We start from the raw sequence: 113799 nt of genomic DNA, 5'->3' as shown, positions 1-113799 counted from the left end.
TCTTGCACTTCGTCCAAGCGCGATGGATCGACAGGTGGGATGGCCTGGACAGTAGGAACCGTTAACACCAACGCCGTAATCAGTAATGATTTGTTCATCTTAATCTTCCTTTATCTGTAACTGCCGGTTCAGGTATCGTCACTTGGCTTGCGAATAATCACGGTCGACAAGGCCAACAACAAAATGCCGCCGGACACCAGCAAAATGCCCATATCGGCCTGATGATGGGCTTGAATATCCGCGATCAACAATCTAGCCAGCGCGGTGATGGCAATGTAAATCAGACAACGCACTGGCATTAAGTTAGTTTTGAAATAGATGCCGACCATCGCACCCAATTCCAAATAAATAAACAACAGCAAAATGTCACCAATGGTGGCGTGGCCTTGCAGCATCATGCCGCCGTATGCCACCACCGCCGACCAGACAATACTGGCACCAATGACAAACAAGGCCAAATAATGAAACACTTCTATCAGCAAATTGCCTATTTCGTCCGCCAGCAATTTGGCCTGCTCGTTCAATTGTCTGAAACGCTGAATATCCAACACTTTACCTCACTGAACAGGCTGAGTATGAGCCGGCATTGCTACGGGCATCTGGCCTGCCTGGATGATTTTGAAACCGCGCTGCGCCATCATCACGCCCATCGCGATCACCAATATTGCGGAAACCTTTACCAGCTGGCGCATGAAAACCTGCGACAACAAGCTGGCGAAGAACCCAAACCCCAATAACGGCGCTAAAGTACCGAGACCAAACCAGAACAGCATCGACGCGCCCTGTAGCGGGTCGCCGCTGCCGGCGGCCATCACATACATAGCCTGTAACGGCCCACAGCCCAGCAAAAAACCGGTCAACAAGCCGGTACGCAACGCACTGCGCGGTTTGCGCATTTCATCGGCAAGCTGGCGATTGACAGCCTTGGGCATACGCAAGGTAAAGCGGCGCAAGATGGCAAAGACGTTGAGCATCTTCAGACCGTACAGCAACAGAAACAAGCTTGCCACCAAAGCCAGTCCGCCGCGCATTGGCGGGGTAATCGCAATAGTGGCGCCCAACAAGCCAAAGCCGGCGCCGAGTGCGCTGTAAGACAAGGTCTTGCCGATGGCGTAACTAAAATGCGCCAGCAGCTGGCGGGACTTGGTTTGACGGGGATCGGTGTAACCCACCACAAAACCACCGCACATACCGATACAATGAAAACCGGTGAGAAAACCGATACCCAACAATACCGCTTGGTCCATGTGCGGTGATATTTGTTGCATCACGCCGGGCATCAGACTCTTACCCCAGAACGTCACGCCGCCGACCGCCAGCAATAACAACAGAAAAATCAACAGGCCTTTCAGCTTCCCTGCGGCAGGCCGCGGCGTCAGTGCCACACCGTAACCCTTGGCACGAATGGCTTGGTCTATCGCCGCTTCGTCGGCAAGCTGGTCGTCGAATTGCACATCCACCGTCGCGCGCGCATAGCTGACATCCAGCGTTATCACACCCGGCAAATCGGCCAGCGCTAGGCGAATGGTGTCTTCACAACCAGGGCAATGCATGCCTTCGACTGTTAAATGCCTGTTGATTATCGTCATATCCCGCTCCCCGACAATTGGCGCTTTCCGGTTAGACCACCAGGAAATCGCGCATCATGCCCATATCTTCATGTTCCAGGTTATGGCAGTGGTACATGAATAAACCTTTAAAATCCTGGAAGGGCTTGATGATTTTGACCCGCTCGCCCGGCATCACCAACACCGTGTCTTTCCAGCCGCCTTCGATAAAACCCTCTTTAACCGTGGCGTAATCTGCGCTTTCGTTATTGGCGATGGTTCGGCTGAGGATTTGAAAATATTGGCCGTGCAAATGAATCGGATGGGCCATGGACATCATCATACCCATTCCGCCTCCCATACCGCTCATACCGCCCATGCCGCCCATCTGATGCCCACCGGCTTCTGCGTTATCGCCGCCGTGGCGCATGCCCATCATACCCATGCGCCGGTGCTCACCTTCGCCCTGGTTGTTATCACCATGCCGCATACCACCCATCATGCCCATACCGCCCATTTTGTGGGAACCGGCATCGGCCTTCTCGGCACTGCTGTGCTCGCCACCGGCTTTATCGCCGTGTCCGCCACCGCCATGCGCATGAAAAATTTCCAGCAATTGCACGGTATTTACGGGAATGCGCTCGCTCGGCAAAATATCGTTATAAGCATAAGGCCGGCCATTTAAAACCATGCGCATCGGCCCTTCCGAAATAGCGATGGGCACCGGTTTACCGGGATTGGCTGTGTCGTTTACGCTGTAATGGTTAATTTTCGCCAGGCTGTTAGGTAATTTCGGACTATCACTTTGCTGCCGGGTGACTTTCACCGTAAAAATCGGATAGTCGCTACCCACCGGTATGGCGCTAGCATGCATACCCATGCCGCCACCCATACGGCCATGATCGCCTTGACCACCGCCCATCATCCGTTCGGCCATGCCCGGCAATACGCCGGAAAAAGAACGGCTGCGCAACACCAACTGAGAGCCAACTTTACGCCCGCTGAAATCCGCCCAAATATCCAAACGCTCGCCGGGGGCCAGCATCACGTAAGGTTTATTGACCGGTGCTTCCAACAAACCGCCATCGGTGCCGATGACGGTGATAGGCGATTTGTCGTCCCAAGCCAGTTTGTAGATGCGCGCCGTTGAGCCGTTGAGGACGCGGAAACGATAAGCTCGACTGGCGACGTCGAGCTGAAAATTGGGGCGACCGTTCACTAAAATCCGGTCGCCGTAAAAGCCCATCATTCTGTCGTGCATGGCATGCACATATTGCAATTGATTATTCGCGTCGAACTTGCGGTCCTGAATCACGATCGGCACTTCGTATTCGCCGCCAGGCAGTTCCAGGCGCCGTTCTTCCTCGTCGTTAACCAAAATCGCACCCGCCAAACCGTGATAAACCTGCTTGGCGGTGGTGTTGTGCGGATGCGGATGGTAAATATTCATGCTGGCGCGGTTGAGCATTTCAAATTCGTACACAAACACTTGGCCGCTGTCTATCGTGTACAGCGGATGCCCATCCACTTCCGCAGGCACATGCAAACCATGCCAGTGGGTAATGCTCGGTTCGTTAAGCTGATTATGCAGATTGATTCTGATCTTTTGGCCCTTTTCGAAGCGCAGTATCGGCCCCAAATAAGAGCCGGGAATTTCCGTTAAAATCTGCGCCGGTCCCTTCACCAACTTGGCAAAATATTGCTGCACGCGCGTGGGCTGGCCGGGCAAAATAGCCACCGCGTTTGGTTTGCAGATCAAGTCCAATTCCACGTCCGGGTGAAAATTGGCCGAGGCTTTGCGCGGCGGCATCGTCGGCATCTCGGCCATGTTTTCCATCGCTCTCAGCCATGCGGGCGCCGCAGCCCACGCCATTAATCCGGCTCCACTTTGTGCAAAAAAGCGCCGACGTGACGTATTGATTGAATAAGACATATACCCTCCTCAAACGATTTTTTATAGTTATACGCCAGGCGGTTGGCACCGGATGGCGGAATCAACGGCTTAGCACAACCGTCAATATTAGTCTAGCCTAATTCAAAGGTGATGGCGGGGCGACATTGGCAACGCTTCTCTGCGCGGCGTATGGCTATGAATGCGGTTGCCTATCAAACCGAGCGCCAACAAGGCGGCCAATCCTGCCAAGCCTCGTCGCCAGGCACGTTCGTCATCCCGCCACAGCTCTAACGATGCCAATAGTTGCCAGCTCAGCGCGTTAAACAATACATAAACCGCCACCAGTATCACGAACCAACCAAACCCGCGGCGTAACGCCGTCGCGCTGATGAAGTTGGATAACCAGCCACCCAGAAAACTGCCCATTACCGCACCCGCAGTCACCAGCGCCATCAAGGGAATATCCAGTTGGGCGTGATTCGCGTAGCCGCTCAAGCCGGCGCTGGCGTTCATGACAATAATCAGTAACGACGTACCGATAGCCGCCGGCATCGGCAAACCCACCAGCAAGGTCAATGCCGGCACGATCAAAAATCCGCCACCGACCCCCACCAACCCGGTCAGCCCGCCGACCAAAACCCCGTCGAACAACAATCGCAATACCGGTGTTTGTAAAGGACACATCGGTAGCGCCTGCTCAACAGCCGGCTGGCTTGGCGCTTTCTTGAAAATCATCGCCAGACCCGTCAACAATGTAATCGCGCCAAAAAACACCATGAGCCATTCCCCGGAAAAATGGCCGGCCAAGCGGCCACCGCCAAATGCGCCGAGCATCCCGGCCAAACCGAATACCAGCGCACTTTTCCAGCAGACATGGCCGCGCCGAGCATGCGGGATCAACGCCATCAGGCTGGAGACACCCACCACCACAAATGAGGTGACGATCGCGGTCTTGGGCGGTACATGCAGCACGTAAACCAGCATCGGCACCGTCAAAATCGAACCGCCGCCGCCCAACAAGCCCAACAGCAGGCCGATACAGATTGCCAAGATTAGCGTCAGGATCATCGGCTAACTCCGCCTATTCGGCAGGCGTCCCACAGGACTGATTGGCCGGCAGCGCCTGATCGATGAACTTGGGATACGCCAGCTTCAATTCGCTCATGATGCCGATAAACTCGGCGCGAGTGCGCCCCTGGCCCAAACGGGTGTTTTTTGCCATTTCCTGTTTGATGGTAGACACGGTATTACCCTGGTAATCATGCCCCGGATACACCAGCGTATCAGGCGGTAATGTGAATAACTTGCCGGTGATGCTGTCATACAGCTGGCCGGCATCGCCTTGCTGGAAATCAGTGCGCCCGCTACCGCCGATCAACAAGGCATCGCCGGTAAACACCCGATCAGCCATCACATAACTGACGCAACCACCCGTATGGCCGGGGGTATGCCTGACCTGAATATCCAGATCGCCCACTTGCAATAACACCCCGTCGGTGACCAGCAAATCGGCACACAGCGCGCCGGCGTCCCGATGTACCACACTCTTGCTGCCAAGCTTTTCCCGCAACAATCCAGCGCCGGTAATGTGGTCGGCGTGCACATGGGTTTCGAATGTGTAAATCAGCTTGAGGTTCAGGCTTTGCAGCAAATCGATATAAATCGGCAGCTCCGAAGCCACCGGATCGATCAGACAGGCGCGACGGCTGCGTTCGCATCCCAACAAATAACTGTAGGTGGAGGTTTCTGTTTCGAAGAGTTGTCTGAAAATCATGACCCGCCTCATTAAGCGCAAAGTAAAAAGAATATAAGTGCTGTATATCAATACTCGTGCCAGTTTACCGGCAGTATTAATATCCGCACGGCCCACAAATCCAGCGCTATCCAGTATGGGCTAAATAGATATATACCTTTGTTTTAACTGATTATTTTAGTTTTCTTGCCTTAAAAAATTAAGTCACTAGGTTTGATGAAGCGGCCTGGCACCGGCCAAGCCTGGCGTTTCAATATGAAATATTGAAACGATGCTGATACACTTGAAACATCACTGAAACAAAACGAGCTTGAACGCATGGCATCTTCCTCACCGCTATTCAAACGCTGGCTCGGCCAAATCGGCGCCGATCAAGTCGTAGAAGTGTTGACCGATTTATTCGAAAGCGGCGCGGCCTTTATCGTAGACAGCAACAGCGACATCTTGCTGTGGAGCAAAGGCGCCGAACAATTGTTTGGCCTGAACGCAGCCGAGACCATAGGCAAACCCTGCAAAACCGCGCTGAATTGCGACAGCGGCAACGACCCCTGCAATCTGGCCGAACTCGGCATCGTCAAGTCGCAAGCGGTGCGGATACATCGCCCGGATGGCCGGACGCTGAATTGCTATCGAACCGCGCGCGCCTTCTACGACAACAACGGCGGCTTCGCCGGGGCGATTGAATTTCTGCAACCACAAAGCGACATAGCCCCGGAACAAAAGCCGGACGACAGCGACAGCTTTCACGGCATTCTGTCGCGCGACCCGGCCATGAAAGAAGCCATCAAAATCATCCGCAACGTCGCCGAAACTGAAGCCACCGTGTTAATCCGCGGCGAATCCGGCACCGGTAAAGAGATGGTGGCGCATGCCTTGCACCTGGAAAGCCCTAGGCACTATCAGCCGTTTTTGGCGATCAACTGCGCGGCCTTGACCCCCAGCCTGTTGGAAAGCGAATTGTTCGGCCACGTCAAAGGCGCATTTACCGGCGCGGTGCGTAATCATGCCGGCTTGTTTCAACGTGCCAACGGCGGTACTTTATTTTTGGACGAAATAGCGGAGTTGCCACTAGAGCTGCAAGCCAAGTTGCTGCGGGTGATACAGGAGCGTAACTTTACGCCGGTGGGCGGCGATAGCGCGGTCAGCGTGGATGTGCGGATTATTGCCGCCACGCATAGATCGTTGCGCGAAGAGGTCAAGGCCGGGCGGTTTCGAGAAGATTTGATGTATCGCTTACGAGTGGTGCCGATTTTTCTGCCACCGCTGCGCGAACGTCGCCAGGACATCAGCCTGTTGCTGCAACACCTGATAGACCGGCATAACACCCAAGGCCATCGCCATATCGACCGCATCGCGCCGGAAGCGATGCGCCTGTTGCTGGATTACCGCTGGCCGGGTAATGTCCGGGAACTGAATAATGTCGTCGAATACGCCTATGCGGTAGGCCGCGGCAGCGAACTCGGCATAGACGATTTGCCACCCGAGTTTCGTGAGCCGCTTAGACCGGCAGCAACGCTTGACCAAAACTCTGCCCCGCGTCCAAAAAGTCAAAACGAAGCGGAATTGATCCGCGAAGCCTTGGCAAATAACCCGGACAATCTGGAACAGGCCGCTCAATTTGCGGGGATGAGCCGGGCGACTTTTTGGCGAAAACGGCGGAAGTATGGGCTATAGGCTCGCTCAATTGGCAGGTTAATCACGTCAACGCCGCGCAAATATCGTATTGACGTCCCATTGATTGCGTTTTATGGTGTAGCTCCAGTCATCAATGGGACTCTATTCATGCAAGCACCCACTCTAAAACAGGAAGCGCTGGAATCGATTGACCGTTTGCCTGACAACGCAGACATGGACGAAATCATGTATCAGCTGTACGTCGTCGACAAGTTACGCAAAAGCCGCAAAGCTATCGCTGAAGACCAATTCATTCACCACGAAGAGTTAAAGCGCGAAATCGAACAATGGTGATTGTTTGGTCAAAACCCGCATGCGAAGACCTCCACTCGATACATCAATTTATTGCTCGTGATTCCAAACTCTACGCAAACCGCGTAACGCAAGACGTTCTCGCTAAAGTGGATGTACTGGCTATCATGCCAAAGCTGGGCAGGACAGTTTCCGAAATTGGCGAGGAAAATGTGCGCGAAATCGGCATATATTCATACCGGATACTTTGCGAAATAATCGGCGAAACCTTATATATCCATGGTGTGATTCATAAGCGGCGAGACTTCAAACAGGAAGATCTGCAACGGGAATAAGCATTGAATGGCTAAACGCAGACTGCTAATGCCGCCCCACCATCAACTCGATTTCCTCGACGATTTCTTCCTGACGCAGCCTATTGCGTTGCCGCTTCAATTCCTCGCCGCCGCGCTCAAGATGCCGCAACGCGGTTTCCATCTGCATCAGCCGCATGTGGTTTTCGACCCGAATCGAGCGTAACAATAAGGCCAGCAAGGTATGAAACAGATAATGCTCGGCGACGCCTTGCGCCACTTCCGCTGCCGGCGCGAAAGTCAGCGGTGGGTTTAGCCGGGCGTGGCTGGCCACATTCGCCAGAGGCCAAAGACGTTGGCTGCGGGCCCCTTGTTCGTCACGAATACAAGCTATCAACCCAAATTCGACGCCGCGCAGCTCTGCCACCGCCGCCAGAATACTATCTATCGCCGCCGGCGCATCCAAACCGCCGTCGGCACCGCGCAGCCGTTGCAATGCGGCGCGTTCCTCAACCATTGAGTGCAGGCGTTCGCCAAGCAGAATCAGAGGGCCCTGCTGATCAGCATTTTGCTGCCAGTAACGGATCACGTCTTCGTTAAAGCTGCCGCAAAAGCCGCGCACGGAACCGAATAACAGCCAGATGTCTTTCGCGGGCGCGCTTAAAGCCGGCTCCGGCAAGCTGTCGGCTAAATCGGCCAAGGCCGTTTCCAGCGACTGCACGACTTGTTGTTGCGCGGCTTCACGCTTACCCACTTTCCGCAGCTCGGCCAAGGCAAAACTGCGCATGGCGCCGAGAATGCCGGACAAATCGTCGAACAAGGCTAAGCGCGCCTCGACTTCCCGGCGCTGGCTCATGTTTTATCCGCCAAGAGTTGCCGCAACACTGACAACCATTGCTTTTTCGGCGAATCCAAACTCAACGTATCCGGCAATTTTGCCAGTAGCCCGGCCAATACGCCGGCCGCCTGTTCCGGTTTGAGGTTTTCCAGCAAACCCTCGCCATAGGCCAGCAACCAGGCCAGATGCGCGCGTTCGGACAAAGGTTGCAGCCGGTCCTGTTTCAATATTTCCCGAAGCAAACGGCCGCGTTGCAGCTTTTCCTCGACACCGGCTTCCAAACGGGTGCCGAAGCGGGCGAACAACTCTAGTTCCAAAAACTGCAAATAATCCAAGCGGATATGCGCGGAAGCGGTTTTGATGGCCGGATGCTGGGCCTTGCCGCCAATACGCGACACCGAACGGCCAATGTCGACGGCCGGCAGCATGCCCGCCGCGAACAGCTTGCTCTCCAGATAAATCTGGCCGTCGGTGATCGAAATCAAGTTGGTGGGGATATACGCCGACAGCTCGCCCTGGCGGGTTTCGATAATCGGCAAGGCGGTCATGCTGCCGCCGCCATAGGCCGAAGACAACACGGTGGAGCGCTCCAGCAGCCGGGAATGCAGATAAAAAATATCGCCCGGATAGGCTTCCCGGCCTGGCGGCCGTTGCAATAGCAGCGATAGCTCGCGATAGGACTGAGCGTGGCGCGTCAAATCGTCGTAGACCACCAAGGTGTCACGGCCCATGCGCATCCAGTGCTCGGCAATCGCGCAGCCGGCAAAGGGCGCCAGATAGCGAAAACCCGGTAAAGCGTTGGCCTCAGCGACCACCACCACGGTATAGGCCAGCGCGTCGGCCTGACGCAGCGCTTCTAGGGTACCGGCGACGGAAGAACGCGGCTGGCCGATCAACACCATCACGCACAATACGTTGCGACCGCGTTGGTTCAGCACAGCATCCAGGGCCAGCGCGCTTTTGCCGATGCCGTCGTCGCCGATGATCAACTGGCGCTGGCCCTTACCGATGGGAATCAGCGTATCGACGATCTTACAGCCGGTGTATAAAGGTTCGGAGACGAAATCGCGCTCGATGATGGGCGGCGCGGCAGCTTCCAATGAGCGAAACTGGCGTAACTCCGGCGGAGGTAATCCGTCCAGCGGACTGCCAAGCGGATCGACTACCCGCCCCAACAAGGTATCGCCAACGCCAATTTCCAGTTTGCGGCCGATATGCTGCACGGCCATGCCGGCGGTGACGCCACGGTTTTGCGACAACAGAATCGCTCCCAACACTTCCCGGCCCAACTGAAACACCAGGCCGGTGCTGCCGTCGTCGAAACCGATCAATTCGTCCAGCCGCGCCGTGGGCAAGCCGCGGATCCAGGCGATGCCATCGCCAATGCCGGCCACGCAGCCGCGCTCAGATAAGCGCAGGCCGAATTGGTAGGGCTTAACCGACTCAACCATGATTGGCTTGGCGCCGGAAAAACGCCAATTCATCCGCCAAATTAGCGTGCAATTGGCATTCGCCAACTATGGCGCGCAAGCCGGCGATCAATGAAGGGTCTTCCTTGAACGTGATTTGCAAAGTTTGTCCGGCAACGATCGACAAGGTTTGCGTTATCCGTGATCGCTCAGCTTCGCTCAACGGATGCGCGCCAAGCACTTCGACCGCAGAAGCGGCAATCAACATCGCCGCAGCTTTGCGCAGTGCAGTTTGTTCGCTATCCGGCATGTTAAGCAGATCCTGCAAAAATACCTCGACAATAGTCTGCGTCAATTGCGGCGAAGCCAGCCGTTGCAACATAGCCGCAGCTTGCCCGTAAGCCGCGCCCGCAGCTTCCCTTATCAAAGCGGCTTCCCGTGCCGCAATCAGCGTCTGGTTGCGGACCCGCAATTTAGCTTCTTCATCGGCTAGGGTTTGTTTCAAATTCTCCGTCGCGGTATTGCGCAACTGAGCTAATTCCTCCTCTAGTTGCCGGCGACTGGTCTCCTGTTCTTGATTCCAAGCGGCTAATCGTTGTTCGTATTGTTGGCGCAGGGCTTCCGCTTGGTTGCGCAATTTTGCGGCCTGCTCGGTTTCGTCTTTGATGCGCTGCTGCCGGGCATCGAGCATTGCCAGCACCGGCCGGTACAGAAAGCGTTGCAGTATCCACACCAGGACCAAGAAGTTGAGGATTTCCAGGATAAAGGTTGTCCAGTCGAATTGCATCATGGATGAGTAACCCGTTTTGTTGGATATGAACTTGCGGTGTTGTTCCGAAAATACCGCCGATCTTTTGTTTATCCACTATCTTAAACCCCGCAATGGTTTCGATGTCTGAAAATTTAGCCTGAGCAGTTTGCCGCTTAGGCACGTCTTGAGGCTCGAATACTTACGGCTTAGAATACGGCCCGCCTTTCCAGGCTAGAGCAGATTAGATGGAAAGTCCGAACCCACTTAGCATTTCTTTACCCTATGACCTCTTTGCAAGAACACCTGTCACACCCCAAGTATCGTCCGGATATTGACGGCTTGAGAGCCATTGCCGTGCTCTCGGTTATCGCCTTTCATGCCTTTCCCAGCAGTTTGCAAGGCGGCTTTATAGGTGTAGACATCTTCTTTGTGATTTCTGGCTATCTGATTTCGACCATCATTTTTCAGAACCTGGAAAAGGGTACTTTCAGCTTCACCGAGTTTTATGCCCGCAGGGTTAAGCGGATCTTCCCGGCACTGATTCTGGTGTTAGTCGCCTGTTACGTCTTCGGTTGGTTCGCGCTGTTTGCCGACGAGTACAAGCAGTTGAGCAAGCATATTGCCGCTGGCGCGGGATTCGTTTCCAACATTGTGCTGTGGAGCGAGGCCGGCTATTTCGACAACTCCGGAGAGACTAAACCCTTGCTGCATCTTTGGAGCTTGGGTATCGAGGAACAGTTTTACATCTTCTGGCCCTTGTTGCTTTGGTTTGCCTGGGAGCGGAACTTCAATCTGTTGACCATTACGGTTCTGATTGCCATCGTCTCATTCGGCCTGAATATCACAGGCGTCATCGCCCATCCTGTCGCGACGTTTTACTCCCCACAAACCCGGTTTTGGGAGCTGTTATGCGGTAGTTTGCTGGCGTGGACAACGCTCTACAAGAAGGACTCGTTCTCTGCTATCAAGCTTAAGCTCGACGGCTGGCTGGCTGGCGCGGTTTATCGAAACTCTCACGCCGCCGACGGCAAAACGCTGGCCAACGCGCTTTCCATTCTGGGCATGCTGCTGCTGGCCTTCGGTTTTTTCATCATCAATAAAGATCTCAATTTCCCTGGCCGTTGGGCGGTAATCCCGATGTTGGCTGCGGTCATGATCATATCGGCCGGGCCGAATGCCTGGGTTAATCGCATCGTCTTATCCCACCCGCTGGCGGTATGGTTCGGCTTGATCAGTTTTCCCTTGTATTTGTGGCACTGGCCCCTGCTGTCTTTTGCGCAAATCATCGAGACCGACGTACCCAGTATGAATATTCGCGCCATTGCGGTGTTGCTGGCCGTGGCATTGGCTTGGCTGACCTACATACTGATTGAAAAACCGATACGTTTGGGCAGTCACAGCAGAGCCAAGACCGCGGTACTGCTGCTGCTGATGCTCGGTATCGGCTATGTCGGTTACGCTTCATATTCTCGGGACGGACTGGGTTTTCGTAAAGCCGATGCGCAGACCAAAACCAAAATGTATGCCGATGTAAACGGCACAGTGCTCTACAACACACCGGAGGACTGGGTCGATGAGCGCTGTAAGACGGTATTGGAGGGGGCCAGTTACAATTATTTGATGTGCCGCTTTACCACCGCCACCCCAAAAATGCTGGTGGTCGGCGATAGTCACGCCGCGCAATTTGTCTACGACTCCATTTCCAAGGGCTCGAACGATCTGGCATTGGTCGGTGTCAATGGCTGCCTGCCATTCATCGATCTGGTGAGCATTAATCCGACGGAAGAATTTGCCGAAAAATCGACACGATGCCGGGTAGTCGTTCCTATCGTGCTAAAGCTGCTGAAGGAATTCCCATCCATTCAGCGCGTAGTGTTTGCGACCAGAGGCGCGATGTACATTGAAGGTTTTGGCTTCGGCAATACTGATTCGAAAAACCTCTATCGGATTATTAAAAGCCCGGATGATGTATTGACGGAAAATTACAATCAATTTGTTTCCGGCTATGTCGCAACCATCAATGAGATTTTAAAGCTGGGCAAAGCGGTGGTTTTTATTGAAGACGTACCGGAGATTGGTATAAGCGCTAAAAACTGTGTGGACGAGCGCCCACTGCGTATTACAGACAAAGCGCTGCCCGAGTGCGATGTGTCCAGAAAGTCTTTTGAAGAACGCAATATAAACTACAGACGCGCGGTCGATGCCATCAATGCCGCCACGCATAAGCGGATTAAGATTTTTCCCGCCTACGAATATTTATGCGATGAATCGACTTGCGGCGGCATGCACGATGACATGTCTTATTTTTACGATGACGATCATCTTTCCATGCGCGGCAGTAAATTTATTTTCGACAAATTTACCGAATGGTTGGACAAAGAGTCCAAGTAAACGATTGGAGCGCCATATAGCAAACTGGGTTGAGTTATTTTAAAAAATATTCAAGCAGCGGATTTCTAAACAACACAATCAGGGCCACCACCAAACAATAAATCGCCAAGGACTCTATCATCGCCAAACCAATAAATAAGGTTCGGGTGATGGTTTTCTCGGCTTCCGGCTGACGGGCCAGGGCCTCCAGCGCGGCGGCGATGGCTTTGCCCATTGCCAGAGCCGGCAACATAGTGCCGAGAGCAATGACCAGACCGGCCACGCCGGTGGAAATCATGCTGAATAAATGGATGTCGTTCATGGCTATTCCTCGGGAATGGCGGATGTATCGGATTCGCCAGGTTCCAACGCACCGGCAATGTAAATCAGCGCCAGCATACCAAAGATATAGGCCTGCACCACTGCTTCGATGACATGCAGCATCAATAACGGCACCGGCACCAGAAAGCCGGCAATCAACAATACCAGCAAGGCCGCCATTTCCAGACTCATGATGTTGCCGAATAGGCGGATGGCTAAAGCCAGGGTGCGGGTAAATTCGCTGATGATGTGAAACGGTAACAGGATGATACTGGGTTCGGCGTAATGGCGAAAATGCTGACGCCAGCCGCAGTCGCGAATCCCGAACCAGTGAGTGGAACCGAACACCAGAACCGCCAAGGCGGCGGTGGCGGACAAGTCGCGGGTGGGCGCGTGGAGTTCCGGAATTAAACCCACCAAATTAGCCACCAACACAAACAGCCACAAGCTGGCCACGAACGGCAGCACCCGCCGTACCGATGCTGCCGGTAATACTTCGGCAATTGCACCTTCTATGGCCACGACTACCGCTTCGAGTAAGTTATGCAATGGGGATGACTGGCTACTGAAGCGCAGCGACAAGATTAACACCATAAAAACCAGCATCACGCCCCAGGTAGTCACGACCGTGTTACTGATCGCCAGTGGGCCGAGTTGAAAAACAGTATCGGCTGCCGACTCGGCGTTATTCATGTCCGCACCTCGAATTAAACAAACAGAACAGCAATCTAGGTTGAGCAGAGCACAGCGAAGCCCAACAAAATATAAATGTTGGGCTTCATTGCGTTCAGCCTAGCCTACCCTTTACGACAGCCTCGCTGGAATAAGCTTTAAGCGCTGATTTATTCAACGGCCAAGTATTGACCGGGAGCCAACGGACTTTCGTAGCGGACGCCTTCCCGGAAAAACTGCTCGGGGTTGGAAGCAATTTCGCGGGCGGCCAGGAATTGCGCATAGTAGTTACGGGAGGCGAAACCGAAGGCCGGACCATCATAGGTATCTACGATACGCACGAAGTCACTGCCGACTTGGTTTTGGGCACGCTTCATCCCGCCGATGCCGTGGTTGTATGAAGTTACCGCCGCCGGCCAATCACCAAGCTTACCGTAAGCGTAACTCAGATACCGGGCGGCGCCGTTGGCGGAGACGAAAGGATCGTAACGTTGATCGACGCGATCACCGCCGGGCATGAAGGTTTTGGCGGCAGCCTTGGTAAATTGCCACATGCCGACCGCACCGGCGGAAGATTTGGCGGATGGTTGAAACGAAGACTCTACGTGCGGCAGATAAGCCAAGTCCTCAGGCAAGCCGGCATCGCGGAAGGTTTTTCTAAACTGCAAATCATAGCGACCGCTGATCTCCAAGCCGCGTTTAAAACGCTCGCGAGTACCGCGTTGCGAACGCAATCTGTCGCTAAGTCCAGGCAATACGCTATTGAGCGATCTGCCGTTATTTTCCAGTTTGGCGATCAATTGCCGGTCGTTGGCATTCAACGCCGCGCCGTAACGCACTTTACTTTCCAATTCCGCCAATTGGGCTTTCCAATACTCGCGGCGCTGGCTGATCATGTCTTTTTGTTCTGCCGTCAAGCCTTCCGCAACGTAGCCCGGCAAGGTCATCACTTCGTAGACGACATCCAAATAACGGTCGTCATGAAAAGCCACTTCGGAACGCTGCCAGACCGCATAGGTTTTTCGCCAGAAATCCACGGCCGGCTCCAACGCCGCCGGTTTTGGGAACGTCCCCGTATAAAATGCTGATTTATACGGCGTCGGTTGCGGTTGATAAGACGGTCGCTGTTGCACGATATTCGGCCTAACCGAAGCCATTTTCTCTCGTTTTACCGGCGAACTGCTGGTGCAAGCATTTAATAAAAATAAGGCTAATAAGGGAAGAGTTAAACGCAGCAAGGGTGGTTTCATTTTAGTCTGGTTATTGAGTGCAACGTTGATCGATGTAAAGTTTGCTACGCCGAAGAGCCGTAAAATATTCCTCGTGTATTTTCAATAAATAATAGCGCTCATTTCGAATTTTCGTGAAGAATAAATCCGAAAAAAATCAGCTTTTTTCCTGCAAAAATCGAAAAACATTATAAGCGCCAACCCCAATACCCAACACGATCAAACTGACAGTCCAGCGCACCGAATAACCAGTAGCCAATGTATCCAACCACCGTCCCAAATACGCACCGGCGACGATAGGCACTACAAACAGTAAACCCAATGTGCCGCCATAAAACAGCATGCCAACCCAACTCGCCGGGCGGCGAGTTTTATCTTCCAAGCGACGCAGATCGCGACGAGTGTGTTCGATTAATTTGTTGCGAAAACTCATGGCACTATTCCCGCTGATCCGCGACTACTCAATTCGGCTAGGCGCCGCACCAAAGAATGTTCAATTTCCGACAACGTCGCCCGCGCGGTATGTACTTCTGAATCGGCCTGGGCCATTTCCGCGGCGAGTCGTTCGCAGATGCTATCGCGGTCTTTGCCGAGAAAATAGCGCACCGTCGTCACAGTTAGTTGATTGTCGGCAAAACGCAGCACACCGCTGGGCAAGGCCAAATAATGCCAGACATCGGATTGATCGCAGAAACGGGCCAGCCCGTATCTCAGCAAAGCCACGCAGTAAATATGCCCGGCCAAAATCCCGAAACTGCCGTCGGCATCGGCACCGATAAACTGGGTAACGGTATCGAAATGCTCGGCGCCACGACTATCCAGCAAAGTTAACGCAAACCCGTTCATGCCGACATTGCCCCTTTCATATAGCAATCGGCTTCGCTGAGCTGGTCATATTGGCCGTCCATGAATGCTTCGCAGTCGGCAATAGTTTGCGCCAGCGGCACGCGCACGCCCGGCATGCCGGTATGGTCGGCAACGGTGGTAAACGGTTGGGTCAGATAACGTTGCAAGCGGCGCGCCCGTTCGACGATGCGGCGGTCCTCTTGCGAGAGTTCTTCGATACCGAGCATAGCGATAATATCTTCCAATTCTCGATAGCGCGACAAATGCTCGCGGACCGCACGCGCCACCTGGTAGTGCCGGTCGCCCAGGATATGGTGATCCATGATCCGGCTGCTGGAGCGTAAAGGATCGATGGCCGGATATATTCCTTTGGCGGCCTGTTGCCGCGATAAGATGACCACGCTATCCAGATGCCCAAGGATGGTAGCCACTGCCGGATCAGACATGTCATCGGCCGGCACATACACAGCCTGCACCGAGGTGATGGAGCCCGATTTGGTGGAGACGATACGTTCTTCCAGCGACGCGACCTCGGTCAACAAGGTCGGTTGATAACCGACCGTGGCCGGCATCCGCCCCAGCAAACCGGAAATTTCGCTGCCGGCCTGGACGAAGCGAAAAATATTGTCCATCAGAAACAGTACTTCGGTATCCAGCGTATCGCGCAAATACTCGGCATAGGCCAAGGCGGTGTAACCGACATGAAAGCGCACGCCGGGCGATTCGTCCATTTGCCCGTAGACCAGTAGTGCTTTAGGTAATACGCCGGCATCAGCCATTTCATGCCAGAGTTCGTGGCCTTCACGCATGCGTTCGCCAACGCCGGCATAAACCGATACACCTTGCATCGCCACGCTCACCGCGTGCATGAACTCCATCATCAGCACGGTTTTGCCGACGCCGGCACCGCCGAACAAGCCGGTTTTACCGCCACGCACGAACGGGCAAAGCAGATCGATGACCTTGATGCCGGTTTCCAAGATTTGCGAGGCAGGCAGCGTATCGGACAGTAAGGGCGGAGCGGAGAGAATATTGCGGAAATTAATGTTAGGTAAAGGCTGGCCGCCATCAAGCGGATCGCCGAACACATTGAGCATGCGCCCCAAACAACAGGGATCGACCGGCACATTGAGAGCATCGCCACGATCAAACACCGGCATGCCGCGAAATAAGCCCGAAACCGAATGCAAAGCAATCGCCCGAATCAGCGTAGGCTCCAGATGCTGAAACACGACCAGCACATAGCGACCGCCACCGTTTACAACATCAAGCGCCTGACCGATTGGCGGCAGATATTCGCAACGCACATCGACCACCGGCCCCTGCGCGGCCTCAATCCGGCCCACCTGCTTCATCTCATCTGTCATAGCAGCTTGCTCCGACGCATAATCCTCCTAAAGCACTTGGAGTAGCATATTTTTAAAATTCTTGCGCCACACAGCGAAAAAAGCTTGCTACGGAATCGTCAGTGCTTGGATAATCGCATTAGATATTTCGCATATTTGCACTATGTCGCAAGCACCGATTAGCGCCGGTACCCGGGGGTAGTTCAGGAACTTTGGACTTTATCACATTGCCCTAACAACGGAGTGTTGAAAAATGCCGGCGTTCCAACAGAAGGCAAGAAATATTCCGTTTATCCTCAGCAGCGATTTTTACGAGAAAGAGGGGGAAACATGAAACCAAAGGCAACGCAGTTAAGCTTTTGCTCAAGGTGCGGGGATGAAATTCCGCCAGACGAATTGCAATTTCTGCCAAATGCTTCGCTATGCGCTTTTTGCTACAACATGCAGCTGGAATATCGGGATATCCATCACTCAGGCATTAAAATACCCAAAACCGTCTTAACCTTAGTGCCGCAAAACCCAAAGACTCAAGACAGCAACGCGGCTTAACCGCATCAATCCGGTAGCCAAAGCGCTTAAACGCTGCCAGCCACCGGACTGAAAAGCTCTATCATCGCTAACCTTTATAAAAAGCATCCTGTAACGGTATACGGGTTGCCTACTGTTTTATGTTTTTATAACCCTCTTCACTTTCACGCATTATTTTTTGGCCTTCCTCAACCAGATTGCGGCCTTCGTCAATCTTTATCTGGCCCTCACGTTGCATCACTTGTCCGCGTTCGACCATTTGCTTACCTTCCTGCCAACGGCTACCCAACTGCGCAATGCCCTGACTATCCCGCAACATTTGTTCACCGGACAGAATTTTGTCCGCCTGCTTGGTCGGAGCGGCTGGCTCGCTAGCACAACCAGCGACCAGTAAAGTTAACAGAAGAACGGAAGTGTTCGGTCTAACTCTGCGCATAAATATGTCCTCTTATGATGCACTGGAAATGATGGAGAGAAATATTGCAAAACACCATGGTATCTGGCAATCATTTTTTCAAGTTGGTATGGCGTTTTGATCTAATTGCCGCGTGCGGCTTTAGCTGGCCACTGGGTCCATACCCCATAAACAATTAGCGCGAATACCAACCAGCTACTAACCAAAGGGCCCACCACGCCGTCGTAATAGGTGTTGACCAGAAACAGTGAATCCGCTTGCAAATTGACGTTGAACAAATCTCTGCTCACTTTAATCTGCCAGACCCACGCGGCGTGACAACCGATACATAGACCCAGGCTTTGCGGCACCCGACTTCTGAGAATTGCTAAAAACACACCAACCACAAATAAAGCCAGCAAGGCGCTGATTATCTGCGGGTTCAACCAATTGGCAAACGCTTCGGCGATTAATTTTAAACCACTGCCCGGCGTTAAATCGGCGTAAACCAGTTGCGACTTACTTTTCAAAAAATGTAGCGCCGCATAATAGATTGAGCTAATTGTCACGGCTGCCATCATTGACATTTTCCGGCCTAAAGCCCCCAGCAGCAGGCCGCGAAATAGCATTTCTTCGCCGACCGCAATCAGCATCGCAAAAAACAAACCCAATCCGATTTTTTCAGCTATTTTGCCCACCGTCCAATGCCGGGTGTCGTCCCAGATATGAACATCCAGCCAATACAGCGTCAACAGCACCGGCAGCAAGGTCAATAAGCCCAAGGCCAGACCTTGGCCCATTTGTTTGAAAAATATCGCTTTGGGCGCGAATCCCAAATCCGCCCAACTGAATTGCAGATAGTTCTTTAACGGAAAAATACTCAACAGCAACAGCACCAAGGTAATTTTGCTGATAACTTTTGCCAACGGCAAAATATCGCCGGCAAGCCACAGCAAACCGTACCCCAGCATGCTCGCAGTCGTGGCGGCAATGACCAATATAAGCAACGGCAGCAACGCATAGACAATCCAGCGGATCAACGAAAATCTCCCCATAAGGTTTGCACAGCGGTCAATGCCGATAACACCGCAGTCTCGGTACGCAAGATCCGGGCACCCATTCGCACCGGAACGAATCCTGCCGTCTTGGCAATTTGGCGTTCTTGCTCGCTAAATCCGCCTTCCGGTCCGGAGAGCAAGGTAACACAGGGATTTTCCGGCTTTAGGTCCGCCAGGGATTGCTCGGCATAGGGATCGAGAAACACTCTTAAGCCTTGCTGGCTGGCAACCCAATCAGCTAAATTCGTTATCTCGCCAATTGGCGGACAATACGTTCTTCCGGACTGTTCGGCCGCGTGCTGGACAATATGCTGCCAATGCAGTAAACGTTGCTGCTTTTTATCGTCGTTGAATTTGATCACGCAACGCTCGGTTACCAAAGGCGTTAACCTTGTAACGCCTAGTTCGACGGCTTTTTGTACCGCCCAGTCCATCCGATCACCGCGAGAAATGCCCAAACCCAGATTGATCGCCAGCGGCGATTCGACGTTACGATCAACGAACTGCTCGATTTCTACCCGCACGGTCTTACGGCTGACCTCAGAGAAACGGCCCAGATATTCTCCGCCGTGGCCGTTAAACAGCACGATGCTCTGATCCTGCTTTAAGCGCAGCACACTGCGCACGTAATGGGCCGCATCGTCATCCAATTCGACACGTCCGCCCACATTGAGCGACTCAGCAACATATAAGCGCGACACTCGCATTAGTCCTGCACCGCCAGTTGGATGCCCTGCCAGGCCACGTCTGCCATCAGTTGTATCTCCTGCTCGTTGATCACATAAGGCGGCATGAAATAAATCACATTCCCCAGGGGCCGCAGCAACACGCCCCGACTCAAAGCATAGCGATAAACGGCCAATCCGCGTCGCTGCTGCCAAGGATAGGCTTCGCGCGTATGCTTATTTTTAACTAATTCGATCGCAACGATCATGCCGGTTTGCCGTACTTCGGCGACGTTGGGATGCTCCTTAAATCGCGCTACGGCTTTAGTCATTAGCCCAGCCAAATACCGATTGTTTGCAATGACATTTTGCTGCTCAAATATCCCCAGCGTCGCCAAAGCCGCCCGGCAACCCAATGCGTTGCCGGTATAGCTATGCGAGTGTAAAAAGGCAGTAAGATTTTGATAATCATCGTAAAAAGCTTGATAGACCTGATTGCTGGTCAACACGGCGGACAAGGGTAAATAGCCGCCGGTCAGCCCTTTGGATAGGCAGATAAAATCCGGACTGATGGCCGCTTGTTCGCAGGCAAACAAGGTTCCGGTACGGCCAAAGCCGACGGCAATCTCGTCGGCGATCAAATGCACTTGGTATTTATCGCACGCTTCACGTAGCAGTTTTAGGTACACCGGATGATACATGCGCATACTGCCGGCGCATTGCACCAGCGGTTCGATAATCACCGCACAGACATCGCCAGCATGTTCTGCCAAAGCTTGCTCCATGACCGCGAAACGGCGGATGGAATAGGCCTCCCAACTTTCGCCATCTTCGCGATAGTAACAATCGGGGCCGGCTACCGTGATCACATCCATCAACAATGGCGCGTAGGTTTCCTTGTATAAAGCCACGTTACCAACCGCCAATGCCCCCAGGGTTTCGCCGTGATAGCTGTTTTCCAGCGTGATGAATTTGGTTTTTTGCGTTTGTCCGCGATTGCGCCAATAATGAAAACTCATCTTTAGTGCGATTTCGACCGCTGATGAACCGTTATCCGCGTAGAAGCACTTATCCAAACCCGGCGGCGTAATTTCCACCAACTTTTCCGCCAGTGTTAACGCCGCCTCATGGGTAAATCCACCGAGGATGACATGCTCAAGCGTATCAAGCTGATCTCGCAGCGCTTGATTGATTATGGGATTGGCATGACCAAACAGATTGACCCACCAGGAACTGATTGCGTCCAGATAGCGGTTACCGTCGAAATCTTCCAGCCAGACGCCTTGGCCCGATTTAATTGGAATCAACGGCAACGCATCCGCCGCAGATGCCCGAGCATCGTGGTCTTTCATCTGACTACACGGGTGCCAGAGCACGGCAAGATCGCGCTGAACGATAGTTTGATTATTCATAGCTTGCATAAAAAAGGGGCTTGCGCCCCTTTCCGGTTAGATTGATCTAAGCCTTAATAACGATAATGATCCGGTTTGTAAGGACCTTCCACCGGTACATTAATATACGCCGCCTGTTCTTTCGTCAATTCGGTCAGCTTGACGCCGATTTGCGCCAAATGCGAACGCGCGACTTTCTCATCAAGTTTCTTCGGCAATACGTAAACTTTGTTTTCATAGCTGGATGCGTTGGTCCAAAGCTCGATCTGCGCCAATACTTGGTTACAAAACGAGTTGGACATGACGAAGCTAGGATGGCCGGTGGCGCAGCCCAAATTCACCAGACGACCTTCTGCCAACACGATAATGCGCTTGCCGTCAGGGAAGATGACATGATCGACCTGGGGCTTGATGTTTTCCCAGGTGTAGTGGCGTAAGGACGCAATATCGATTTCCGAATCGAAATGGCCGATATTGCAGACGATAGCCTGATCACGCATCGCTTTCATGTGATCGTGAGTAATGACTCCGACGTTGCCCGTAGCAGTAACAAAGATGTTGGCAATAGGCGCCGCTTCGTCCATGGTCACTACACGGTAGCCTTCCATAGCCGCTTGCAACGCGCAGATCGGGTCAATTTCGGTGATCAAAACCGTGGCGCCCAAACCGCGCAGGGATTGCGCGCAACCTTTACCTACATCGCCATAACCGCAGACCACGGCAATTTTGCCGGCGACCATGACGTCGGTGGCACGTTTGATGCCGTCGACCAAAGATTCGCGGCAACCGTAAAGATTGTCGAACTTGGATTTGGTGACCGAATCGTTGACGTTAAACGCCGGAACTTTTAACGTGCCTTTCGCCACCATTTCGGTCAGACGCAGCACGCCGGTGGTAGTTTCTTCGGACAAGCCTTTCACATCCGCCATCAATTCGGGGAAGTTATTGTGCATCATGGTTGTCAGGTCCCCACCATCGTCCAGTATCATATTCGGACGCCAACCGTCAGGGCCAAGAATGGTTTGTTCGATACACCATTCCGCTTCCGCCTCGGTTTCGCCTTTCCAGGCAAAAACAGGAATACCGGCAGCAGCTATCGCAGCCGCTGCATGATCCTGAGTGGAGAAAATATTGCAGGAGGACCAGCGGACTTCCGCACCCAATGCCGTCAGCGTTTCTATCAATACCGCAGTTTGAATGGTCATATGCAAACAACCGGCGATACGCGCGCCCTTCAGTGGCTGTTGCGAGCCGAACTCGGCGCGCAAAGCCATCAAACCCGGCATTTCGGTTTCGGCGATATTAATTTCTTTACGACCCCATTCAGCTAGGGCTAAATCGGCAACTTTGTAATCGGCTTGGCTCATAATGTTTTCCTGATCCGGATTAAATGCCCGCAGCATCTTTCAATGCTTCGGCTTTGTCGGTTTTTTCCCAGCTGAAGCTGGCTTCGTTACGACCAAAATGGCCGTAAGAGGCAGTTGGACGATAAATCGGTTTTAATAAATCCAATTGGGCAATCAAGCCTTTCGGCCGCAAATCGAAGTGCTCGCGCACGATTTGCACCAAGCGTTCTTCTTCGATTTTGCCAGTACCGAAGGTTTCGATGCTTATGGAAGTAGGCTCAGCGACGCCGATCGCGTAGGAGACCTGAATTTCGCAACGCTCTGCCAGGCCGGCGGCAACGATGTTTTTTGCCACATAGCGTCCCATATAGGCCGCGGATCTATCCACTTTTGATGGATCTTTACCGGAAAACGCGCCGCCACCATGGCGAGCCATGCCACCGTAGGTATCGACGATGATTTTACGGCCGGTCAAGCCGCAGTCGCCCACGGGACCGCCGATGATGAACTGGCCGGTAGGATTGATGAAATACTTAGTATCTTTGTGCAGCCACTCTTTCGGCAAGGTCGGCAGGATGATTTCATCCATTACCGCTTCTTCCAGTTGTTTGCCACCTATTTCCGGGGAATGCTGGGTAGATAGAACGACGGCATCAATGGCGACCGGCTTGTTGTTTTCGTAACGGAAAGTCACCTGGCTTTTTGCATCCGGACGCAGCCATGTCAGGGTTTTATTCTTCCGCACCAAGGCTTGTCTCTCAACCAAACGATGCGCGTAGGTAATAGGGGCCGGCATTAACACGTCGGTTTCGTTGCTGGCATATCCAAACATTAAACCTTGGTCGCCGGCACCTTGTTCGTGGTTTTCCGATTCATCAACACCCATCGCGATGTCGGCTGACTGTTTACCGATGGCGTTCAATACTGCGCAGCTATTACCGTCAAAGCCGATTTCGCCGTTGTCGTAACCAATCTCGCAAACTACTTTTCTGACCAACTCTTCGGTATCCACCCAAGCATTGGTGGTAATTTCGCCGGCCAAAACCACCATACCGGTCTTGACCAGTGTTTCGCAGGCTACCCTGGAACGAGGGTCTTGAGCCAGCAAGGCATCAACGACAGCATCTGAAATTTGGTCAGCAACTTTGTCCGGATGACCTTCCGAAACAGACTCTGAGGTAAAAAGGTAGTTTTTATTCACGGTTACACCCTCGCCAAAATTAAAACTTGCGCGTATAAAAAAAGGCCGCGCAAACGGCCTGTTATCTGTGGTGGGCCCTGTAGGACTTGAACCTACGACCTGCCGATTATGAGTCGGAAGCTCTAACCAACTGAGCTAAGGGCCCTTAATTATCTAGCTTAAGAACACTGAAAACGCCTTACTCGCCATCAAGAAAACATCTTAACTGCTCTGATCTGGAAGGATGCCTTAGTTTCCGCAGCGCTTTTGCTTCGATCTGACGAATCCGCTCACGGGTCACGTCAAACTGTTTGCCAACCTCTTCCAGTGTATGGTCGGTATTCATGTTGATACCGAAACGCATCCGGAGCACCTTGGCCTCTCTAGCTGTTAAGCCCGCCAATACATTTTGAGTGGACTCGCGAAGGCCGGCGATTGTAGCAGACTCTACCGGCGAAAGCATCTTGGAATCTTCAATAAAATCACCCAAATGCGAATCTTCGTCGTCACCAATCGGTGTCTCCATTGAAATCGGCTCTTTGGCAATCTTCAACACTTTGCGAATTTTGTCCTCGGGCATTTCCATACGCTCAGCCAATTCTTCCGGTGTAGCCTCGCGACCCAGCTCCTGCAAAATCTGTCTGGAGACGCGATTCAGCTTGTTAATGGTTTCGATCATGTGTACCGGAATACGAATAGTTCTGGCCTGATCAGCGATGGAACGGGTAATCGCCTGACGGATCCACCATGTTGCGTAGGTAGAAAATTTGTAACCGCGTCGATATTCAAATTTATCGACAGCCTTCATCAGACCAATATTGCCTTCCTGAATCAAATCCAGAAACTGCAAGCCGCGATTGGTGTATTTTTTGGCAATAGAAATAACCAAGCGCAAATTAGCTTCGATCATTTCCTTTTTAGCGCGCCTGGCTTTAGCTTCCCCTAAGGAGATGCTACGACAAATACTTTTCAGAACAGCAATGCTCAAGCCGTAGCGAGACTCGATATCGGCCAATCGCTGCTGTGCCGCCCTAATATTCTCACGGTGACTACTGAAAACCTCAGAAAAATTAGGCCTTGCAGCGATAAATTGATCCAACCACTCAAGGTTAGCCTCATTCTCGGCAAAAGCATTGATAAAGTCTTTACGCGGCATTTTTGCTTTCTTGACGCAAACATCCAGTATGAAACGCTCTTCTTCGCGAATAGCTGAAATCAACTCTTCAGAAATGGATACCATTTTTTTCAAATACTGCGGCGTCCATTTAAACTCGCAAAATATTTCGTCTATCGCATCAAACAGTTTTTCGGTTTTATCATGGCCGTAACCATGTTTTTTAACTGAGGTCGTCGCGGCTTTTAAAGCTTTTCTGAGCAACTCGACTTTTTGCTTAACCTCTTCGTAATCAACGGTTTTGCTCTCTTCTTCAGCATCCTCAGCAGGCTCTTCAATCTCGATACCGCTGACGTCAATATCCTCAACCTCAGTGAGATCGACAAAACCCAACACCAAATCGTTGAGTCGTACGCCGGAGTCTTCAACCTGAACGGAATCAAATGCTTCGATAAAAGTTTCGACAATAAACCCGGATCGGGCAATGGCCCCCACTACTTGGCGTTGCCCTTCCTCAATCCGTTTCGCAATTTTTAATTCTTCCTCGCGAGTCAATAACTCAACCGAACCCATTTCACGCATATATAAGCGCACGGGATCGGTGGTTCGGCCGAACTCGCTATCGACAGACGCCAAGGCTGCGACTTCAGCCACTTCCTCGTCGTCATCTGCAGTAACGACGGCATCTGAGGTTATCAGCGAGTCATCGTCATCCGGCGCCACCTCATAAACCTGAATCCCCATATCATTGATCATGCCGATAATATCGTCGATTTGCTCGGGATCGATAATATCGCTAGGCAAATGGTCGTTGACTTCCGCATAAGTCAAATAACCCTGCGCCTTGCCTTTTGCTATCAGTTGTTTCAGTTGGGATTGCTGTTGTTCTTGATTCATTCTTTACTCACAATACGTTTTCAGCACCAAGCGCCGCAGAACAGGAAATTATAACGGCAAAAATTAATGCGGTCACCTAGGCCTTATCCCTTAAAAGCTTCCGCAGTATCTCTTTTTCTTCAATCATTAAGCCTTCTCGACCCTCCTTTTCGATCAATCGGGTTAGCATAGCTTCCTTGGCCTGTTTACAAAGCTGTCGCAACGCACCGCAAAACTCGGACTCTTCCCCGCCCACCGGTACATCGAGATCTAAACTAGCTAAAGCTTTTACAGCTTTTTCCTGGGATGTTCCTCGGAAAGACTCCAACAAGATGGCGCTATTTTCCGGCTTTTCAAGGGCAATCCGTTGCAACACCTCTCTTAATAACTCCACTCCGGCAAAACTCAAATCATCGAGAATAACTCCCTCACGCTCAATCAAGCTTGCAAAATGCGGGTGTTGAAGCAACAACCCTAATACCTTGCGAGCCAAACTGATTCTTGGCGAAGAGATGCCCTTTTTGCCAGCATAAAATTTAGACTTAAGTCTAGCCTGATTTTCGACAACATCCACGGCAATTCGGGAACCCGACAACTCTTGCAAACGGGCAAACATCATTTCCCTAAAAAACCCGGCAGGAACTTTTTCCAGCAAAGGCGTTGCTGTCGCTAGCAACTGAGACCGCCCCTCAACGGTTGTCAATTCCAATTGCCCGACAATATTCTCGAAAAAGTAATCAGACAAGACCTGCGCATTAGCAATTCGTTCCATAAATGCGGATGAATTTTCAGAACGCAACAGAGAATCCGGATCTTGCCCCTGTGGCAATAGCATTATTTTGATTTGCCTGCCATCACGCAAACAAGGCAAAGCAGCATCGGCAGCCTTCCAGGCCGCCTGCCTGCCGGCATTGTCACCATCGAAACAGAACACCAATTCAGAGGTAAATCGGAACAATAAATCGATTTGCGCTTTGGAAGTTGCAGTACCCAGCGCCGCGACCGCATTGGAAATGCCAAACTGAGCCAGGGCAATCACATCCATATAACCCTCTACCACCAGTATCCGACCGGGCTTGCTATTCTTTTCTAAAAGCTCACAAAGCCCATAAAGCTCCTTACTTTTAGAAAAAACCGCAGTCTCCGGCGAATTCAGGTATTTGGGCAAAGCATCATCCAATACTCGACCACCAAACCCCACCACTCGCTTCCGTTTATCCCTGATCGGAAACATCAATCTACCGCGAAAGCGGTCGTAAACCTTGCCATCATCCCTGACCACCAGCATACCAGCCTCGATCAAATCCGCTTGATCGAAACGCGCCAACAGGGCGTCCCACTTATTTGGCGCATACCCCAGAGAAAAATCCCGCGCCACCTCACCACTGACACCCCGGGCTTTCAAATAATCTACAGCGATCCTACCCTCGGCATTTCCGCGCAATTGCTCGGCGTAAAACCCAGCAACTCCCGCCAACACCTCGTAAATATGCGACACAGTTTTTTTATCCGGCCGCCCAGACTCGCCATCGATCAACTCCCTAGGCACATCCACGCCGGCAAAGGCTGCCAAATCCTCGACCGCCTCAACAAAGCCCAGATGGTTAAATTCCATCAAAAAGCCGATTGCATTACCGCTAGCTCCACAACCGAAGCAATGATATATCTGCCGACCGCGATTAACTGAAAAGCTGGGAGTTTTTTCGGTATGGAACGGGCAGCGCGCCGTAAAATTGCTGCCGGACTTTTTAAGAGGGACGCGCGAATCGATTAGATCGACAATATCGACCCGCACCAAAAGATCATCTATGAACTGACGAGGTATCCTGCCGGACATCTTACCGACAAGATATTAAGCGATAAAACAGGCCTTGATTCTCGCACTGACATTCGCCATGTCAGCTCTACCTTGCATTTGCGGCTTAAGCAAAGCCATCACACCACCCATGTCTTTTACCGATGTGGCGCCCACTTTAGCGATAGCGTCGGCGACCATGCCATCGATTTCAGCATCACTGAGCGGTTGTGGTAGAAAATCTTGAATAACCAACACTTCAGCTTCCTCGATTTCGGCCAAATCGTTGCGACTAGCGTCTCGGAACTGTTTGATGGACTCGCGCCGCTGCTTCAGCATTTTATCGAGCACAAGGATGATTCGCTCATCACTTAGCTCGATACGCTCGTCGACCTCAACCTGCTTGATAGCAGCCAAAATCATGCGGATTACACCCAGCCTGCCTTTTTCGCCGCCTTTCATCGCGGCTTTCATATCGTCCGTGATACGCTTTTTTAACGCATCCATTGTCTGCCTTAAATTTGTGGACGACCGCGACGCAGATTTTTCAGCGCATACCGTTCACGAGCCAGCTTTTTCAAATGACGCTTAACTGCCGCAGCACCTTTGCGTTTACGCTCGGTGGTTGGCTTCTCATAAAACTCGCGGCGGCGTACTTCAGCCAATACACCGGCTTTTTCGCACGCACGTTTGAAGCGACGAATCGCGATGTCAAAATGTTCGTTCTCTTTAACTTTAACTGATGGCATTATCAATAATCCGATTTATGTTAGTATCTTTTGACGCTATCGGCGATAGCAAGCCCGCCGAAAACGGCCGATTATACTCATAAAATTCTTTAATTCAAAAACTAATGTATGTTTTAGGCATAGAAAGCTCTTGCGACGAAACGGCTGTCGCCGTCTACCAGTCCAATAAGGGCTTAATTGCGCACACCTTATACAGCCAAATTGCCACGCACGCCGAGTATGGCGGCGTCGTTCCTGAACTAGCCTCAAGAGACCATATTCGCAAACTGGTTCCGCTAATCAAAGCGCTATTGAAAGAAGCCGAATTAACAGCCAATGACATTGAAGGCATTGCTTATACAGCAGGCCCCGGCTTGATGGGATCGTTGCTAGTCGGAGCCGCCACTGCTCAAAGTCTGGCTTGGACTTGGCAAATACCGGCTATTGCCGTGCACCACATGGAAGGACATTTATTGGCGCCGATGCTGGAGGATAATCCGCCCGCCTACCCTTTCGTCGCATTACTCATTTCAGGCGGCCATACCCTGCTTATTGAAGTCCGCGCGATTGGCGAATACCGCTTACTCGGAGAATCGCTGGACGATGCCGCGGGCGAAGCGTTCGACAAAACCGCAAAGCTATTAGGCCTGGACTATCCCGGCGGCCCGAAATTGGCTGAGTTAGCGCGCAATGGTCAAAATCGCTTCAAATTCCCCAGACCGATGACCGACAGACCAGGATTGGAATTTAGCTTTAGCGGCCTGAAAACCTTCACAATGAACGCATTGCACGCCACCGAGCAAACCGAGCAGGACAAAGCCGATATCGCTTTCGCATTTCAACAGGCCGTCGCGGAAACATTAAGCATCAAATGCAAACGGGCGTTACAACAGACGCAGTTGAAAACATTAATCGTAGCCGGTGGCGTGAGCGCCAACCACGAAATTCGGAGACAATTACAACAGATGGCCGCCAAAGAAGGGGCCGAAATACGCTTTCCTCGCCCGGAATTTTGCACTGACAACGGCGCGATGATTGCCTATGCAGGATGTCAGCGCTTAATGGCGGGGCAAACCCAAAACCTGGAAATTTTCGCCCGTCCGCGCTGGCCGATGGAGCAGCTAATCAGCCTTTGATCAAGACTCTTGCCCAGCCAATAAGCGCTGAATATTGCTTTTATGCCGCCACAGCAAAATCAGAGAAATAACGGTAAAGGTAATAATCAATTTGACATCGCCAACAATCAGCCAAACATAAAGGGGCGTTAATGTTGCAGCTACCAAAGCAGCTAACGACGAAATTCTGCCTATTTTGTAAACAACAAACCAAGTGGCAGCCACCACCAATCCCAATAGCCAAGCAACACCGAGCGTTACGCCCAGCGATGTTGCCACACCTTTGCCACCTTTAAATTCAAAAAAAATCGGATAAAGGTGCCCCAAAAAAGCGGCAAACACGACCATGGAAAGAACCATACTATCGACCGCCAACGCCTTCGCCAACAACACCGGTAATAGCCCTTTCAAAGCGTCACCGAGCAAAGTAATCGCCGCAGCCTTTTTACCGCCGATACGCATAACATTGGTTGCCCCCGGATTACCGGAACCGTTTTCCCGAGGATCCGCCAAGCCCATCATCTTACAGACGATAATCGCACTAGACACCGAGCCAGTTAAGTAAGCCAAAGGCACCAACAACCAATCCATCATTTAATCAACCTCTCGTCAATACTTGTACAGCGGCGCTATTTACTCGATACTGCCGCCTCTTCAAGAAATATAATAACCGGAAAGCAACGATGGACATCATCTTTTTAGGCGGGCTTGAAATCGATACTGTGATAGGTATTTACGAATGGGAAAGGAAGATTAAACAAAAAATCATCCTGGACATTGAAATGGGCTTTGACATCCAAAAAGCCGCCGCCAGCGACGATATTGCCCACACACTGGACTATAAAGCCGTTTCGGATCGCGTTGTCAGCTTTGTCGAGCACAGCGAATTTTATTTAGTGGAAAAGCTGATAGAAGAAATTGCCGGCATTTTACGCAGCGAATTTGCGATTCCCTGGGTAAAAATCACCCTAAACAAGAAAGGCGCGATTAGCCGCGCTCGCGACGTCGGCATCATCATCGAACGCGGCGAAAGATAGTCATGCCTACCGGATATATCAGCATCGGCAGCAATATAGATAAGGAAATTCACATTCCAGCCAGCCTGCTCACGCTACGCGAATTGTTCGGGGAGCTGACCATTTCCAGTATCTTCGAAAGCGAGCCGGTAGGCTTTGTCGGCGACAGCTTTCATAACCTCGTCGTGCAATTCGAATCGGCATTATCCGCGAAAGAAGTCGCCAAATTGCTGAAGCAAATCGAACTGGACCACGGCCGTAGCAGGGAAAGTCAAAAATTCTCGGCCCGAACTCTGGATTTGGACTTGATTTTATACGGCGACCAAATCATCAGTGACGGCAGACTGCAAATTCCGCGCGATGAAATAGAACATTATGCCTTCGTACTGGAGCCTTTAGCGGAAATTGCGCCAAACGCCACTCACCCGATAAGCAAGCGTTGTTACAAAGACCTGTGGCACGATTTCGACAAACGCGATTTACGCCAAACCAAACTTGAGAAATAACGCTCTGTAAACTTCAGCGAAACAGTGTCCGTCCACCATCTACCGTCAGTACTTGGCCGGTAATATAATCGGCGCTGCCAACCAAAAACCTTACTGCTTTGGCAATATCGTCTGCTTCGCCGCGACGCTGCAAGGCCACTTTTTTTAAGATTTCCACCCGCTCCGCTTCATCTACATCTTTCTCCGGCCATAAAATAGCGCCCGGAGCCACCGCGTTAACGCGGACTTCCGGCGCCATTTCCCTGGCCAATATCCGCGTCATCGCCACCAAGCCGGCCTTAGCCATGCTGTAAACCGGAAAGCCCGGCAAACCTGTCTCGGCGTGAATATCGGCGATATTGACTACACAGCCGTGTTTAACTTTTAGTGACGACCACAACGCTTGCGACAAAAAAAACGGCGCTTTCAGATTACTAGCCATGGCCAAATCCCAGTCCTGTTCCGTGACTTGCCCAAAAGGCACGGATTGAAACAAGGACGCATTATTCACCAAAACATCGACACCATCCCACTGAGCTACTGCATTTTCGGCCAACTTCTGGATGCTGCTAAACACCGATAAATCGCCGCTTAATACCCGTGCCGATTCGGCTCGCACGGCATTCAACTCGGCAGCTAAACCTAAAGCGTCTGCATCGGAGCGGTTGTAATGCAAAATCACATTACAACCCTCACCGTGCAGTAAGCGGGCACACGCCGCACCAATGCGTCTTGCCGCACCGGTTATCAGCACATTTTTGGGCATTTATTGCCCAGCGGCCGGCAAACTGGCGATCAATTTTTTTCTAATCAGATAGCAAGCTGCCAATGCGACGAATACGGGTAATTGGGTAAGTAAAAACTCAGTCACCGAATGCTTGGTTACCATGCCGGCCAATGGCACCACAATCAGCATTTTAGATAACCACCAAGTCAGCCAATACCCTATCAGACCGATCACAGACCAATTAATTAACGGGCCGCCATGATTTTTCGCCGCCATATAAAACCAAACCAAGGTCAAAATACCGCATAACTTAGCCAGAAATAACATCTTCTCCCCCATTTTATTGTTGTTAATATGCAAACCAAACCGTAACGCAATGTAAACCAATCCCGGCAGAAAGATCAAATCAATACCGTCAGACCCTTTATAGCTTGTGCTTCAAACTTGCAGGCTTAAAACATATAATCGCCACCATTCGAAAACAAGAACATGAGGAACACCCATGCACGCACGTCTTTTTGCCATCGCATTGCTGACTATCGGTTTCGGCAATTCTGCTTGGTCGCAATCCACACCCAGCCATGGCGGTCACGGCGGAACCAGCGGCGGCGCAGAGGGCAGCGGCTGCATCAACGCTAAAATTAGCCGCTACACGCCGGAACATTTAGCCACAGTCAAACCGGGTTCGGAGTTTTCGTTTGCGGTTTCCGGCAGCAATGGGCCGGGCCACATTCATGTCAGCATTAAACAGCAACCTGTCGCGGTTCAAATTGAAGACAAGGACACGTTCTATTTGGTGAAAGGTAAACTGCCTGACGACCTTAAAAACACGGTCGTCAGAATCTCGGTGAAAGCCAAAGCAAAAGTCAGTAAATGCGATGCCGACGGCGGCTGGCTGCTAAAAATTGCCGAGTAATCTTAGGGCGTCATATTGGGAGGATACATTCAATAAGCTCAATTGAAATCCCACTCGAACAACGTCCACTTGTTGATATTGGTGTTTTCGTCCAAATCATTTTTTTTTACATCCATCTGCTCGTCGCCGTTGGTATCCAGCATGTAGTAAGCAGGGCCAACCTGGGGCTGAATTTTCACCATGTATAGTTTGCCGTTGCGGCGAAACTCCTGGATAGTGTCTTTGCCTTTACGAATAATGGTAATGTCGGGCTCCATCTCTTCCCCTGACTGCACCGGAGCCGGTAAATCAGGCGGTTCCGGAACTGGCGCCAATTCGTTGGCATCAGGGCCTGCGGCAAAAGCAACGATCGGCAAAAACAGCATCAAGCTAAAACCCAATAAACGAGACATCAAGATCCCTGCAAAAAATTTGAATGTGGGTAGTCATGATAATACAGATTCGGTAAAGCCGTATAAATCCATGGTTTGCCGGCTCCCATCGACACACTAAAACCAGCAGGCATAAAAAAACCGGCACTTCCAAAAGGAAGTGCCGGCTTCTTCAGGCAGGCACTAAGCCTGTTTACGTAAGTATTTCTCTACCCCAGTAGTTCTAGCGACGACCTCATCCTTGGACTGCAAGGCTTGCTTTGCCATGTAACGCGCCACACCCGACACGCCAGGAGCATCCTTTGCTAATGCATCTTGTTTAGACATGTATCTGGCTACACCAGTGAGTTCTTTCGAATCTTTATCCAACAACTCATGTTTAGTGACATACCGGCTAACCGAACTCAATTCAGCAACCGGTTTTTGCGCCAATATTTGCTTGGCTAAATACTTGCTGACACCAGTAGGCGGCGGCAGTTGTCTGGTCAATATTGCTTGCTTGGCAAGGTAACGGGCAACCCCGGTTAAAGGCTCTGCCTGGCTTTGCAATTGCAACTGTTTCGCCAAATATTTGGCAACACCGGTTGGCTTTGGCGCTTGCTGGGCAGACGCAGCCTGCCTAGCAAGATAACGCTCTACAGCGGAACCCTCAAATGCCAATTCCTCGGCCAATTCTTGCTGAGCATTTTGTTCTTGATTCAACTGAGCCTCCGCTTTTTCCTGTTGCGCTAGCGCTTCCGCTGCAACATATCGGGCAATCAAAGCCGCAGCAGCCGCTTTTCTATCCGCCGCCGCCTGCTCCGCCAAAAATTTAGCAACGCCGGTCAAAGGTGCCTGCTCTTTCAATAAGCGCTCCTGTTGAGCGACATACTTAGCCACACCGGTTACTAGTGGCGCATCTTTCGCCAACAAAGCTTGCTTGGTGACGTATTTGCTCACACCAGTTGCGATTGGCGCGTCTTTTGCCAAGACATCTTGTTTCAACACATACTTGGCAACGCCGGTAACCGATGGCGTCGAACCGCTCTGCATATTTTGCCGAATGACGTATTTAGCAACATTGGTCACCGCATGGTCTTCGCGATCATTTTTGGTAATGTATTTAGAAACCCCAGTCACCGGCGCTTCTTTAGACAAAATCGACTGCTTGATCAGGTATTTGGCAACTCGAGTAACCGGATTTTCCGCTTGTTGCGTCAGATATTTATCGACACCCGTCGCAACCGGCACGCTTTCGGTCACCTCTTCAACAAGCTCTTCTACTACTTCGGCAACTTCTTCAATTTCTTCTTCTACTGTTTCCTCGACAACCGGATCCACGACAGCCGCCTCTTCGACGGCTTGCCGGGCTTTTTCCAATTGCGCTTGCAAGGCTAGATATTTCGCCACCCCGGTCAACGGCTGACCGTTTTCGTCGAGCTCCGGCTTTGGCGGCTCAAGTTTTTGCAGATAACGGGCTACACCGGTCAATTGCGCGTCTTCGCTGTCGACACGAGAATAAGCTTCCGACCGACTATCACTACTGCTCGAATTGTCGAACAAAAAGCCGAATAAGCTATTCATCAAACTGTTTGTTGCCATTTGAGAATACTCCTGAATGTAATAATTGTTATGTGTCTAGACGACGAGTTCATCAAATTCACGGTATAGCCTAAAAATACTAGGAACCCGCCGCGCTGAATAATACTTTAGGCTGAAAACTGGCTGCCGGGTACTTGGCATCAACTTCTGAGGTCGGCTCCTGCTTTGCTTCGGCGCAAGGCGCACTAGCATTACTGGTAGCGGCGACCGGAGAACTGGCCTTGGCTACCTCCGCAATAGCAGGATCTCTGTAGAGAACCTTAGGTTGAAAATCCGCGGCAGGATATTCCTGGGCACTGACAGCAGCCGATGCAGCAAACAGCAAGCCCGTTAAAAACTTCTTAATCAATTGCGTGTTTATCATGATTCCACCTTACTCTATTGATTAAAGACGGGCCTGCCGGCAAACTCGTCACCGACAGGCCTTTCACTTAGCGCCTATTAAAGCACAGCTTCCACATTAGCGACGACATTGTCCACGGTAAAGCCGAACTCTTTGAAGAGCTGACCTGCCGGGGCCGATTCGCCGAAACGGTCCAATCCTACGACTCTACCCGCGCTGCCGGCGTATTTCCACCAGCTGTCGGTTACTCCCGCTTCTACTACCACGCGCTGGGTCACGCTTGGCGGCAATACGCTGTCTTTGTAAGCTTGGTCTTGCGCTTCGAAGACGTTGGTAGACGGTAGTGACACCACGCGGATTTTTTTGCCTTTCGCGCTCAATGCGTCAGCGGCTTTCAACGCCAATTCCACTTCGGAACCGGTGGCAATGATGATCGCGTCCGGTGTGCCATCGCTGTCTTTCAGGATGTAGCCACCTTTGCTGATCGCGTCAATTTGTGCGGCGGTGCGGGGCACGTGCGGCAGGTTTTGACGAGAGAAGATCAGGGTGCTCGGTCCATCTTGACGTTCGATAGCGGCTTTCCAGCAAACAGCCGACTCGACCGCGTCGCAAGGACGCCAGACGTGCATGTTGGGAATCATGCGCAGGGTGGCGGTTTGTTCGACCGGTTGATGGGTCGGGCCGTCTTCGCCCAGACCAATGGAGTCGTGGGTGTAAACGAAGATGGTCGGGATTTTCATCAACGCGGCCATGCGCAGGGCGTTACGGGCGTATTCCGAGAACATCAGGAAGGTGGCGCCGTAGGGTTTGAAGCCGCCGTGCAGGGTGATGCCGTTCATGATGGCGGACATACCGAATTCACGCACACCGTAGTAGGCGTAGTTGCCATCGAAGCCCGGTTGGTTGACGTCTTTGCAGCCGGACCACAGGGTCAGGTTGGAGCCCGCCAAGTCGGCAGAGCCGCCCAGCAGTTCGGGCAGCAAGGGGCCAAAACCGTTCAGGGTGTTTTGTGAGGCTTTGCGGCTGGCGATGGTTTCGCCTTTGGCATCCACCGCAGCGATAAACGCTTTGGATTTTTCAGCCCAATCGGCAGGCAGTTGGTTTTTGATCACGCGACGTTCGAATTCGGCCGCGAGTTCAGGGTGTGCGGCTTTGTAGGCAGCAAATTTGGCGTTCCAGGCGCTTTCCAGTTGGGCGCCTTTGGCATTGGCGTCCCAACCGGCTTTGATGTCGGCAGGAATGTCGAACGGCGCGTGCGGCCAGCCCAGCTTTTCGCGGGTCAAGGCAATTTCAGCTTCACCTAAAGCGGCACCGTGGCATTCTTCTTTGCCTTGTTTGTTCGGCGAACCGAAACCGATGATGGTTTGGCAGCAGATGATAGAAGGCTTGTCGGTGACTTTTTTAGCTTCTTCAATCGCGGCTTTGACGGCGTCAGGGTTGTGGCCATCCACTTTAGGAATGACGTGCCAGCCGTAGGCTTCGAAGCGTTTCGGGGTGTCGTCCAGGAACCAGCCGGCAACGTTGCCATGGCCACGGACTTCGCCATCGATGGAGATGTTGTTGTCGTCGTAGAAGGCGATCAGTTTGCCCAGTTTCATGGAGCCGGCCAGGGAGCAGGCTTCGTGGGAGATACCTTCCATCAAGCAGCCATCACCCAGGAATACGTAGGTATGGTGGTCGACGATGTCGTGACCCGGACGGTTGAATTGACCGGCCAAGGTACGTTCGGCCAAAGCAAAGCCTACCGCATTGGTAATGCCTTGCCCCAAGGGACCTGTGGTGGTTTCCACACCTTCGGTGTAACCGTATTCAGGGTGTCCAGGGGTTTGCGAGTGCAGTTGGCGGAACTGTTTCAGTTCTTCGATCGGCAGGTTGTAGCCGGCCAAGTGCAGCAAGGAATAAATCAGCATGGAGCCGTGACCGTTGGACAGGATGAAGCGGTCGCGGTTGGGCCATTTAGGGTTGCTGGGGTTGTGTTGCAGAAAATCGTTCCACAATACTTCTGCGATGTCGGCCATCCCCATCGGGGCACCGGGGTGCCCGGAGTTGGCTTTCTGTACGGCGTCCATGCTAAGTGCGCGGATGGCGTTCGCTAAGTCTCGGCGCGAAGGCATGTTTGGTTCTCCTTTGAATCTGGTAGTGCGAGCAGGCTCGTGATCTGCCGTGCCCGGTAAAAACTGGGGGTTATAACGAACGAAAGGACGAGTGGCGCTAACCACCCGTCCTTATATTTCCTAACAAATAGGAATTGACAAAGCTGGTTTATGCAGCAGCAGCGTCAACCAGTTCGCGGATTTCGCGAGCAGCTGTTGCTGGGCATGGTGCGCCATAGATAGCAGCACCAACCACGATGATGTTAGCGCCAGCTTCAACGACTTGTTGAACAGTCGCTTGTTTGATACCGCCGGCAACAGAAATACGTACGCCCAAGCCCAAACGAGCGATGTCGTTCAAGTCGCCAAATGGGGTTTGGCCTGCCGCTTGTGCATCCAAACCGGTGTGAATACCGACGATTTGCGCACCCAATTTAACAGACTCTCTCGCGCACTCGGCTTTGTCAGCCACGTTGATCAAGTCGATTTGGGTTTCGGCAGCGTGTTTTTTTGCTGCTTTGATAACGCCAGCGATAGTAGCCAAACCAGATACGCCCAACACGGTGCAGATGTCTGCGCCTGCAGCGTAGAAAGCGCCTGCTTCGTATTCGCCTGCGTCCATGGTTTTCAGGTCAACCAACAACAATTTGTCTGGGTAACGTTGTCTCAGTTCTTTAACCAGGTTGATACCGTTGTATTTAATGCAAGGAGTGCCGATTTCAAAAATATCGACATAAGGCGCTACTTTATCAGCCAATTCGACAGTTTGGTTGAAATCCAGTGAATCCAACGCCATTTGAATTAATGGTCTTGCCATATTTATGTGCTCCGATTGTTATAGTTACAGTTATTGTTTTAAGACCCACCCCCCAACCAAACACCATTTTCAGGTCTTTAAGTCGAGAGCGCCGCAAGCCTTTGTCGATGGGCATTTTTCGCGAGTGCGGCAACTCTAAATCAGAATAAGGCACCCTGTCAATTGAAGACCGACTATTTACCCGGCAAAAACCCCGTATTTAGTCGAGACCGATAAAAACTTAACCGCCCAGACCCGTCCAAGGCTTGAATAGCCCCGTCGCGTCAACCCCAAACATATCCAGAATTCGCCCCACCCCCTCATCAACCATTGCCCGCACGGAATCGGTCTTGTTGTAAAAAGCCGGCATTGGCGGATAGATAATCCCGCCCATTTCCGTGACGCTGGCCATATTGCGGATATGCGCCAAATTTAACGGGGTCTCGCGGGGCACCAGCACCGTTTTGCGGCGCTCTTTCAACGCCACGTCCGCCGCTCTGGAAATCAAGTTATCGCCAAACCCATGCGCTACCGCCGCCAGCGTCTTCATCGAACACGGCGCAATCACCACGCCTTCGGTCTTGAAAGAGCCGCTGGCAATACAGGAAGCAATATCGTTTATGCCATGCGTAACATCCGCCAGCTCATACAAAGCAGCCCGATCCATATCCAGTTCGTATTTCAGGTTAACCAAGCCGGCGGACGATACCACCAGATGCGTTTCCCATTCGTCTTGCTCTCGCAATATTTGCAGCATCCTGACGCCGTAAATAGCCCCGGTTGCGCCGGTCATGCCGATGACCAGTCGTTTTTTATTGCTCATAATGCCCTTGTCTACGCTAAAAGCCTGGCCATCTCATCGGTCGCGGATACTAACGCATCGATCATTTCGTCGCCCCGCGCAATGTGGCCGGCATTTGGCAGCACTAGGTAACGAGATTGCGGCAACGCTTGATGCAGGCGCCAACCGGCTTCTATAGGACAGGTCAAATCGTTTCTGCCGTGAATGATGATAGTTGGTATCGACTGTAACGCCGCACAGTTTTCCAGGATTTGATTTTCGCGGATGAAATAATCATGGATGGCATAAGACAATTCCATTTTTACTTGCCGTAGCATTTGCTCGCTAACCGACTCCATACTTTCCAGATAGTCATTCCCCAGCGCCACTTGCCCGCTCCAGGCTTGCCATTGTTGAGCAGCACGTTTAGCCACATCCTGATCGGCACCAAAAATCGCCTCCACCAATCGCTCCAGGACATTGGCATCCGGCAAATTGGGCAAAGCATCCAGCAATATCTGCCAGCGTTCGGGGTAGATTTTATTGACGCCGTTTCCCAGAAACCACTCCATATCGGCCTGCCTCGCCAAAAACACGCCGCGCAAGACCATGGCCAACACTTGATCCGGATGTTGCTGAGCGTAAAGTAACGCCAAGGTACCGCCCCAGGAACCGCCGAATAACAACCATCTATCAATACGTAATTGAGTGCGGATACGCTCCATATCCGCCAGCAAATCCTGAGTGGTATTGCCTTGCAATTCGCCAAACGGCTCAGATAATCCGCAACCGCGCTGATCCATCAGGATAATGTGATAGCGCTCGGGATCGAAAAACCGCCGATGATCCGGCTTGGTACCGGAACACGGACCGCCATGCAAAAATATCGCTGGAATACCGACTGGATTGCCGGATTGCTCGACGTATACGCGATGTTCGCTGCCCGTTTCCAGGAAAAAAGTATGGAACGGCGAAATGTCCGGGTAGAGGGTTTTCATTATTTTTCATCCATAAAAAAAGGGAAGGCTGTTACGCCTTCCCTTTTTGCGTGCTAACTAAGCGTCAACTTAGAATTTGAAACCTACGTAGCCGCCAGCGTTCAAACCGTCGGTTGGCGTACCGTCGAGGCTGCTGGTGGCATAGTGGTAACGCACGTCAGTACCCAATACGATACCTCTGTAGAGGTCGTATTCAGCACCGGCACCGAAGTTCATACCGGCATTCAACACAGAAACCGCGTTGGATGGAACGCCCAATATGTTGATATCCAAACCGACTGGGATGATCCATGGACGCAATTTGCTATCGTGCATGAATTTAATTTTTGGCGAAGCATTGATTCTCAGGCGAGCATCGGTTGATGTCCGGTTAGTCAAACCAGCATTTCCTAGAGACACATTATTATTGTTACCAGTGTCAACCGCGAGCACAGATATTGAGTTGGTGCCAGTACCGTATTGAGCATATTCGATACCCAACTCAATAGCGAAAGACGTATCATCCATTAAGCCGAACAAGTCGTTGTTGACATTAAAATCAAAAGCGCCGCCAAAGTAAAAGCCGTCGTTATTCGCGTTATTGGACAGCAACGAACCTTTTTCAGAGAGGTTTCCGCTTCGATCTTGATCTAGACTGGTCCAACCGCCACGAACCGCAACCAAATTGTCTTTTGCAGACGCTTGAGCAGGTGTAGATTTAACAGACGCCATCCATTGATCCAGCTCTTGAACTTTTGCACTGGCAGCAGTGGAGCTAGCGGATGATGATTTAACGCGGCTCAACTCAGCTTGCATGGCTTGCATTTGCTCAGCCATTTGTTGCATTTGCGCTTCCAGAGCTTCGGTTTTTCTGGCGGCCGCGTCAGCGACGCGCTCGGCACTGGAACCGGCAGCTTGGGCTTGTGGGGCAATGAATGCTCCAGCCATTGTTAAAGACGCTGCGGCAACACCCAGCGCTAATTTGCTTTTAGTAAAACTCATTGTTGTTCCCCCCAAGGGTAATTATTGTTAAGACTGAATAGCTTTAAAGCAACACAGGATTTCTTCACGTGGGCAATAATAGCAGCAAAACACTAGCCTTACAAGTTTTAAGTCTATTTTTTTTACTCAAAAAATTTGTTTTATATCAATAAGATACAAATACTTTGTAAACTATAATCCATATTTGTCAAAAATTAACAACAGCCATTTGCTTTTTCACACACCCATGGACAATCGGCAAACCCTATCAAAATAAGCCGCCTTCGTGTTACCTTAAAAAAGCCTTCTTACACCCGTTTTCCTCGGCATTTGCATGACCACACACCTGGATATTCTGATCATCGGCGGCGGTATCAGCGGCCTATTAGCCGCTCGCGAACTGCGCCTGGCTGGCCGCGACGTCACCATCCTCGACAAATCCAAACCGGGCCAGGAATCCTCATGGGCCGGCGGCGGCATTTTGCTGCCGATTTATCCCTGGCGCCAAGCCGCAGCGATCTCTGATTTGGCGGTCAACAGCTTAAAAAAATACCCGGCCTTAAGCCGGGAACTGCTCGCCGCGACCGGTATCGATCCTGAATGGTATGACTGCGGCATGCTGATCTGCAAAAACCCGGACTACGCACAAGCCATACAATGGTGTGAGCAGTACCACATCGACTACCAGCCGGCCGCAACGGCCTTGACCGAGCCGTTTACCAGCGATCTCGACCAACCGCTATGGCTGCCGGGAATTGCCCAAGCCCGCAATCCCAGATTATTAAAATCGCTCCACGCTTACTTAATACAATCCGGCGCGAAATTTCTGGATAGTACCGAAATTCGCAAGATCGGCATCGCCAACCACCGAGTTGAGCGCATTGACACCAACAACGGTACCTACACCGCTCAGCACCTAATCGTCAGCGCCGGCGCCTGGACCACCGATTTAATGCGGGATTTATTACCGGATTGGCCGGTAGACTTGCAAATCAAGCCGGTCAGAGGACAAATGCTGCTGTTCGATGCCACGCCAACTACCTTGCCTTATATGGTGCTGGATGGCGATCAATATTTGATCCCGCGCCGTGACGGCAAAATCCTGGCGGGCAGCACCGTGGAGCAAGCCGGCTTTCACAAGGTCACCACAGAAGACGCCAAGCAACAGCTTTACCAATTCGCCACCGAATTACTGCCGACCTTGAAAACCTATCCCGTTTGCCATCATTGGGCCGGCCTGCGCCCAGGCAGCCCGCAAGGCATACCTACGGTTGGACAACATCCCGAAATTGAGAATCTCAGCATCAATGCCGGCCATTTTAGAAACGGCTTGGTGATGGGACCGGCTTCCGCAAAGCTGTTGGCGGACCTGATTTTGCAGCGCCCCACCGAAATAGACCCGACCCCGTATTCGCTAACTCGAGCAACCGCGCCATGAACCTTTATCCTTTGCTACGCCCCTTACTGTTCTCCCTGGACCCGGAAACCGCGCATCATGTCACGCTGGATTTGTTAAAACTGGCCCAGCGCAGCGGCTTGTCGGTTTTGAGCAAACCCAAAGTCAGCGACAAGCCGGTCGAAGTGATGGGCTTGAATTTCAAAAACCCGCTTGGCTTGGCTGCCGGCCTGGATAAAAACGGCGATTACATTGATGCGTTGGCCGAGTTGGGTTTTGGCTTTATCGAAATCGGGACTGTTACGCCGCGCCCGCAACCCGGCAACCCCAAACCGCGCCTGTTCCGCCTGCCGGAACACCAGGCCATCATTAACCGCATGGGTTTTAACAACCTGGGTATCGATCATTTGCTGGAACAAGTCGGCACCTGCCGGTATCGCGGCATTTTGGGCATTAATATTGGCAAGAACGCCGATACGCCATTGGAAAACGCGACTGAAGATTATTTGATTGGCTTGCGCAAAAGCTACGCGGCGGCGAGCTATATCACGATCAACATTTCCTCGCCCAACACCAAGAATTTGCGCCAACTGCAGCAAGGGGACGAGATCAAGCAATTGCTCAGCGCTTTGAAGGAAGAACAACTGACGTTGCAAGCGGCACAGGGCAAGTACACGCCCATCGCGGTAAAAATCGCGCCGGATTTAACGGATGAAGAAATCCGCCACATCGCGGCATTGCTGGTGGAATTTGGTATGGACGGAGTGATTGCCACCAACACCACCATCGCCCGCGATAAAATCCAGGGCCATATCCACGCCAACGAAGCCGGCGGCTTGAGCGGCGCGCCGGTTAAAGACAGTTCGACTCGGGTGGTGAAAGGCTTGGCAGCAGAATTGAACGGCAAACTACCGATTATCGCGGCCGGCGGCATATTAAGCGGCACAGACGCCCAGGAAAAACTCGCGGCCGGCGCCAGTCTGGTGCAGATTTATAGCGGCTTGATCTATAAAGGCCCGGCGTTGATCGAAGAGATACTGAGCACTATCTGATAAGCCAAAGGGTACGCGCTGCGTACCCTACTAAGCTACGTTGCTTCAGACTTAATTTCTAATCTTGTACCCGGTTTTAAATACCCACCAGACAAAAATCAAACAGACGGTCAGAAAGCCAAACGTCATGCCTATGCTCATCGCGACATCCACGTCGGCCATGCCGTAAAAGCTCCAGCGAAAGCCGCTGATCAAATACACCACCGGATTAAACAAGGTGACTTTCTGCCACAAGGGCGGCAGCATATTGATCGAATAGAACGCGCCGCCCAGAAAAGTCAGCGGCGTCACCACCAACATCGGCACCACCTGCAGCTTCTGAAAACTGTCGGCCCACAGGCCGATAATGAAGCCGAACAGGCTGAAGGTCACCGCTGTCAGCAGCAAAAAGCCGATCATCCACAGCGGATGGGCGATCTCGTAAGGCACGAACAAACGAGCTGTGCCCAAAATCAGCAAGCCCAGCAGCACCGACTTAGTCGCCGCCGCCCCCACATAACCCAGCAGCACTTCGACCCAGGACACCGGCGCCGACAGCAGTTCGTAAATCGTGCCCGCCCACTTCGGCATATAGATGCCGAAAGAAGCGTTGGAGATGCTTTCGTTGAGCAGATTCAGCATCACGAGGCCGGGGATGATAAAGGCCCCGTAACTAACGCTATCGATGTCGCCCATCCGTGAACCGATGGCTTTACCGAAGACAATAAAGTACAGCGAGGTGGTCAGCACCGGCGCGGCGATGCTTTGCGCCAGCGTGCGAAAGGTACGGGCCATTTCGAAGCGGTAAATGGCGCGGATGCCGTAGATATTCATGATTGCGCCCCTTGTGATTGGTGAACCAGGCTGACGAAAATGTCTTCCAACGAGCTTTCGCTGGAGCTGAGGTCTTTGAAATCGATCCCGTGTTCGCTCAGCCGGCGTAGCAACTCGGCAATACCTGTCTCCTCTTCTTGGGTGTCGAAGCTGTAGACCAAGCGTTCGCCGTCTTCTGTCAGCGTCAACGCCCAGGCGTCAAGTTCGGACGGAATCTCGGACATGGGCTGGCGCAAGGTCAGCGTCAATTGCTTCTTGCCGAGTTTGCGCATCAGCACGGCTTTGTCTTCCACGATGATCAGTTCGCCTTTATTGATGACGCCGATGCGGTCCGCCATATCTTCGGCTTCTTCGATGTAATGCGTAGTCAGAATGATGGTGGTGCCGTTGGCGCGCAGTTCACGTACCATCCGCCACATGTCGTGGCGCAACTCCACATCGACACCGGCGCTCGGTTCATCCAAAAACAATATCGTCGGCTCATGCGCCAGCGCCTTGGCGATCAGCACCCGGCGTTTCATACCACCGGACAGTGACATGATTTTCGCGTCGCGCTTGTCCCACAACGATAAATCGCGCAGCACTTTTTCCACATAGTCAGGGTTGGGCGGCTTGCCGAACAGGCCGCGACTGAAACTGACCGTGGCCCACACCGACTCGAAGGCGTCGGTATGCAATTCCTGGGGTACCAAGCCGATGGCGGCGCGCACGGCGCGGTAGTCTCGGACGGTGTCGTGGCCGTCGGCGATGATGCTGCCGGCGCTAGCGTTGACGATGCCGCAAATGACGCCGATCAACGTGGTTTTGCCTGCGCCATTGGCGCCGAGCAAAGCAAATATTTCACCGCGCCGGATTTCCAGGTTGATGTTTTTCAATGCCTGGAAACCACCGCTGTAGGTCTTGCTGACCCCTCGTATGGAAATAATAGGGTCGTTACTCATGGACAATACGCGGTTAAGGGTTGCCGATAAGGTTTCGTCATGTGGTTTCCTGTATGCAAAATGATATGACTTTCGTTGATTTTGCTATTGCTTATCGCGGCTAACGATCGATTCATTGTCGATCCCGCTCACCGATGAATCAACTGTCCAGCCGCCACCAAACGCCCGGTACAACGATACCATCGCCACGCCGACCGCCGTTTCGGCTTTGGCGCGTTCGTCGCTGACCGCCAGCTTGCTGCGTTGGGCATCCAAAACGGCCAAATAATTCCCTGCGCCGCGACTATACAAGGTATCGACCAGCCGGTAGGCTTTTTCCGCCGAGGCTTCCGCTTCGGTCAGTTTTCCTAAGCTATCGTTCGCGGAACGGTGCGCGACGAAGGCATTTTCGACGTCTTCCAAAGCCAGCAAAAAAGTCTTCTCATAATTAGCCGCAACTTGCTCCAGCCGCGCATCGGCGGCGGTAATCTGGGCGCGGATGCGTCCCGCATTGAAGATGGGTGCGGAAAGGCCGGAACCCAGCGCATAAATGCTATCGGCCAGGCTCGGAAAACCGCCGACCGCAATCGCGCCTAGACCGCCACTCGCCGACAAAACTATCTTGGGATAAAGATCGGCCCGCGCCGAACCTAGGCTAGCCGCCGCCGCGCTGACTTCAGTTTGCGCCAAACGCAGATCCGGCCGTTGCGCGAGCAAATCGGCCGGTAGCAGGTTGGGGATGGCCGGTGCTTGCTTCGGCAAAGGGCTAACAACGGCCAAGCGGTTTCCGAGGCTTTCCGGCGGCTCACCCAATAACACGCCCAAACGATGGATCAAGTTTTGCTCGGCATTGGTCATTCCCGGCAGCGTCGCTTCGGTGCCCTGCAACAGCGTTTGCTGACGGGCAAGGTCCGCCTCGTTAGCCAGCCCGGCTTTAAGGAATACCTGTAAAGTCCGTAAGCGTTCGCGTTGCAAGGCGATATTGTTTTGCAGAATGCCGATGCGTTGCTGCACGCCGCGCAGCTCCAGATAATTGGTCGCCACCTGGGCCAGCAAACCGACTTGCGCCGCATGCAAGCCTTCCTGGCTGCCTTGGGCTTGCGCGGCGGCGGCTTCTGCTTCCAAATGCCGGCCGCCGAACACGTCGATTTCCCAGCGCGCCGCCAGTCCGCCGCTGACGGCATCGGCGGTCGGCGTAATCAATTTGATGCCTTGCCCGCTCGGTACGCCGACGATGCGGTCGATGCGTTTTTCCCTGCCGCCGGACAGCGAGAAATCTAGACTGGGGTACAGCGCCGCTTCGGCGACGATCACCATCGAATTAGCTTCACGGACGCGGGCGGTGGCGATTTTCAGATCGTGGTTGGCGGCCAAGGCCTTGTCTATCAACTCATTCAGCAAGGGATCGTTGAAACCTTGCCACCAAGTTTTCAGATCTGCCGTTTCAGTGGTTTGGGTGTTGGGCGCGTGTTGCCAGGTTGCCGGGCTGTTGAGTGCCACTTGGTCGCCGACGCGGGTCGGCGTACAGGCGCTTAGACTAACCAAGGATAGAATGGCTAGAAGTGTTAAATATCGGTTATTCATTGTAAAACTCCTTGGGCGCCGTAGGGTACGCTCTGCGTACCTGCTTGGGCTTTAACAATTGCAGAGGCTTTAAAAGGTACGCAATGCGTACCCTACCGCTATTCTTCTCCCCTCTTTGAAAAAGAGGGGCTGGGGGAGATTTTTTTAATAAATCCCCCTCGATCCCCCTTTTTCAAAGGGGGAAGAATTGTTGGCTTGATGAAAAGCCATTAGGTGAGGGCTTTATGACCTTCGTTCGCACTCTCCACCCTGAACCACGCCGCATACAACGCCGGCAGGAAGAACACCGTCAACACAGTCGCCACCGTCAATCCACCCATGATGGCAATGGCCTGCGGGCCGAAGAAATCGTTGCGCGACAATGGGATCATCGCCAGGATCGCCGCCGCGGCGGTCAGCATGATCGGCCGGAACCGCCGCACCGTCGATTCGATAATGGCCGACCAGGTGTCGAGCCCCGATTTTTCGTCTTGATCGATCTGATCCACCAGAATTACCGAGTTGCGCATGATCATGCCGGCCAGCGCCAGGATGCCAAGCAGCGCCATGAAACCGAACGGCGCCCGGAACAACAGCAAGGCGAAGGCCGCGCCGATCACGCCCAGCGGCGCGGTGCTGAACACCATGAACGTCCTGGACAGATTTTGCAGCTGCATCATCAACAAGATCAGCGTCACGATCAGCACCAACGGAATCCAGATCAGGATCGACTTCTGCGCGGTTACTGCATCTTCCTTAGAACCACCGGTTTCGATGAAATAACCGGCCGGCAGGCTATCCTGTATCGGTTTAAGTTTCGGGACGATTTCCGCCGCTACGTCCGGAGCCAGCTTGCCATCGGCCACGTCGGCGCGCACCGAGATGGCCGGAAAGCGGTTACGCCGCCAACGCACGCCGTCCTCGAATACAGTCTCGAACTTGACGAACTGCGACAGCGATACCGACTTGCCATTAGCGGTGCGAACCGCGACGTCTGGCAATTCGTCAGCGGCGGTGCGCAACTCAGGACTGGCCCGCCAGACGATGTCGATCAATTTATCCTGCTCGCGCAATTGCCCGACCGGGATGCCGGCGAAATGCGCCTGCAAGGCTTGTGACAGGCTGGCGGTCGACACGCCGAGGGCCCGGGCTTTGTCCTGATCCAATACCAAGCGGAACGACGGCATACGCTCATGCCAATCGTCGTTGACGTCCACGGTATCGGGATTGGCACGCACGACTTCAGCTACCCGGTCGGCAATGCCGCGCACGATGTTGGGGTTTTCGCCGAGCACTCGGAATACCACCGGATAATCCATGGGCGGCCCAACATTCAGACGCATCACCCGGCCGCGCACGTTCGGGAAATCCGTGCTTAACGCCTGCCGGACGCGCTGCATCACGCGCTCGCGAGCCACATTATCCTTGGTCATTACTACTAATTCGGCCAGATTGGTATTCGCCAATTGCTGCACGATCAACATGAAAAACCTCGGCGTGCCGCTGCCGACATAGCTGGCAACATGTTCAACATCCTCGTCCTTGGCCAGCATAGCCTCCATGCGTTTGGCGGCGGCTTCGGTTTGTTCGAACGCACTGCCCTCCGGCAGCCACAGGTCGACGATGACTTCCGGGCGGTTGGACAGTGGGAAGAATTGTTCGGGGACGTGGGTTAAAGCCACAACACCGAGACCGAACAATGCCAGCGTGGCGACAATCACTTTCTTACGATGTACTACGCAAGCATCCACCCAGCGGCGGAGCCGGTTGTAGAACGGCGTATCGAACAGGTCGTGAGCCGCTGGGTCGCCGTTGGCATGCACCTTGAGTATCAAAAAACCCAAATAGGGGGTAAACACCACCGCGCCGATCCAGGACAATATCAGGGAAATGCCGACCACCTGAAAAATCGACACTGTGTATTCACCGGCCGAGGATTGCGCCAAACCCACCGGTAGGAAACCGACGATGGTGATCAAGGTACCGGTCAGCATCGGGAAGGCCGTGGCAGTATACGCATAGGTCGCAGCGCGCATCCGGTCCCAACCTTCTTCCAGCTTGCGGGCCATCATCTCGACGGCAATCATCGCGTCGTCCACCAGCAGGCCAAGCGCCAAAATCAAAGCCCCTAAAGAAATCCGTTGCAGATCGATGCCGCACAGCAGCATGACCAGCAAGGTGGCTGCCAGCACCAGTGGCACGGTCAGCGCCACCACGGAACCGGTGCGCCAGCCCAAGCTCAAGAAGCTGACCACCAATACGGTAGCCAAGGCTTCGAAGAAGGTTTGGCCGAATTCTGCCATCTGGTTTTTAACGACGTGCGCTTGATTGGCGACCTGCTCCACATCCATGCCCAACGGTAACTCGCTTGCCATGCCGGCCAAAGCGTCTTCCAAGGATTTCCCCAAGTCGATAACGTTGCCTTGCTTGCTCATCGTCACGCCGAGGCCGAGGGCCGGTTTGCCGTTGAAACGCATCTTGAATTCGGCGGGATCGACATAGCCGCGCGTCACCTTGGCAAAATCTTTGACCTTGAAGGTGCGATTAGCGATGCGTACCGCCATATTGGCGACGCTATCTTCCGAATCGAAGGATCCGGTCAGGCGTATCGGCAGATTGCGCTGCGCGGAAAACACCGTGCCGGCCGGCGCCATGCCGTTCTGCGCCTGCAAAGCCCCGGCAACCGCTGCCGACTCCAGACCCAGTTCGGCCAGCTTCTTGTCGGAAAACTCGACGAAAATCTTTTCGTCCTGTACACCGATCAGATCGACTTTCTCGACATCCTTGACCCGCAACAGCTGCTGGCGAACCGAATCGGCCGCCAGTTTCAGGTCGGCATAATTAAAACCTTCGCCGGAAAAGGCGTAGATCAGGCTATAGGTATCGCCGAATTCGTCGTTGAAAAACGGCCCTATGCTGCCGGGCGGCAAGGTCATGCGAATGTCGTCGACCTTCTTGCGTACCTGATACCAAAGCTCGGGGATCTCCTTGGGCGGCGTATCCTCGCGGGGCGTGATGAAAATCACCGATTCGCCGGGTTTGGAATAGCTGCGCAGATAATCCAGGTCGGGCAGCTCCTGGATTTTCTTTTCCAGCCTGTCGGTCAACTGCTGTTCGACTTCCAGCGCGGTGGCGCCGGGGTAAAGGGTTTTGACCACCATGATACGGAAGGTGAACGGCGGATCTTCCTGCTGGCCGAGCTTGAAATAAGCGAACAGGCCGCCGAGCACCACCAATGCCAGCATGAAGCCGGTGAAGGAGCGATGGTTAAGCACCCATTCGCTGAGGTTGAATGCTTTCATAGCTGTTCCTCTTTTGCAGCATGCTTAGCCGATGTATTTTCTTCCGGTAAGCGCACGGCCTGGCCCTCGGCCAGACGTTGGACGCCGGCGCTGACCAGCAATTGGCCAGCGGAGACGCCCTCGACGGCAATGCGTTCGCCGGGCTGCGTTTCACCCAAGCGAACCGGTACGGATTTGACGGTGGCGGTCTGCTCGTCGACCAACCAGACTAAAGGATGATCGGGTTGGATTTGCGGGGTATAGACGGCGGAAAGGGGGATAGCGATGCGGGAAGCGGTGTTCGCCGTTATATGAACGGTCGCCGTCATGCCCAATTGCGCGGCGTCCAGACCTTCCAGCAAGCTGGCCTTGACGCGGTAAGTACGGCTGGCCGGATCGGCGGCCGAGGCGATTTCGCGGATTCTGGCTTTGAGCAGCCGTTCGTCGTCTAACCACAACGAGACATCAACGGCTTGTTGGCTCTTAATTTCCGCCAGCCTATGCTCGGGCACGTCGAAGTGGATTTCCTTTTCGTCGAGCTGAGCCAGCGTAACCACGGCCTGGCCGGTAGTCAGTACCTGGCCGGCTTCGACAGCCAAGGCCGTGACCACGCCGTCGCGGTCGGCATGCAATTCGGTATAGCTCAGTTGGTTGTTCGCCTCGGCCAATTGCGCTTCCAGCGCCGCCGTCCGCTCCCGCGCCTTGGTGTAAGCCGTTTCGTGCCGTTCGAACTCAGGCTGACTGATGACTTGCTGGACCAACAATTCGCGGTATCTCGCCAAATCGTCGCGCAGGAAATTGCTGTCGGCCTGGGAGGAAGCCAGCTGAGCCTTAAGACCCTGCACGGCCAGGCGGTAATCGTTGCCGTCCAGTATCGCCAGCAGTTGGCCCTTGCGCACCGGGTCGCCGACATCCACTTTACGCTCCAGCAGTTTACCGGCCACCCGGAAGGATAGGGGCGTCTCGATTCTGGCCCTGACTTCCCCGGCAAAGCTTCTGGCACCGGCGACGGCGTTTTGCTCGATGCGAAACACCTTCACCGGGCGGACAACCGATTGTGTGGGTTTGTCCTGGCCGCTGCAGCCGACGTTCATCATAAGCGGCAACAACCCAGCCAGTAGCCAGCCTTTGTTGGTGAATCGGAATTGCGGCCGGTCAGGGGCAATCGGTGTAAACGGCGTATTTGGTTTCGGCATGTGGCTGCCTCCTTCGGTAAAAGGTTGGGTGATATTCGAAATAATTATTCGCTGCTGTTATTGATCAGGATGTCGGCGGCAACTTGGCATCGACGCCTGCACGGGAATTACGCTGCAATGGTTCGGCAAAGCAATGGCCATCAATTAGCCTCTCGCCCGAAAATCAATAATGTCGATGACGCCGAGGCATAGAGCTGGTCTTCTGCATCAATCAGACGGGCTTCGGCAAAAGCGACTCGCTTCCCTAACGACAAAACCCTACCTTCCGCTCTTACCAAGCCCGTGTGCTTGGTCATGGCCTGATGATAGGCAATTTTCAATTCCAAGGTGGTATAGGCCTGCTTTCCGGTTAATCTGGAATGAACGGCACAGCCGCAGGCGGAATCCAGCAAAGTGGCCGCATAGCCGCCGTGAACGGTGCCCAAGGGGTTATAAGCATGTTCGCCGGGTTTGCCGGCAAACACGGCTTTGCCTAGATCGACTTCCACCAGCTCGAAATCCAGCGACATCAACATTCCCGGCTTACGCTCAGAGGCCATCAGGGCGCGCAACTGGTTTAAGCCATTGAGCCCGGCGCCGGTTTTGGTCACAAGACTCATATCGCTACCGTTCCTTCCCGGAAATGCTTACTCGCGGCATACGCCACTGTCATGGCATTCTTAGATGAATAGATCATGTGCTTATCTTCCAATCATTCAGACTATCGGCAGCTGGTTAAACTGGCGCAAGCTCTTGTCCACCAAGGCTTCCGGCATGAAACGGCGCAGGAAACGCACTTGGGTTGCCTGTTTTCCGGCGGTATAGCGCCTTTTGGGACCCACGGCAGTCGCGGCTTTCAACACCGTGTCGGCGACCACCTGCGGAGCGTCGCCTGCATTCACCCCATTCCGCATCATCACTTCCATGCTGGCACGCACCGAGTCGTAGACGGCCAGTGGTTGATCGGGCTTGGTTAGGCTGGCTTCGAACGCGGTGCGGGTATATCCCGGTTCAACCAATACCACCCGGATGCCGAAGCTGCGCAGTTCGTGGTCCAGCGATTCGGAATAGCCTTCGACCGCATGCTTGGTCGCGGCATACAGCGCGTTGTAAGGCGCTGGGATAAAACCAAGGGCGGAGCTGATATTGACGATTCTGCCTTTCCCTTGGTTGCGCATGGCCGGCAACACGGCATTGGTCACGCGAGTAATGCCGAACACGTTGACGTCGAACAAAGCCTGGGCTTGCGCGGTGGACGATTCTTCCGCGCCTCCTAGCAAGCCGACGCCGGCATTGTTGACCAGCAGATCGATGCGTCCGGCCTGTTTCAAGACCTCGGCTACCGTGTCGTTTACCGACGCTTCGTTGGTCACGTCGCAGCTCAGCATGGTGATGCCGTCGACGCTTGCAGTTGCCTTGCGGCTGGTGCCGAATACGCGGTAACCCGCGCGTTGCAGGGCCTTGGCCGTTACCAACCCAATGCCAGAGGATGCACCGGTGATCAAGGCTACGGCTTGGTCTTTATTATTCATATCAAGTCTCCCGTGAGGTGGATTGTCTATCGCTTAAGTGTTACTATCATTTTGAAATCAATGTTACTATCAATTTAATATTAAGTCACTACTAAAAACGTATGAACGATAAAAATATTTGTGCTGATCCTTGCCCTATCGCGCGCAGCCTGGCTTTTCTCGGCGACGCCTGGAGTCTATTGATTCTGCGGGACGCGCATTTTGGCCTGACGCGCTTCGACCAGTTTCGGAAAAGTCTTGGCATCGCGCCGACGATGTTGACCCGGCGCTTGGCGACGCTGACAGAGGAAGGTATCTTGGAAAAGCGGCTTTACTCGGAGCGTCCGCCGCGCGAGGAGTATGTGTTGACGGCCGCCGGCCGCGATTTTCTGCCGGTGTTGATCATGATAGGTGCATGGGGTAGCCAACACCGTAGTGGCGGCAAACTGGTGTATATCGAGGACGCCGAAACCGGGCAGGCAATTAAACCGGTGGCCATCGACGAGGTGACGGGTGCAAAGATCGGTTCACGACCGATTCGCTTTGTGTTACCGGATGGTGGCTAATCTTTGGCCCATTTCTGCGTATTGGCCAACCGCATGTCAAGAGCCAGATTCAGCCAAACACTGCATGGTACTATTCGATCACGACACCGTTTGTTTTATAGAGGATGCAATGGCCAGCTATTCCCAGGAGCATGTCGCCAGTGTGTACAGAGACATAAACAAAGTTCCGCATGATTACGTTGTATCAATTTCCCAGAGCCTGGAACATCCCCAATCCAGGCCAGTTTTGCGTAAAGCTGGAAACTTATCTGCGCATGGCCGGCATCGAGTATCGGATCGCTGAAACCCTGCCGCTTTATGCCCCATTGGGCAAACTACCTTTTATAGAAGACAACGGCCAAAAGCTTGCCGATAGCCGGATGATTATTCGCTATCTGCAACAGCATTACGGCGATAGCCTGGATGGGCATCTGTCGGCCGAGCAAAATGCGCAAGCTCTGGCCTGGCAACGCTTATTGGAAGAACATTTGTATTGGGTGTGCATGTATAGCCGCTGGCAATACGGAGCGGAGAATTGGCAGATCAATAAGCAGGCGATCTTTCAAGGTTTGTCCCAACCCATGATGGACATAGTTGCCGCAATCTATAAGCGGCGGATTCGGGGACAACTACGCGGCCATGGCATTGGCCGACTAGCCGCTGCCGACATTTTCGAATTAGGTCGGCGCGATGTGGCGGCTCTTGCCGCCGCGCTTCACGGCAAGGCGTTTTTGTTGGGAGACCGGCCCAGCAGCGTCGATGCTTCGACCTTCGGCTTATTGATCAATCTATTGGCCTGCCCGGTCAGTTCGCCCGTCAAGGATTACGCCTTAACGCAATCCGCTTTAGTCGATTATTGTCGGCGCATTCAAGACCGCTATTTTCCCGAACTGGGTGAACCGAAGTTTGGGGAATGATGGTCCAGCATGGCGCAAGCGGCGCGAATTTCATCCCTTAGCCAGCGGTTGGCAAGGTCCTGGTCTTGCAGCGGATGCCAGACCAGGACCGTATCGTAATGCGGTAAATCCAGCGGCAAGGGCACCCATTGCAATGGCAAGTTCCGGACGAATTGCTCGGCCGTTCGTTTGGGAAAAGCCATGACCATGTCCGTTTGTGCCACGATCAACGATGCGGACAGAAAATGCGACACGGTCAGCGCCACTCGCCGCTCGCGGCCGTGTTCCGCCAACCAGGCGTCCACTTGGCCCATGCCGGCCCCGGTTCTGGATAGCAGAATATGCGGCAAGTCGATATAGTCTTCCAGCGTCAATACCGTATTCACGCGCGGGTGACCGATGCGGGCCACGCAGACCATGAAATCGTCGAACAGGCGTTCGCAATGTAGATGCTTGGGTGGATTCAACATCACCTCAAAACCCAGTATCAGGTCTATCTCGCTTTGCTCCAAGGCATTAATAGGAAAGCGGCTGCTGGTACGTTTGAAATGAATATCCACGCCGGGCGCCTGGCGGGCGATGCGCGGCGCCAGTATCGGCAAGAGCAAGGCTTCCACGTAATCCGTTGCCGCAATGGTAAAAGCGCGCCGGCAGGTGGCGGGATCGAACGGCGCCGGCGCGCGAATCAAGCTTTCCACCTCTTTAAGTACCGCTGTTACGGGAGCCACCAGGGACAGGGCGCGTTGCGTCGGAGTCATACCCTCCGGGGTTTTCACCAGCAAGGGGTCTTCCAATTGTTGCCGCAAGCGTTGCAGCACGTGGCTCATTGCCGATTGGCTAATGAACATTTTTTCCGCGGCCCTCGACACGTTGCGTTCCTTCATCAGCAGATCGAAGGCGATCAATAGATTCAAATCAAACGTTCTTAAGTCGGCCATGGCTGGGTTTCCGGAATGTAAACGCAGGCTATGTTACCGAAAATGCCTGGGGCGTTTGGCATCAATTATTTTCATAGGCGCATGAATACAAAGCATTTTACCGTTTGCCTCCTCAGGCATAGATTTACCGCCGACGCAGCCGCCGGCGCTTAGATCCCCCCAAGGAATTTGCAAGTCAACGCGGTGGCGTCGCCTCACTCTCAATCGTGCATCAAGCCTCAGTTTTTGGCGGGATGCTGATTAAGAACAACAAGGCGGTCAGTGGATCACCAAAACTTACTCAATTATCAGGAGAATCATCATGCCTTTGTGGAAAGTCTACCATCCCAGCGGAGCCTTCAGCGCAGAAGACAAACAGGAACTGGCTGAACAAATCACCAGCGTCTATGCGGCGGTGCCAATCCCAAGATTTTACGCCGTCGTTATTTTCGAAGAAGTGGTTAAAGGCAATTGTTTTGTCGGTGGCGTGCGGAATGACAAGTTTATTCGCTTTAAGGTTGACCAAATCGCCCGGACATTGCCGGGGCCAATCATACGAGAATGGTGGATGCGAACGCTTGACGACGTGATTGCGCCTTTTGTCAAAGAGCGTGGTTTCGATTGGGAGATTTCAATTGACGAAACTCCGTTCGATCTTTGGTCGCTGCAGGGCGAATTGCCGCCGCCTTTCGAGTCGATAGCGGAAAAACGCTGGGTCGAGGAAAACAAGGCTAGCCCTTACACATACCCAGAAAAACTCCCCGCAGGCCACTTTTTACTGACCCCTGGCGTAACGGGTTGATTGACTATTAACCCGGCCCTAATTATCACGGGTATTCCGTTCGGGCTGAGCGGAAGCCCTGGCTGGATTGCCTCTCGACAGGGCAAACAGGATTTAAGGGCCGGGTTAATAATGCCGAAGTCGTCTGAGACGCTTAGACTTATATAGCGGCTGAACAGACAACCCACCGGGCATTTACTCGCCCGCAATCGCCATCTGTTCCAGCAAAATCGAGCCCACCCGGATATTGCCGCGCAAATCCACATCGTTGCCGATGGCGACGATGTTGCGCAGCATGGACTTTAAATTTCCGGCAATCGTGATTTCCTGTACCGGGTATTGAATAACGCCGTTTTCCACCCAAAACCCCGAGGCGCCGCGCGAATAGTCGCCGGTCACCCGGTTCACGCCCTGCCCCATCAATTCGGTGACCAGCAAACCGGTATCCAGCAATTTCAGCATGCCGGCAAAATCGTTGCTGCCGGGTTCGACGGTCAAGTTGTGCACGCCGCCGGCATTGCCGGTGGTTTGCATGCCCAACTTGCGGGCCGAGTAGGTGCTGAGCACGTACGATCTTAAAATACCGTCGCTGACAATATCCCTGGCCTTAGTCGCGACACCTTCCGAGTCGTAACTGGCGCTGCCCAGCGCGCCGCGCAGGAAGGGTTGCTCATGAATGCGCACGAAATCCGGCAAAATTTGCGTATCCAGCGTATCCAGCAAAAACGAAGATTTGCGATATAAACTGCCGCCGCTGATCGCACCGATCAGCGCCCCGATCAAACCGGACGCCATTTCCGATGCAAACAATACCGGACATTGCCGCGTACTTAGGCTACGGGCGTTCAAGCGAGCTATGGTGCGTTGCGCGGTTTTTTCGCCGACTTGTCTAGCCGATTCCAGAGCTGCCGCATCACGCGCCACGCTGTACCAATAATCGCGCTGCATCGCGTCGCCGCTGCCGGCCAGCACCGAACAGCTCAACGAATGTCGGCTGGATTGGTAACCTTGCAAAAAGCCCAGCGAATTGCCGAATACCCGGGTGCCTTGATGCGTATTGACCGACGCGCCTTCGGAATTGCTAATCGCTTTATCGTAGCCGCGGGCGATGTTTTCGCATTCGATGGCGATATTGATGGCTTGCTCGGCGTTAATATCCCAGGGGTGGTTCAGATCCAGATCCGGAAATTCGGTTGCCAATAACTCGGCATCCGGCAAGCCGGAATAGGCGTCGTCGCTGGCGTAACGGGCAATGCTACAGGCTGCCTTGACGGTTTCTTTTAGCGAATCACTGGAAATATCGTTGGTACTGGCCGAGCCCTTTTTCTGACCAAAATAAACGGTAACCCCGATGCCTTGATCGCAGTGATACTCGACGGTTTCCACTTCCCCCAAACGCGCCGACACCGACAGCCCGTTGTCTACGCTGAATGCCGCTTCGGCGCCACTGGCTCCTTGTTGTTTGGCTTCGTCCAATAACTGTTGAACGACATTTTTTAAGCGATTAATTTCTTCCTGATTTTGCACGGTAAGTCTCTTAGAATTCGATTGCAGGTGTGAGCCGAAGCCGAGCGGCCCGAGGCATTAAACGCTGGTGCCGCCGACGGTTAGACCATCGATTTTCAAGGTGGGCTGACCGACGCCGACCGGCACGCTTTGCCCATCCTTGCCGCAAGTGCCGACGCCGCTATCCAAAGCCATGTCGTTACCGACCATCGATACTTTAGTCAACACGTCCGGACCATTACCAATTAGCGTGGCGCCTTTCACGGGGCGGGTAATTTGGCCGTTTTCGATCAAGTAGGCTTCGCTGGTGGAAAACACAAATTTGCCGGAAGTAATATCCACCTGACCGCCGCCAAAGTTACGGGCGTACAAGCCTTTCTTAACGGAACGGATAATTTCTTCCGGATCGCTCTGCCCCGGCAGCATGTAGGTATTGGTCATGCGCGGCATCGGCAAGTGCGCATACGATTCCCGGCGGCCGTTGCCGGTGGGTTTTACGCCCATCAAGCGCGCATTGAGCTTGTCTTGCATATAGCCTTTTAAAATGCCTTTTTCGATGAGCACGGTGTTCTCGGTGGGCGTGCCTTCGTCGTCGATATTCAAGGAGCCGCGCCGCCCAACCAGCGTACCGTCGTCGACTACGGTGCATAAATCCGAAGCCACCCGCTCGCCGACTCGACCACTAAACGCCGAAGTGCCTTTGCGGTTGAAGTCGCCTTCCAAACCGTGGCCGATCGCTTCGTGCAACAAAATCCCCGGCCAGCCCGGCCCCAACACCACGGTCATATTGCCGGCCGGTGCTTCCTGGGCCTGCAAATTAACCTGGGCCAAACGCACCGCTTCGCGGCCGTATTCGAAAGCCCGGTCATTTTCCAGAAAAAAGCTGTAATCGCTGCGCCCGCCGCCGCCCATGCTGCCCTGCTCGCGGCGACCGTTTTCGACCATAATCACCGTCACGTTCATCCGCACCAAGGGCCGCACATCGGCCGCCAACGAGCCATCCTGATTGGCAATCAGCACGCTGTCATAAGCCGCAATCAAGCTGACCATCACTTCTTCGATACGACTGTCCAACTTGCGGGTTTCGCTATCGACACGTTTTAGTAAGTCGATTTTTGCCTGATCGTCCAGAGACTTCAACGGATTAACCGGTTGGTATAACTGCGGCCAACTCTTGGCGACTTCGATCTGGCGCCGCGCCTGCTGACCGTGTCTGACAATGGCTTTGACGTTGTTGGCAGCTTCCAGCAGAATCGGCAATTCGATGCGGTCGCTGTAAGCAAAGCCGGTCTTATCGCCGCTCACCACGCGCACTCCGGCGCCGTGTTCTATGGAATGACTACCTTCCTTGATAATGCCGCCCTCCATGGACCAGGACTCGAAATGACTGGACTGAAAATAAATATCGGCGGCGTCGACCGGCGCACTGAGCAGCGCCGCCATCACTCGGTCTACGTCCTGGGTTTGAAAGCCGTTGCCGGCCAGAATGGATTGGGTAACTTGTTCTAGTAATGGCATAAGAAAATTAAAAATAAAACGGTTTCGTCAACGGTGCACGCCATCACATCACGAAAAATGACGCGATATAAGCAACAGCCACGGCAGTAAAAGCGATAGTCACCTTGTCCCTTATCGTCAGCGACAGCCAATACAACTCTAATTCGGTCTTCCGCCGTACCCAGGTATTCAAAAGCATTTGCTTAAAAGAGGCCCAAAGCCGGGGAACTAATTTCGAGAGTCGATAAAAACCGAACCAGGCAATGGTGACCAAAATATAAAACGTCACCACCTGGCTGCCGTGGCGGTCGGACTCGAATAGATACTCGATGATTTCACCGACATCCAAAACGTGGAATACCAATTCGACGGCTTCTTCGATGCCCAATTCGACGTACTCGAAGGCCACATGAAATCCTTCGAACACCAGATGCATCAATTCACCCAGCAGCTCCAGCGTCACATCGTACATGACGATAGCGAGTACCACAAAGCCGACGATGATCAAGTCGAGATTCTTTCTAATCATGGCTAATTCCTTACCGCGCTCGCCACTGTCGCTTCGGGCACCTGCCACTCTACCCGCCAATGCCCCCGGCCATCCGCCAACGCTTGATTCAAGCAAGGCAACAAGGCTTCGGCTTGACTATCCAGTTGCCACGGCGGATTGATGAATAACATGCCGGAACCGGTCATGCCGCGCCCCGGCCCGTCATCGGCTATACAATGCTCGATGCGCAGTTGGCGAGGAATACCGCTTTGCTCTAGTTGCCGCATGAAATTTTCAGTGGCCGTGCGGTCGATGACCGGATACCACAGCGCATAAACACCGGTAGCGAAGTGTTTATATGCGGTCGTCAGCGCTGCGATGATTTTTTTGTATTCGTCGCGCATTTCGTAACTGGGATCGATCAGAATCAAGCCGCGCTTTTGGATGGGCGGCAACTTCTTGGTCAAGGTCTGCAAGCCGTCTTCCTTGGAGACGCTGATCTGCTTGTCGCCGGCGAATAATTGTTGAAGGGCTTCGACATCGCTGCTATGCAATTCGGACAATACCAGGCGGTCTTGTTGCCTGACCAAACGCTTGACCAATTGCGGCGAGCCGGGGTAACGCACCAGTTGCCGTCCGGTGTTTTCCGCACGTACTGCGGATAGATAATCTTTTAATTCCGGCGGCGCGTCCTGGCTGTCCCAAAGTTTGGCGATGCCTTGCTGGTATTCGCCGGTTTTTTGGGCAAACTCGGATTTAAAAGAATATTTACCGGCTCCGGCGTGGGTATCGATGTAAACAAACGGCTTGTCTTTCTGTTTCAAGGCGTTGATCGCCAGCGTCAGCAGACTGTGCTTTAAAACATCGGCAAAATTGCCGGCGTGGAAGCCGTGGCGGTAACTAAGCATGCTGTTCACCCATTATTATTGTTATTCCATTCCGTTCAATTTCAGCTTAATTTGGCTCTGAACATAAAAAACACCGCGCCCAGCAAACACAGCCCGGCCCAGAGATAATCCAGTTTCAACGGCTCTTTCATGTAGAACACCGAGAAGGGTACGAATACGCTCAGCGCTATCACTTCCTGCATAATTTTCAGTTGGGCGACACTGCACTGCGTGTATCCGATACGATTGGCGGGCACTTGTAACAGATATTCGAATAGGGCGATGCCCCAACTGACGAATGCGGCCAGCAACCACGGTTTGTTATTCAATTCCTTTAGATGTGCGTACCAGGCAAAGGTCATAAAGACGTTGCTGCAAATCAATAAGCCGGCGGAGACCAGGATGGCATTCATGCTGATTCAATTGTTAGTTGCTGATAGCGTTGTTTGTAATCGTTGACGGCTTGGGCCCGCAATTTGCGGATAGCGATACCAATCTGCTCGCCTTGCAAGCCTTTAAGCAAAGCCGCCGAGGTATCGACAGCGGTGGCCGCCAGTGCCGCCGAGCGAATGTAGTCGGCTTGCGGGTAGGGCCGGTCTTCGAATCCGGTCCGGCCGCGCGCGTCGGCTTCGCACGCCTGGAGAAATTCAGCCAAATGGCTATCGGGCTTGAATGCGCCCAGGGTTTGCAACATATCGGTCAAGGTATCCGCCCGCAATTCCAAAGCCCGGTGGCAATGAGTGTGGTATTGCATGACTTGCGCACACAGCGATTTAAAATGATTCGGCACCCGCAATCTTTGGCACAGTTTGGCAAGCACCGGCAAACCTTTTTGCTCATGCCCATGATGGCTGGGCCAATGCTGGCAGGGAGTCAAGGCCTTACCCAGATCATGTAACAAGGCCGCCAGGCGTACCTCTGGCTTTTCGGAAAGCCGCGCCGCCTGCTCCAGCACCATCAACGAATGCACGCCGGTATCGATTTCCGGATGATATTTCTCCGGCTGCGGTACGCCGAATAAAGCGTCGAGCTCAGGAAAAACCACTCGCAATGCGCCACAGTCTTTCAGAACCTGAAAAAACGCCGCCGGCGTTCGCTCCAATAAGGCTTTGTGCAACTCGGCCCACACCCGCTCGGCGACCAGAAAATCCGCTTCGCCGGCCACTACCATCTTGCGCATCAATTCCAGCGTTTCCTCGGCGACAGTAAAGCCCAAATGGGCATAACGGGCAGCGAAACGGGCCACACGCAAGATCCGCACCGGGTCTTCACTAAAAGCGGGTGACACATGCCGCAAGATGCGGTTTTCCAAATCGCGCCGTCCATGAAACGGATCAATCAATTCGCCGTCATCCGTCATTGCCATTGCATTGACGGTTAAATCCCGTCGCAATAAATCCTCTTCCAGCGTCACATCCGGTGAGGCATGCACCGCAAATCCCTTGTAACCCGGGGCCGTTTTACGCTCGGTACGCGCCAAGGCATATTCTTCGTGATCGATAGGATGCAAAAATACCGGAAAGTCTTTGCCGACCGGCCGAAAACCGGCGGCCAGCATACTGTCCGCAGTCTCACCTACCACCAGCCAGTCACGCTCCTTAACCGGAAAATCCAGCAAACGGTCGCGAACTGCGCCGCCGACCAGATACGTTTTCATGCCTTAGCCACTCGCCTACTTAATGGATCAAAAGACACAGTATAAATGAGTCGCTATCATAGTGCTTTGCTTATTCCCCAGCCATTAATCATCATGACGGAAATTTTTTTAGCCAGCTTTTTACTGGGCATTCTAGCCGGCGTTGCCGCCGGTTTGTTCGGTATAGGCGGCGGCGCATTGATTGTGCCGGTGCTAGTGTGGGTGTTCCAAGCTCAGCGGTTCGATCCCGAGCAAATCATGCTGATCGCCGTGGCCACATCTTTAGCAACCGCAATATTTACTTCGCTGGCCTCTGTGCGTACTCACCACAAACTTGGGAACATCGACTGGTATCGGGCAAAACATTTAGCGCCGAGCATGCTGCTGGGCGCCGTTGGCGGTGCAGTGTTGGCCGAATATATCAGCGCCGACTCACTCCGTTGGTTTTTTGTTGCGTATCTAATATATACCAGCGTACAAATGGCTATACCCAAGCCCAACAAAGCGTCATCACACCCAGCCAAATTCTCCCTGGATTACCCGATGGGTCTGTTGATCGGCGTACTATCAGCCATTTTAGGCATAGGCGGCGGCACCATGACCGTACCTTATTTGGTGAGCAATGGCCTGCCGATGAAAAACGCGGTCGCCACATCCAGCACCTGTGCAATCCCCATCGCCCTGTCGGCTGCTACCAGCTACGCCATCCTGGGCTGGCAAGATCATCAATTACCGGTTGGCAGCCTCGGTTATCTATATCTCCCGGCCTTCGCCGGCATCGTCTTGACCAGCATATTTACTGCGCCCTTGGGCGCCAAGTTGGCGCACCGTTTGCCGGCACAAAAATTGAAGCGTTACTTTGCGATTGTGCTGTTGGCGCTTGCGCTGAAAATGGTCTGGTAAGGCCGGGAACTTAAGCGCAGAGACATCGCTCCAACTGCTGTTAGTTCCGGTTTGATTGCTCTGTTGCGCAAAGAAAAACTTCATCGTATACTTCGGCGCAGCTTTCTCGATCAAGCTATCGCACACAACAACAAAACCTCTGGAGGGTATATAAATGAAATGGGAAACACCAGCTTACAATGACATGCGTTTCGGTTTTGAAGTTACCATGTACATCTACAACCGTTAATCCTTAGGGATGACGATAAAAAAGGGGCATTTTCCTGCCCCTTTTTTTTGCCTGGCGTTTTTTAATCCCGTATCATGCGGCGCTCATTCATCATTCCCCTTAGGCAAACATGAAGATTAGAGTTCTTGGCGCCGGCGCCGGCGGCGGCTTTCCGCAATGGAACTGCAACTGCGACAATTGCCGACGCCTGCGTAATGGCCAATTCAACGGCAAAGCCCGCACCCAATCGTCGATAGCGATCAGTACCGACAACCGCAACTGGCTGCTGTTTAACACCTCGCCGGACATTCGCGCCCAATTGGAGGCGTTTCCCGCCATTCAGCCTAAAGAAGGCATCCGCGATACCGGTATCAAGGCCGTGCTCTTGATCGACAGCCAGATCGACCATACCACCGGCATGTTGATGCTGCGCGAAGGCAAACCGTTGAACGTCTATTGCACCGAGATGGTCAAGCAGGATTTGACCAGCGGCTTTCCGCTATTCAACATGTTGAAAGACTATTGCACCGTCAATCACCATCCGATTGCCTGCGACGAAACCCCGTTCGAGGTTCCCGGCATTGATGACATCCGCATTTACGCCCACGCCCTGAAAAGCAAGGCACCGCCTTATTCGCCGCACCGCCACGACCCGCACGACGGCGATAACATTGGCGTCATCGTCGAGCAGATTTCCACCGGCAAAAAACTTTATTACTCACCCGGCCTCGGTGAAATCGAGCCGCACGTCCTGCAAGCGATGCTGAACGTTGACTGTCTAATGGTAGACGGTACATTCTGGACCGATGACGAAATGGTGACACGCGGCATTAGCCAAAAACGTGCTCGAGACATTGGCCACTTGCCGCAGTCCGGGCCTGGAGGCATGATTGAAGTATTGAATGGCGTGCCAAACGCCCGCAAGATTTTGATTCATATCAACAACACCAACCCGATTCTCGACGAAGATTCGCCGGAGCGTAAAACCCTGGATGCCAACAGTATCGAAGTGGCTTACGACGGACTGGAAATTGACTTATAAAAAGGTGCGACATGACTGCTGATAATCAACCCTGGAGCCGCGAAGAATTCGAAGCCAAATTGCGTGGGATGGAAAAGTTCTACCACATCCATCATCCGATGCACACGCTGATGAATGAAGGCAAACTGACCAAGCAACAATTGCAAGGCTGGGTCGCCAACCGCTTTTATTACCAGGTGATGATTCCGATCAAGGACGCCAATATCATGGCCAATTGCCCGGACCGGGAAACTCGCGCTAAATGGGTACAACGCATCCTCGACCATGACGGCCACCCTGGCGACCCCGGTGGCATCGAAGCCTGGATACGTTTAGGCATCGCGGTTGGCCTGAGCCGCGAAGAAATCACCTCGCTGGAACACGTGCTACCCGGCGTGCGTTTTGCCGTGGACGCCTACGTCAATTTCGCCCGCCGCGCGGAATGGCACGAAGCCGCCAGCTCGTCACTGACTGAACTCTTTGCCCCAAAAATTCATCAACAGCGCTTGGACAATTGGCCGGACGTCTATCCATGGGTCGACCAAGAGGGTTACACTTACTTCCGCAAACGCCTGACCGAAGCCCGGCGCGACGTGGAACACGGCTTGGAACTCACGCTGGATTGGTACAAAACCCGCGAACAGCAAGAACGCATGGTGCAAATTCTGAAATTTAAACTGGATGTATTGTGGAGCATGGCCGATGCGATGTATCTGGCTTATGTTGCCGATATGCCGCCGTATTTCAATATCGAAAAATAACCATGCAAACCGCCGAGCGACTTCATTTTAGTGCCGAGGATTATCTGGCTTGGGAAGCAACCCAGGCCGAGAAGCACGAGTTCGTCGCCGGCGAAGTTTTTGCGATGGTCGGGGCAAGACAGGATCACGTGATCGTCTCCGGCAACATTTTTGCAGGCCTGAAACAACGCTTACGCGGCACGCCTTGTCGGCCTTATATCGCCGACTTGAAATTGAAAATCGAAGCAGCCGACGCCTTTTTTTACCCTGACGTGATGGTGTCGTGCCATCCCGGTGACTTGGGCAACCAGCAATATATTTCCAACCCAACGCTGATCGTCGAAGTTCTATCCGACTCGACCGCTGCTTATGACCGCGGCGGCAAATTCGCTGCCTACCGCAAACTCGCGTCGCTACAGGAATACCTGATCGTCGACATCGACGCGCGCCGCGTCGAGTGCTTCCGCCGCACAGCCGAAAACGATTGGCTACTACACGACTACCTAGGCGAAGTCGATTGCCAGCTACACAGCTTGAGCCTCAGCCTGCCGCTAGCGGAAATATTTGAAGACATTGAAGCGGCTTAATGCGCTAGCCGTTTGCTTAAACACCGGAACCTCATGACCATCACCCCAGACCAACTTATTCAATTCTCGCCGCTGCATAGGCTGCAATGGGAAGAAGCCCAGCAAAAATACGTGATTCTCTATCCCGAAGGCATGGTGGAGTTAAACCAAAGTTCGGCGGAAATACTCAAGTTGTGCGACGGCAGCCGGATGCTGGCACAAATCGTCAGCGAACTCGAGGAGAAATTCGCTACCTCCGGCCTGACCAACGACATCACTAATTTTTTGAACGTAGCATTGCAAAATGGCTGGATCAGACAAGCTTAATATCACCCCACCGCGCTGGCTGCTGGCGGAACTGAGCTACAAGTGCCCGCTGCAATGCCCTTATTGCTCCAACCCCTTGGATTACGCTAAATATCCGAACGAATTAAGTACCGAGGATTGGAAGCGCGTATTAAGTCAGGCCCGCAAAATGGGCGCGGTGCAACTGGGTTTTTCCGGCGGCGAACCGCTGACCCGCCAGGATTTGACTGAACTGGTCGGATATGCGCGCGAGTTGGGTTATTACTCCAATCTGATCACCTCCGGCTACGGCTTGAGCGAAGAAAAAATCGTCGAGTTGAAACAAGCCGGTTTAGATCATATCCAGATCAGTATCCAGGCCAGCACCCAGGAACTGAACGATCACATCGCCGGCACCGCTAGCTATCAACACAAGCAGGACGTGGCCAGGCTGATTAAAAAACACGGCTATCCCATGGTGCTGTGCGTGGTGATTCATCGGGAAAATATTCACCAAATGCCGCAAATTCTGGAGATGGCCGAAAACCTCGGCGCCGATTATCTGGAGTTAGCCAATACCCAATATTACGGCTGGGCGCATTTGAATCGCGACGCCTTGCTGCCCACCCGCGAGCAGTTTCAGGAAGCGGAAAAAATTGCCCAAGCTTACAAGGAAAAAGTCGCCGGCAAGATGAAGATTTACTATGTGGTGCCGGATTATTACGAAGACCGACCAAAGGCTTGCATGAACGGTTGGGGCACGACGTTTTTGACCATCGCCCCGGACGGTACCGCGTTGCCCTGCCATTCGGCTCGCGAATTGCCCGGCCTGGATTGCCCGAACGTCAAGGATTTCAGCATCGAAGAAATCTGGAATGAGTCGAAAACCTTCAACTTCTTCCGCGGCACCGAGTGGATGCAGGAGCCTTGCCGCAGCTGCGACGAGAAGCTTAAAGACTTCGGCGGTTGCCGCTGTCAGGCGTTTTTATTCAACGGCGACATGTACAGCACCGATCCCGTGTGCAGCAAGTCCCCGGAACGGCATAGAATCGACGCCGCGATTGATTCGGCGCGCGAACTCGCCTTGTCCGACCAGGAAAAGCCGCTGATATTCCGCAACAGCAAAAACTCCAAACAATTTTAAACGCCTATCCCAGCCGGCGAATCATCTGAGCCGCCGACTGACTCTTCACTCCTGCCCGACAGCAGTCTCCGGCTGCGCTGTTTGACCGCCATCCTGAAACTGCATCTTATGCAATTTGGCATACGCCCCATCTCGAACCAACAGTTCGCGATGCGAACCTTGTTCGACAATCCGGCCTTTGTCCATTACCAAGATCACATCCGCACTCTCGATGGTGGACAAGCGATGCGCCACCACCAAAGTCGTGCGGCCTTGCATCACCCGATTCAATGCCGCCTGAATGTAGCGTTCGGATTCGGTATCCAGCGCCGAAGTGGCTTCATCCAGAATCAAAATGGGTGCATCCTTCAATAGGGCCCGAGCCAGGGCCAAGCGCTGGCGCTGACCACCGGACAGCTTGACACCATTCTCACCGATTTCGGTTTCCAATCCTTGCGGCATTTTGCTGATAAAGTCCATCGCATAGGCATCGACGGCGGCCTGCTCAATTTGCTCTCTGGTCGCACCTTGTAACGCGCCATAGGCGATATTATTCGCGACGGAAGCGTTGAACAAGGTGACATTCTGCGTGACCAAGGCAATCTGCCGGCGCAAACTATCCAAGCGGTAGCGTTTCAACGGCACGCCATCGATCAAAATCTCGCCCTGCTCGTAGTCGTAAAAACGCGGCAACAGGTTAATCATCGTGCTTTTGCCGCCGCCCGAAGCCCCCACCAAAGCAACGGTCTGTCCCGGCTCAATAGTCACATTGATATTGTTTAAGGCCGGGGTTTCGCTGCCGGGATAGCTAAAACTGAGATTTTTGAATTCGATGCGGCCTTGACTGCGCTCAACCTGATAGTCGCCACCATCGATTTCCGCCGGCTCGTCCAATACTTCGAACAAAGACTCCGCCGCCGCGATACCGCGCAAGATCTCGGAATTGGCATCGCTCAATTGCCGAATCGGCTTGGGCAACAAGAATGCCGCGGTAAAAAAGCCGACAAATTCACCCGGGCTCGACGATTTCATCATGATCAAGGCCAGATACATCATGCCGGCCAAGGCAAAAGAAATGACCAGTTGCATCAACGGATTATTCAGCGATACGGTCATGATCAGCTTGCGATGTTGACCACGATTTTCCAGACTGGCTTTCTTAAAGCGTTGCCGCTCGTAATCTTCCCCGCCGAAACTTTTTACGATACGGTTTCCGGAGACCATCTCCGAAGTGATGTGCGTCAAATCACCGACCGTGTCTTGCATATTGCGGCTCAGCCGTTTTAAACGTTTGCCGACATAACGCACCATAATCGCTACCACCGGTGCTATCGCCAAAAACACCAAGGAGAGCTGCCAGTTGGTATAAGCCAGATAACCCAGCAAGCCAACCGCAGTAAAGCCTTCGCGCACGAAAGAACGAATCGAATCGGACGTTGCCCGCGTGACTTCGCCGATATTATTGGTAATCCGCGAAATCATGTAGCCGCTGTTATGCGCATCGAAATATTGCACCGACAAGCGGGTGTACTGATTAAAAATCTCGCAACGCAGCTTGTGAATCAAATTGCCGGAAATTCGCGCCAGGTAATAATTACCCAAAAACGAGCCTATGCCGCGTACCAGAAACAACACCACGAAGGCCAGCGGCAGATATTGAATATCTCCCCGATCCGGCGCCCCAAAGCTGTCGATGATGCGCTGAATAATCATCACCACCGCCGGCTCGGTGGCGGCATAGATCGCAAAACCGATGGCAGTTACCAAAAATAAACGCCAATACGGCAACACAAACGCCAATAAACGCTTGTACACCTGCCCGTCCGTCATAGTTTTGCGCGAATTTTGTAACGTGTTCAATACTGTTTACCTTTAAAATGTACAGCCATGTTGATCAGCCAGCGTTCCATGCCCAACCAAAAACCGCTCAATATACAACCTAAACGCATTTTGGTGATAACCCTGCGATATCTGGGCGATACGCTGCTGGTTACCCCACTCATCTCGTCGCTGAAGCAAGCCTATCCAAACGCCGACATTGACGTTCTACTGCCTTCCAGCAACGCCGGTATGCTGGAAGGCAATCCCGACATCCGGCGCTTATTAACCGTAGCGGGCAAGCCTGGCGGCTTGGCATTCGGCAAATTGTTATTCAGCCTGTTTCGCCGTTACGATTTAGCTATTTCCACGCAAGCCGGCGACCGGCCAACTTTGTGCGCAGCGATAGCCGGCAAAACCAGCATCGGCTTTGTGCCTGGCGATGCTACTAAGGCTTGGTGGAAAAAAGCGCTACTCAAGCGCTGGCTGGTATTTAGCAGCGATTACGGTCACGCCGTCTTGGAAAATTTGCGCTTCTGCAAGTTACTGGGAATAGCGCCTTGCTATCGCCTGACTCCGCCGCAAAGCTCGACGCCGATACCCAGCATAACTGGTCCCTACGTCGTTCTACATATTATGCCGCAATGGCGCTATAAACAGTGGCACGCCGAGGGCTGGTGCGAGCTCATCGCCTTTTTAGACCGGCAAGGTTTTAAAGTCGTATTAACCGGCAGCGGCAATCCCGCCGAGTTGGCAGCCTTGCGAGAAATACAGCAACAACTGCCAACAGATGTCATCAATCTTGCCGGTCAGCTGTCGCTGGCGCAATTGTCCGCCTTGATTGGCAAAGCCGCATTATTCGTCGGCCCCGACACCGGCATCACCCACTTGGCGGCGTCCACCGGCACACTGACTTTTGCCTTATTCGGACCCACCGATCCGGAAAAATGGGCACCCTGGCCGTGCGGATACGGCGAAGATAAAACGCCTTTCGCGTCTCGTGGTTCAAGCCAAGTAAATAACGTGTATCTGCTGCAAGGCCAAACCGAACAAAACTGCCTACCCTGCCAACTGGAAGGTTGCGACCGGCACCGCGACAGCCACAGCGCTTGCCTCGATCAGCTTTCCAGCGCCAGGGTGATCGACGTGATCGCGCAGACATTGCAAGCCAAACGGTTATAACGATGATGTTATTTTCCACAAAACCGTCGATAATCGCCGCTTTTGTCAGCAGCCTAACTACAATTTCGCATGAAGCAATCGCCTAGCCTTGACCGCATTTTGGTTTTGAATGTCAAAGCGTTCAGTCAACGCCGTATGTTCATGGAACAACAACTGCGCGATTTCGGGATGTCGGCGGAATTTATTTTCGACTGGGATATAGGCGATTTGACAGACAGCGTGGTGGCCGAGTATTTCCGTGACGACCATCATCTGACTACGGCTCAGCAATCCTGCGCATTAAAGCATGTGGCAGCCTTACAGAGAATTGCGGACGGTAATGGCCAAGGTTTCTGTTTGGTACTGGAAGACGATGCCGTGTTCAGTAAGGATATTCAGCTCGGTTTGCAACGCGCACTCAGTCAGAGCGGGCAATTTCCCGGCAACAAAGTCATCTACGTCGGCTCCGGCGGTAATTTTTTTACGCCCAAGAGTCAGCGCAAACCGGATCAATACCTGTATCTCGGGCATCGCGGTCGCTTTGCCGATTCCTATATGATTGATTCCAGGACCGCCCGTCAGAGACTAGACTGGATTAAAACTCACAAAATCGCCGAACCGATTGACAATCAGTTCGAAAAAATCGACAAACAGCTCGGCATTCAAATGATTTGGCTGGAAGATCCTGTCATCGAACAAGGCAGTAAAAACGGCCTGTTCAAAAGTGCTTTGGAAGCCGATCCGCCCACCTGGCTGAAAGGACTGTTTTTCCGCTGGGAAAAACTCAAGCGTAAATACATTTATCAGTTATGGCGCTAAGGCTACAAAATATGCTTGCATTCCCCCTGACATCCGAGACATCGCTCAACATCTGTCGCTGCCTCACTATTGCCGCTGCTATCGCCGCCCCCGTTTCCACGGCGGTTGCCAGCATAGCCAGCGTGGCGTTGCTGGTATTCTGGCTAAGCTCCGGCCAGGCATTGCAAACACTTAAATTATCTTGGCAACAGCCGATCGGAAAAATGATCGCGCTTTTCTTTGCCTGGTTAATCATCGGCACGCTTTACGCAGATACAGACTGGCACAGCAAATTGGAAACCTTATCCAGCTGGAAAAAGTTGCTTTACGTGTTCCTGCTGCTCAGCGTTTTCCAGCAGCCGCAATGGCAAAAACGTTTTGTCTACAGCTATTTCATCGCGATGGTGGTGGCTGGCATGATTGCGATACCACTTTGGGCGTTGGAGCTTATCGTTAGGGACGGCCGGGAAGCCGGTATTTTCATGACCAATCACGCCACCCAGAGTACTGCTTTTGTGGCGGCCCTGCTTTGCGCGATCTTCCTGGTGCAAGAACCGCTGACCCCTCGTTGGAAATATGCCGTGTGGGCGGGAATTGCCATATTTTTATTCAATATTTTCTTCATCAGTACGGGTAGGAGTGGCTATTTGGCTGTCCCCATCGCCGCAGTTTTTGCATTGGGCTCGATATATGGCTACAGTAAACTACCACAAATTATTGGGATAGCCGCCATCGTGCTGGTGGCCTTTGGCCTGAGCTCCAACACCTTGCAAGACCGATTCAGACTGGCCTGGGACGAACAAGCAAGCTATCAAAGCAGCCAGGATTTAACATCGGTAGGCATTCGGGTGGTCTTTTACAAAAACACCGTGGAACTCATCGAGAAAGCGCCTTGGTTTGGGTATGGCACCTCATCGTTCAAGCCGACCTACAGTAATTATGCCTTGGCCAAAAGCCAGGGATGGCAAGGCACCAGCACCAGCGACCCGCATAATCAATACCTGTTTATTTGGCTGGAAAACGGCTTGGTCGGCTTGCTGCTGTTCTTTGCTTACATTGTCGTCGCATTGCGCCAAGGCATGAATAACAAGCCATACGGGCCGATTGCCGCCAGTTTTTTGGTGGCGATTTGTGCTTCAAGCCTGTTCAACTCGCATTTCAAAACTTTTGCTGAAGGCTATTTGCTGGCGTTTTTTCTCGGCGCCTTACTCAGTCATCCTGCGGATTCCGCCCTTCGTCAGGCCAATGCTTAGCGTTATCGTCATCACCAAAAACGAGGCGCAACATATCGGCCGCTGCCTGGCATCGGTTGCTTGGGCCGATGAAATCATTGTTCTCGACTCGGGTAGTAGCGATGAGACTGTCACGATTTGCCGACAATTTACCGATAAAGTCTTCATCACCGACTGGCCCGGATTTGGACCGCAAAAGCAAAGAGCACTGGATAAAGCCCTCGGCGACTGGGTGTTGTCTATCGATGCCGATGAGGAAGTCGGGCCGGCGTTAAAAGCCGAAATCCTGCAAGCCATGCAGCAAAACGAGGTGCAGGGCTTCGAAATCCCCCGCTTATCCAGCTACTGCGGCAAGCAAATCAAGCATGGCGGCTGGTGGCCGGATTACGTGCTGAGACTGTTTCGCCGCGATGTCGGACGCTTCAGTAGCGAAGTCGTGCATGAGCGTATTGAGGTTGTGGGAACTATTCGTCGGCTTAAAAACCCGCTCTGGCATGAGGCCTTTGTCGATCCGACCGAGGTGCTGCATAAGATCAACGCTTATTCCTCGCTGGGCGCCGAGAAAATGTTCAATCACGGTAAGCGCTCCAGCTTGGGCAAAGCTATCGGCAAGGGCCTGTGGACCTTCATCCGCACCTACTTCGTCCAGGCAGCCATTTTGGATGGCGCGGAAGGCCTGATGCTGGCCATATCCAACGCCGAGGGCAGTTATTACAAATACCTGAAACTACGCGAGCTTTGCAGTAAAACAGCCAGCAAATGAACAGCTTGATTTCTGTCATCGTCACCACCTATAACTGGCCGGAAGCGCTCTCCGCCTGTTTACTCGCCCTGATGGCTCAACAAGATCGCCGGTTTGAAATCATCATCGCCGATGACGGTTCCGGTACTGCAACGCAGGAATTGATCAAAGGCTTTATCGAAACCAGCGAAATTCCACTAGGGCACGTTTGGCATGAGGATAAGGGATTTCGGGCCGGCACCATCCGTAACAAAGCGGTTGCAGCCAGTCGCGGCGATTATCTGCTGTTTATGGACGGCGATTGCGTCGCGCTACCGGATTTTATTAGAAATCATCGACAATTGGCCGAAACCGGTTATTTCGTTCCGGGCAACCGGCTGTTATTGAACGAAGCTTACACATCACTGGTATTAGGGCAAAAAATACCCCTGCATAAACAGTCACTTGGCTTTTTTTTATGGCAACGGCTGCAAGGCCGCATCAATCGTTTGTTACCTTTACTTTACTTACCGCTGCACAGCTGGCGTTATCGGCAACCGCAGAATTGGCAAAAAGCCATGACCTGCAATCTGGCAGTCTGGAAAGACGATTTTCTGGCAACAAATGGTTTTGATGAAGTCTTCGAAGGCTGGGGATATGAAGATTCGGACTTGGTGATCCGCCTGATTCATCAGGGCGTCAAACGGAAAGAAGGCCGCTTTGCGGTACCGGTTTTACATCTTTGGCACCGGCATAACGATAGAAGTCAACACGATGAAAATTACCGGCGTTTGTTACAGAGGGTAGCGGATATATCGATAACTCGTGCGGAACGGGGCGTGGACCAGTATCTGGAAACGACCAGCGCCTAACCCAAACCGGAACGTTTGCCGCCGCCATGCAAACGCATTAATAAAACCGCTTCATCACGGGTCAAGCCGCAATCCCGGACCAGCGCCTCAATGCCAACCCCACTACGGATTTTTTGAATCACATCTTCATAACCGCCTGCGGGGATAGGTTCAGCGGGCGCCACCTCAGCAACGGTTTGCCGTTGCGTGTTGACTTGATCGACAATGCTATTCAATCGCGAGTCGTTCGCCGCCAGCCGCCGATCAACAGCCACAGCAGCAGAGCAAAGGCCGGCCACATCCTCGTTGCTACGCTGCACCCGCTCTTCAAGACGCTGAAATTGTTGTTTTAGTGTTTGCTGCTGGCGCAACAGCCGAACTAACACCGCTAGCATAAATACGACTACCCCCGCCAAAACCAGCACTAAATATTCGCTCATCACACTATTTCGTCAACATGCTCGGCAGGCTGTTTATTGTCTTTGTTTGGGTCGGATTTGGTCTGCGGTTGTTTTTGCGGCTGGCGCTTTTCACGCTCTTCGCGCTCAACCTTGTATATCGTGTGTACTGGGGAAAAAGGCGTGATCGGTGTTATTTCGGTCATGTTGCACCTCGCATGCCTAGTCAGGCAATCAAAACATATCCAGCTCGGCTTTTTCGTCGTCGCTGAGGAATTTATTCAAATCCACCAGAATTAACAACTGATTATCTCGGCTGGTAACACCTTGGATGTATTTTGAGCTTTCTTCGTTCCCGACATTGGGCGCAGTCTCAATTTCAGAAGCCCGCATCTCGACCACTTCGGCGACGCTATCCACCAAAATGCCGATGATATGCCGGTCGGTTTCGATGATCACTACCCGTGACGCATCATCGGTGTCTTTGGAAGGTAAGCCGAAACGGTTACGGGTATCGATAACCGTCACCACATTACCGCGCAAATTGATAATCCCCAATACATACGACGGCGCACCGGGCACCGGGGCAATTTCGGTAATCCGCAGCACCTCTTGCACTTGCATGACATTGATGCCGTACTTTTCGTCGCCTAGACAAAAAGTCACCCATTGCATGATAGGGTCGCCTTGTTTTTTATCTTCGCTCATTTTGCTTTATCCAGATGCTGTTTAACTATTTTTTCTATGCGGTACTAGCTGTTTAACATCGATAATCGCTGTCAACTCGTCTATTACCGTACCGATTAACCATGGTTTTTTTTGTCTGGCCGTTCGCCATCTGACCCCATCGGGCTTTACTTTACCGATGGAGAGAATTTCATCACACACCAAACCCCATTTTTTATCCTGGGTGATTAAAATGCGCTCGAACGGATATTCTTCACTATCCGGTTGCAGGCCACGGCTTTTGCCAAAAATTAGCTGCCGAGTATCAAGCACGCCGATACGGCTATCATGCTCGTCCAGCAACCCCAGAAACCAAGAGGGTTGTCCGGGAATTTTCGTGGGCTTGCGGTCGATTTTGATCGTTCTCGACAACTCGATCAGCGGCGTTGCCAATATCAGCTTATCAACCTTAAAAAACAAAGCCTGAAACTCGTACTGCGACCAATCCGGCATTATAGACAGTGCCTGTAGTTTAGCCGGGATTTCCGGCTCTACAAGCTTGGGTTGCCGGTTCCTGACCAGTGCTTTGGAGCTTGCTTTTGGACTGCCGGTCACGACCGGAGCAGGATCCGGCAATTTGATAGGCTCCTCAACAACAAGCTGTTCCAGCAATATTGCCGGTTTTACGCTAACAGCTTCCTCTGCCTCGGGCACCTCATCCAACAGAGTCTGCAAATAAACATCGAGCGCTAACTGTTGATGAACGATACTGGGGGGTGGTTTTGCCTGAGTCATTTATGCGGTGCCAAGTTTTTGTCTGGACTCTTATCAAGCAATAACAGTTCCAACAATTCGGCATAGGCTTCGGCCGCACGCGCGCTTTTGTCGTACAGGGGTAAGGGAATACCGGCCTGGCTGGCATCCCGCACTTTAGTATCCACCGGGACGACCGAACTCCAGGCATTGTCTGGATACTGTTGATGTAAGGCCGCTAAGCTGTCGCGAGCCGCCTTGGTGCGTTTATCAAACATGGTCGGTACGATAGTGAATTTAGGCGGTGTTTTCCGGGAATGAAAAACCATTTTTATGGTATGCACCATTCTATCCAGCCCTTTTAGGGCCAGGAATTCAGCTAAAACCGGAATCACTAAATGATCGCAGGCCGCCAGCGCATTGATCATTAACACCCCCAACATCGGCGGGCTGTCGATAATCACATAGTCGTATTGGTCGGCCATTTTGTGCAATGCGGTAGCAACCACCAAGCCCATGCCGCCGATTGCGGCGACCTGCCTATCCAAGGTGGCTATAGCAGTGGATGCTGGCAAGACATCAATACCGTCGAAGTCGGTTTTGGCGATATAGACCTGAGGATCGACGTTTTTCTTTTTCTCGCTGGCGTCGAGAAATAAATTGTAAACGCCAAGCTCGATCTCATCCGGATTCATCTTGAAATAGCTGGTCAACGAACCATGGGGATCCAAATCGACCAGCAAAGTCCTGAACCCCCAGGACGACAACAAGCCACCCAGCGTCACCACGGTAGTCGTTTTACCGACCCCGCCTTTTTGATTGGAAACTGACCATATTTTCATAACTGAGCCGGCGCTTCCGGCGTCTTTTCAACTGCGGTTTCAGGTGGCGAACTGGGCTGTGACGGCGCCAAATTCAGCACTTTCGCGCGTTCGTCGTCAGTCATGCCGTAACGAGCAAAGGCTTGCGACATCAGCACCAATACAACTCGCCGATTTTTAAAACGCCCCTCCTCGTCTTTGTTATCGGCGATCGGATGAAATTCTCCATAGCCCACCGCCGATAATCGTGTCGCCGGAATATTGTTTTTCACCAATTCTTTGACCACACTGGTTGCCCTGGCTGAGGACAAGTCCCAATTGGATGGATAAAAGCCGGTGGAAATCGGTACGTTGTCGGTATATCCCTCGACATTGATCACGTTGGGTACGTCGCGCACGGCCTCTGCAACTTTCTGCAACACCGGAACGGCCTTGCTGGAGAGCTCGGCCTTACCGCTGGCAAACAGTAACTCGCTATTCATTTCCAGTTCCACCCAGAAATCGTGCTGTTTGATACCCACCAACTGGCTTTCCACAAAAGGCTGCAAGGCTCGTTGAAACTCCTGCGACACTTCATCCAGCCGGCGTTTTTCCTGCATGATTTCTTCGCTCAGCTCTCTTTCCTCGGCCGTCATCAAATTTGGCAATTCAATCGGCTGGATCGTGGTGGGAATCGTGCCAACCTGAATCGGCTCTGCTTCTTTTTGAATCTTCTCGTTGTGAAACAGAGCCTGGTCCAGCGATTCGGAGAATGTTTCGTACTTACCCTTATTTACCGAGGAAATCGAATACATCACCACAAAAAACGCAAACAGCAAGGTCACAAAATCCGCGTAAGACACCATCCAGCGGTCGTGATTATCGGCCTGTTGCAATGGTCTACGTCTGCGCCGACTCATAAGGCCTCCCTTATTTTTCCAATAAAAAGCCGGATAATTTCAACTCGATATTGCGCGGGTTCTCGCCCTCTGCTATCGACGAAATGCCTTCTATCACCATTTCCCTGGCTTGCGATGCTTCGAAAATCAGACTCTTCAGCTTATTGGCGATAGGAATAAACAACAGATTGGCCAAGCCAACACCGTAAATAGTCGCCACGAAAGCTGTCGCGATACCGCTACCCAATAACTCCGGCTTGGCGAGGTTCTGCATCACATGAATCAAGCCTATTACCGCGCCGATAATGCCGATCGTCGGCGCATACCCACCCATCGCCTCGAAAACCCTGGCAGCTTGAGTATCCAAATGCTCCTTTGTCGTTAGCTCAACCTCAAGGCAATCGCGTATCACTTCCGGCTCGTTACCATCGACCAACAACTGCAAACCTTTTTTGGCAAAACTGTCTTTTTCGGTTTCGATAACCGATTCCAAGCCCAGCAAGCCTTCCTTGCGGGCCAGAGAGCTCCATCGCACGATTTTGTCGATTTGCTTTTTGAGCTGCAAATTTTGCGGCACAAAAATCCAACTCAAAATGCGTAAACTGCGCAGAAAAACCTTGGGCGGAAATTGCAACAGTGTCGCTCCCAGCGTACCGCCCACCACAATAATAAAGGCATGAAAATTGATCAGGGACCCGAGTTCTCCTCCCCCCATTAGGTTACCGCCGATAATCGCGGCAAAGCCTATCAACACACCCAAAATACTGAGAATATCCATCAATGTAATTTTTTAAATTGGTTGGCAATCTCTTCCAGAGAATAAATATGATCCGCCAGACCGGCTTCTGCGATGGCTTTCGGCATGCCGTAGATAGTACTTGTCGCCTCGTCCTGCGCCCAGATTTGCGCGCCGCGCTGCCTTAACTTCATAGCGCCAGCCTTGCCGTCTGCGCCCATGCCGGTCAACACCACTGCCAACACATGCCCGGCGAATACCTCGGCAAGCGAGTCAAAAGTAATATCAACACAGGGACTATAAATTTCCCCACTTTGCTTGGCCCGCAACACAATCCGCCGCTCACCGGCTACTTGCTTAACTTGCATCTGCATTGCACCTGGCCCCAATAACGCGGTCCCCGGCTGCAATACGTCACCATCCCGCGCCTCCCTGACATTAATATTGCAAAGCAAATTCAAGCGTTCGGCAAAGCTTTTGGTGAAATTAGGCGGCATATGTTGCACCAGCAATATGGGTATCGAACACTCAGCCGGAATTTTGCTCAGCACGTATTGCATGGCGACCGGCCCGCCAGTCGAGGCGGCAACCACCAAAAGCTCGATTTTGCTGCTGGTTGCAGTTTTGGGCCACGCGGACGCAGCGCGTATCGGCTTAACTACGGGGTTTTCGGCGGTTGAGCTCTGATGTTCTTCTTGATTCACGCGCGGCAGAGGTCGTGGGGAAGACATTCTAGTAGCCTGAGAAGCCACCATTCTCACTCTATATCTCAGTAAGTAGCGGGCCGTTTCACGATTAGCATCAATGTCTTCCAACTGCTTGGGCAAAAAGTCGATAGCGCCGGCATTCAACGCATCCAGAGTGGCTTGAGCGCCGACTTGCGTCATTGCCGAAAACATTAGTATCGGACAAGGCCGGGTGCCCATGATTTTTTTGACTGCCGTGATACCATCCATGATTGGCATCTCCACATCCATGGTGATAACGTCCGGCTGCAGACTTGCCGCAAGTTCTATGGCTTCGCGACCGTCGTGAGCGACGCCTATCACTTTAAACTCTTGATCCTCTTCTAAAATTTCCCGAATTCTTTTACAGATAAAACTGGAGTCGTCGACGATCAGCACCCGAATGGTCATATTGCCGCGTCACATCGCATACTTCTTCATCAGGCCAGGCACATCGAGTATCAGCGCTATCTTGCCGTCACCGGTGATGGTTGCTCCCGCCAATCCTTCCAATCCATGTAACTTGGCACCCAGCGCTTTAATCACCACTTCTTCCTGACCGATTAATTGATCCACCACGAACCCGACATGCCTGCCGCCAGCGTTCACCACCACCACATGATTGGTCGGCTGCGTTTCGCCTGTGAAATAAGAACCTCTAACCAGCCACTCACTTAAATAAAACAGCGGCAAGGCCTTGTTTCTGACCATTACCACCAATTGACCATCTACCTTATTGGTTTTGCTCAAATCCAGATCGAGTATTTCCAAAACGCTGGCCAAGGGTAACGCGAAAGCCTGCCCGCGCAACTTCACCATAAGGGTCGGCATAATAGCCAAAGTCAACGGCACCTTGATGATAATGGTGCTGCCCTTGCCTTCCACCGAATCAATTTCCACCACGCCGTTCATTTGCGCGATCCGTGTTTTCACCACGTCCATGCCGACACCGCGACCGGACACGTCGGAAATTTCAGTTTTGGTGGAAAATCCGGGCAGAAAAATCAGGTTGTAACACTCTTTATCGTCAAGACGGGCGGCGCTTTCTTCATCCATCAAGCCTTTTTCCACTACTTTGGCGCGCAGTATGTCGGGGTTCATGCCCTTGCCGTCGTCTTTGATGGACAACTGGATATGATCACCTTCCTGAGACGCTTTCAATATCACCACGCCTTCCCGAGGTTTGCCGTTGGCTTCGCGCTCATCCGGCGATTCGATTCCGTGATCTACCGCATTCCTGACCAAATGCACCAAAGGATCCGCCAGGGCCTCGACCAGATTTTTGTCGAGATCGGTTTCTTCACCCACCAACTCCAGCCTGATTTCTTTTTTCAGACTTCTAGCCAAATCGCGTACCACACGCGGAAAACGCCCGAAGACTTTTTTGATTGGCTGCATCCGGGTTTTCATGACCGCCAATTGTAAATCGGCAGTCACCACGTCCAGATTGGATATCGCTTTGGACAACTGCTCTCCGGCTTCAGCATTGGCTTTAAGCGTCTGGAAACGGTTACGCACCAGCACCAGCTCGCCGACCATGTTCATAATATCGTCCAAAATCTGGGTATCTACCCTGACGGTGGTATCGGCTTGGGGTGTGGCGGCTTTACTCTTGTCGGAAACGGAATCTACTACCGACGCTACTTTGCCTAAGCTATTTTCCGGCTCCACATCGACGGACGGTTTCGCGACCGGCTCAGGTTTAGCCGCCACGAACGGTTTCTCGACAGGCAACTCTACATTTTTAATTGGTGGGTTTTTTTCACCCGCAGCCGGCTCATCAATCTTGCCCAAATTGGCAGCATCGAATTTACCTTTGCCGTGCAAAGCATCAAGTACCTTATCGAACTCCTCATCGGTAATATCGCCGGAATCGCTGGCGGGCACAGACGGCTCGGTTTTTACAGAAAACTTGCCTTTGCCATGCAACTCGTCCAGCAGGTTTTCAAACTCGTCTTCACTAATTTCGTCATCCGCCGCCGGCGCTGCCGATTGCGCTGCGATGTTCGCGGTGGGAGAACCGCCCTTACCATGCAGCGCATCCAGCAAATCTTCGAATTCCTGCTCGGTAATTTCATCGCCATCTTCCGAGCCAGATTCGCTGGCCAATAACTCCTCTGGATCGAGCATTGCGTCATAGGCTTGCACGGCGGATTCTTGAGGGGATAGCGGCTGGGTGGATTCGAAGGTTTCGTTGATGACAGCGGCTTCAACCGCTATCTCAGCAGGCGCGGCAGCTTCGGCCGGCCCCGCGTAAGATTTCAAGCGTTTTAATAGACCTTGATCGGCCGATTTTGGGGTATTACCGGAACGGACTTGCCCGAACATCTCGTTAACGATGTCCACGACTTGCAAAATCACGTCCATCAAATCCGGCGTGACTTGGCGATCACCCTGTCTGAGAACGTTAAAAACGTCTTCGGCGTTGTGACAGACATCGACCAAGGCGCTAATAGCCAAAAAACCGGCGCCGCCCTTTATGGTGTGGAACCCGCGAAATATGGAATTCAGAAGATCGAGATCGCCAGGCGATTGCTCCAGCTCCACCAGCTGCTCACCCAGAGAATCGAGAATCTCCCCGGCCTCGACCAGGAAGTCTTGCAATATTTCGTCGTCCAGATCGATCGCCATGTTGTTTTCCTCAGAAACCTAGACTAGACAGTAAATCGTCAACATCGACCTGACTGGTGGCCACATCACCGGCTCTGTCATCTACTCCGGGGACAACCGGTCCGGGCACTTCGGGCTGCAACGCGGCACCGCTGCTTGGCGTAATTTTGCGGCTGGAAATTTTGATCAGATTAACCATGCTGCCTTCAAGATCCTGTACCAAATCGATAACCCGGCGGATAATCTGCCCGGTAATATCTTGAAACCCTTGCGCCATCAATATATCGCTTAGGCCCGCCTGGATTTTCTCCAGAGACACTTGCGACTGCTCAAAATACTGACTGAGGTCGGCGCTCATTGCCTTAAACTCGTCAAATGGCATTTCCCGATCCAAAAAGCGATTCCATTGCGCCGACAATTGTTTAACCTGCCCGTTCAGCTCATCCGATACCGGCAACAACTCTTCAACGGCGGTTAAGGTTTGATCTGCGGCTTGCTCCGTCATCGCGATCACATAATGCAGACGCTCCTTGGCATCCGGAATATCGTGCTCAGCCATGGCCGCTATTTTAGAATCGACGGAAAAACTCACCATGGTGTCGTGCAATTGGCGAGTTAGGCGGCCAATTTCTTTAAACAATTGTGTTTCTCTTAATCCGGCTACTTGATCAAGAATTTCATCGGCAGCCGCTTCGTCGCACTTTTCTAATGCTGCGACCAAATCTCGGGCCAAACTCAGCAGGTCAGTATTCATCGTAATCTCCCTGTGCTTCAGCCGTCGATGCGTTCAAAAATCTTTTCGATTTTCTCTTTAAGCGTAGCAGCAGTAAAAGGCTTGATGACATACCCATTTACACCGGCCTGCGCAGCCATAATGATTTGCTCGCGCTTGGCTTCGGCTGTGACCATCAACACCGGCAGATTGGCCAAACTGGGAGTAGACCTGACGGCCTTCAATAAATCGATGCCGGTCATGCCCGGCATATTCCAATCGGTGATCAAAAAATCGATACCGCCTTTTTCCAGAATAGGCAGTGCTGTTTTACCGTCGTCCGCTTCCACGGTGTTGGTAAAACCCAGATCTTTCAACAGGTTTTTTACTATTCTCCGCATTGTCGAAAAGTCATCGACAACCAGAATACGCATATTTTTATCCAAGGATAATCTCCACCCAGATTACTTTATTGTTAAGAAACCGCTAAATTGTGACCAATAATTGCGAAAAATTCCTGCAATAACCACACATTAGCTGCACTTTTCATTATCTTTCCCTTCCACCCAATCCGCAAGTCTAGCGCGTAAGCGCAACATCGCCTGACTACAAATTTGGCTAACCCGCGATTCGCTGACATCGAGCACCTTGCCAATCTCACGCAAATTCAGCTCTTCGTCGTAATACAGAGATATGACTAAGCGCTCCCGTTCCGGTAATTCCGAGATGGCCTTGGCTAGGGCTTTTTGAAAATTCTGTTGGATCAGCACATCTTCCGGCTGCTGATTGCCGTGCACATCATCTATAACACTGTCTTCGCCTTGCACCAATTCTTCGACGCTAAAGGTCTTACAAGACACTGCGTCCTGCAAAATATGATGGTATTCAGTCAGATCGATACCCATATGTCCGGCCACTTCGGTATCTTTGGCGTCGCGTCCCAGTTGATTTTCAACCTCACGTATCGCCTCGGCTACCATCCGGGCTTTCTTATGCACGGAACGCGGCGTCCAATCCGAACGGCGCAATTCGTCCAGCATAGCCCCGCGAATCCGGATGCCGGCATAGGTATCGAAACTGGCACCCTGACCAGCATCATAATGTTTCAGCGCTTCCAGCAAGCCCAGCATGCCGGATTGAATCAAATCATCGAGCTGCACCGTATCGGGCAGTCGTCCCATTAAGTGGTAGGCAATGCGTTTTACCAGCGGCGCATGTTGAATGACTAAGGCATCAACATTTCCAGCCTGCACAGCAGCATACATTGCCGCTCCGCTCATGCAACATCCTCTTTCGCGCTGTACTGAATCATCCGTTCGACAAAAAATTCCAGGTAGCCGCCCGCTTTAGGCTTGATCGGCCAGCTGTCGATTTTCCGCGCCAAATTCTTGATGGCCAGCGCCGCCTTACTTTGCGGAAACGCTTCCACTACCGGCGTTTGTTTTTGCACGGATTTTTTCAAATATTCGTCCTGCGGTACCGCGCCGACAAACTGCAAGGCCACATCCAAATAACGGTCCGTCACTTTACTCAGCTTATTGAACAAGGCCTGTCCATGCTCAGCCGACTGCACCATATTCGTAATGATATGAAAGCTATTCAACCCGTAATCTCTATTCAACAGCTTGATATACGCATAAGCATCAGCCAACGAGGTGGGTTCGTCACAAACCACCACGATGATTTCCTGGCAGGCGCGAGCAAAGTTCACCACACTTGCCGAAATACCGGCAGCGGTATCGACGATCAACACATCCAACTCTCGGTCGATTTCGCTGAAGGCCCGTATCACCCCGGCTTGCTCGATACTCGATAAATCGGACATCCGCTGTATGCCTGACGAAGCCGGAATAATTTTCAGCCCGGCGGGCCCGGTCATCATGATGTCCTTCAAGCTTTTTTCGCCGCTCAATACGTGCGACAAATTGAATTCGGGAAACATGCCCAGCAAAATATCGACATTAGCCAAACCCATATCGGCATCGAGTATCGCCACCCGCCTACCCATTTTAGACAGCGCCACGCCAATATTCACGGAAAGGTTGGTTTTGCCAACCCCGCCCTTGCCACTTGTTACCGCGATTACTCGCACCGGTTTCATATGTCTCATTTGTCTAATTCCAGCTGCCTGATCGAATGACTTATGCATGGCTTTCCGCCATCCAGTCTTCAACATTCACATCGTCGCCATAGCCATGGTCCTGATCGACACTTTCCATACACTGCCGAATCAAGGCATCGGCATCGGGTAAATAAATATCTTCCGGAACCTGTTGACCGTCAGTGATAAATGACAATGGCATACGCCGCTCGATAATCGCCGACAAAGCGGTACCTTTGCTAACTGCCTCATCAAACTTAGTTAGTATAGTCGCTTGTGGTTCGAGTATTCGGAACGCGTCCATAATTTCCAGCATTGCCTTATATTGCGTGGTGGCGGACATCACCAGATAAGAGCGTATAGGCAAATCGCCATGTTGCAAGGTTTTCAGTTGCTCAGCTAAACGCATGTCGCGCTGACTCATGCCGGCGGTGTCGATCAAAATCAGGCGCTTATCGGAAAAACTATCGATATGCCTGCGCAACTCTTCCGCATCGCCCGCCACTCTGACCGGCACATCCAAAATTCTGCCGTAAGTATTGATTTGCTCGTGGGCGCCGATCCGATAATTGTCGGTAGTAATCAAAGCAATCTGCCGGGAGCCGTGTTTTAAAATAAACTGCGCGGCCAATTTAGCCACTGTCGTAGTTTTACCGACGCCGGTCGAGCCGACCAATGCGGCGATACCGCCTTGATCCAGCAAGTTGTCGTCGGCTATCGGCACCAATCTGGCCAACATGTCTTGCGCTTTGCCGATGGCCAAATCGAATTGCTTGTGGCTACCCAGCCGGTTGGCTATCTTGCCCGCCAGATTTTTCGAGAAACCACACTCCAGCATCCGGTCGCGCAAATCGTCGTGTAAAGGTAGCCCGTGTTGCGGCATTTGCATGACGATATTCGACAACTTGCTATCCAACAGGGTCCGCAGTTCTTTCATTTCCGCACGCATTTCGTCGATGAATTTATCGCCGTTGTGCGCTTGAACCGGCCGTGGCTCGGTCAACGGTTTAATTTTGGGATCGGCACTTGCCCAGGCTGGTTTTTCAACCTGGCGAACTTTTTCGGCGATTTTCTGCGCGTTGTTATGCCCAACTTGGAGTTTCTCGGCATAACCGACGTATTGATCCAAGTTGCGACGAATCGGATTTTCCGGAATGCTGCCTTCCGCGCCGCGCTTTCTAGCGCTACTTAAAACATGCAGCGATTTTTTTTCAGCTTCGAGATCAGGCAAATCGACTTTTTTAACTTCATTGGGCGGCGATTTTTCGTCTTCGCGTTGCTTGAGATTTTTATGAATGACCTGTTCGTCAAAGTCGCGGGCCGCCACGATTTCCACGCCGCCATCCACAGAACGGTTGGACATAATCACTGCATCGGCACCCAATTCTTCTTTGACCATGCGCATGGCCTGCCGTATGTCTGCTGCAAAAAAGCGTTTAATTTTCATCGCGCAACCTCTATTTTATTGTCCCCGCTGCCCCACTGTGGAAACCACCCTGATCTGCCGATCTTGCGGGATTTCATTATAGGCCAGCACATGTAAGCCGGATATCGAATGACGAACGAAGCGAGCCAACCAAGGGCGGATATAAGAGGACACCAACAACACTGCGGTTTGCCCTTCCATTTCCATCCTTTGCGCACTTTCCTCCAGGGATTTGTGCATCTGCTCGGCTAGACCCGGTTCTAAACCCGCACCACCTTCGCCCGCCGTCTGCAATGACCTATGCAATATCTGTTCCAATCCCGGATCGAGGGTAATAACCGGGATCTCTGTCTGTACGCCATTGATTTCATGGACAATTGAGCGCCCCAAGGCCGCCCGCACCGCCGAGGTCAAGATGTCCGGATCTTGACTCTTCACCCCGTACTCCGCCAAAGTTTCGGCGATGGTTCGTAAATCGCGAATCGAAACCCGCTCTTGCAGCAGATTTTGAAGAACCTTGACCAAAATACCCAAGGGCAAGGTTTTCGGTACCAGATCCTCGACCAGCTTTGGCGCCACTTTGGACAAATTATCCAGCAACTGCTGCGCCTCCTCGTAACCGAACAATTCATGCGCATTAGTTTGCAAAATATGACTGAGATGCGTGGCCACCACGGTGCTGGGATCGACGACCGTATAACCCAAAGTTTGCGCTTGGTCTTTTTGATTGGCGTCGATCCAGATCGCATCCAAACCAAACGCCGGATCCTTACAAGGCGCGCCTTGCAAAGTACCGAACACCCGACCGGGATTAATCGCCATTTCTTTCTCGGGCATGATATTGGCCTCGCCAACGCTCACGCCCATCAAGGAAATGCGGTATTCGGTAGGCGACAAATCCAGGTTATCCCGGATATGCACCGACGGAATCAGAAAGCCCAGTTCTTGCGATAACTTCTTGCGCACACCTTTGATGCGCATCATCAATTGGCCGCCCTGATTTCTATCCACTAGCGGAATCAAGCGATACCCCACCTCCAGACCAATGGCATCGACCGGCATCACATCGTCCCAGCCCAATTCCTTGATCTCGGTTTTGGCCAGTTGCTGCGGCGAAACGATACGTTCCATTTCCAGGGCTTTTTCTTCCTCCAACTTACGGCGTCTGTCGATCAAATAAGCGCCACCGACCAATGTCAGCGCTAACAGGATAAACACCAGATTCGGCATGCCGGGAATGATACCCAGGATACCCATCACCGCCGCCGTCACCAGCAGCGTGCGCGGATCTTCGAACAGCTGTGAACTTAACTGTTTACCAATATCCTGCTTGCTGCCGCGAACCCGCGTCACCACCATCGCCGCGGCCACCGACAACAACAGCGATGGAATCTGCGCCACCAAACCGTCACCGATGGTCAGCAACACATAAATATTGGCGGCGTCGGCAAAGCTCATGCCGTGTTGGCCCACGCCTATCGCCAAGCCGCCTATCATATTCACGAACAGAATGATGATGCCGGCTACCGCGTCACCCCGCACGAATTTACTGGCACCATCCATGGAACCGTAGAAATCGGCTTCGGCGGCCACTTCTTCGCGGCGGGCACGCGCTTCATCCTGATTGATCAACCCCGAATTCAAATCGGCGTCGATAGCCATCTGCTTACCCGGCATCGCATCCAAGGTAAAACGGGCGCTCACTTCCGCGACCCGTCCGGCACCTTTGGTGACCACCATAAAATTAATGACCACCAAAATCGCAAACACCACGATACCGACCGCGAAATTGCCGCCGATGACGAACGAACCGAAGGCTTCGATGACTTTGCCGGCGGCATCTCCGCCCTCATGTCCGCGAATCAATACGACCCGGGTGGACGCCACGTTCAGGGATAGCCGCAACAAGGTTGCGACCAGAATGACGGTAGGAAATGAGGCAAACTCCAGCGGCTTGAGGGTGTAAATCACCACCAACAAGATGATCAGCGAAAACGCGATATTGAAGGTAAAAAACAGATCCAGCACAAACGGCGGCAGCGGCAAAATCAACAATGCCAGCAACATCACGATCAATAGTGGCGCGCCCAAGCCCAAGCCGGTCAGCGCCTTAAGTGAGTTGAGTATTTTCGTAAAATCCATAATTCAGCTCGATACCGGGCTATTGCTTAAAGTCGTCGGGTACTTGCACATCGGTAGGCGGAACCGGTTTGTTCCAGCCGTATTGCGTCGAAGCCCGTAATTGAAAAACATAGGCCAATACTTGAGCGACGGCTAAGAATAAGCCGCGCGGTATTTCCTGATTCAGGTCTGTGGAATAGTATAAAGCCCTGGCCAGCGACGGCGCTGCCACCAAGGGTACTTGCGAGGCCATGGCCAGCTGACGAATCTGCGCGGCAACTAAATCGGTACCTTTGGCAACCAGCAAAGGTGCGCCATTGCCGTTCTGATCGTATTTTAAGGCTACCGCGAAATGAGTAGGATTGGTGACGATGACGTCGGCACTAGGCACCGCGTCCATCATCCGCCGCTGCGCGGCCTCCATCTGCATGCGGCGGATTTTGCCTTTAACTTCCGGATTACCCTCTTGATCCTTGGCTTCGTCGCGCACTTCCTGCTTGGTCATTTTCAGTTGGCGCTGGTGATTCCATAACTGATAGGGGGCATCCAGCATTACCAACAATAAAAAGGTAGCACTCAAAATCACTAAACAGAAGGAAATAATATCGCCGACATGATGGATGGCTTGATCGAGCGGCAAGCGGCTCAAGCCCATGAAATCGTCGAAGTACAGTTTGAATAAATTCCAGGAGACAATCGCAACCAGTATGGTTTTGATGATGGCCTTGACCAGTTCGACCAAGCCTTGAATCCCGATGATTTTTTTTATCCCGGTCAGCGGATTAAGCTTGGAAAACTTCATTTCGAAGGCTTCGCTGGTAAAGTTCCAACCACCCAACATTATCGCCGCCGCCAAATCGGCAACCACCAATACCACCAAAAACGGCAGGATTACCCACAAACCTTCGGCAAACGCTGCCTTCAGATAAATCAGCGGAGTCGCCGGATCGAACACAGCCTCCCGCGACAACTGCAAGGGATGCTTCATCATCTCCAGCATACTGCGCCACATGCCTTGCCCGAAATAGAAAAACAGCGCCGAACTGGTAATCAACGTTACAAAAGTGTTGAGTTCCTTGGAACGGGGAATCTGGCCTTTTTTACGCGACTCGCTAAGTCGCTTGCCGGTGGGGTCTTCGGTTTTATCTTGACCGGAATCTTCCGCCATTTATTGCAACCTCAACAATGCATGGACCAGCGCGAAGCCGTTGTGCAGCATATCGCTAAAACCTTCCAGCATGGTCGGCAGGCCAATCCAGATTAAGCCCATACCCAGCATGATGGTGATAGGGAAGCCGACGCCGAATATCTGTAGCTGCGGCGCGGCTTTTGACGCCACGCCGAAGCTGATGTTGACGAATAACAAGGTCGCCATCACCGGCATAGCCAGTAGCAGGCCGTCAGCAAATATCAGACTGCTCCAACTGATTACTCGCCACATATCGCTCTTATCCATACCCATACTACCGACCGGTAATGTATGGAAGCTTTGCGCCAACATCTCGATCAGCAATAAATGGCCATCCACCGCGAGAAATAACAAGCTGCCGCTAATTACAAATAATTGGGCAATCACCGGCACCTGCACCCCAGTTGCCGGATCGACCATGGATGCGAAGCCCAAACCCATGCTGTAAGCGATAGTCTGCCCGGCAAACAACATGATGGAAAACACCATTTGCAGGATGAAGCCTGTAGTCAGCCCCAAGGCAACTTGCTGTACCGCCACCATAAACCCTTGGTAGCTAAATATTTCAATATCCGGCATCGCCGGCAAAGTTGGCATAATGACCCAGGTAATCAATAGGCTGGCGATCAATCTTACTTTGGCCGGCACCGCTTTGACGCTAAAAACCGGCACGGTGATGAACATGGAACTGATGCGAAAGAATGGCCAGACAAACGAAGCAAGATACCGCAGTAGCTCGTCCTCGCCGAAGTTCATCCTATTAGCGTGGGGATATCGCGCATCAAATCTTGGAAATAATCGATGAGCATTTGTAACATGCCGGGACCGGCTATCATCAACACCGCGATAATAGTTGCCAACTTAGGGATAAAGGTCAGAGTCTGTTCTTGAATCGAAGTCGCCGCCTGGAACATGGACACCAGCAAACCAACAACCAAGGAGGCAATCAGGATAGGACCCATTAATTTCAGGGAAATCAATACGGTATCCTGGGCAATTGCCGAGATGGTTTCCGGTGTCATCATCGGCTTGACCTATACGTAAAAGCTGGCTGCCAGCATTTCCATCACCATGGTCCAACCATCCGCTAGCACAAACAACATAATCTTGAACGGCAACGACACGATCATCGGTGACAGCATCATCATACCCATAGACATCAATACACTGGCTACCACTAGATCGATGACCAGGAACGGCAGGAAAATCAGAAAGCCTATCTGAAACGCGGTTTTCAATTCGCTGGTCACATAAGCCGGCACCAACAAGGAAAACGGCACATCTTCCGGTTTGTCAATTTGTTCACGTCCGGAGATACGCACAAAGGTATCCAGATCCGCCTCGCGGGTTTGCTTGAGCATGAACTGTTTAAACGGCTCGGAGGCATTTTGTAAGGCAGTCACAGCGTCAATTTTTTCTTCCATATACGGCTGCACAGCGGTTTCATTAACCTTTTCCAACACCGGCATCATAATGAAGATAGTGAGAAACAGAGATAACCCCAGCAACACTTGATTGCTTGGCGCTTGCGCGGCACCTATGGCTTGGCGAAGCAAACCCAATACAATCATGATCCGGGTGAAAGACGTCATCGATAACAACAATGCCGGCAATAAGGTCAGCATAGTCATCAACGCTAAAATCTGGATGGTAACCGTATAGGTTTCGCCGCCTTTGGGGTTGCTAGTCACCGTAATAGCATCTATGCCTACTGCGGCGTAAACAGCTTCCGGCAAAAACAGTAAGCCTATTATCAGGCAGGAAAAAATCAACTTAATCATGGTGCTTACCTTGCATGACCTGCAGCAATTTCTTGGCAAATAAGCTGGCTTCCTGCCCGTCTGCGCTATTCATAAACAAGCGCTGGTCGCCTTCAAGCTCAAGCAGTTTATCGATACGCCCGCCACTAACGCCTAACAGTAGCTGTTTTTCACCGACTTTAACCAACACCAATTTTTCACGCATACCCAATGACAATCCGGCCAGCACTGCCAACTGACTTTTACCGACAAAAGCCAAACTGCCGCTTTTACGTAATAGCCACACCGACAGAAAAAATAGCGCCAACACCAATAGCAACGCCAACAGCCATTGTGCGACATCCCCGGAAGTCACTACTTTCGCGGTCTGCCTGGGCAACGTAGCCGCTTCGTCAGCCCATGCAACAGGTGCAATCAATACCGAAATAATTTGGGTAGCCAGGCGAGATACAGACATCAGCCGAGCTTTCTGACTCGTTCCGACGGACTGATAATGTCGGTCAGCCGAATACCAAACTTGTCGTTAACCACCACAACTTCGCCGTGAGCAACTAAAGTACCATTCACCAATACATCCATCGGTTCGCCGGCAAAACGATCCAGCTCTACAACCGAGCCCTGGTTTAGCTGCAATAAATTGCGGATATTAATTTTGGTTCGACCGATCTCCAGCGACACGGTCACCGGCACATCGAGAATGACGTCCAGCTTGACTTCATCGCTGCTGGGACCGTTATTTCTGGATTTTTGCTCGCTAAACTCGGGAAACTCCGCTGCGGCAAAACCTTGCTGAGAGCTCTTTGCGGCGTTTGCTTGTTCCTTCAGTGCATCGCCCCAATCAGCTTCAGCATCAGCTTGCTCGTTCATCGCTGCGGCCCAGTCGTCACCGATTTCGTCGTTTTCACTCATGCTTATCCTTCCCTGCTGTCAAATATTATCCAGCGTCATTTTTTCTGTAATTTCGATGGCGTAGTTACCATCGGAAAGCCCTAATTTGCCCCGAAAAACCGGCACATCCTCAACTTCGAGTAATACGGTTTCCGGCATTTCTATAGGAATCACATCGCCTTTTTTAAGCTCAATCACTTCGCTGATAGACATTTCTTTTTCTATCAGTTTACTGTTGACGACCACTTCGCTACGCATAATTTCAACTCTTAGCGAATCTTGCCAACGCCCATCCACCTCACCTCGGTCGCTGGTTACCGCATCCAGCAATTCTCTGATAGGCTCAATCATGGAGTAAGGCATTGCAATATTGATATCGCCGCCGCCGCCCTCCAACTCCACATGGATAGTGGAAATCACCACGATTTCCGAAGGGCTGACAATGTTGGCGAATTGCGGGTTGACTTCTGAATTGATGTATTCAAAGTCAATATCCATCACGGGTTTCCAGGCTTCGGCTAAATCCTTGAAAATCATGTCGATGATCAGCCGAATAATGCGCATTTCGGTCGGCGTGAACTCCCTGCCTTCGACCTTGTTATAAAACTGGCCGCCACCGCCGAAAAAGTTATCGACAGCGGTAAACACCAATCGCGGCTCCATCACGATCAATGCCCGCCCGCGTAAAGGTGACATCCGAATCACATTCAAATTAGTCGGTACGAATAAGCCCTGAATGAATTCGGAAAACTTCTGTACTTGAATCCCGGATACGGAGATTTCCGCGGCACGCCGCAAAAAGTTAAATAAAGCTATCCGAAAATGGCGAGCGAAGCGCTCGTTGACCATTTCCAAGGTGGGCATCCGCCCCCGAACAATCCGTTCCTGACTGTTAAAATCATAGACTCTCGCTGTGCCTCGACTGTAGTCTTCATCAGCCCCTGTATCGACGTCGCCATCGTCCACGCCATGCAGTAGCGCATCGATTTCGTCTTGTGATAATAGATCGGCGGTTGACATTTATTGCATTACAAATTCAGTGAAGTACACATCTTTAACGGTGTTTTTACCGGCCATTTTTTCCAAAACTTTACCAATTTCGGCTTGCATCATGGTTTTTAACTCTTGTTTTCCTTCCAAGGTTTTCGCCTTTTCCGCACCCACCGCACTGATGGCCATCAACAAATTGTTGCGTATCATCGGCTCATGTTTTTTCATTGCATCCTTACTCGCCTCACCTTTCATCAGTATTGTCAGGGATATTCTGATCACTTTTGCGCCGGAGCTGGCGGGGAAATTAACCAATAAGGGGCTTGGTAAATCATAATAAACATCAGGCTCAGCGACTTTTTCGTGGCCGGCCTCTTCTTCATGCGCGGCTTCATCCTTGTGCTCCGCCTTGTCATGCTTGGCATCGCCTTCTTCCTTATGCTCGGCGTCGGCCGGCTTATTCAGAAAGAAGTAAGCCCCGCCTCCCGCGCCAGCCAAAACCAAGACAACCGCGACGATTATTATGATTATTTTCTTGGAAGACTTCTTACCTTCTTCTTTCCCATGGGCTTCTGCCATTTTCCACCTTTTAAATTTTTACAGCACAATACGCGCCAAAATATTCAAGCTCAATCAGACCACTGTACGAAAATCAGCTGGATTTGATCATACAAGAAAAAACATCGTTTTAGAATAATAGTATAGCCGTCACTGGAAAGCAGTTAGGCAAAAAGCGGAGCTCAGGTATGCGAAAAATACCTGGAGGAATTGTAGCTGTTAAGTCAAATTTTTGACTCAGCTTGTGGATGTTTTGCAGAAAGAACTGCAAAGACCTCACGGCCTTTGCAGCTTTATCAAGATATTACAGCGAATTAACTGCGTTTAATTCTTGGAAGGCTTGCTCTAAACGAGTCACCATGCCAACTTGGCCGGCACGTTGCCAAACACGTGGGTCATAGTATTTTTTGTTCGGTTTATCGGCACCTTCAGGGTTACCGATTTGACTTTGCAAATAGCCTTCGTTCTTTTTGTAAAACTCCATCACACCGGCCCAGCTAGCCCATTGGGTATCGGTATCGATGTTCATTTTAACGACGCCGTAGCTGATGGATTCTTTAATTTCTTCAGGAGAAGAACCTGAACCGCCATGGAACACGAAGTTCAAACTGTTATGCGGCAGACCGAATTTCTCTGAAACATACTTTTGTGAGTTGTCCAAAATTTTCGGCGTCAATTTGACGTTGCCTGGAGAGTAAACGCCATGCACGTTACCGAATGACGCGGCAATTGTGAAACGATGGCTGATTTTGCTCAGGTGCTCGTAAGCGTAAGCAACATCTTCCGGCTGGGTATACAAAGCAGAATGATCCATACCGCTGTTGTCGACGCCGTCTTCCTCGCCACCGGTACAACCCAGTTCGATTTCCAGAGTCATACCCATTTTGGACATGCGCTCCAGATACTTACCGCAGATTTCAATGTTTTCTTGCAAACTTTCTTCGGAAAGATCCAGCATGTGCGAGCTGAACAAAGGCTTGCCGGTTGCAGCGAAGAATTTTTCACCTTCATCCAGCATGCCGTCTACCCATGGCAGCAATTTTTTTGCCGCGTGATCTGTATGCAAAATAACAGGTACGCCATACAGTTCCGCCATGCGGTGAACATGGTGAGCACCGGAAATGGCGCCAACGATAGAGCAACCTTGGCCTTCCAGTTTCAGACCTTTACCAGCAACGAATGCGGCGCCGCCATTAGAAAATTGAATGACGACAGGTGACTTGGCTTTTGCTGCCGCTTCCAATACCGAGTTAATGGTATCGGTGCTGATGACGTTTACAGCCGGCAACGCAAAATTATTTTCTTTGCAGATAGCAAAGATTTTTTGTACATCTTCACCGGTGACAACACCCGGCTTAACAACATCAAATATTTTTTGTGGCATAAATTTTATCCTGTTAATAACAAATCAAGGCCGCGTACTCGATTCGGCGGCCTTGCAAATCTTAAACAACCGAGCGCCTGCACTCGGCGGCTAGACCAAGATTAGGCTTCCAAGGCAGCCAAACGGTCCGACAACAATTTTTCCAGTGCTTCCAGCGCTTTGGCGAAACCATCGATACCTTCGGCCAATTTTTCTTTAGCCATCCGGTTTTCTTCATGCATGCGGTCAAAAGTGGCTTTGTCGACTGAAATTTTTTCGATTGAAGCTGTTGCTGCTTTGGCAGGATCCAGTTTGCGCGGCAAGTCACCCTCAACGGATTGCAACTCTGCCAATAAAGACGGCGCGATGGTCAACAAATCGCAGCCCGCCAATTCGGTGATCTCGCCGATGTTACGGAAGCTGGCGCCCATGACTTCGGTTTTGTAGCCGAATTTTTTGTAGTAGTTATAGACTTCGGTCACTGACAATACACCTGGATCTTCAGCAGGCGCATAAGAATCACGGCCTGTGTCTTTTTTATACCAGTCTAAGATACGGCCAACGAATGGTGAAATCAGTGTGATACCGTTTTCCGCACAAGCAATCGCTTGGTGCAAACCGAACAACAATGTCAGGTTGGTGTGAATACCTTCTTTTTCCAATACGGCGGCAGCTTGAATGCCTTCCCAGGTAGCAGCGATTTTAATTAAAACGCGCTCTTTGGAAATGCCTGCAGCTTCGTATTGAGCGATCAAGTCGCGACCTTTAGCGATGGTGGCCTCGGTATCGTAAGACAAACGCGCATCGACTTCAGTCGATACACGACCTTCGACGATTTCCAGAATTTTCAAGCCAAAAGACACGGCCAAACGATCAAATGCCAGGGTCACAACTTCTGCAGCCGCAGCAGCGGCACCCAATGTTGCTCTTGCACCTTTCAAAGTATCGTCAACAATTCCTTGATATTGCGGCATTTGTGCAGCAGCGGTGATCAAAGAAGGATTGGTGGTTGCGTCGCGCGGTTTGAAAGTTTCGATCGCTTGAATATCACCGGTATCGGCGACAACCACAGTTATTTCACGGAGTTGTTCGAGTAAATTTTTTGCCATAGGATTATCCTCAGATGTGTTGTTAATTTTTTCCCCCTCGTTTGAACCGAGCTTTACAAGCAAAAGATGTTCAGCAATTCTTGCAGGAGATTGATTGCAAAAGAGTCCCTGGTGATGAAACTCTATTTTTAGCTATATTGATAAGACTGAATCGCCACTTGGCATATATTCAAAGCCGAAACACACGCTTTAAAACATACGAAGTGGCGATCATTTAAATCTACCGGTTCAGAGTTAACGCTTAACCCTTAAGTTCCAGCAATCAGCATCAGGAATCAGATGCTATTAAGCTTTATCACGTAAATACTTTTCCACGCCAGTCGCTTTCGCAGCGGCAGCTTCCCGATCTCTTACGATTTGCTTTGCCATGTATTTGGCAACACCGGTAGCAGGATTGGAATCTTGTTTTTCCAAGTATTTGGCAACGCCGGTTTTATTCGCACCCATTTTTTCCAGATACTTTTCAACGCCGGTTGCGCCAGATGCAACTTGGTAATCATCAGCTGAAGAACCTTTGGCACTTTTAGGCGATTTTTTGTTGTAGATAAAAAATCCGGCTACAGCCAACAAAATTAAACCAATGTAGGAAAAATCAGAGGACGCAGCCTTTTCTGTTTGTATCACATCTACCGCTGCTTCCGCAGAAGTTGTGGAGGCAGATGACGAACTTGACGATTTGGCCGCACTTGGTGCTGCAGAGCTGTGCTTGTAGTCAGCATCGCTGTATAACACTTTAGGTTGAAAATTCGTCGCTGGGAAAGCTGGATCCGCTTCAACTTCTTTTACAGCTGGTTTCGCTGCAGGTGCTGTGGCAGCAGCAGGGGCAGCTTTGCTGTCGTTATATTCAGGATTGGTATAAAGCACCTTTGGCTGATAATCAGCCGCCGGATAATCCGATCCCGCCATAGCTAAGGAACTGGTCAGCATTAGAGCTGCCATCACGCCTTTCGTTAATTCATTTCTTTTCACGTCTATCACCTATGCTGTTAGAAACGTGAGGCTTCGATCATTTAATCCAAACCTCACCTAAGTTTACAAAATTAAAGAACGGCTTCCACATTAGCGACGACATTGTCCACGGTAAAGCCGAACTCTTTGAAGAGCTGACCTGCCGGGGCCGATTCGCCGAAACGGTCCAATCCTACGACTCTACCCGCGCTGCCGGCGTATTTCCACCAGCTGTCGGTTACTCCCGCTTCTACTACCACGCGCTGGGTCACGCTTGGCGGCAATACGCTGTCTTTGTAAGCTTGGTCTTGCGCTTCGAAGACGTTGGTAGACGGTAGTGACACCACGCGGATTTTTTTGCCTTTCGCGCTCAATGCGTCAGCGGCTTTCAACGCCAATTCCACTTCGGAACCGGTGGCAATGATGATCGCGTCCGGTGTGCCATCGCTGTCTTTCAGGATGTAGCCACCTTTGCTGATCGCGTCAATTTGTGCGGCGGTGCGGGGCACGTGCGGCAGGTTTTGACGAGAGAAGATCAGGGTGCTCGGTCCATCTTGACGTTCGATAGCGGCTTTCCAGCAAACAGCCGACTCGACCGCGTCGCAAGGACGCCAGACGTGCATGTTGGGAATCATGCGCAGGGTGGCGGTTTGTTCGACCGGTTGATGGGTCGGGCCGTCTTCGCCCAGACCAATGGAGTCGTGGGTGTAAACGAAGATGGTCGGGATTTTCATCAACGCGGCCATGCGCAGGGCGTTACGGGCGTATTCCGAGAACATCAGGAAGGTGGCGCCGTAGGGTTTGAAGCCGCCGTGCAGGGTGATGCCGTTCATGATGGCGGACATACCGAATTCACGCACACCGTAGTAGGCGTAGTTGCCATCGAAGCCCGGTTGGTTGACGTCTTTGCAGCCGGACCACAGGGTCAGGTTGGAGCCCGCCAAGTCGGCAGAGCCGCCCAGCAGTTCGGGCAGCAAGGGGCCAAAACCGTTCAGGGTGTTTTGTGAGGCTTTGCGGCTGGCGATGGTTTCGCCTTTGGCATCCACCGCAGCGATAAACGCTTTGGATTTTTCAGCCCAATCGGCAGGCAGTTGGTTTTTGATCACGCGACGTTCGAATTCGGCCGCGAGTTCAGGGTGTGCGGCTTTGTAGGCAGCAAATTTGGCGTTCCAGGCGCTTTCCAGTTGGGCGCCTTTGGCATTGGCGTCCCAACCGGCTTTGATGTCGGCAGGAATGTCGAACGGCGCGTGCGGCCAGCCCAGCTTTTCGCGGGTCAAGGCAATTTCAGCTTCACCTAAAGCGGCACCGTGGCATTCTTCTTTGCCTTGTTTGTTCGGCGAACCGAAACCGATGATGGTTTGGCAGCAGATGATAGAAGGCTTGTCGGTGACTTTTTTAGCTTCTTCAATCGCGGCTTTGACGGCGTCAGGGTTGTGGCCATCCACTTTAGGAATGACGTGCCAGCCGTAGGCTTCGAAGCGTTTCGGGGTGTCGTCCAGGAACCAGCCGGCAACGTTGCCATGGCCACGGACTTCGCCATCGATGGAGATGTTGTTGTCGTCGTAGAAGGCGATCAGTTTGCCCAGTTTCATGGAGCCGGCCAGGGAGCAGGCTTCGTGGGAGATACCTTCCATCAAGCAGCCATCACCCAGGAATACGTAGGTATGGTGGTCGACGATGTCGTGACCCGGACGGTTGAATTGACCGGCCAAGGTACGTTCGGCCAAAGCAAAGCCTACCGCATTGGTAATGCCTTGCCCCAAGGGACCTGTGGTGGTTTCCACACCTTCGGTGTAACCGTATTCAGGGTGTCCAGGGGTTTGCGAGTGCAGTTGGCGGAACTGTTTCAGTTCTTCGATCGGCAGGTTGTAGCCGGCCAAGTGCAGCAAGGAATAAATCAGCATGGAGCCGTGACCGTTGGACAGGATGAAGCGGTCGCGGTTGGGCCATTTAGGGTTGCTGGGGTTGTGTTGCAGAAAATCGTTCCACAATACTTCTGCGATGTCGGCCATCCCCATCGGGGCACCGGGGTGCCCGGAGTTGGCTTTCTGTACGGCGTCCATGCTAAGTGCGCGGATGGCGTTCGCTAAGTCTCGGCGCGAAGGCATGTTGGTCTCCTTTTTATTTTGTTATTTTAGTTGCGACATTCGATTACTCAAACATCACTCTGGCTGAGGCTGGTAAATACAAGGAAGACCAAAACCACACTCTCGTTCATTCAGACTGCTGGAATCGGTATCGCCTTGACACCCGAATGTAATGTAAAAAACCCGTGACCGAATTGCTCCGGCCACAGGTTTACACGCTAAGTTATTCCAAATTGGCGTGTCTTGATCTCATTTCTTCTTCTGCAATACCTTTGTCATGGATTACATGCGAAATTGTCGCTTCCAGGAAAAACAAGGTAGATAATTCAAACACAGTACCCATAGGCATGCCTTTGACTTTACCGTATTGTTCGGATCTGCCGATTTGCAAAGTGACATCAGCCATGTCGCCAATCGTTGAATCGTCCTTAGCCGAAATCAACACAATCTTTGCGCCGACTTCTTTGGCTTTTTTGGTAAAGGCAATCAACTGCTCGGTTTCACCGGAGCCGGAAATAATGATCAACAAATCGCCAGCTTTGATGCTTGGCGTAACAATTTCACCGACAACGCTAACGTCGTAGCCGCCATGCATCAAACGCATGGCAAAGAAATTGCCGACCAGCTTTGAACGGCCAGCGCCCGATATAAAAATACGCTTAGCCTGATCCAGCATATCCACCAAGGTTTTGTCATGCGAGTCGGGTGTCGCTTCCAGAATCCCTGAGATTTTGTCAATAATTAACTGCTGATGCATGACTTATACCGCCGCCGCATCAACCAATTCACGGATTTCACGAGCTGCTTCAGCAGGTGAAGGAGCACCGTAGATAGCTGCACCAACAACGATGATGTTAGCGCCAGCTTCAACGACTTGTTGTACAGTCGCTTGTTTGATACCGCCCGCAACAGAGATGCGCACATTCAAGCCCAAACGAGCGATGTCGTTCAGATCGGTAAACGGTGTGTGACCGGCTGCTTGCGCGTCCAGACCAGTGTGAATACCAACGATTTGCGCGCCCAATTTGACAGACTCTCTTGCGCAGTCTGCTTTGTCAGCCACGTTGATCAAGTCGATTTGAGTTTCAGCGCCGTGCTTTTTCGCAGCTTTGATAACGCCAGCGATAGTGGCCAAACCGGATACGCCCAATACGGTGCAGATGTCCGCGCCAGCAGCATAGAAAGCGCCCGCTTCGTATTCGCCTGCGTCCATGGTTTTCAGGTCAACCAACAACAATTTGTCTGGGTAACGTTGTCTCAGTTCTTTAACCAAGTTGATACCGTTGTATTTAATGCAAGGGGTGCCGATTTCAAAAATATCGACATAGGGTGCTACTTGATCCGCCAACGCAACGGTTTGGTTGAAATCCAGTGAATCCAACGCCATTTGAATTAATGGTCTTGCCATGTGATGTGCTCCGAAAGTTTTAATTTTTAGTAATAGCCGATTCTTGCAAATTGCCACAACCCGCTAGGCTTGTCACGTACGTGTGATGCATCTGTAACTGTAAGGTAGAAATGGGATATATGTCAATGCTTAGCAACTGCGCGGAGCCTACAGGTTATGCGAACAAATTGTTACTAGACAAGTCCGCGGCGTAAGCTCAGGCTAAACAAAACCGCAGGCAAACCGAGCAAAATTCAATTTCAATTTTAGGATTCATCGATTACGAACTGATAAATCTGGATATTTTTTTGGCTAATTGTCTATCCTCGCCGCAATTACACAGCATCCTTTAGCCTGATCACCAGCTTTCGACACCCAAATCGCAGCTTTTTGCCTGCCATCGAAAAGATGAAAAAGTCATAGCTCGATCTCACAACAACCGGAGAGGAACAGCTTGAAACGTCTCTTTTTTGCCTTATGGCCGGAACAAAACGCCAGGCAACAATGCGCGGCTTTAATCAGCCAACTAAACCGAACCGGAAAACCTGTTAAGGAAGAAAACTTACATGTCACCGTGTTGTTTTTAGGGAGAATTTCTGCACAACAACAGGCCATAATCACCAAGGAGGCAGGAAAAATGCCAACATCGCTGATAATGTTAAATTTTGACCGCCTGAGTTTCTGGAAAAAACCTGCCGTGCTATGCCTGACCGCCAGCCAATTCGATCAAAGCGTGTCGACATTAAACGAAAACTTGGCCCGCATAGCCAAACAACAAGGGATACCCATCGAAAACAGACTATTCAAGCCGCATGTCACTTTAGTTAAAAAGGCTAGTTCGGCAATCGATTTCGATTTCGCCCCCATACTTTGGCAATCAATAGGATTCTGCTTGGTAGAATCCTGCTCAGGTCCGGATGGCGTTGAATATCGAATTATCCAACGCTGGCCGGCAATTTAGCACCCCAAAACAGGAGACTGATCATGCCCTTTTTAAAATTGAACACCAACTCAGTGCTCGATACAGAACTGAAATCAAAATTATTAGGCGAACTGTCGCAATTGGTGCCCAAAGAGACCGGCAAACCGGAGCGCTACGTCATGATTAGCATTGAGCAAAACGACGCCATGCTGTTTGCCGGCAGCACTGCCCCCTTGGCATATCTGGAATGCAAGAGCATTGGCCTGAGCAGTAGCCAAGCCAAAAACTTGTCTGCATCGATATGCCAATTGCTCAATACCCGGCTTTCAATCCCTCAGGATCGGATTTATATCGAATTCAGTAACTGTCCGGCTGATTTTTGGGGCTGGAACGGCTCGACATTTGGCTAAACGACCCGGACGTCGAATAAATACGATTCAGACAAAACAGACTCAATGAGTTGGCGCACCAAGACCAAGCACGCCAACTCAGTCGCCTTATTTTGGTTTTTTTGGTTCTTGGGGCTTTTCCGGTTTCTCTGGCTTAGCAATTTTTTCAGCCGTAGCAGGAGCAGAATCCCCAAACAAAATATTCTTCTCATTCTGTTGCGCGGTTTTCTCCCCAATTCCAGACACATTTTCCAGATCTTTCAATGTCTTAAAATCGCCATGTTCCTTACGGTATTGAACCACCGCCTCGGCCTTCTTCGGGCCTATCCCGGTCAAGGCCTTGGAAATGGTTTCGGCATCCGCTTGGTTGATATTGATTGGTTCAGCAAATACGGCAAAAGAATACAGCATAAAAAGTACAAATAACTTTTTCATGGATTTCCTCCGATTGGATTTTAGGGCTGCCTGGACTAATCAGCACACACTTAATCAGCTGACTTTTCAAGCTAGCCAATCTTAGCCTGTTCTTTAAATTTTACAATTCAAAAACAAAAATCCACTGATTAATCGGCGCTAGCCACAATCACAGCCCGAACCGGCGCCGGCAAGCCTTCACAAGTTAAATCCGGAGAATGCGGATCCAAAAATTCCGCCAAAGAATGAAACCGCATCCATTCGGTACTGCGCTGCTCCTCGACAGAAGTTTTGGAAACATCCGCTAGGCGAATATTTTTAAACCCGCAACGGTGCATCCATAACATCAACGCTGCGCAGCTTGGTAAAAACCACACATTGCGCATTTGCGCATAACGTCCCTCCGGCACCAAGACATGCTGCGCGTCCCCTTCAACAACCAGAGTCTCCAAAATCAATTCACCGCCAGCCCGCAAACAGCCCCTTAATTCCAGCAAATGATCGATGGGTGAGCGGCGGTGATACAACACCCCCATCGAAAACACCGTATCGAATAGCCCCATATTGGGCGGCACATCTTCTATACCCAGCGGCAACAGATAAATCGGCGCTTCGCCGTGCAATTTACGGATCGCCTGAAACTGCATCACGCTGAGCAATGTTGGGTCAATCCCAACCACCAGCCTCGCTCCAGCCCCGAGCATGCGCCAACAATGATAGCCGTTGCCGCAACCAACATCCAAAACCAAGCGATTTCGTAGCGGTGCGATCTGGTCTTTCACCCTGTCCCATTTCCAATCCGAACGCCATTCGGTATCGATGTCAATGTCGAAGATCCGATAAGGTCCTTTTCGCCAAGGATGCAACTGCATCAACTGTTCGCGCAAACCGGCCCGCATCTCATCGGAAATATCCTCTGCCTGACCTACTCTGACACTCTCCAACAAATCGACACTCGACGGCATCAAATCCGGCAAATCGTCTACTACCTGTTGCCAACGTTTCAGATCCCCATGGGACGAATCCGCAAACGCCGCCGCCAATTGCTCAGGCAAACGGTTTACCCAGACTTCGTCGCCGGCCGCCGCCAATGCTTGATAAAGACCTTGGTATAGCGTCATTTCAATGCAATCATCGAAGCGAAGTTGAAATACTGAAACCAAACTTCCGCGCTGGCGAAACCCGCCAACTTCAAGCGCTGTTGATGCGCGATAAAGGTTTCCGGAATCAGCACATTCTCCAAAGCACTGCGCTTTTGGCTGATTTCCAGCTCGCTATAGCCTTGGGCTTTTTTAAATAAATGATGCATATCAATCTGCAAAGCCTGCTGTTGAGCATCGTCGAACGCCAGCTTTTCGGACAAAATCAAAATCCCGCCCGGTAACAAACCTTGATAGATCGTGGTCAAAAAAGCCTGCCGATCAGCCAACGGAATAAACTGCAGCGTAAAATTCAGCACCACTACAGAGGCATTGCTAATCACAATATCGCGAACATCGGCACATAAAATTTCTATCTCGGCCCCACCACCGGAAGCAACCGCCAGATTTTGCCTGCATTGCTCGACCATTGCAGCCGAACAATCCACAGCAACGATTCGGCAATTCTTAGTGGTGATTTGCTGATGCATAGCCAAGGTTGCAGCCCCCAACGAGCAGCCCAAGTCGTAGCAAACGCTGTCTTCCTTGGCAAAACGTGCCGCCAATAAACCGATCGCCGAGATAATAGTGTTGTAACCGGGAACAGAGCGCTGGATCATGTCGGGAAAGACTTTGACGACAGTTTCGTCGAAAGCAAATGCGTTGATTTCGCCCAGCGGACTGGCGTACAGAGAGTCTTTAGCGGATTGCATACTGATGGTCATTCCCGGCTGCCCCTAAACGGCACAACCGGGAACAATAAGAGAGGGAAAAACTTATGAATTATTTTTGCTGTTTAATGCTTCGGTATTGCGCTTGGCTAATTGGTTGATGACCTCTTGCAACGAACCGGTGCGCTCCACTTCGTTTTTGAAGCTGGTACGATAGTTGGTCACCAAACTGACGCCTTCGATCATGATGTCATAGGCTTTCCATTGGCCTTTGACGTTCAGCATCCGATAGTTAACAGCGATAGGCTGCAAACCGGGTTGCAGCACTTCGGTTTTAATCAGGACTTTTCTTTCGTCTTCTTCCGGGGTAATCGGCAAAAACCGCACGGACCAATCTTTAAATTCAAAGAAAGCTCGGGAATAGGTCCTGATCAACAACACTTGAAACTCCTTTTTAAAGCTCTCCTTTTCCGCCGGTGAAGCATCTTTCCACATTTTTCCCAGCACCAGCGACGAAATCAGATCGAAATCCACATTCGGATAAATGACTTCCTGGACGAAAGCATTGATTTTTTGGAAATCATGCGGAAAGGCAGGATCCTGTAAGCGTTGCTTCAACTTGTTGGACGCATCCTCAATGGTGCGTTGCGGCTCGCTCAAATCGGCCGCGCTAGCGGGCAAGGACAAAAACATTCCGGCAAACAAGCTAAAAACCACAACAAATATAAAATGCATATGACGTTTGATATTCATAAAAACCATCTCAAAAAGGTATCGCCGGCTAATTTCAACCGCCTTCATTCGATACACTGCTAAAATAAAGGCCGAAGCACTAACCCGGCTCCAGATTCTTGCCAGCCCATCGGGCCAGCGATTACCCTATTATATTACTATGGAAGAGATGTCACACCCTAACGACTTTTTCCCGGCCACCCGGATGCGTCGCATGCGTTATCAGGCCTTTTCAAGGCGGCTGATGCGGGAAAATCGCTTAAGCAGCGACGACTTAATCTGCCCGCTATTTGTTATCGAGGGCAATAACAAACAAGAAGCCGTCGCTTCCATGCCGGGCGTCAACCGATTATCCATCGACCTGGTGCTGCGCGAAGCCGAAACCTTATTAAATCTGGGCGTACCCGCCATTGCTCTATTCCCGGTAACGGATCCGGACAAAAAATCCTTAAGCGCGGAAGAAGCTTATAACCCTGACGGCTTGGCACAACGCTGCGTTCGGGCCTTGAAAGACGCCCTGCCTGAACTCGGGATCATCACCGACGTTGCCTTGGACCCTTTTACCTCGCACGGTCAGGACGGGTTACTGAATGACCAAGGTTATGTCGTCAACGACGAAACCGTCGAAGTCCTGTGCAAACAGGCGTTGTCGCATGCCGAAGCCGGCGCCGACATCGTCGCCCCCTCCGACATGATGGACGGCCGCATCGGCGCGATCAGAACCGTATTGGAATCTCATGGCTATACCAACACCCGGATATTGGCCTATTCCGCCAAATACGCCTCCAGTTTCTACGGCCCGTTCCGCGATGCGGTCGGCTCGGCCGGTAATCTGGGCGGCGGCAATAAATACAGCTATCAAATGGACCCGGCCAATTCCGATGAAGCCTTGCGGGAGATTGCGCTGGATTTACGCGAAGGCGCCGATATGATCATGGTCAAACCCGGCATGCCCTATCTGGACATCATCCGCCGCGCCAAGGAACAATTCGGTGTACCGACCTTTGCTTATCAGGTCAGCGGTGAATATGCGATGTTGAAAGCCGCGTCGCAAAACGGCTGGCTGGACGAACAACAAGTGGTGATGGAATCCCTGCTGGCATTCAAGCGCGCCGGCTGCGACGCGATACTGACTTATTACGCTAAATCCGCTGCCCAGTGGCTAAAACAACTATAACAACCAGACAAACGGACCCGGCATGAGCGAAGACTTTGATTTTGATGACAGTCATTCGACTGACGATCCGCCCCAACAGCGCCGACGTTACTTCGGCCTGGAACAGGCGGTATTTATTCTGCTGGTCGTTTTGTCGCTGACCGGCATCGCGATTACCGAATTCAACCCGCACGACGGCTACGGCTATTGGCTATTCATGGTGATCGTGTTTGGCATGCTGTCGATTTTCGTCTCCTGGTTACAAACCCGAACCAACGACAACGACTTTGGCGACATCGTCAAGGCCCAAGGGCTGCATTGGCTGCATACGCTGGTTGTGGTGATAGCAGCCGCATTGCTTAACAAATCCGAGCAGTTATCCGACAGAAGCGCCAGTCTGGTTATCTTGCTGATCCTGGCCTTAGCCACCCTGCTGGATGGCATCCGCATCGGCTGGCAATACAGCCTACTCGGTTTTTTCCTGGCAACCTGCGCGCTGATCGTGGCTTATTTCGAGAACTTTATGCCCATCAGTATAGGGCTGGGAGTGCTGGTGATAGCCTGCACCTTCCTCTGGGAATATTGGCGCAGCAAATACAGTACCGATGATGAAAATTGATAATTACGCGGTATTCGGCCAACCGATCAGCCACAGTAAATCACCGCGTATCCATAAATTATTTGCCGAGCAAACCGGTCAACTGATGGACTATACGCCCCAAGAGGTGCCTGCGGAAACTTTTGCCGCGACCACCAGCCGTTTTTTTGCCGATGGCGGCAAAGGCCTGAATTGCACCGTCCCGCTCAAGGAACTGGCCTGGCAATATGCCGACCAACTGACGGAACGCGCTCGTCAAGCAAAAGCCGTCAACACCTTATTCCGCCAAGCGGACGACAGCATTTTGGGCGACAACACCGATGGCATCGGCTTGCTTAACGACTTAACCATAAACCATGGCATCACGCTGAAGGATGCCGAGATTTTGATTCTAGGGGCGGGAGGCGCTACAAGAGGCATCGTCCCTCCCCTACTGGAACAGCAGCCGTCGAGACTGGTCATCGTCAATCGCAATCTGAGCAAAGCCCACGCAATTGCCGAGGATTTCACGGAGCTAGGCGCTGTGCAAGCTTGCGATTACGCTAATCTTAAAGATCGCCAATTCGATTTGATCATCAATGCCACGTCGGCCAGCCTCAGCGGCGATTTGCCACCTTTGCCGGCCGACCTGTTGAAAGCGGGCGGCAGTTGCTACGACCTGGCTTACGCCAACCAAGCCACCGCATTTGTGACATGGGGCTTGGCGAATAAGGCCGCACACAGCCTGGACGGCTTGGGCATGTTGGTAGAGCAGGCCGCCGAAGCGTTCTTTATTTGGCGAGGCGTGCGTCCGCAAACCTCGCCGGTGATTAGCCTGCTAAACGCCGAAAGAGCATTAAACAACACGAACGGATGAAATTATTGACCGGGGCGATGTCCATGGTAACAATCTCCCCAAACCGCCCGCCATTAACGTTTACTGGAATACTATGAGTGGAATTAGAGCTTTTTTTGAAAAATCCCATGCTAAAGGCAAACCGCAGCGCGGTGGGCAACGCATTACCCCGGAAACTCTAAAACAGTTATTCCCCATCAGGAATTTAAGCGACGAGATATTACAAACTTTCGCCACTGAAAATCACGTCGAAACCCTGGCAGCCGGCAGCACTTTGTTCAGCGTCAATCAACAGGCGACTTGCGCAATGTATTTGTTGCGCGGCACGGTGATTTTGGCCGACCACAACGGCAAAAGCTATGAAATATCGGCAGGCAGCGCACAAGCGAAATTCCCGATATGCAGCGGTATTAAGCACACCGCCACCGCCACCGCAAAAACCGAGATAGACCTGTTGCGGGTATCCCTGAAAATCATGCTGACGCCCAGCCGCCAAGACCACGGCAAATTATCTATTCCGGAAGAATTGCATCACAACCGGCTATTGAGCTTATTCGTCGAACATTTCGAAAATAACGACCATGAGATAGAAATCCCCTCATTACCCGAAGTGGCGATCAATTTGCGCAAAGCCATCCAAAGAGATGTCAACATCGACGAAGCCGTCAAGATCATCCAATTGGACCCTGCCATCTCCGCAAAATTGATAGAAGTCGCCAATTGCCCGTTATACCTAACCAACGTGCCAGCGAAAAACTGCAAAGACGCGGTGGTGCGTATCGGCTTAAACGCCACGCGCAACCTGGTAACGGCGCTGAGTATGAAGCAGATTTTCAAAAGCAAATCGCCGCTGATTAAAAATCATTTGGAAGATCTGTGGAAACAAAGCCTTTATCTGTCCGGCCTCTGCCATGTGCTGGCCAACCACAGCATGCAGCAAAATCCGGAAAATGCCTTACTGGCCGGTCTGGTCTGCGACATCGGCGTAATTCCCTTTCTAAGCTTTACCGCCAACTTACCACCCGAATACCATAATGACGCCGAAATCCTGGAAGCCATGCCCATCATCAAAGGCCCGGTCGGCGCCGTAGTGTTGAAGGAATGGGATTTTGCCGAAGAGTTCATCGACGTAGCCAAATCGTCCAGCGACTGGTTTCAAAACAGCGGCGATACCTTGACGGTGACCGATATAGTGGTCCTGTCCAGACTGCATGCCCTGATCGGCAAAACAGCGACCGCCGATCTACCGGCGATTACCGCCATTCCGGCAGCGGCCAAATTGAAAAACTTCTCTTTGTCTCCGGAAAATACGCTGGCCATCCTGCACGATGCCAAAACTAAAATTCACGAAGCTTTGAGCATATTTTCCTCCTAGCCGCATGATCTGGAAATTTTTAAAAAAATCCCCGGACAAAACGCCGACAGAGAGCAGCCCCTCCCCAGCAGCCGTCAACCAACTGCCCTTGAGCTATCTGCAAAAGCTCATCCCGCTGGGGGACTTACCGGCGGCGGACTTGCTGGCGATACCGGTGACCATGCGAAACTTTAACCCCGGCGACATCATATTTAACCGCGGCGCCGAGGCGGAACAATTAAGCTATCTCTACACCGGCAACGTCTATCTGGAAGCGAATAATGGCGCCGGTTATACGGTCGAAGCCGACACCTTTAAAGCCTGTTATCCTCTGGCAACATCCGGCGAACACGCCTTCAGCGCGATAGCCAAATCGCCTACCCAAATCATCTACATGCCGCTGTCCAATTTGCAGCACAGCAGCAAACCCGTCAACAATCCGCTGATCAACCCGAAGAGCATTCCGCCCCAGCTGCGAAACAGCTTTTTTTTCGATAGCTTTTGCGATGCGTTCAGAGCCGACAACCTGCATGTTCCCAGCCTGCCGGATGTTGCCTTGCGTTTACGTAGCGCCTTGCAAAAGGACATCAGCATCGCCGATGCGGTGAAGATTTTAAACCTGGACCCGGTTATATCCTCCAAACTGATTCAAGTAGCAAATAGCCCGATCTACCGCGGCAGCAACCCCATCACCAGTAGCCATGATGCCGTGAATCGGCTGGGATTTAAAACCACGCAAAACCTGGTTACCAGCATCAGCCTGCACCAGCTGTTCAGAAGCCGCAACCGGCAACTGAACAACATTATTCAGACACTTTGGAAACAAAGCATTCAGATTGCCAGCCTCAGCCACACGCTGGCCGGACTTACCCGAAAAGTAAACGCCGACGAAGCTTTACTGGCTGGGCTAATTCACAACATCGGCGCCTTACCGATTGTCACCTTTGCCGAAAGCATGGACATGTCACGCTATACCGAAGAAGAATTACAGGCCAGCATCGTCTGCCTGCAAGGCTTGTTGGGCACCCATATTTTGAAAAAATGGCATTTCCCCGATAGTTTCCAGCAAATTCCCGTCAATACCACAAATTGGTACTTTGACGACGGCCAGGGCCTGCAACTCTATGACGTTGTGCTGTTAGCTAAATTTCACAGCCAACTCGGCGGCACCAATACCCAGAAACTGCCGCCGCTAAACACCTTGCCTGCCTTTCAAAAACTGGACGATAGCGCACTGACGCCGGATATGTCTCTGAAGGCATTACAGGACGCAAAACAACAAATTGCCGAGGCCATCAACTTTTTCAGGACATAAGATGAATTGGTTTTCCAAGCTACTGGAAAAAAACACCACCGCCAACAAACCAAGCCGGAAAGCCTTGCCGTCTGGCGCAGAACCCCGGAGTAGCCTACCAACCGACAACTCAGTATCCAAACCCAGCAGCACTCATCAGCAAGCGCTTAGCGTCGCACAGCTGAAAAAATTCGCACCCTTACGCGATCTTGATGACGCCGCCTTAAGCTCATTACCGCATCTCAGCTTGGCCTACGCCAAAGGGGCAATTCTTTTTACCCTGGGGCAACCGACCAACAGCGTACTGTATTTGTTGGCAGGACAACTATCGATGCAACCGGATAGCGATAGCCGTTATCAAATCGACGCCGATTCCACGCTAGCCAATCTGCCGCTGAACAGCGGTAGCCGTTGCGGCGCTACCGCCACGGCGCTCAGCGATGTGCGTATTTTGGAAATCCCTATCCAACTCAACCGTTTATGGACAGATAAAAGTCAGGAAAGCGCCAATTGCGTGGAACTGCTCGATATTCAACTGCCGGAGCCGATCAACGGCAGCCGCTTTTTCAACAGCTTCGCCCAAGCCTATCGGGAAAACAAACTGCGCCTGCCTTCCTTACCGGATGTCGCCCTGAAACTAAAAGATGCGGTGCAAAAAGACATCGGCATCCGCGGGGCCGCAGAGATTATTCAGCTGGACCCGCCTATCGTGGCGAAATTAATCCAGGTGGCGAACAGCCCCTTATATGCCACGGAAATACCGATCAACAATTGCCATGACGCGGTAGCTCGCATCGGCCTGAATGCGACGCGGAATTTGGTGATGGGCATCAGCATGAAACAATTATTCAGTTGCACCGACCCGGAACTCATGAAAGGCATGCAGGCCTTATGGAAAAACAGCCTGTATGTCTCAAGTTTAAGCTTTGTCTTAGCCCAGGAGTGCAGCAACATCAACCCGGAAGACGCCCTGCTGGGCGGTTTGATTGCCGACATCGGCGCGATTCCCTTACTGCATTTTGCCGAACAATTTCCCGACGGCGGCCCCAGCTTTCAGGAACTAAAAACCGCGCTGCCCTATTTACGCGGCCCGGTCGGTGTGCTGATGCTGCACACGTTGGGTTTTCCCGAACAACTGGGCAACATTCCGCATCAAGCAGAAAACTGGCTGTACGACAGCGGCCCTGAACTAACGATGACCGACATCGTCATCCTCGCCAAATTGCACAGCTATTTCGGTTCCGGCAATGCCCGAGATCTGCCTTATATCAACTCGATTCCGTCTTACAGCAAACTAAATCACGGTAAACTCAACCCTGATTTTTCCTTGATGGTGTTGAAAAAAGCCCAAAATCGGGTCAACGCCGCCATGCATTTATTATCCTAATTTTCCCGATATTCATATCAGACTGGCTACCGACATGACCAATCCTTTGCTCGAAAACACCGAACTACCGCAATTTTCTAAAATCCTGCCCGAACACGTGGAGCCGGCCATCAGCCAGCTACTCACCGAAGCCCGGCAAACCATAGACCGGCAACTGCAAGCCGGCGGACCTTACACCTGGCAAAATCTGATCGAACCGATCGAAGCCGCCGAAGACCGCTTGAACAAGGCTTGGTCGCCGGTCAGCCACATGAATTCGGTAGTCAACAGTGAAGCGATGCGTGATGCCTACAATGCCTGCCTCGGCAAACTCAGCGAATACGCCACAGAAACCGGCCAAAACCGCGCCTTGTACGAGGCCTACCAAGCCATACGCGACAGCGCGGACTTTGCCAAGCTCGACCGCGCCCAACAAAAAATCGTCAACAACGCCCTGCGCGACTTTCATTTGTCCGGCGTGGATTTACCGCCCGAACAACAGGCGCGTTATAAAGAGATCAACCAGCAATTATCGAAACTAGCCAGTCAATACGAAGAACATTTACTGGACGCCACCAACGCCTGGCACAAACAGATTACCCATCTCGACGATTTGGCCGGCCTGCCGGAATCGGCTCTGGCCCAAGCCAAACAAGCCGCCGAAGCGGAAGGCAAGGATGGCTGGTTGATCAACCTGCAATTCCCGTCGTATCTGGCGGTGATGACCTACGCCGACAACCGCGAACTGCGCCGCGAACATTATGAGGCATTCTGCACCCGAGCCTCCGATCAAGGCCCGCATGCCGGGCAATGGGACAATTCCGAATTGATGGAACAAATCCTGGCGTTGCGCCACGAGAAAGCCCAATTGCTGGGCTTTAACAACTACGCCGAATATTCGCTGGCTACTAAAATGGCCAAATCCACCGACGACGTGGTGAAGTTTCTGGAAGATTTGGCCGACAAATCCTGGCGCCAAGCCCGCCGGGATTTGACTGAATTGAAAGAGTTTGCTGCCGCCGAGCACGGCCTAAACGACTTGCAAGCCTGGGACATCGGTTATTACTCGGAAAAAATGCGCCAGCACTTCTACCAATTGTCGCAAGAAGAAGTGAAAGCCTATTTCCCCGACAACAAAGTTGTGCCCGGCCTGTTTGCCATCGTCGAGAAACTCTATGGCCTGCAAATCAGCGAAATCAAAGACTTCGACACCTGGCACCCCGACGCCCGCTTTTATCAAATCCTGGATAAACACGGCCAATTGCGCGGCCGCTTCTTCCTGGACTTATACGCCCGCGCCAAAAAGCGCGGCGGCGCCTGGATGGACGACTGCGTCTGCCGTAAAAAAGTCGGCGATGCACTACAAACACCGGTGGCGTATTTAACCTGCAACTTTACCCCGCCGACTGGCAACGACCCGGCCTTGCTGACCCACGACGAAGTGGAAACGCTGTTTCACGAATTCGGCCACGGTCTGCATCACATGTTGACCCAGATCGATCACCTCGGTGTCTCGGGCATCAACGGCGTCGAGTGGGATGCGGTAGAACTGCCCAGCCAATTCATGGAAAACTGGTGCTGGGAAAAAGAAGCGCTGGGCTTAATCTCCGGTCATTATCAAACCGGTGAACCGCTGCCCGATACGTTGTACGACAAAATGTTGGCGGCAAAAAACTTCCAAGCCGGCATGATGATGGTGCGGCAACTGGAATTCAGTCTATTCGATTTCAAGATGCATCGGGATTACGCTCCGGCCAAGGGCGGACAAATTTATACCATCCTCAAACAGGTGCGTGACCAGGTAGCCGTGGTCAAGGTACCGGAATTCAACCGTTTCGCCCATAGCTTCTCGCATATTTTCGCTGGTGGTTACGCCGCCGGTTATTACAGTTACAAATGGGCGGAAGTGTTGTCGGCGGACGCATTTTCCTTGTTCGAAGAGAAAGGCATTTTCGACCGCGATACAGGTGAGTCTTTCCTGCACAACATCCTGGAGCAAGGCGGTAGCCGCGATGCGATGACCTTATTCAAAAACTTCCGCGGCCGCGAACCCAATATCGACGCTCTACTCAGACATAACGGTATCGCCGCGTAAATGTTTCCTGGATTGCCTTGATGCTCGTCATCAAGGCAATCGAGTTTTTCAGGAGCGAAAATGAAAAACTGCCCACAGTGCGGCCAGCCCAGGTTGGGCGAGGCATTTAAATGTCCAAGTTGTGACGTGTTTTATTCCCAGCTCGACGAATTGCTGTACGCAGAACAGCAAAAACAGGAAAGCCAAACACTAAAAGGCACGCTTAAACGCATTCGCGCCGCCGAAGACCGCTCACAAGCCCTGAGAGCTGCGTTGAAAACCCTGTGGCTCAACACGCCCTTAAAAACCAAGATCGTGATTTGGACCTTAATCGCGTTCGTGTTTGTGCTGGTGGTGCCGGTTTTTTAATTGCTTAAACCGCTCAGGGACTAAAAGCAAACCCATAGTCCCTCGTTATTCCCCACTTAATCTTCTTTAGGTGCTGCGGGTGCGGGTTCCGTCGGCGTATTGGTCACGGTTAGACTATTGGCATCCAGCTTAAGTAACACCGCATTGTTCTGATGAGCCTTCAACTCGGTCAAAGTGCGCCAGCCGGCATTATCCAATTTACGAAAAGCCGCAAAAAACCCCAATACCCGGGTATCCGCAGCCGGCTCGATCCGCAAGGATTTGTTCTCGCCGGGCTTTATCACCAACTCTTGTTTGCGTACCAGATCGGCGGCCAAAGTAGCCTGCTCTTTATCGAATATGGCAAAAAAATCGGCACCGTTAAAACCACTTTGCTCCCGCAATTCGTAAATTCTTAACACCACCGGCGAGGCTTTACCGTCGGCGTCGGGGTTAATTGACGCGGTGCTGTTTAGCGTTAGCTCAACGACTGTTGGCGGTGGCGGAGCCGGTTGCTCAGGCACCTCTGCGCACGCAGCCAACAACGAGGCAAAAAAAACTGGCAGTAATCTGGCTAACAACATACGACTATCCCTTTAAAAATTAGTTAACGCCATTCTGCCATAGGCACACAGTCACAGTACAAGGATTCATTTCCGGTAATTACTCGCCCAGCGTCGGCTAGTTTTTCAACTTGGTTAGATGCGGTTGCGCTGGCTCAAGGGCGCCGTAGCGGTATTGCGTCGTGCCATTCGGCGTTTCGGCGCGAATCAGGCGGTTGTCGCTATAGTATTGGTAACAGCTGACAATGAGGCCGGCCTTGCCGCGCTTTTCTTAAATCACGTGCCCGCCGAAAGAGGGCTAAGCCTTGTAATTCACAGTGCATTTCCAGGCTTACGATTGCACTGAAGCTAACAGTATCTTGTATTATCCACCCGTGTTTTTCAGGAGATAATAAAATCTCGAAAAACATGCCTGAGGGGCACCTCAGGTTTGGGTCACTGGATGCCGTATCGGACCTTGGACTATTGAAGCCCGAGACGTAGACCCCTGCAGCAGTGACCCACCCTCGATCAACGATCGGACAGTCTCTTCGGCCCGGATTCCGGCAGCCTGCATTCACAAGGTAGATCATTTGAGGTTTTCAATGTCCCATTTTTATCTCGGTATCGATGTTTCAAAAGCCAAGCTGGATTGCGCATTACGCTTGTCCAACGGTAAGTTTCGCGCCAAAGTGGTTCCCAATTCGCTTGAAGGCTTTACAGCTTTGTTGACGTGGCTAAACGCCCAAAAAGCTGAATCCGTGCAGGTCTGCATGGAAGCGACCGGCATTTATTGGGAAGACGTTGCTCAGCATCTGGCAACCAACGGCTTAACTGTCAGCGTCGTCAATCCGGCACAAATCAAAGCTTATGGCGCTTCACGGCTCACCCGCAGCAAGACCGACATGGTCGATGCTAAACTCATTGCCGATTTCTGCGCCGAACGCAAACCATCCGCTTGGCAACCCCGTTGCGAGGCGGAAGTCACGTTACG

At 52.1% G+C, this 113799-nt stretch carries 121 protein-coding genes and 1 tRNA gene (1 of these 122 only partly in view); 36 read left to right on the top strand and 86 right to left on the bottom strand.

Annotation, left to right across the window (positions count from 1 at the left end; all coding sequences use genetic code 11):
• From QLH52_RS16925 to QLH52_RS16900, 6 genes are all read right to left on the bottom strand, one after another.
• Positions 1-98: the 5' portion of a hypothetical protein gene (locus QLH52_RS16925; protein WP_033157712.1), read on the bottom strand. Its footprint begins 415 nt before the window's first position; the window shows 98 of its 513 coding nt (coding positions 1-98); the start codon lies at positions 96-98; its stop codon lies off the left edge, out of view.
• Positions 99-128: 30 nt separating this feature from the next.
• Positions 129-551 carry a phosphate-starvation-inducible protein PsiE gene (locus QLH52_RS16920; RefSeq protein WP_319962331.1) on the bottom strand — a complete coding sequence of 141 codons (423 nt, stop codon included), beginning with the start codon at positions 549-551 and terminating at the stop codon, positions 129-131.
• Positions 552-557: 6 nt separating this feature from the next.
• Positions 558-1589 (bottom strand): urease accessory protein UreH domain-containing protein, encoded by a 1032-nt coding sequence (locus QLH52_RS16915; protein ID WP_033157711.1) that lies wholly within the window; start codon positions 1587-1589, stop codon positions 558-560.
• Positions 1590-1620: 31 nt separating this feature from the next.
• Complete coding sequence (locus QLH52_RS16910; RefSeq protein ID WP_319962330.1) at positions 1621-3480, bottom strand: multicopper oxidase family protein; 1860 nt, start codon at positions 3478-3480, stop codon at positions 1621-1623.
• A gap of 102 nt (positions 3481-3582) precedes the next feature.
• A complete protein-coding gene (locus QLH52_RS16905) occupies positions 3583-4509 on the bottom strand; it encodes a sulfite exporter TauE/SafE family protein (RefSeq protein WP_319962329.1) in 927 nt (308 codons plus the stop codon).
• Positions 4510-4522: 13 nt separating this feature from the next.
• Positions 4523-5215, bottom strand: a complete 693-nt coding sequence (locus tag QLH52_RS16900; protein WP_319962328.1) for an MBL fold metallo-hydrolase — start codon at positions 5213-5215, stop codon at positions 4523-4525.
• 297 nt (positions 5216-5512) lie between these two features.
• Between QLH52_RS16900 and QLH52_RS16895 the strand changes: the two genes are divergently transcribed.
• From QLH52_RS16895 to QLH52_RS16885, 3 genes are all read left to right on the top strand, one after another.
• Complete coding sequence (locus tag QLH52_RS16895; protein WP_205451492.1) at positions 5513-6868, top strand: sigma-54 interaction domain-containing protein; 1356 nt, start codon at positions 5513-5515, stop codon at positions 6866-6868.
• Between the two features lie 108 nt (positions 6869-6976).
• Positions 6977-7162 carry a hypothetical protein gene (locus QLH52_RS16890; protein WP_171697394.1) on the top strand — a complete coding sequence of 62 codons (186 nt, stop codon included), beginning with the start codon at positions 6977-6979 and terminating at the stop codon, positions 7160-7162.
• A complete protein-coding gene (locus tag QLH52_RS16885; protein WP_319962327.1) occupies positions 7156-7455 on the top strand; it encodes a type II toxin-antitoxin system RelE/ParE family toxin in 300 nt (99 codons plus the stop codon). The genes QLH52_RS16890 and QLH52_RS16885 overlap by 7 nt, the downstream gene beginning before the upstream one ends.
• 25 nt (positions 7456-7480) lie before the next feature.
• Here QLH52_RS16885 and QLH52_RS16880 read toward each other — a convergent pair whose 3' ends face one another.
• Genes QLH52_RS16880 through QLH52_RS16870 form a run of 3 tightly spaced genes read right to left on the bottom strand, consistent with a single transcriptional unit; the run spans position 7481 to position 10447 of the window.
• Positions 7481-8269, bottom strand: coding sequence for a F0F1 ATP synthase subunit gamma (locus QLH52_RS16880; RefSeq protein WP_319962326.1), 789 nt, complete (start codon positions 8267-8269; stop codon positions 7481-7483).
• Positions 8266-9735 (bottom strand): F0F1 ATP synthase subunit alpha, encoded by a 1470-nt coding sequence (locus tag QLH52_RS16875; protein WP_319962325.1) that lies wholly within the window; start codon positions 9733-9735, stop codon positions 8266-8268. The genes QLH52_RS16880 and QLH52_RS16875 overlap by 4 nt, the downstream gene beginning before the upstream one ends.
• Positions 9695-10447, bottom strand: a complete 753-nt coding sequence (locus QLH52_RS16870; RefSeq protein WP_425257659.1) for a F0F1 ATP synthase subunit delta — start codon at positions 10445-10447, stop codon at positions 9695-9697. The genes QLH52_RS16875 and QLH52_RS16870 overlap by 41 nt, the downstream gene beginning before the upstream one ends.
• A gap of 246 nt (positions 10448-10693) precedes the next feature.
• Between QLH52_RS16870 and QLH52_RS16865 the strand changes: the two genes are divergently transcribed.
• The gene (locus tag QLH52_RS16865) at positions 10694-12802 is read left to right on the top strand and encodes an acyltransferase family protein (RefSeq protein WP_319962323.1); all 2109 of its coding nucleotides are present in this window, start codon (positions 10694-10696) and stop codon (positions 12800-12802) included.
• Positions 12803-12836: 34 nt separating this feature from the next.
• On the opposite strand, the gene QLH52_RS16860 is transcribed toward QLH52_RS16865, so the two are convergent.
• From QLH52_RS16860 to rpsU, 17 genes are all read right to left on the bottom strand, one after another.
• Positions 12837-13103, bottom strand: a complete 267-nt coding sequence (locus QLH52_RS16860; RefSeq protein ID WP_020483596.1) for a F0F1 ATP synthase subunit C — start codon at positions 13101-13103, stop codon at positions 12837-12839.
• A 2-nt stretch (positions 13104-13105) separates the two neighbouring features.
• Positions 13106-13795, bottom strand: coding sequence for a F0F1 ATP synthase subunit A (locus QLH52_RS16855; protein ID WP_319962322.1), 690 nt, complete (start codon positions 13793-13795; stop codon positions 13106-13108).
• 149 nt (positions 13796-13944) lie between these two features.
• Positions 13945-15024, bottom strand: coding sequence for a lytic transglycosylase domain-containing protein (locus QLH52_RS16850; protein ID WP_319962321.1), 1080 nt, complete (start codon positions 15022-15024; stop codon positions 13945-13947).
• A 136-nt stretch (positions 15025-15160) separates the two neighbouring features.
• The gene (locus QLH52_RS16845) at positions 15161-15436 is read right to left on the bottom strand and encodes an AtpZ/AtpI family protein (protein WP_319962320.1); all 276 of its coding nucleotides are present in this window, start codon (positions 15434-15436) and stop codon (positions 15161-15163) included.
• The gene (locus tag QLH52_RS16840; protein WP_319962319.1) at positions 15433-15849 is read right to left on the bottom strand and encodes a F0F1 ATP synthase subunit delta/epsilon; all 417 of its coding nucleotides are present in this window, start codon (positions 15847-15849) and stop codon (positions 15433-15435) included. Before QLH52_RS16840 ends, QLH52_RS16845 begins: the two co-directional genes overlap by 4 nt.
• Positions 15846-17216, bottom strand: a complete 1371-nt coding sequence (gene atpD / locus QLH52_RS16835; RefSeq protein ID WP_319962318.1) for a F0F1 ATP synthase subunit beta — start codon at positions 17214-17216, stop codon at positions 15846-15848. The genes QLH52_RS16840 and atpD overlap by 4 nt, the downstream gene beginning before the upstream one ends.
• A 637-nt stretch (positions 17217-17853) precedes the next feature.
• Positions 17854-18159 (bottom strand): hypothetical protein, encoded by a 306-nt coding sequence (locus QLH52_RS16830; RefSeq protein ID WP_033157699.1) that lies wholly within the window; start codon positions 18157-18159, stop codon positions 17854-17856.
• Positions 18160-18260: 101 nt separating this feature from the next.
• Positions 18261-19172, bottom strand: coding sequence for a CPBP family intramembrane glutamic endopeptidase (locus tag QLH52_RS16825; RefSeq protein WP_319962317.1), 912 nt, complete (start codon positions 19170-19172; stop codon positions 18261-18263).
• Entirely contained in the window at positions 19154-19882 is a 729-nt protein-coding gene (locus QLH52_RS16820) for a 16S rRNA (uracil(1498)-N(3))-methyltransferase (protein WP_319962316.1), read from the bottom strand. Before QLH52_RS16820 ends, QLH52_RS16825 begins: the two co-directional genes overlap by 19 nt.
• Entirely contained in the window at positions 19882-21252 is a 1371-nt protein-coding gene (locus QLH52_RS16815) for an adenosylmethionine--8-amino-7-oxononanoate transaminase (RefSeq protein WP_319962315.1), read from the bottom strand. The genes QLH52_RS16820 and QLH52_RS16815 overlap by 1 nt, the downstream gene beginning before the upstream one ends.
• A 53-nt stretch (positions 21253-21305) precedes the next feature.
• Entirely contained in the window at positions 21306-22598 is a 1293-nt protein-coding gene (gene ahcY, locus QLH52_RS16810) for an adenosylhomocysteinase (RefSeq protein WP_171697381.1), read from the bottom strand.
• A gap of 19 nt (positions 22599-22617) precedes the next feature.
• Entirely contained in the window at positions 22618-23778 is a 1161-nt protein-coding gene (gene metK / locus QLH52_RS16805; protein WP_171697380.1) for a methionine adenosyltransferase, read from the bottom strand.
• Positions 23779-23846: 68 nt separating this feature from the next.
• Positions 23847-23923 (bottom strand) — tRNA-Ile (locus QLH52_RS16800).
• A gap of 33 nt (positions 23924-23956) precedes the next feature.
• Positions 23957-25768 carry an RNA polymerase sigma factor RpoD gene (gene rpoD / locus QLH52_RS16795; RefSeq protein ID WP_171697379.1) on the bottom strand — a complete coding sequence of 604 codons (1812 nt, stop codon included), beginning with the start codon at positions 25766-25768 and terminating at the stop codon, positions 23957-23959.
• Positions 25769-25844: 76 nt separating this feature from the next.
• Positions 25845-27584 (bottom strand): DNA primase, encoded by a 1740-nt coding sequence (gene dnaG / locus QLH52_RS16790; protein WP_205451503.1) that lies wholly within the window; start codon positions 27582-27584, stop codon positions 25845-25847.
• 15 nt (positions 27585-27599) lie between these two features.
• Positions 27600-28049, bottom strand: a complete 450-nt coding sequence (locus QLH52_RS16785; RefSeq protein WP_033157692.1) for a GatB/YqeY domain-containing protein — start codon at positions 28047-28049, stop codon at positions 27600-27602.
• 8 nt (positions 28050-28057) lie between these two features.
• Positions 28058-28291 (bottom strand): 30S ribosomal protein S21, encoded by a 234-nt coding sequence (rpsU, locus tag QLH52_RS16780; protein WP_020483611.1) that lies wholly within the window; start codon positions 28289-28291, stop codon positions 28058-28060.
• Positions 28292-28395: 104 nt separating this feature from the next.
• Here rpsU and tsaD point away from each other — a divergent pair, with 104 nt between their 5' ends.
• Positions 28396-29406: a tRNA (adenosine(37)-N6)-threonylcarbamoyltransferase complex transferase subunit TsaD gene (tsaD, locus tag QLH52_RS16775; RefSeq protein WP_033157691.1), complete on the top strand. Its 1011-nt coding sequence runs from the start codon at positions 28396-28398 to the stop codon at positions 29404-29406.
• Here the strand turns inward: tsaD and plsY are convergent, their stop codons facing one another.
• Positions 29407-29979, bottom strand: coding sequence for a glycerol-3-phosphate 1-O-acyltransferase PlsY (gene plsY, locus QLH52_RS16770; RefSeq protein WP_205451504.1), 573 nt, complete (start codon positions 29977-29979; stop codon positions 29407-29409).
• Positions 29980-30068: 89 nt separating this feature from the next.
• On the opposite strand from plsY, the gene folB reads away from it, so the two are divergent.
• Positions 30069-30422 carry a dihydroneopterin aldolase gene (gene folB, locus QLH52_RS16765; RefSeq protein WP_033157689.1) on the top strand — a complete coding sequence of 118 codons (354 nt, stop codon included), beginning with the start codon at positions 30069-30071 and terminating at the stop codon, positions 30420-30422.
• A 2-nt stretch (positions 30423-30424) separates the two neighbouring features.
• Positions 30425-30907, top strand: coding sequence for a 2-amino-4-hydroxy-6-hydroxymethyldihydropteridine diphosphokinase (gene folK, locus QLH52_RS16760; protein WP_101054502.1), 483 nt, complete (start codon positions 30425-30427; stop codon positions 30905-30907).
• Between the two features lie 13 nt (positions 30908-30920).
• Here the strand turns inward: folK and QLH52_RS16755 are convergent, their stop codons facing one another.
• Positions 30921-31652, bottom strand: coding sequence for a pteridine reductase (locus QLH52_RS16755; protein WP_205451505.1), 732 nt, complete (start codon positions 31650-31652; stop codon positions 30921-30923).
• On the bottom strand, positions 31653-31940 hold the full coding sequence (locus tag QLH52_RS16750) for a hypothetical protein (protein WP_033157686.1): 288 nt from the start codon (positions 31938-31940) through the stop codon (positions 31653-31655).
• A gap of 175 nt (positions 31941-32115) precedes the next feature.
• Here QLH52_RS16750 and QLH52_RS16745 point away from each other — a divergent pair, with 175 nt between their 5' ends.
• Complete coding sequence (locus tag QLH52_RS16745) at positions 32116-32529, top strand: hypothetical protein (protein WP_101054507.1); 414 nt, start codon at positions 32116-32118, stop codon at positions 32527-32529.
• A 38-nt stretch (positions 32530-32567) separates the two neighbouring features.
• Here QLH52_RS16745 and QLH52_RS16740 read toward each other — a convergent pair whose 3' ends face one another.
• From QLH52_RS16740 to QLH52_RS16705, 8 genes are all read right to left on the bottom strand, one after another.
• On the bottom strand, positions 32568-32921 hold the full coding sequence (locus tag QLH52_RS16740; protein WP_033157684.1) for a DUF2782 domain-containing protein: 354 nt from the start codon (positions 32919-32921) through the stop codon (positions 32568-32570).
• A gap of 162 nt (positions 32922-33083) precedes the next feature.
• Positions 33084-34481, bottom strand: coding sequence for a hypothetical protein (locus QLH52_RS16735; protein ID WP_101054511.1), 1398 nt, complete (start codon positions 34479-34481; stop codon positions 33084-33086).
• 79 nt (positions 34482-34560) lie between these two features.
• Positions 34561-34845 carry a hypothetical protein gene (locus tag QLH52_RS16730; protein ID WP_101054514.1) on the bottom strand — a complete coding sequence of 95 codons (285 nt, stop codon included), beginning with the start codon at positions 34843-34845 and terminating at the stop codon, positions 34561-34563.
• 77 nt (positions 34846-34922) lie between these two features.
• Entirely contained in the window at positions 34923-36938 is a 2016-nt protein-coding gene (gene tkt, locus QLH52_RS16725) for a transketolase (protein WP_319962271.1), read from the bottom strand.
• Between the two features lie 148 nt (positions 36939-37086).
• Positions 37087-37734: a 3-hexulose-6-phosphate synthase gene (hxlA, locus tag QLH52_RS16720; RefSeq protein WP_033159367.1), complete on the bottom strand. Its 648-nt coding sequence runs from the start codon at positions 37732-37734 to the stop codon at positions 37087-37089.
• Between the two features lie 220 nt (positions 37735-37954).
• Positions 37955-38536, bottom strand: coding sequence for a UbiX family flavin prenyltransferase (locus QLH52_RS16715; protein ID WP_171697371.1), 582 nt, complete (start codon positions 38534-38536; stop codon positions 37955-37957).
• Positions 38537-38547: 11 nt separating this feature from the next.
• The gene (gene pip, locus QLH52_RS16710) at positions 38548-39492 is read right to left on the bottom strand and encodes a prolyl aminopeptidase (protein ID WP_319962309.1); all 945 of its coding nucleotides are present in this window, start codon (positions 39490-39492) and stop codon (positions 38548-38550) included.
• A 69-nt stretch (positions 39493-39561) separates the two neighbouring features.
• Positions 39562-40473, bottom strand: coding sequence for a hypothetical protein (locus tag QLH52_RS16705; RefSeq protein WP_319962308.1), 912 nt, complete (start codon positions 40471-40473; stop codon positions 39562-39564).
• Positions 40474-40786: 313 nt separating this feature from the next.
• Here QLH52_RS16705 and QLH52_RS16700 point away from each other — a divergent pair, with 313 nt between their 5' ends.
• On the top strand, positions 40787-41890 hold the full coding sequence (locus QLH52_RS16700) for an NAD(P)/FAD-dependent oxidoreductase (RefSeq protein ID WP_101053234.1): 1104 nt from the start codon (positions 40787-40789) through the stop codon (positions 41888-41890).
• A complete protein-coding gene (locus QLH52_RS16695) occupies positions 41887-42900 on the top strand; it encodes a quinone-dependent dihydroorotate dehydrogenase (RefSeq protein ID WP_319962307.1) in 1014 nt (337 codons plus the stop codon). Before QLH52_RS16700 ends, QLH52_RS16695 begins: the two co-directional genes overlap by 4 nt.
• Positions 42901-42951: 51 nt before the next feature.
• On the opposite strand, the gene QLH52_RS16690 is transcribed toward QLH52_RS16695, so the two are convergent.
• From QLH52_RS16690 to QLH52_RS16660, 7 genes are all read right to left on the bottom strand, one after another.
• Positions 42952-43713: an ABC transporter permease gene (locus QLH52_RS16690; RefSeq protein WP_205451514.1), complete on the bottom strand. Its 762-nt coding sequence runs from the start codon at positions 43711-43713 to the stop codon at positions 42952-42954.
• Positions 43710-44654, bottom strand: coding sequence for an ABC transporter ATP-binding protein (locus QLH52_RS16685; RefSeq protein WP_319962305.1), 945 nt, complete (start codon positions 44652-44654; stop codon positions 43710-43712). The genes QLH52_RS16690 and QLH52_RS16685 overlap by 4 nt, the downstream gene beginning before the upstream one ends.
• An 84-nt stretch (positions 44655-44738) precedes the next feature.
• Positions 44739-46217, bottom strand: a complete 1479-nt coding sequence (locus tag QLH52_RS16680; protein ID WP_319962304.1) for a TolC family protein — start codon at positions 46215-46217, stop codon at positions 44739-44741.
• A 209-nt stretch (positions 46218-46426) separates the two neighbouring features.
• A complete protein-coding gene (locus QLH52_RS16675; protein WP_319962303.1) occupies positions 46427-49498 on the bottom strand; it encodes an efflux RND transporter permease subunit in 3072 nt (1023 codons plus the stop codon).
• Positions 49495-50673: an efflux RND transporter periplasmic adaptor subunit gene (locus QLH52_RS16670; protein WP_319962302.1), complete on the bottom strand. Its 1179-nt coding sequence runs from the start codon at positions 50671-50673 to the stop codon at positions 49495-49497. The genes QLH52_RS16675 and QLH52_RS16670 overlap by 4 nt, the downstream gene beginning before the upstream one ends.
• 140 nt (positions 50674-50813) lie before the next feature.
• Complete coding sequence (locus tag QLH52_RS16665; RefSeq protein WP_319962301.1) at positions 50814-51272, bottom strand: PaaI family thioesterase; 459 nt, start codon at positions 51270-51272, stop codon at positions 50814-50816.
• A 96-nt stretch (positions 51273-51368) separates the two neighbouring features.
• The gene (locus QLH52_RS16660) at positions 51369-52184 is read right to left on the bottom strand and encodes an oxidoreductase (protein ID WP_319962300.1); all 816 of its coding nucleotides are present in this window, start codon (positions 52182-52184) and stop codon (positions 51369-51371) included.
• A gap of 101 nt (positions 52185-52285) precedes the next feature.
• On the opposite strand from QLH52_RS16660, the gene QLH52_RS16655 reads away from it, so the two are divergent.
• Together QLH52_RS16655 and QLH52_RS16650 are read left to right on the top strand one after the other, a co-directional pair.
• A complete protein-coding gene (locus tag QLH52_RS16655) occupies positions 52286-52729 on the top strand; it encodes a winged helix-turn-helix transcriptional regulator (RefSeq protein WP_101053249.1) in 444 nt (147 codons plus the stop codon).
• A gap of 170 nt (positions 52730-52899) precedes the next feature.
• On the top strand, positions 52900-53625 hold the full coding sequence (locus tag QLH52_RS16650; protein ID WP_101053251.1) for a glutathione S-transferase family protein: 726 nt from the start codon (positions 52900-52902) through the stop codon (positions 53623-53625).
• On the opposite strand, the gene QLH52_RS16645 is transcribed toward QLH52_RS16650, so the two are convergent.
• On the bottom strand, positions 53586-54542 hold the full coding sequence (locus QLH52_RS16645) for a LysR family transcriptional regulator (RefSeq protein ID WP_101053253.1): 957 nt from the start codon (positions 54540-54542) through the stop codon (positions 53586-53588). The genes QLH52_RS16650 and QLH52_RS16645 overlap by 40 nt on opposite strands.
• A 301-nt stretch (positions 54543-54843) precedes the next feature.
• Here QLH52_RS16645 and QLH52_RS16640 point away from each other — a divergent pair, with 301 nt between their 5' ends.
• On the top strand, positions 54844-55323 hold the full coding sequence (locus QLH52_RS16640; protein WP_033159382.1) for a tautomerase family protein: 480 nt from the start codon (positions 54844-54846) through the stop codon (positions 55321-55323).
• Positions 55324-55497: 174 nt separating this feature from the next.
• Here the strand turns inward: QLH52_RS16640 and pmbA are convergent, their stop codons facing one another.
• The 6 genes from pmbA to QLH52_RS16610 are packed head-to-tail and all read right to left on the bottom strand — an operon-like array spanning position 55498 to position 61339.
• Positions 55498-56829 (bottom strand): metalloprotease PmbA, encoded by a 1332-nt coding sequence (gene pmbA / locus QLH52_RS16635; RefSeq protein ID WP_319962299.1) that lies wholly within the window; start codon positions 56827-56829, stop codon positions 55498-55500.
• A 57-nt stretch (positions 56830-56886) separates the two neighbouring features.
• Positions 56887-58326, bottom strand: coding sequence for a metalloprotease TldD (gene tldD / locus QLH52_RS16630; RefSeq protein WP_319962298.1), 1440 nt, complete (start codon positions 58324-58326; stop codon positions 56887-56889).
• A gap of 43 nt (positions 58327-58369) precedes the next feature.
• On the bottom strand, positions 58370-58834 hold the full coding sequence (locus tag QLH52_RS16625) for a hypothetical protein (protein ID WP_033159385.1): 465 nt from the start codon (positions 58832-58834) through the stop codon (positions 58370-58372).
• Positions 58835-58836: 2 nt separating this feature from the next.
• Positions 58837-59703 (bottom strand): 23S rRNA (adenine(2030)-N(6))-methyltransferase RlmJ, encoded by an 867-nt coding sequence (locus QLH52_RS16620; RefSeq protein ID WP_319962296.1) that lies wholly within the window; start codon positions 59701-59703, stop codon positions 58837-58839.
• A gap of 41 nt (positions 59704-59744) precedes the next feature.
• Positions 59745-60095, bottom strand: a complete 351-nt coding sequence (locus QLH52_RS16615) for a DMT family protein (protein ID WP_319962295.1) — start codon at positions 60093-60095, stop codon at positions 59745-59747.
• Positions 60092-61339: a multifunctional CCA addition/repair protein gene (locus QLH52_RS16610; RefSeq protein WP_319962294.1), complete on the bottom strand. Its 1248-nt coding sequence runs from the start codon at positions 61337-61339 to the stop codon at positions 60092-60094. Before QLH52_RS16610 ends, QLH52_RS16615 begins: the two co-directional genes overlap by 4 nt.
• 45 nt (positions 61340-61384) lie before the next feature.
• Here QLH52_RS16610 and QLH52_RS16605 point away from each other — a divergent pair, with 45 nt between their 5' ends.
• The 7 genes from QLH52_RS16605 (at position 61385) to pqqE (ending at position 66185) form a co-directional block, all read left to right on the top strand.
• The gene (locus QLH52_RS16605; protein ID WP_319962293.1) at positions 61385-62221 is read left to right on the top strand and encodes a sulfite exporter TauE/SafE family protein; all 837 of its coding nucleotides are present in this window, start codon (positions 61385-61387) and stop codon (positions 62219-62221) included.
• Between the two features lie 154 nt (positions 62222-62375).
• The gene (gene pqqA, locus QLH52_RS16600) at positions 62376-62450 is read left to right on the top strand and encodes a pyrroloquinoline quinone precursor peptide PqqA (RefSeq protein ID WP_054760176.1); all 75 of its coding nucleotides are present in this window, start codon (positions 62376-62378) and stop codon (positions 62448-62450) included.
• Positions 62451-62559: 109 nt separating this feature from the next.
• Positions 62560-63471: a pyrroloquinoline quinone biosynthesis protein PqqB gene (pqqB, locus tag QLH52_RS16595; RefSeq protein ID WP_319962292.1), complete on the top strand. Its 912-nt coding sequence runs from the start codon at positions 62560-62562 to the stop codon at positions 63469-63471.
• Between the two features lie 11 nt (positions 63472-63482).
• Positions 63483-64211, top strand: a complete 729-nt coding sequence (gene pqqC / locus QLH52_RS16590; protein WP_319962291.1) for a pyrroloquinoline-quinone synthase PqqC — start codon at positions 63483-63485, stop codon at positions 64209-64211.
• Between the two features lie 2 nt (positions 64212-64213).
• Entirely contained in the window at positions 64214-64777 is a 564-nt protein-coding gene (locus tag QLH52_RS16585) for a Uma2 family endonuclease (protein ID WP_319962290.1), read from the top strand.
• A 33-nt stretch (positions 64778-64810) separates the two neighbouring features.
• On the top strand, positions 64811-65083 hold the full coding sequence (pqqD, locus tag QLH52_RS16580; RefSeq protein WP_319962289.1) for a pyrroloquinoline quinone biosynthesis peptide chaperone PqqD: 273 nt from the start codon (positions 64811-64813) through the stop codon (positions 65081-65083).
• Positions 65061-66185: a pyrroloquinoline quinone biosynthesis protein PqqE gene (gene pqqE / locus QLH52_RS16575; RefSeq protein WP_319962288.1), complete on the top strand. Its 1125-nt coding sequence runs from the start codon at positions 65061-65063 to the stop codon at positions 66183-66185. The genes pqqD and pqqE overlap by 23 nt, the downstream gene beginning before the upstream one ends.
• 45 nt (positions 66186-66230) lie before the next feature.
• Here pqqE and msbA read toward each other — a convergent pair whose 3' ends face one another.
• Complete coding sequence (msbA, locus tag QLH52_RS16570; RefSeq protein WP_319962336.1) at positions 66231-67994, bottom strand: lipid A export permease/ATP-binding protein MsbA; 1764 nt, start codon at positions 67992-67994, stop codon at positions 66231-66233.
• Positions 67995-68072: 78 nt separating this feature from the next.
• Between msbA and QLH52_RS16565 the strand changes: the two genes are divergently transcribed.
• The 5 genes from QLH52_RS16565 (at position 68073) to QLH52_RS16545 (ending at position 72766) form a co-directional block, all read left to right on the top strand.
• Positions 68073-69164, top strand: coding sequence for a glycosyltransferase family 9 protein (locus QLH52_RS16565; RefSeq protein ID WP_319962287.1), 1092 nt, complete (start codon positions 68073-68075; stop codon positions 69162-69164).
• Between the two features lie 69 nt (positions 69165-69233).
• Positions 69234-69962: a glycosyltransferase family 25 protein gene (locus tag QLH52_RS16560; RefSeq protein WP_319962285.1), complete on the top strand. Its 729-nt coding sequence runs from the start codon at positions 69234-69236 to the stop codon at positions 69960-69962.
• A gap of 11 nt (positions 69963-69973) precedes the next feature.
• On the top strand, positions 69974-71194 hold the full coding sequence (locus tag QLH52_RS16555; protein ID WP_319962284.1) for an O-antigen ligase family protein: 1221 nt from the start codon (positions 69974-69976) through the stop codon (positions 71192-71194).
• On the top strand, positions 71187-71936 hold the full coding sequence (locus tag QLH52_RS16550) for a glycosyltransferase family 2 protein (protein ID WP_319962283.1): 750 nt from the start codon (positions 71187-71189) through the stop codon (positions 71934-71936). Before QLH52_RS16555 ends, QLH52_RS16550 begins: the two co-directional genes overlap by 8 nt.
• Entirely contained in the window at positions 71933-72766 is an 834-nt protein-coding gene (locus QLH52_RS16545) for a glycosyltransferase family 2 protein (RefSeq protein WP_319962282.1), read from the top strand. Before QLH52_RS16550 ends, QLH52_RS16545 begins: the two co-directional genes overlap by 4 nt.
• Here QLH52_RS16545 and QLH52_RS16540 read toward each other — a convergent pair.
• From QLH52_RS16540 to hxlA (QLH52_RS16400), 29 genes are all read right to left on the bottom strand, one after another.
• The gene (locus QLH52_RS16540; protein WP_171697345.1) at positions 72763-73185 is read right to left on the bottom strand and encodes a DUF2802 domain-containing protein; all 423 of its coding nucleotides are present in this window, start codon (positions 73183-73185) and stop codon (positions 72763-72765) included. The genes QLH52_RS16545 and QLH52_RS16540 overlap by 4 nt on opposite strands.
• The gene (locus QLH52_RS16535; RefSeq protein ID WP_319962280.1) at positions 73185-73349 is read right to left on the bottom strand and encodes a hypothetical protein; all 165 of its coding nucleotides are present in this window, start codon (positions 73347-73349) and stop codon (positions 73185-73187) included. The genes QLH52_RS16540 and QLH52_RS16535 overlap by 1 nt, the downstream gene beginning before the upstream one ends.
• A 28-nt stretch (positions 73350-73377) precedes the next feature.
• Positions 73378-73851, bottom strand: coding sequence for a chemotaxis protein CheW (locus tag QLH52_RS16530; protein WP_033159399.1), 474 nt, complete (start codon positions 73849-73851; stop codon positions 73378-73380).
• A 21-nt stretch (positions 73852-73872) separates the two neighbouring features.
• On the bottom strand, positions 73873-74604 hold the full coding sequence (locus tag QLH52_RS16525) for a chemotaxis protein CheW (protein ID WP_033159400.1): 732 nt from the start codon (positions 74602-74604) through the stop codon (positions 73873-73875).
• Entirely contained in the window at positions 74601-75404 is an 804-nt protein-coding gene (locus QLH52_RS16520) for a ParA family protein (RefSeq protein WP_033159401.1), read from the bottom strand. Before QLH52_RS16520 ends, QLH52_RS16525 begins: the two co-directional genes overlap by 4 nt.
• A complete protein-coding gene (gene motD / locus QLH52_RS16515; RefSeq protein WP_033159402.1) occupies positions 75401-76282 on the bottom strand; it encodes a flagellar motor protein MotD in 882 nt (293 codons plus the stop codon). Before motD ends, QLH52_RS16520 begins: the two co-directional genes overlap by 4 nt.
• Positions 76283-76292: 10 nt before the next feature.
• Complete coding sequence (locus QLH52_RS16510) at positions 76293-77039, bottom strand: flagellar motor protein (protein ID WP_033159403.1); 747 nt, start codon at positions 77037-77039, stop codon at positions 76293-76295.
• A complete protein-coding gene (locus QLH52_RS16505; protein ID WP_033159404.1) occupies positions 77039-78133 on the bottom strand; it encodes a protein-glutamate methylesterase/protein-glutamine glutaminase in 1095 nt (364 codons plus the stop codon). The genes QLH52_RS16510 and QLH52_RS16505 overlap by 1 nt, the downstream gene beginning before the upstream one ends.
• A 9-nt stretch (positions 78134-78142) precedes the next feature.
• Entirely contained in the window at positions 78143-80353 is a 2211-nt protein-coding gene (locus tag QLH52_RS16500) for a chemotaxis protein CheA (protein ID WP_319962279.1), read from the bottom strand.
• A 10-nt stretch (positions 80354-80363) separates the two neighbouring features.
• Positions 80364-81086, bottom strand: a complete 723-nt coding sequence (locus QLH52_RS16495; protein WP_319962278.1) for a protein phosphatase CheZ — start codon at positions 81084-81086, stop codon at positions 80364-80366.
• Between the two features lie 17 nt (positions 81087-81103).
• On the bottom strand, positions 81104-81478 hold the full coding sequence (locus QLH52_RS16490) for a chemotaxis response regulator CheY (RefSeq protein ID WP_033193930.1): 375 nt from the start codon (positions 81476-81478) through the stop codon (positions 81104-81106).
• Positions 81479-81577: 99 nt separating this feature from the next.
• Positions 81578-82324: an RNA polymerase sigma factor FliA gene (locus tag QLH52_RS16485; protein ID WP_033159407.1), complete on the bottom strand. Its 747-nt coding sequence runs from the start codon at positions 82322-82324 to the stop codon at positions 81578-81580.
• Complete coding sequence (locus QLH52_RS16480; RefSeq protein WP_216614793.1) at positions 82321-83154, bottom strand: MinD/ParA family protein; 834 nt, start codon at positions 83152-83154, stop codon at positions 82321-82323. The genes QLH52_RS16485 and QLH52_RS16480 overlap by 4 nt, the downstream gene beginning before the upstream one ends.
• 31 nt (positions 83155-83185) lie before the next feature.
• On the bottom strand, positions 83186-84592 hold the full coding sequence (gene flhF, locus QLH52_RS16475; RefSeq protein WP_319962277.1) for a flagellar biosynthesis GTPase FlhF: 1407 nt from the start codon (positions 84590-84592) through the stop codon (positions 83186-83188).
• Between the two features lie 15 nt (positions 84593-84607).
• Positions 84608-86713: a flagellar biosynthesis protein FlhA gene (flhA, locus tag QLH52_RS16470; RefSeq protein ID WP_319962276.1), complete on the bottom strand. Its 2106-nt coding sequence runs from the start codon at positions 86711-86713 to the stop codon at positions 84608-84610.
• A gap of 19 nt (positions 86714-86732) precedes the next feature.
• Entirely contained in the window at positions 86733-87860 is a 1128-nt protein-coding gene (gene flhB / locus QLH52_RS16465; RefSeq protein ID WP_319962275.1) for a flagellar biosynthesis protein FlhB, read from the bottom strand.
• Entirely contained in the window at positions 87861-88637 is a 777-nt protein-coding gene (gene fliR, locus QLH52_RS16460; protein ID WP_319962274.1) for a flagellar biosynthetic protein FliR, read from the bottom strand.
• A complete protein-coding gene (gene fliQ, locus QLH52_RS16455) occupies positions 88634-88906 on the bottom strand; it encodes a flagellar biosynthesis protein FliQ (RefSeq protein ID WP_020483676.1) in 273 nt (90 codons plus the stop codon). The genes fliR and fliQ overlap by 4 nt, the downstream gene beginning before the upstream one ends.
• Before the next feature lie 9 nt (positions 88907-88915).
• Positions 88916-89662 (bottom strand): flagellar type III secretion system pore protein FliP, encoded by a 747-nt coding sequence (gene fliP / locus QLH52_RS16450; RefSeq protein WP_033159413.1) that lies wholly within the window; start codon positions 89660-89662, stop codon positions 88916-88918.
• Positions 89655-90098: a flagellar biosynthetic protein FliO gene (fliO, locus tag QLH52_RS16445; RefSeq protein ID WP_101053277.1), complete on the bottom strand. Its 444-nt coding sequence runs from the start codon at positions 90096-90098 to the stop codon at positions 89655-89657. Before fliO ends, fliP begins: the two co-directional genes overlap by 8 nt.
• On the bottom strand, positions 90098-90550 hold the full coding sequence (fliN, locus tag QLH52_RS16440) for a flagellar motor switch protein FliN (RefSeq protein WP_020483679.1): 453 nt from the start codon (positions 90548-90550) through the stop codon (positions 90098-90100). The genes fliO and fliN overlap by 1 nt, the downstream gene beginning before the upstream one ends.
• 18 nt (positions 90551-90568) lie before the next feature.
• Positions 90569-91549, bottom strand: coding sequence for a flagellar motor switch protein FliM (gene fliM, locus QLH52_RS16435; protein ID WP_033159415.1), 981 nt, complete (start codon positions 91547-91549; stop codon positions 90569-90571).
• Positions 91550-92098: a flagellar basal body-associated FliL family protein gene (locus QLH52_RS16430; protein ID WP_101053279.1), complete on the bottom strand. Its 549-nt coding sequence runs from the start codon at positions 92096-92098 to the stop codon at positions 91550-91552.
• A 283-nt stretch (positions 92099-92381) separates the two neighbouring features.
• Positions 92382-93461 (bottom strand): class II fructose-bisphosphate aldolase, encoded by a 1080-nt coding sequence (gene fbaA, locus QLH52_RS16425; protein WP_101053281.1) that lies wholly within the window; start codon positions 93459-93461, stop codon positions 92382-92384.
• A 101-nt stretch (positions 93462-93562) separates the two neighbouring features.
• A complete protein-coding gene (locus QLH52_RS16420) occupies positions 93563-94549 on the bottom strand; it encodes a transaldolase (RefSeq protein ID WP_319962273.1) in 987 nt (328 codons plus the stop codon).
• A gap of 285 nt (positions 94550-94834) precedes the next feature.
• The gene (locus tag QLH52_RS16415) at positions 94835-95518 is read right to left on the bottom strand and encodes a hypothetical protein (protein ID WP_319962272.1); all 684 of its coding nucleotides are present in this window, start codon (positions 95516-95518) and stop codon (positions 94835-94837) included.
• Between the two features lie 71 nt (positions 95519-95589).
• The gene (tkt, locus tag QLH52_RS16410; RefSeq protein WP_319962271.1) at positions 95590-97605 is read right to left on the bottom strand and encodes a transketolase; all 2016 of its coding nucleotides are present in this window, start codon (positions 97603-97605) and stop codon (positions 95590-95592) included.
• Positions 97606-97807: 202 nt separating this feature from the next.
• Entirely contained in the window at positions 97808-98341 is a 534-nt protein-coding gene (hxlB, locus tag QLH52_RS16405) for a 6-phospho-3-hexuloisomerase (RefSeq protein WP_020483686.1), read from the bottom strand.
• A 3-nt stretch (positions 98342-98344) separates the two neighbouring features.
• Positions 98345-98992, bottom strand: coding sequence for a 3-hexulose-6-phosphate synthase (hxlA, locus tag QLH52_RS16400; RefSeq protein WP_033159179.1), 648 nt, complete (start codon positions 98990-98992; stop codon positions 98345-98347).
• 433 nt (positions 98993-99425) lie between these two features.
• Between hxlA (QLH52_RS16400) and thpR the strand changes: the two genes are divergently transcribed.
• Positions 99426-99932 (top strand): RNA 2',3'-cyclic phosphodiesterase, encoded by a 507-nt coding sequence (thpR, locus tag QLH52_RS16395; RefSeq protein ID WP_319962270.1) that lies wholly within the window; start codon positions 99426-99428, stop codon positions 99930-99932.
• Between the two features lie 23 nt (positions 99933-99955).
• Positions 99956-100303, top strand: a complete 348-nt coding sequence (locus QLH52_RS16390; protein ID WP_319962269.1) for a phenylpyruvate tautomerase MIF-related protein — start codon at positions 99956-99958, stop codon at positions 100301-100303.
• An 87-nt stretch (positions 100304-100390) separates the two neighbouring features.
• Here QLH52_RS16390 and QLH52_RS16385 read toward each other — a convergent pair whose 3' ends face one another.
• From QLH52_RS16385 to QLH52_RS16370, 4 genes are all read right to left on the bottom strand, one after another.
• Positions 100391-100717 carry a ComEA family DNA-binding protein gene (locus QLH52_RS16385; protein WP_319962268.1) on the bottom strand — a complete coding sequence of 109 codons (327 nt, stop codon included), beginning with the start codon at positions 100715-100717 and terminating at the stop codon, positions 100391-100393.
• Between the two features lie 128 nt (positions 100718-100845).
• Complete coding sequence (gene cmoB / locus QLH52_RS16380) at positions 100846-101817, bottom strand: tRNA 5-methoxyuridine(34)/uridine 5-oxyacetic acid(34) synthase CmoB (RefSeq protein WP_319962267.1); 972 nt, start codon at positions 101815-101817, stop codon at positions 100846-100848.
• On the bottom strand, positions 101814-102560 hold the full coding sequence (gene cmoA / locus QLH52_RS16375) for a carboxy-S-adenosyl-L-methionine synthase CmoA (protein ID WP_319962266.1): 747 nt from the start codon (positions 102558-102560) through the stop codon (positions 101814-101816). Before cmoA ends, cmoB begins: the two co-directional genes overlap by 4 nt.
• 51 nt (positions 102561-102611) lie before the next feature.
• The gene (locus QLH52_RS16370) at positions 102612-103259 is read right to left on the bottom strand and encodes an MlaC/ttg2D family ABC transporter substrate-binding protein (RefSeq protein ID WP_225892924.1); all 648 of its coding nucleotides are present in this window, start codon (positions 103257-103259) and stop codon (positions 102612-102614) included.
• Between the two features lie 139 nt (positions 103260-103398).
• On the opposite strand from QLH52_RS16370, the gene hemB reads away from it, so the two are divergent.
• The 8 genes from hemB to QLH52_RS16330 all read left to right on the top strand — a co-directional run bounded on the left by hemB (position 103399) and on the right by QLH52_RS16330 (position 112284).
• Positions 103399-104415: a porphobilinogen synthase gene (hemB, locus tag QLH52_RS16365; protein WP_319962264.1), complete on the top strand. Its 1017-nt coding sequence runs from the start codon at positions 103399-103401 to the stop codon at positions 104413-104415.
• Positions 104416-104437: 22 nt separating this feature from the next.
• Positions 104438-105013 (top strand): hypothetical protein, encoded by a 576-nt coding sequence (locus tag QLH52_RS16360; protein WP_319962263.1) that lies wholly within the window; start codon positions 104438-104440, stop codon positions 105011-105013.
• Positions 105000-105848, top strand: coding sequence for a shikimate dehydrogenase (gene aroE, locus QLH52_RS16355; protein WP_319962262.1), 849 nt, complete (start codon positions 105000-105002; stop codon positions 105846-105848). Before QLH52_RS16360 ends, aroE begins: the two co-directional genes overlap by 14 nt.
• Positions 105849-105921: 73 nt before the next feature.
• Positions 105922-107202: an HDOD domain-containing protein gene (locus QLH52_RS16350; RefSeq protein ID WP_319962261.1), complete on the top strand. Its 1281-nt coding sequence runs from the start codon at positions 105922-105924 to the stop codon at positions 107200-107202.
• 4 nt (positions 107203-107206) lie between these two features.
• Entirely contained in the window at positions 107207-108496 is a 1290-nt protein-coding gene (locus QLH52_RS16345) for an HDOD domain-containing protein (protein ID WP_319962260.1), read from the top strand.
• 1 nt (position 108497) lies between these two features.
• Positions 108498-109862, top strand: a complete 1365-nt coding sequence (locus QLH52_RS16340) for an HDOD domain-containing protein (RefSeq protein ID WP_033159189.1) — start codon at positions 108498-108500, stop codon at positions 109860-109862.
• 34 nt (positions 109863-109896) lie between these two features.
• Positions 109897-111936, top strand: coding sequence for an oligopeptidase A (gene prlC, locus QLH52_RS16335; RefSeq protein WP_319962259.1), 2040 nt, complete (start codon positions 109897-109899; stop codon positions 111934-111936).
• 60 nt (positions 111937-111996) lie between these two features.
• The gene (locus tag QLH52_RS16330; protein ID WP_319962258.1) at positions 111997-112284 is read left to right on the top strand and encodes a hypothetical protein; all 288 of its coding nucleotides are present in this window, start codon (positions 111997-111999) and stop codon (positions 112282-112284) included.
• 56 nt (positions 112285-112340) lie between these two features.
• Here QLH52_RS16330 and tssJ read toward each other — a convergent pair whose 3' ends face one another.
• Positions 112341-112847 carry a type VI secretion system lipoprotein TssJ gene (gene tssJ, locus QLH52_RS16325; protein WP_171697318.1) on the bottom strand — a complete coding sequence of 169 codons (507 nt, stop codon included), beginning with the start codon at positions 112845-112847 and terminating at the stop codon, positions 112341-112343.
• A gap of 563 nt (positions 112848-113410) precedes the next feature.
• Between tssJ and QLH52_RS16320 the strand changes: the two genes are divergently transcribed.
• Positions 113411-113799, top strand: a 389-nt coding sequence (locus tag QLH52_RS16320) for an IS110 family transposase (protein ID WP_319962257.1), incomplete at its 3' end; no start/stop codon positions are given.

Origin of the sequence: Methylomonas defluvii (genome assembly GCF_033949435.1) — a bacterium.
Taxonomy (GTDB): domain Bacteria; phylum Pseudomonadota; class Gammaproteobacteria; order Methylococcales; family Methylomonadaceae; genus Methylomonas; species Methylomonas defluvii.
The sequence above is the reverse complement of the archived record's forward strand: the minus strand, read 5'-3'. Positions and strand labels throughout refer to the sequence as shown.

Bases quoted from the DNA above. Each gene is read 5' to 3' on its own strand.
- QLH52_RS16915 (WP_033157711.1), bottom strand. From the start codon at position 1,589: ATGACGATAATCAACAGGCATTTAACAGTCGAAGGCATGCATTGCCCT.
- QLH52_RS16910 (WP_319962330.1), bottom strand. From the start codon at position 3,480: ATGTCTTATTCAATCAATACGTCACGTCGGCGCTTTTTTGCACAAAGT.
- QLH52_RS16905 (WP_319962329.1), bottom strand. From the start codon at position 4,509: ATGATCCTGACGCTAATCTTGGCAATCTGTATCGGCCTGCTGTTGGGC.
- QLH52_RS16900 (WP_319962328.1), bottom strand. From the start codon at position 5,215: ATGATTTTCAGACAACTCTTCGAAACAGAAACCTCCACCTACAGTTAT.
- QLH52_RS16895 (WP_205451492.1), top strand. From the start codon at position 5,513: ATGGCATCTTCCTCACCGCTATTCAAACGCTGGCTCGGCCAAATCGGC.
- QLH52_RS16890 (WP_171697394.1), top strand. From the start codon at position 6,977: ATGCAAGCACCCACTCTAAAACAGGAAGCGCTGGAATCGATTGACCGT.
- QLH52_RS16885 (WP_319962327.1), top strand. From the start codon at position 7,156: ATGGTGATTGTTTGGTCAAAACCCGCATGCGAAGACCTCCACTCGATA.
- QLH52_RS16880 (WP_319962326.1), bottom strand. From the start codon at position 8,269: ATGAGCCAGCGCCGGGAAGTCGAGGCGCGCTTAGCCTTGTTCGACGAT.
- QLH52_RS16875 (WP_319962325.1), bottom strand. From the start codon at position 9,735: ATGAATTGGCGTTTTTCCGGCGCCAAGCCAATCATGGTTGAGTCGGTT.
- QLH52_RS16870 (WP_425257659.1), bottom strand. From the start codon at position 10,447: ATGCAATTCGACTGGACAACCTTTATCCTGGAAATCCTCAACTTCTTG.
- QLH52_RS16865 (WP_319962323.1), top strand. From the start codon at position 10,694: ATGACCTCTTTGCAAGAACACCTGTCACACCCCAAGTATCGTCCGGAT.
- QLH52_RS16860 (WP_020483596.1), bottom strand. From the start codon at position 13,103: ATGAACGACATCCATTTATTCAGCATGATTTCCACCGGCGTGGCCGGT.
- QLH52_RS16855 (WP_319962322.1), bottom strand. From the start codon at position 13,795: ATGAATAACGCCGAGTCGGCAGCCGATACTGTTTTTCAACTCGGCCCA.
- QLH52_RS16850 (WP_319962321.1), bottom strand. From the start codon at position 15,024: ATGAAACCACCCTTGCTGCGTTTAACTCTTCCCTTATTAGCCTTATTT.
- QLH52_RS16845 (WP_319962320.1), bottom strand. From the start codon at position 15,436: ATGAGTTTTCGCAACAAATTAATCGAACACACTCGTCGCGATCTGCGT.
- QLH52_RS16840 (WP_319962319.1), bottom strand. From the start codon at position 15,849: ATGAACGGGTTTGCGTTAACTTTGCTGGATAGTCGTGGCGCCGAGCAT.
- atpD (WP_319962318.1), bottom strand. From the start codon at position 17,216: ATGACAGATGAGATGAAGCAGGTGGGCCGGATTGAGGCCGCGCAGGGG.
- QLH52_RS16830 (WP_033157699.1), bottom strand. From the start codon at position 18,159: ATGCGCAGAGTTAGACCGAACACTTCCGTTCTTCTGTTAACTTTACTG.
- QLH52_RS16825 (WP_319962317.1), bottom strand. From the start codon at position 19,172: ATGGGGAGATTTTCGTTGATCCGCTGGATTGTCTATGCGTTGCTGCCG.
- QLH52_RS16820 (WP_319962316.1), bottom strand. From the start codon at position 19,882: ATGCGAGTGTCGCGCTTATATGTTGCTGAGTCGCTCAATGTGGGCGGA.
- QLH52_RS16815 (WP_319962315.1), bottom strand. From the start codon at position 21,252: ATGAATAATCAAACTATCGTTCAGCGCGATCTTGCCGTGCTCTGGCAC.
- ahcY (WP_171697381.1), bottom strand. From the start codon at position 22,598: ATGAGCCAAGCCGATTACAAAGTTGCCGATTTAGCCCTAGCTGAATGG.
- rpoD (WP_171697379.1), bottom strand. From the start codon at position 25,768: ATGAATCAAGAACAACAGCAATCCCAACTGAAACAACTGATAGCAAAA.
- dnaG (WP_205451503.1), bottom strand. From the start codon at position 27,584: ATGTCCGGCAGGATACCTCGTCAGTTCATAGATGATCTTTTGGTGCGG.
- QLH52_RS16785 (WP_033157692.1), bottom strand. From the start codon at position 28,049: ATGGATGCGTTAAAAAAGCGTATCACGGACGATATGAAAGCCGCGATG.
- rpsU (WP_020483611.1), bottom strand. From the start codon at position 28,291: ATGCCATCAGTTAAAGTTAAAGAGAACGAACATTTTGACATCGCGATT.
- tsaD (WP_033157691.1), top strand. From the start codon at position 28,396: ATGTATGTTTTAGGCATAGAAAGCTCTTGCGACGAAACGGCTGTCGCC.
- plsY (WP_205451504.1), bottom strand. From the start codon at position 29,979: ATGATGGATTGGTTGTTGGTGCCTTTGGCTTACTTAACTGGCTCGGTG.
- folB (WP_033157689.1), top strand. From the start codon at position 30,069: ATGGACATCATCTTTTTAGGCGGGCTTGAAATCGATACTGTGATAGGT.
- folK (WP_101054502.1), top strand. From the start codon at position 30,425: ATGCCTACCGGATATATCAGCATCGGCAGCAATATAGATAAGGAAATT.
- QLH52_RS16755 (WP_205451505.1), bottom strand. From the start codon at position 31,652: ATGCCCAAAAATGTGCTGATAACCGGTGCGGCAAGACGCATTGGTGCG.
- QLH52_RS16750 (WP_033157686.1), bottom strand. From the start codon at position 31,940: ATGTTATTTCTGGCTAAGTTATGCGGTATTTTGACCTTGGTTTGGTTT.
- QLH52_RS16745 (WP_101054507.1), top strand. From the start codon at position 32,116: ATGCACGCACGTCTTTTTGCCATCGCATTGCTGACTATCGGTTTCGGC.
- QLH52_RS16740 (WP_033157684.1), bottom strand. From the start codon at position 32,921: ATGTCTCGTTTATTGGGTTTTAGCTTGATGCTGTTTTTGCCGATCGTT.
- QLH52_RS16735 (WP_101054511.1), bottom strand. From the start codon at position 34,481: ATGGCAACAAACAGTTTGATGAATAGCTTATTCGGCTTTTTGTTCGAC.
- QLH52_RS16730 (WP_101054514.1), bottom strand. From the start codon at position 34,845: ATGATAAACACGCAATTGATTAAGAAGTTTTTAACGGGCTTGCTGTTT.
- tkt (WP_319962271.1), bottom strand. From the start codon at position 36,938: ATGCCTTCGCGCCGAGACTTAGCGAACGCCATCCGCGCACTTAGCATG.
- hxlA (WP_033159367.1), bottom strand. From the start codon at position 37,734: ATGGCAAGACCATTAATTCAAATGGCGTTGGATTCACTGGATTTCAAC.
- QLH52_RS16715 (WP_171697371.1), bottom strand. From the start codon at position 38,536: ATGAGCAATAAAAAACGACTGGTCATCGGCATGACCGGCGCAACCGGG.
- pip (WP_319962309.1), bottom strand. From the start codon at position 39,492: ATGAAAACCCTCTACCCGGACATTTCGCCGTTCCATACTTTTTTCCTG.
- QLH52_RS16705 (WP_319962308.1), bottom strand. From the start codon at position 40,473: ATGAGTTTTACTAAAAGCAAATTAGCGCTGGGTGTTGCCGCAGCGTCT.
- QLH52_RS16700 (WP_101053234.1), top strand. From the start codon at position 40,787: ATGACCACACACCTGGATATTCTGATCATCGGCGGCGGTATCAGCGGC.
- QLH52_RS16695 (WP_319962307.1), top strand. From the start codon at position 41,887: ATGAACCTTTATCCTTTGCTACGCCCCTTACTGTTCTCCCTGGACCCG.
- QLH52_RS16690 (WP_205451514.1), bottom strand. From the start codon at position 43,713: ATGAATATCTACGGCATCCGCGCCATTTACCGCTTCGAAATGGCCCGT.
- QLH52_RS16685 (WP_319962305.1), bottom strand. From the start codon at position 44,654: ATGAGTAACGACCCTATTATTTCCATACGAGGGGTCAGCAAGACCTAC.
- QLH52_RS16680 (WP_319962304.1), bottom strand. From the start codon at position 46,217: ATGAATAACCGATATTTAACACTTCTAGCCATTCTATCCTTGGTTAGT.
- QLH52_RS16675 (WP_319962303.1), bottom strand. From the start codon at position 49,498: ATGAAAGCATTCAACCTCAGCGAATGGGTGCTTAACCATCGCTCCTTC.
- QLH52_RS16670 (WP_319962302.1), bottom strand. From the start codon at position 50,673: ATGCCGAAACCAAATACGCCGTTTACACCGATTGCCCCTGACCGGCCG.
- QLH52_RS16665 (WP_319962301.1), bottom strand. From the start codon at position 51,272: ATGAGTCTTGTGACCAAAACCGGCGCCGGGCTCAATGGCTTAAACCAG.
- QLH52_RS16660 (WP_319962300.1), bottom strand. From the start codon at position 52,184: ATGAATAATAAAGACCAAGCCGTAGCCTTGATCACCGGTGCATCCTCT.
- QLH52_RS16655 (WP_101053249.1), top strand. From the start codon at position 52,286: ATGAACGATAAAAATATTTGTGCTGATCCTTGCCCTATCGCGCGCAGC.
- QLH52_RS16650 (WP_101053251.1), top strand. From the start codon at position 52,900: ATGATTACGTTGTATCAATTTCCCAGAGCCTGGAACATCCCCAATCCA.
- QLH52_RS16645 (WP_101053253.1), bottom strand. From the start codon at position 54,542: ATGGCCGACTTAAGAACGTTTGATTTGAATCTATTGATCGCCTTCGAT.
- QLH52_RS16640 (WP_033159382.1), top strand. From the start codon at position 54,844: ATGCCTTTGTGGAAAGTCTACCATCCCAGCGGAGCCTTCAGCGCAGAA.
- tldD (WP_319962298.1), bottom strand. From the start codon at position 58,326: ATGCCATTACTAGAACAAGTTACCCAATCCATTCTGGCCGGCAACGGC.
- QLH52_RS16625 (WP_033159385.1), bottom strand. From the start codon at position 58,834: ATGATTAGAAAGAATCTCGACTTGATCATCGTCGGCTTTGTGGTACTC.
- QLH52_RS16620 (WP_319962296.1), bottom strand. From the start codon at position 59,703: ATGCTTAGTTACCGCCACGGCTTCCACGCCGGCAATTTTGCCGATGTT.
- QLH52_RS16615 (WP_319962295.1), bottom strand. From the start codon at position 60,095: ATGAATGCCATCCTGGTCTCCGCCGGCTTATTGATTTGCAGCAACGTC.
- QLH52_RS16610 (WP_319962294.1), bottom strand. From the start codon at position 61,339: ATGAAAACGTATCTGGTCGGCGGCGCAGTTCGCGACCGTTTGCTGGAT.
- QLH52_RS16605 (WP_319962293.1), top strand. From the start codon at position 61,385: ATGAGTCGCTATCATAGTGCTTTGCTTATTCCCCAGCCATTAATCATC.
- pqqB (WP_319962292.1), top strand. From the start codon at position 62,560: ATGAAGATTAGAGTTCTTGGCGCCGGCGCCGGCGGCGGCTTTCCGCAA.
- pqqC (WP_319962291.1), top strand. From the start codon at position 63,483: ATGACTGCTGATAATCAACCCTGGAGCCGCGAAGAATTCGAAGCCAAA.
- QLH52_RS16585 (WP_319962290.1), top strand. From the start codon at position 64,214: ATGCAAACCGCCGAGCGACTTCATTTTAGTGCCGAGGATTATCTGGCT.
- pqqD (WP_319962289.1), top strand. From the start codon at position 64,811: ATGACCATCACCCCAGACCAACTTATTCAATTCTCGCCGCTGCATAGG.
- pqqE (WP_319962288.1), top strand. From the start codon at position 65,061: ATGGCTGGATCAGACAAGCTTAATATCACCCCACCGCGCTGGCTGCTG.
- msbA (WP_319962336.1), bottom strand. From the start codon at position 67,994: ATGACGGACGGGCAGGTGTACAAGCGTTTATTGGCGTTTGTGTTGCCG.
- QLH52_RS16565 (WP_319962287.1), top strand. From the start codon at position 68,073: ATGCCCAACCAAAAACCGCTCAATATACAACCTAAACGCATTTTGGTG.
- QLH52_RS16560 (WP_319962285.1), top strand. From the start codon at position 69,234: ATGAAGCAATCGCCTAGCCTTGACCGCATTTTGGTTTTGAATGTCAAA.
- QLH52_RS16555 (WP_319962284.1), top strand. From the start codon at position 69,974: ATGCTTGCATTCCCCCTGACATCCGAGACATCGCTCAACATCTGTCGC.
- QLH52_RS16550 (WP_319962283.1), top strand. From the start codon at position 71,187: ATGCTTAGCGTTATCGTCATCACCAAAAACGAGGCGCAACATATCGGC.
- QLH52_RS16545 (WP_319962282.1), top strand. From the start codon at position 71,933: ATGAACAGCTTGATTTCTGTCATCGTCACCACCTATAACTGGCCGGAA.
- QLH52_RS16540 (WP_171697345.1), bottom strand. From the start codon at position 73,185: ATGAGCGAATATTTAGTGCTGGTTTTGGCGGGGGTAGTCGTATTTATG.
- QLH52_RS16535 (WP_319962280.1), bottom strand. From the start codon at position 73,349: ATGACCGAAATAACACCGATCACGCCTTTTTCCCCAGTACACACGATA.
- QLH52_RS16530 (WP_033159399.1), bottom strand. From the start codon at position 73,851: ATGAGCGAAGATAAAAAACAAGGCGACCCTATCATGCAATGGGTGACT.
- QLH52_RS16525 (WP_033159400.1), bottom strand. From the start codon at position 74,604: ATGACTCAGGCAAAACCACCCCCCAGTATCGTTCATCAACAGTTAGCG.
- QLH52_RS16520 (WP_033159401.1), bottom strand. From the start codon at position 75,404: ATGAAAATATGGTCAGTTTCCAATCAAAAAGGCGGGGTCGGTAAAACG.
- motD (WP_033159402.1), bottom strand. From the start codon at position 76,282: ATGAGTCGGCGCAGACGTAGACCATTGCAACAGGCCGATAATCACGAC.
- QLH52_RS16510 (WP_033159403.1), bottom strand. From the start codon at position 77,039: ATGGATATTCTCAGTATTTTGGGTGTGTTGATAGGCTTTGCCGCGATT.
- QLH52_RS16505 (WP_033159404.1), bottom strand. From the start codon at position 78,133: ATGACCATTCGGGTGCTGATCGTCGACGACTCCAGTTTTATCTGTAAA.
- QLH52_RS16500 (WP_319962279.1), bottom strand. From the start codon at position 80,353: ATGGCGATCGATCTGGACGACGAAATATTGCAAGACTTCCTGGTCGAG.
- QLH52_RS16495 (WP_319962278.1), bottom strand. From the start codon at position 81,086: ATGAATACTGACCTGCTGAGTTTGGCCCGAGATTTGGTCGCAGCATTA.
- QLH52_RS16490 (WP_033193930.1), bottom strand. From the start codon at position 81,478: ATGCGTATTCTGGTTGTCGATGACTTTTCGACAATGCGGAGAATAGTA.
- QLH52_RS16485 (WP_033159407.1), bottom strand. From the start codon at position 82,324: ATGAGCGGAGCGGCAATGTATGCTGCTGTGCAGGCTGGAAATGTTGAT.
- QLH52_RS16480 (WP_216614793.1), bottom strand. From the start codon at position 83,154: ATGAGACATATGAAACCGGTGCGAGTAATCGCGGTAACAAGTGGCAAG.
- flhF (WP_319962277.1), bottom strand. From the start codon at position 84,592: ATGAAAATTAAACGCTTTTTTGCAGCAGACATACGGCAGGCCATGCGC.
- flhA (WP_319962276.1), bottom strand. From the start codon at position 86,713: ATGGATTTTACGAAAATACTCAACTCACTTAAGGCGCTGACCGGCTTG.
- flhB (WP_319962275.1), bottom strand. From the start codon at position 87,860: ATGGCGGAAGATTCCGGTCAAGATAAAACCGAAGACCCCACCGGCAAG.
- fliR (WP_319962274.1), bottom strand. From the start codon at position 88,637: ATGAACTTCGGCGAGGACGAGCTACTGCGGTATCTTGCTTCGTTTGTC.
- fliQ (WP_020483676.1), bottom strand. From the start codon at position 88,906: ATGATGACACCGGAAACCATCTCGGCAATTGCCCAGGATACCGTATTG.
- fliP (WP_033159413.1), bottom strand. From the start codon at position 89,662: ATGATTAAGTTGATTTTTTCCTGCCTGATAATAGGCTTACTGTTTTTG.
- fliO (WP_101053277.1), bottom strand. From the start codon at position 90,098: ATGTCTGTATCTCGCCTGGCTACCCAAATTATTTCGGTATTGATTGCA.
- fliN (WP_020483679.1), bottom strand. From the start codon at position 90,550: ATGAGTGAAAACGACGAAATCGGTGACGACTGGGCCGCAGCGATGAAC.
- fliM (WP_033159415.1), bottom strand. From the start codon at position 91,549: ATGTCAACCGCCGATCTATTATCACAAGACGAAATCGATGCGCTACTG.
- QLH52_RS16430 (WP_101053279.1), bottom strand. From the start codon at position 92,098: ATGGCAGAAGCCCATGGGAAAGAAGAAGGTAAGAAGTCTTCCAAGAAA.
- fbaA (WP_101053281.1), bottom strand. From the start codon at position 93,461: ATGCCACAAAAAATATTTGATGTTGTTAAGCCGGGTGTTGTCACCGGT.
- QLH52_RS16420 (WP_319962273.1), bottom strand. From the start codon at position 94,549: ATGGCAAAAAATTTACTCGAACAACTCCGTGAAATAACTGTGGTTGTC.
- tkt (WP_319962271.1), bottom strand. From the start codon at position 97,605: ATGCCTTCGCGCCGAGACTTAGCGAACGCCATCCGCGCACTTAGCATG.
- hxlB (WP_020483686.1), bottom strand. From the start codon at position 98,341: ATGCATCAGCAGTTAATTATTGACAAAATCTCAGGGATTCTGGAAGCG.
- hxlA (WP_033159179.1), bottom strand. From the start codon at position 98,992: ATGGCAAGACCATTAATTCAAATGGCGTTGGATTCACTGGATTTCAAC.
- QLH52_RS16390 (WP_319962269.1), top strand. From the start codon at position 99,956: ATGCCCTTTTTAAAATTGAACACCAACTCAGTGCTCGATACAGAACTG.
- QLH52_RS16385 (WP_319962268.1), bottom strand. From the start codon at position 100,717: ATGAAAAAGTTATTTGTACTTTTTATGCTGTATTCTTTTGCCGTATTT.
- cmoB (WP_319962267.1), bottom strand. From the start codon at position 101,817: ATGACGCTATACCAAGGTCTTTATCAAGCATTGGCGGCGGCCGGCGAC.
- cmoA (WP_319962266.1), bottom strand. From the start codon at position 102,560: ATGACCATCAGTATGCAATCCGCTAAAGACTCTCTGTACGCCAGTCCG.
- QLH52_RS16370 (WP_225892924.1), bottom strand. From the start codon at position 103,259: ATGAATATCAAACGTCATATGCATTTTATATTTGTTGTGGTTTTTAGC.
- hemB (WP_319962264.1), top strand. From the start codon at position 103,399: ATGGAAGAGATGTCACACCCTAACGACTTTTTCCCGGCCACCCGGATG.
- QLH52_RS16360 (WP_319962263.1), top strand. From the start codon at position 104,438: ATGAGCGAAGACTTTGATTTTGATGACAGTCATTCGACTGACGATCCG.
- aroE (WP_319962262.1), top strand. From the start codon at position 105,000: ATGATGAAAATTGATAATTACGCGGTATTCGGCCAACCGATCAGCCAC.
- QLH52_RS16350 (WP_319962261.1), top strand. From the start codon at position 105,922: ATGAGTGGAATTAGAGCTTTTTTTGAAAAATCCCATGCTAAAGGCAAA.
- QLH52_RS16345 (WP_319962260.1), top strand. From the start codon at position 107,207: ATGATCTGGAAATTTTTAAAAAAATCCCCGGACAAAACGCCGACAGAG.
- QLH52_RS16340 (WP_033159189.1), top strand. From the start codon at position 108,498: ATGAATTGGTTTTCCAAGCTACTGGAAAAAAACACCACCGCCAACAAA.
- prlC (WP_319962259.1), top strand. From the start codon at position 109,897: ATGACCAATCCTTTGCTCGAAAACACCGAACTACCGCAATTTTCTAAA.
- QLH52_RS16330 (WP_319962258.1), top strand. From the start codon at position 111,997: ATGAAAAACTGCCCACAGTGCGGCCAGCCCAGGTTGGGCGAGGCATTT.
- tssJ (WP_171697318.1), bottom strand. From the start codon at position 112,847: ATGTTGTTAGCCAGATTACTGCCAGTTTTTTTTGCCTCGTTGTTGGCT.